Genomic DNA, 111843 nt, shown 5'->3' with positions numbered 1-111843 from the left:
ATCTGATAACGACCTTCGGCCTGTTGCTTGTTCAGCATGCTTCCACCTCTACAAAGTGTTGAATGTCATGTTTATTCGACAAAAAAGCGTGTAGACCTTGTACCTTTGGTACTTTGTCTACACGCTGAAAGCGGCTTCTTCAGCCGCTTCGTTGACAGATGGGAAAACTTGGCGGAATAATTAAAATGTTTGCAATCATGTCGTAAAACGTTGGAGGTTTGCATGAGCAGAAAATGGTTCACCATGCCCGCCGCCGTCCACCTGTTTCTCCGGCGGGGAAACGAGCTGCTTTTGCTGCGCCGCTTCAATACGGGCTACGAGGACGGCAACTACAGCGTCCCTGCCGGACATCTGGACGGCGGAGAGGAAGTGAAGGCAGCGGCCATTCGGGAAGCAAAAGAGGAATGCGGCATCGACATCGACCCGGCCGATCTGGACGTGGTCGGCGTGATGCACCGCAAATCGACGGACGAGCGGATCGACTTCTTTCTCACCGCCAGCACGTGGTCAGGCGAGATCGTCAACGCCGAGCCGGATAAATGCGACGAGCTGCGCTGGTGCGACATGGACGACCTGCCCGCCAACGTGATCCCGTACGTCCGTCAGGCGATTCACAACTACCGCGCGGGCAAGTGGTTCGACAGCTTCGGATGGGACGAGCAAGGCTAGACGCCGCTCCTCACCGGGCCTTGACCGTTATGAGCCAGGGACCGGCAGCCAGATGTGAAACGACAGAACGCCGTCGCGGTAGTCTGCCTTGATGCTGCCGCCGTGCAGTTCGACGATGCTCTTGACGATGGCCAGCCCCAGCCCGGAACCGCCTGTTTTGCGCGAGCGGGACTGCTCCACCCGGTAAAAGCGTTCAAACAGTCGGTTCAGCGCCTCCGGGGCCATCTCATCTGCCCTGTTGGCCACCGACAAGCGGATGCCGTCTGCCTCTCGGGCGAGCGTTACGCCGATGCTGCCCGGTTTTTTGCCGTACTTGATCGCGTTGCTGAACAGGTTTTCCAGCACGCGCACGAACTTTTCCGGGTCCACGCTGACGTACAGCCGTTCGTCGGGCAGCGCTTTGCAAAAGCTGAGCTGCTGTTCCTCCGCCAGCGGCACGTACTCCTCCACCAACTGCTCCACCAGTTCGTTCATGCAGATGGTCTGCCGATAGAGCTGGACCCCTTGGCCGCTGAGCGTGGTGTATTCGAACAAATCCTCCACCAGCCGCTTCAGATGTTCCGCCTTCTCATAGGCGATCCGCGTGTACTCCTGCTGCTCCAGCCCTCCTGCAGGGTGGTCTTTCAGCAGGCGCAGGTAACCGAGCACCGAGGTGAGCGGCGTGCGCAAATCATGCGAGACATTGGTGATCAGTTCGTTTTTGGTCTTCTCCGCCTGCCGTTCCCGTTCGATGTTTTCCTGCAGATCCTGCGCCATCCGGTTGATGTTGCGGGCAAGCGAGCCCAGTTCGTCTTCGCCCCGCACCTCGACGCGGTGATCCAGCTTGCCCTGCGAGATGACGAGCAGGCTGTCGGCCAATTCCTCGATATAGCCTGTTTTCCGCCTGGTAAACCGATAAAACAGATAAATTAGGACAACTAAAAACACAGGCACAGAAATCATGTTGACCCCTGTGCTCTCATAGCGGATGTTCGCCTCCGGCATCCCGCGGGCGATCAGGTAGCCTTTTTGTCCGGCCAGTTCCACCGGGTAAAAGGCGACAAACTCTTGGGGGTGGAACACGTTGAGATCAAGGCGCAGCTCCATCGCCCTGCTGATGACGCTGTACAAATCGACCTGGCTCTCTGTGGCCTTGGCGGACTTGAGCAGCACCTTGCCATCCAGGTTGACCAACAGCATCCGCAGCCCGACATCCTGCTCGAAGTTGTCCAGCATCGGCTGCAGGGCCGATATGTCCGTTTCGCTCTGATCCCGGATGATCGTGGCCAGATGCCTTGTCTCCCAGTCCATCCGCTGCATGCTTAGGGTGTAGTCGACGTACGGCCGCTTATACAGCGTCTCGGTCATCCCGTGGGCGAGAGTCGCCGCCAGGAGGGCAGCCAGCAGGCAAAAAACAAAGGTGGTGATCAACTGCAGGCGCAGGCTCCGCCGAAAGTGTTCCACGGCGCGCCGAACGGCTTTCATCGTCCAGCGGTACAGGCGGCGAGTCACGTTAAACGGCGACAGCCCTCTAAACAACGCTCTCAATTTTATACCCCACTCCCCACACGGTTTTGATGTATCGCGGCTTACGTGTATCTTCCTCAATCTTTTCGCGAATTTTCCGGATGTGAACCATCACCGTGTTGTCCGACTGGCAAAACGGCTCCTTCCACACCCGCTCGTAGATCTGTTCCGTGCTGAATACGACGCCCCGATTGCGGGCCAAGAGCTCCAGAATGGCAAATTCGGTCGGCGTCAGCTTCACGTCCCGGCCGTTCACTTTCACCTCGCGCGTCGCCGTGTTGATCGTCAAATCGCCGATCTCGATTTCGTCTTCCCGGGCCGTGTATCCCTGATTGAGCCGCAGGTATCGCCGCAGCTGCGACTTGACGCGGGCCACCAGTTCCAACGGGTTGAACGGCTTGGTCATGTAGTCGTCCGCTCCGGTGCTAAGGCCGTAGATCTTGTCCATGTCCTGCGATTTGGCGGACAGCATGATGATCGGCATGTGCTGTTCTTCGCGGATTTTCAGACAGGCTTGAATGCCGTCCAGCCGCGGCATCATGATGTCCAGGACGAGCAGGTGCACCTCGTTTTGCTTGAGGACCTCCAGCGCTTCCATACCGTCAGCCGCCTTCAGCACGCGATACCCCTCGTTTTGCAGGTAAATGGCGATCAGGTTGCGGATCTCCTCGTCGTCATCCACGACCAGCACAGTGATTTCCTCCACTCTCATTTCCCCCCGTGGTTGATTCTGTTTCGACGGACACGGCCCAGCACTTCTGCCTGATCAGCCAGTACGCCGCCCCGATGCACAACAGCGCGGCCAAGGTAATCCGGCCGTACATTTGCACGCCTTGGGCGATCACGTCCAGATGGCGGCCAAACAGGCGGCCGGCCCAAAAATAGTTGATGGTCCAGACGAATCCGGTGGGCAGGGCGTAGATCGCGTAGCGGCGCAGCGGCATGCGCTGGATGCCCACCAGATACGGCACCAGATGGCGCACGACCGGAAAGAAGTAGCTGAGGCAGAGCGCCCAACTGCCGTACTGCTCTATCAGCTGCTCCGCTTTGGTCAGATAGCGCTTGCCTTTGCCCTTGCGGACGACCCACTGCAGAATCGGTGCACCTACGTTATACCCCAGCACGTACCCGAGTGACAATCCGGAAACAACACCCAGATAGACGGCTGCAAACGCCGGCAGCGGGTCCAGCCACCCTTGGGCAGTAAGGGCCCCAGCCGACATGACGATCATCTCGTCGGGAATCGGCATGCCGACAATGCCCAGCCACAAGGAGAAAAACAGCGCGAAATACCCGTATTGTTCCACCATCTGTGTCAGGAAGTCAGCCGGCATCGTGATTCCCCCGCTTCCGGCAGACGTAGACAAACGCAAACGGAAGATTGAGCGGCACAAAGCGGATCTCCACGCGGCCAAACCGCGCCGCCAGCTGCTTTCTCATCTGCAGCGAGTATTGGAAACAGACGAACACGCCCCCGGGCCTCAGCGCCGCTTCCACCTGGTCCATGATGGCGTCCCGCAGTTCCTGCGGAAAATTGGCAAACGGCAGCCCGCACACCACCGCGTCCAGCCGTTCGATGCCGCATCTTTCCATGATCCCGGTCAGCTCCCGCGCATCCCCGCCGACATGCAGGTCCGGATAACGCGCGGCCAACTGCCGGCGCATCCCGTCATCCTTCTCCAGAATCAGCGCCGTACAGCCGGGTTGTTTCAGCTCACGGATCATCCGGGTAAACACGCCCGTGCCCGCCCCCAACTCCGCCACGGCTGTCGCTGTCGTCCAGTCAATCGGCGCCAGCATCCGCCGGGCAAGCTGGCGGGAACTTGGCATGATGCTGCCGACCGTTCGGGGCGAGCGCAAAAACTTGCCGGCAAACAGCAGCCCGTCCGCAATCGGCCCCCGTCCCGACGTCGGCATGCCTATCCGTTCAGACGTGCCTTTCATCATTCCTGTCACTCCCTCTCTTTGTTGTCCCTATCCTATCGCGGAAACCTTAGCAAAAAGAGAGAGAAATGCTTAAGAATTTCTGAAGATTGCCGGCGGTGGCCTGAAGCGGATCTTGCTGCATACTTCTCCAGTCATAAGAAAAAACAGTCTTTCTAGACTGTTTTCCTCTTGCGCAGGGCAGCCAGCGCCTGCACCATCTCCTCCTTGTCGATGATGCCGAGCTGATACAGTTCACGGATTTCGTCTTCGATCAACAGGAGGTCCCCCTCCGGGTCGCCGGTGTAGATGAACAGACCATATCGCTGCAAAAAGGCATTCAGGTCGAAGTCGTCCGGCCGTTCCTTCAACGCTCTCCCTCCAGATCGGCCGCCATGCGGGTCAGCACGGCATCGTAGTCAAACTCGACGGCAAACCCGGTGATAACGATAATGTTGGCGTGCGGGTACGCTTCCTGCCAGGCGGCCTGCTCCTCCGGTTTCAGCCCGACGATGTACAGCGGATCGCGGGACAATTGCTCGTCTTTCGCCAGCAGCCGTAAAAACTGATGGCACTTTTCCTGTTCGACAGCGGCGTTGAGGACGATGACGCATCGCTCCACTTCGCCTGTTCGGCGCATCTCCTGCATCATCTGAAACGTCTTGGCTGAAGGCACCAGCGCGTTCAGCTCGGGAAAGCGGTCAAGCAGTTCGTCAAGCCAGTCGTCTTCTTCCCATGCCAGGTAGTAGATCAGTCCAGTAGACATCATAGACAACCCCTTATGTGCAGATAGATCGCAGTTCAATTTAATATGTAACTTCCTGTTAGTATATCACGTCGGCGGAGCATCGTCGTCCCCGTGAATCGCTTGACTTCGACAAAACCATCCCGTAAGGTGGATACAGCATGACAAACTGTTTGGAAAGAGGTATGGTTCACGTGAAAAAGAAGTACCTTTCCCTGCTGTTTTTGGTCGCCTTCCTCACCATGCTGGGGTTTGGCATCATCATACCGATCCTTCCGTATTTCGCCGAAGACGTCGGCGCCTCTTCACTGCAGATCGGCATTCTGTTTGCCAGCTACAACATCATGCAGCTGTTGTTCGCTCCCATCTGGGGCATGCTGTCCGACCGGATCGGGCGAAAACCGTTGATCGCCTTTGGCTTGTTCGGATTTTCCGTCACCTTCATCCTGTTCGGCCTGGCTGAAAGCTATGCCGAGATGCTGGCCTACCGGATCATCGGCGGGATCGTCTCAGCTGCCGCAATGCCGACGGTCACGGCGATGGTGGCCGACCTGTTTCCGCCTGATGAACGGGCGAAAGGTATGGGCGTGATCGGGGCCGGAGTCGGCCTCAGCTTCGTGTTTGGTCCCGTTCTCGGCGGCCTGTTGAGCGGATGGGGCTTTGGCGTTCCGTTTTTCGTCTCCGGCGGCGTGGCGCTGTTGACGTTTCTGATCATTCTGTTTGCGCTGCCGGAAAGCCTGCCGCGGGAGAAGCGGACGGGCAGTTCCCGGGTCAAGCGGGGGAATCCGCTGACTGCCCTGTTTGGACCGCTCTCGCTTTTGTACGGCATCATGTTCATCGTCTCGTTTGCCTTTGCCGGTCTGGAGACGACCTTTGCCCTCTACATAAACGATTTGTACGGGTACTCATCGAAAGACCTCGGCTACATGTTTCTCGTCATGGGGATCATCTCCGCCTTCGTGCAAGGTGGACTGATCGGCAAAATGGTGAAATCGCTGGGCGAGCCGCTCGTCCTGGCCATCGGCCTGATCCTCTACGGCATCGGTTTCTTTGCCATTCCGCTGGCCGCCAATTTCTGGGCGCTGACACTCACGCTCTCCCTGTTCGGAGCGGGGCAGGGCATGATTCGCGCTACCGGTACGGCAATGATCACGCAGCGGACCACCCAGGGCCAGGGTGTCACCAGTGGAACGATCAGCTCCATCGACAGCCTGGGACGCATCCTCGGTCCGCTGGCCGGCGGTGCCGTCTACGAATGGTACCAAAGCGGTCCGTTTCTCCTCGGCGGCATCTTGATGGTCGTCATGCTGATCTTGTTCCGCGCCCGCTACCACCGGCTGCCGGAGCCCAGCGCCCAAGCGTAAGATGACTACCATCCTTTTGTAATCGAATACCCTGTGAAAACGGGGAAGGCCTGGTCAAGTCCGTGCCTTCCCCGCAGCTGTTTTTTAATGACCAGCATAATGAGCAGCGTTTGCCTGCTCTCCCGTCTAGCCCTCCTGCCGCTCCATCCACTCGCGGTACAGAGCGTCGATCTCCTCCGTCAAGCGCTCCAGCTCCTGCTGGTAGTCGATCAGTTTCCGGTAGTCCGTCTCGCCGCCGGACAGCAGGGCCGTCACCTCATCCCGCCGGGCTTCCCGCGCGGCAATCGCCCGTTCCAGTTCCGCCAGCTTGTACAGGTTGGGCCGCTTGCTGGAACTGGCCGGTTTCATCGTGTGCGGCATTGTTTCAGAATGCGGGCTCTGTTCACGCTGCAGCGGCTCCACCGCTTTCCGCTTGTTCTCCGCTGTCCGGCTGGCTGCCCCGCTGAGCCGCTGTCTTCGTTTTTCCCGCGCTTCTTCAAAGGTGCCCTCGTAGTGGACCAGCCGGCCGTTTTCCACCCAGTAAACGCCGTCCACCATCTTTTGCAAAAAGTACCGGTCGTGGGAGACGATAAGCAGTGATCCCTGAAAGTCGGCCAGCGCCTCCTCCAGCGTTTCGCGCGCCTCGATGTCCAGGTGGTTGGTCGGCTCGTCCAGCACCAGCAGGTTGATGTCCTGGTGCATCAACTGCGCCAGCCGCAGGCGCATCCGCTCCCCGCCGCTTAACTGGCTGATCTTTTTGAACACCTGTTCGCCGTAAAACATAAACGCCGCCAGCCGGTGACGCGCTTCCGCCTCGGAGACGGCCGCCGTCTCGCGAAACACGTCGATCACCCGCTGCTCCTGGTCCCCCTCCAGCGCCCGCTGGGAGAGATAGCCGAGCTTTACACTGCTTCCGATCCGTACCGTACCCGCGTCGGGCGGAAGCTCGCCCACCATCATCCTGATCCACGTCGACTTGCCGCAGCCGTTGGGCCCGAGGATCGCTTTTCGTTCGCCGTACCGCAGCAGAAGAGAGGCGCCGTCAAACAGCTGCTTTCCCCCGAACGACTTGCTCACACCCTCCGCGACCAACACCTCTTCGCCGCTCCGCTCCGCCTTGTGAAACTCCAGGCCCATCCGCTTCGCTTCCAGACGGGGCCGTTCGATCCGCTCCAGCCGGTTCAGCGCCTTTTCCATGCTTTTCGCCCTGCGGTGAAACGCCTCGTTGGGAGGATTGGAGCGGTTGCCCCACTCCTTCAGCCGTTTGATCGCTTCCTGCATCTTTTTGATCTTTTTCTGCTGCTCCTGGTACTCGGCAAACTGGTGCAGCAGCCGCTCCTCCCGCTCTTTGACGAAGGCGCTGTAGTTGCCGGTGTAGTGTTCCACCACGCCTCCGTCGAGGTGGTAGATGGAACTGACCACAGCGTCCAGAAAGCTGCGGTCGTGCGAGATAATCAGCACCGTTCCCGGATAGTCGCGCAAAAATCCCTCCAGCCACTCCATCGCCTCCAGGTCGAGATGGTTGGTCGGCTCATCCAGGAGCAGTACGTCGCTCTGTTGGCAGAGCAGTTTGGCCATCCCGGTCTTGGTCTGTTCCCCTCCGCTCAACCGCGAAAAAGGCGTGGACAAAAATGCCTCGGAGAGACCCAGGCCGTCCGTCACCTGTGCCATTCGGGCTTCCCACTGATAGCCGTCCAGCCGCTCAAACTCGGACTGCAGCGTCTGGTAGCGCCCGATCAGCCGCTCCAACTCACGATCCGCTTCACTGACGCGGCTCATCTCCTGCTCCAGAAAACGCATCTCTTCCTGTATCGCCAGGACGTCGCCAAAGGCGCTGGCGATCACGTCCCGCGCCGTCCATTCCGGCGGATACTGCGGCGACTGCGGCAGGTAGGCCCAGCGGATGCCCTTCGCCCGAAATACCTCTCCCGCGTCGGGCTGCTCCAGGCCGGCCAACAGCTTGAACAGCGTGGTTTTGCCGGCGCCGTTCGGTCCGACGATGCCGATCCGCTCCCCCGCCTTGATTTCCAGCGTGACATCCCGCAGAACGGGGTCGATTCCGAACGACTTTTGCACGTGTTGGGTTGCGATGATGATCATGAAAATACGCCTCCTTGGGTTGTGCCACCGCCCTGCCCGACAAACAGGTCCGGCCAAGCGGGCCCGCTCCCGCTCAGGAAACGTGAATATCGCCTCCTCCTCCGGGCCACACAGGCGCCGTCGGCCGTTTTTGGACGCAAAAAAGCCGCAGGCCTACACCTGCGGCATCGTTGCACAATCGGACAGACGATGGGTTATCGATGCATGGTACGCCTTGGTTGATTCCGCTCAATTGTATGGCTAAAAAAGGGCAGACTACCCCCTTGGCGGAATTCCTCATGCGTCATGCTGGTAACTTCTACCACAAACCACGCTTGAACGGCCCCAAACACGTACCTGCACCTCCTTGCCCAAGATAATCGCACCAATCGTTTCTATACTTCCTACTTTACAGTATCCGGTTTGGAAAAGGCAACAAAAAACCGGACCCTCATCGGCCCGGCTGGATCTTCTGCTGTTCAAACAACGGCTGTTTCGTATCGGCATCGTAAAACTGGATGGTCGTGTTCGGCGGCAGTTTCACCCGGGCGACCAGATACGGATAGGTGATCACCTGGGCGTAGAGCCTGCCCGGTTCCGGCTTGGTCTGCTTGACGTACACCTTGAGCTGCTCCAAGCTCCACTCCGTACCGGTCACCTTCAAACCGTAACCGGGATTGGGCGCCTGACCGAGGGCGATCACGTACAAGTCACCCAGGTTGTGCACGCCCCGCTGCTCCTTCACCTTCTGGACAAATGCTTTCTCCTCTGCGCTCAATTGCCCGTTCTCAAGCACTTTGAACGCATCATCGTCTCCTTTTGGCTTCACGATATCCACCTCCTTCGTGGTTGGGTTCCATTGAATCGAAAGCCCCGCCTGTTCGATTACCCAGCGAAGCGGCAGATAGACAGTGCCGTTGTACTCCCGGGCTCCGTGCTCGATCGTGGTCCACTTCCCGTCGACGGCCACCTCGCCGGTGTTCAGCTTGAAAGCAAGAGTCCTGTTTGATGGCAGCGACAGCACCCCTGTATTGCCCTCCACCTTCCAGGCGGCTTGCAGAAACTCGCTCACATCCGCCGCAGCCGCATAGGTTCGCTGGTTGACTGTAATCGCCTCGTGCTTCCATTGCACGGCGTGTCCGTTCACTGTGATCTTGGCGGTTACATCAGCCACAGCCGGAACGGTGAGGAGCAGTTGCAGCCCGACGGCGCAGGCCACAGCCTTCTTCCATTTCATGCGCAATTCCTCCAATCTGTTACATCTTGTGTTGCTGTTTACCTTGTATGACTGCTTGGAGATGGGAAATGTTTCATGAACATCCAAAACCGCTTCGACCATAGTCAGCGGATCAACATACTGCCCACCATCAGCACGGCGGGAATCGTCAAGAGTGCGAGCAGCGTGGAAAAGACCGTCGTCATCGCCCCCATCTCCTCATCGGCCGCGTACCGGGCGAACAGGATGGACGCCATCGCCACCGTCGGCATGGCCACCTGAACAATCGCGACGCGGGTAATCTCCGTGTCCACGTGCAGTTGGGACAACAGCAGCGCTGCCGAGAGCGGAAACACAAACAGCTTGAACGTGAGCGGCACGCCCAACAACGGCAGGGACACCTGCCGCTTGTTGCGCAGGAGAAGCGGCAGCAGCATGCCGATGTAGAGCATCGCCAGAGGAGAAGCCAGCCGGGCCAGCGCTGCAGCCAGCTGTTTCACCGGTTCCGGCGGCGTCAGGCCGGACATCGCAAAGCCGAGACCGGCAACGATGGCGATCATCGGAATGTTGACCATCGCTTTCAGTCCCTTCAGCGAGAAGCTCCCTTTCTCCTGCAGCATCATCACCGCCACAGTCCACATGACAAAATCAAGCCCGGCGTCAAAGACGGCGGCGAGCACCGCCCCTTTCGGCCCAAACAGGGCAGCGCACAGGGGAAGGCCGATAAATCCAGTATTGCCCAAACCGGAGAGAATAGCCAGTTCACGCCGCTTTTTGGCAGATAGCGGCAGCGTTCGCGCCCCCAGCCAGCCGATGAGAATGCCCAGGCAGTTTAATAGTACAGAAACAGCGAATATTCCGAAGATTTGCAGCATGAGACGATCGTCAATCGGCGTTTGAAATACCCCGTCTAATATGATGCAGGGCATCGCCACATTGACGATAATCGTGATCAGGAGCTGGCGGGAATCGGCCGCGAGCGGCTGGCGGATGCCGATCACCGCACCGATGCCGATGATCGCCGCCATCACCAGGATCGATTGAATAAGCGTGTTCATTTCCATCGTCGACGACCTCCGGTGCCTCGTCCCTGTGCTACATCTCTACCGGCTGCCAGGTGAGGCCGTTCGGTTCTCCTTTTTCGCAGGTGCGCAAAATGTCGCCGCAGACGGGAATTGCCTGCTCCAGCGGTACACACCAAGCGGCGGGAAAAGCCACCTCGCTGCCTTCGATCGTCAGGGTAGTCATGACGGCTGCCGGCTTGTCCTGCGCCAGCACGTAATGGCGCTCGACTGGCTCGTGTTCTTTCCACTGCACCAGGACGAGTCCCTGATTTCCGCCGGCCACCACCAAATCCACGTGGTCGCCGTACGCGGCGTGCACCAGTGTCCTGGTCGTGCCGTCCAGTTGGGCGATCGCCTTCAGCACCTCGTGCCAGGCTGTATGGTTTTGCTCCGTGCCAGTTTCGTCTGTATACATGCGCCAGTCGTTTAACATCGTAAAATCTCCTTTTTTCTCTCCGGCCGAATCGCTACGAATGCCGCCGGAGTCCGTGATTCATTGGTGTGATGATGCCAGAAGCAGCAGCCCCCGCTTTCCGGGAAAGGGGGGCTCTTTCACTTCGTTCCTATTGTACGCCTCTTCGTATGCAGACTCAACCACGAACTTCACTGCCGTAACGGTACAGGCAAAGCCAATCTGCCAATCTGGTCCACAGCCATCATGTTCCGCATATGTTGGGTATCCTAAAAAAATGGGAGGCCGGTTGTTTCTGGTCATTGACAAATACGGCAAAGCCTTTTAGTATGATCCCATGAAATTCATATCAACTTAGTGGGGGTTTCTCGATGAAAAAATGGGTTTGTGCAGCTTTAATTACAAGTTTGTTACTCGGTATTACCGGCTGCGGCACGTCTACAACGCCTGCCCAGCCTGAACAATCTGGTGCTTCCAACGGTGAGGCCTCCACGCAAAACCTGCTGGAGAAAGTAAAGGCAGAAGGCAAACTGGTCATCGGCACGGAAGGCACCTATGCCCCGTTTACGTTCCACGATCAATCGGGAAAACTGACCGGCTACGACGTGGACGTCATCACCGAAGTGGCAAAACGGCTCGGCGTGGAGCCAGTCTTCCAGGAGACACAGTGGGACGCGATGTTCGCCGGTCTCGACGCCAAACGCTTTGACGTGATCGCCAACCAGGTAGGCATCAAGCCGGACCGCCAGGAAAAATACGATTTTTCCCAGCCGTACTCCGTATCCCGCGCTGTCTTGGTGACGCACAAGGACAACAACACAGTGAAGGACTTCTCGGACATCAAAGGCCTGAAAGCCGGCCAGTCGATGACCAGCAACTACGCTGACATGGCACGTGAACTGGGCGCCGAAATCGTCGCCGTCGACAATTTCAACAACGCCATCGATCTGATTTCCACCAAGCGCGTTGACGTCGTGATCAACGACAACCTGTCCGTCCTCGACTTCCTGAAACAGAAGCCGAACACGCCGATCAAGATCGTCAAGGAGAACCAGGAAGGCGTCCCGTGCGCTTTCATGTTCCGCAAAGGCAGCGACGAACTGGTGCAAGAGATCGACAAGGTGCTGGAGAGCATGAAGCAGGACGGCACGCTGAAGCAAATTTCCCAAAAATGGTTTGGCAAAGACATCAGCCAATAACCCAGGTTGGCTCTGCCAAGTGGCACGGCCTCTGATTCCGGTCGGAGTGGAGGTCGGCCACTTTTCTTCTTACAGCCAAGAAATTACAGCCAATAAACGGAGGCTTGACCGGCCTCCATCCCGTTTGTGACGGAGTGAAATCTGGCACATTGACAAAACGGATCAACCCTTTTAGTATGGTCTCAATATTCCAACCAGTCATATTGTTTCAGGGGGATTTTTCCATGAAAACACGATTGGTTTTCGCACTCATCTCCACCTTGCTTTTGGGAGCGGCCGGCTGCAGCTCCGCCAGTCCATCTCCATCCGCCGACACTGCCTCCGCCCCTGCCGAGCAAAAGGCCGAGCAGAACCTGTTGGAAAAAGTAAAAGCGGAAGGGAAACTGGTGATCGGCACGGAAGGCACCTATCCTCCCTTTACGTTCCACGATTCGTCGGGCAAGCTGACCGGCTTTGACGTGGAAGTGGTGTCGGAGATCGCCAGACGCATCGGCGTCGAGCCTGTCTTTCAAGAGACACAGTGGGACGCGCTGTTTGCCGGTCTTGATGCCAAGCGCTTTGACGTGATCGCCAACCAGGTGGGCATCCGGCCGGACCGCCTGAAAACGTACGACTTTTCCAAGCCGTACACCGTATCCACCGCCGTGCTGGTGACCCACAAGGACAACAACACCGTCACCAGCTTTTCGGACATCAAGGGATTGAAAGCGGCGCAGACGCTGACCAGCAACCTGACCGACATCGCCAGAGAAAACGGCGCGGAAATCGTCGCCGTGGAAGGATTTAACCAGGCGATCGGCCTGCTCGTCTCCAAGCGGGTGGACGTCACCATCAACGACGGCCTGTCCTTCCTGGACTATCAAAAGCAGAAGCCGGACACGCCGATCAAAGTCGTCGCCAAGCATCCGGACAGCGCCAAAAACGGCTTCATGTTCCGCAAAGGCAGCAAGGAACTGGTAGACGCCTTCAACAAGGCGCTGGACGACATGATGCAAGACGGCACGTATCTAAAAATCTCCGAGAAATGGTTTGGTGCAGATGTTTCCAAATAGCTTGTTCGACAACCCTGAACGCCTGGAGCGATGGATTGAGATCGCACAGAGCTCGTTTCTTCCCCTGTTGAAAGGAGCACTGACGTACTCGCTGTCGCTGTCCATCATTTCGTTTGCCATCGGCCTGGTGATCGCCGTCCTGACGGCGCTTGCCCGCATCTCCGGCAGCAAGCCGCTGGTGGCCATCGCCCGCGTCTACGTCTCCATCATTCGCGGCACGCCGCTATTGGTGCAGCTCTTCATTCTCTTTTACGGCCTGCCCAGCGTCGGTCTGACCATCGATCCGTTTCCGTCCGCAGTGATCGGCTTTTCCCTCAACGTCGGGGCGTACGCGTCGGAAGTGGTGCGGGCTGCGATTCTGTCCATTCCCAAGGGACAGTGGGAAGCCGCCTATTCGCTGGGGATGACCTACCGGCAGGCGCTGCAGCGCGTCATCCTGCCGCAGGCAGCCCGCGTCTCGGTGCCGCCGCTGTCCAACTCGTACATCAGCCTGGTGAAAGACACGTCGCTGGCCGCCACCATTTTGGTGCCGGAGATGTTCCGCAAGGCGCAGGAGATTACCGCCACCACCTACGAACCGCTGCTGGTCTATTCAGAGGCTGCGTTCATCTACTGGATGATCTGCCTGATCCTCTCCTTCATCCAGGACCGGATCGAAAGCAGGCTGGACCGTTACGTCGCCTAGAAGGGAAGAATGTTGGATGATCGTCATTTCAAATCTTCACAAACGCTTTGGAGACCTGCATGTGTTGAAAGGGGTCTCGCTGACGGTGGAAAAAGGCAAGGTGGTCGTCATCATCGGACCGTCCGGCTCGGGCAAAACCACCCTGCTGCGCTGCCTCAACGCGCTGGAACTGCCGACCGAAGGCAGCGTCCAAATCGGCGAGGTAAAGCTGGACTTCTCCGCCCGCGGCAAAGTGGACAAGGCGGAGATCGCCCGGCTGCGCCGACAGACCGGCATGGTGTTTCAAGGCTACAACCTGTTCCCGCACATGACCGCCCTGCAAAACGTGATGGAAGGGCCCGTCACGGTAAAGAAGGAATCACCGGACAAGGCCAGGGCCAAGGCGGTCTCCCTGCTGACCAAGGTGGGGCTGGCGGACAAACTGGACCACTACCCCGCCCAGCTCTCCGGCGGGCAGCAGCAGCGTGTCGGCATCGCCCGCGCGCTGGCGATGGACCCGCAGGTGATGCTGTTTGACGAACCGACCTCCGCTCTTGACCCGGAGCTCGTCGGCGAAGTGCTGAAGGTCATGAAGGAACTGGCCCTGGAAGGCATGACGATGGTCATCGTCACACATGAAATGGCGTTTGCCCGGGACGTGGCCGACGAGGTGATCTTCATGGACCAGGGACTGATTGTGGAACGCGGCACGCCGGAGCAGCTTTTCACCCGCCCGCAGGAAGAGCGCACGCGTCAATTCTTGCAGCTCCTGAGCTGAGCGATTACCCCTTCGCTTTCGTTCAGCAATCAAAAAGGCTCTGTGTTTTATGCAAAACACAGAGCCTTTTTTGGTTGCAGGGCCCGGAAAGCCGGCAGGCTGTAACATGGAAGCAGCCTTACTTGCGGCTTTTGGAACGTTTACACATTCTTCATCATTTCTCCATCTTGCCGCAACATCTGTGGCTTACCATTGGAAATGTCAGACCCTACCGAAGGACATAACGTCCTCCATGTTTCCGCCCGCAGCCCCCGCTGAAGCCGGGCGGTTTTTTTTGTGCGTTATGCTCACGCCATGCTATTCCATCATCTGCACCAGCTTGCGGGAGACCAGCAGGAGCAAGAGCCCCATCACGATTGCCAGCAAACCGATCAAGCCAAACACTTCCAGATAACCGAGCGATTGCGTATAAGAAGCCAGTTCACCCGCCAGAATGTTGGCTACGCCCGTGCTGGCCAGCCAGACGCCCATCAGCAGGGACGCCAGCTTGACGGGAGCGATCTTGCTCACCATCGACAGTCCCACCGGCGAGAGGAACAGTTCCCCCAGCGTGTGCAGGAAGTACGTCATCACGATGAACATGACGTTGGCTTTGTTCAAAATGTGGTTTTCGTCGCTCCCGGTGTGCAGAACCGCCAGGAGCAGCACCATGTACCCCATGCCGAGCATGATCATGCCGATCCCCATTTTGGTCGGGATCTTCAGATCACCCCGTTTGCTGGACGCCAGCTTCACCCACAAACCGGACAGGATCGGCGCCAGCAGTACGATGAACAGCGGGTTCAGCGACTGAAACCAGGAAGTCGGCACCTCGTAGCCAAACACCTGCTTGTCCACAAACTTGTCCGTGTACAGCGTAAGCGAGCTGCCTGCCTGTTCAAAGCCGGCCCAGAAGAAGACCACAAAACAGGTGATGATAATAATCACTGCGGTGCGCTGTTTTTCCTTTTTGGTCAGCGGAGCGTTGGCCGCAGCAGCCTTGGCCTTATCCTCCGATTTCCCCACAGGCTTTTTGCCGATGTCGCCGAGATAGCGATTACCCAATAGGTTGAAAATGAGCTGACCGATCATCATGCCGATCGAAGCGGCCAGGAAGCCGTATTTGAAGCCGTATTGAACCACGCCGTTTACCGTGGTCTTGAAGAGGTCTTCCGCCAGATATCCGCAGACGAGCGGTGCGAAGAAGGCCCCGATATTGATCCCCATGTAGAAAATGGTGAACGCCGAGTCACGTCTGTTGTCGTTTTCCGGATACAGTTCGCCGACCAATGTGGAAATGTTCGGCTTGAAAAATCCGTTCCCGATAATCAACAGTGCCAGACCGAGATACAAACCCAACAGACTGTGTTCTGCAAACAGGACGAAGTTGCCGGCCGCCATCGTGATCCCGCCGATGGTAATGGCCAGTCTTCTGCCCAGATATCGGTCGGAGAGGTATCCGCCGATCAGCGGCGTGAAGTAAACCGCGCCGGTAAAAAATCCGTAGATGCTCATGGCGACGCCTTTTTCAAACCCAAGCCCCCCGCTGATAAGCGCGGTGGTGAGATACAGGGTCAACAGCGCCCGCATGCCGTAGTAACTAAAGCGCTCCCACAGTTCCGTGAAAAACAGCAAGTACAAGCCAGGAGGATGTTTTGGTTTGCCTTGCCGCGTGTTCACAGCTGCCTCCATATAAGTCCCTCCTAGATGTCTGACGTCTAACGTTTTGTATCATATCACAGTTTTTGGGAATCTCCCCAAATTAAAAATATTTGAATTTGTATTATATGAATGAAAATATTTTAGTTAAAACAGACAAAATCCGCATCACATCAACATTTCTTATGTGCAAACAAACATATACCTGCTATACTTTCTGTAAAAAAGTGGAGGTTTCGCACATGGAGAAACGGCTGCTCAAGACGGCCATTTACAGTTTTCTGATCGGCTTTGCCTTGACGGTCATTTTCGTGCCCATTGGCCAGGAGCGGATCGGCTGGCTGGGCGATGTCAGCACGGTTTTGAGTTACCCCGACTATTTTTACATGGTCTTTCGTTACGCGTTGATGTTTACCGCCGTTTGCGTCCTCGTCGCGTATCTGCAGATGGCCTACAGGCAGATGGACAAAAAAGATCCGCTGGCGCGCTGTGTCGTCGAGTGGATCATCGAACCCCTCAAGTCCCTCTTCATCGGCTTTGCCTCCGTGACCATGATCGGAATCGTCCTGGCGCTGTTTATTGCCGTCTTTCTGATCCTGTTTACTTAGCCCCTGAAAAAGTAAACGCGGGCCCCTTTAAGGTACCCGCGTTTACTGTTTTTCCTACCTCGCCGCCTGCAGTTCATCCACCAGCACCAGATACATCGCGTGCGACCAGAGAAGCGGCACCGCCGGCATCCCGGCCCGATCCACCCACAGCTGGTAGTGGTCTGGCGCCAGCAGATGTTCCTGCACCTGCTCCGGCAGGCCGTCCGTCGTCCAGGTTGACTCGATCCAGCGGCAGATTGCCGCAGCTTCGTCGTGTCGGCCGTTTCGTACGTAATACCAGCCCAGCCAGGCAGACAAGAGCGGCCACTGCCCGCCGCCGTAATAGGTATCACCCCGGTACCGGTGAACGCCAAAGCCGGCCAGAAGCTCCCGCTCGATCCGCGTCACGGTCCGGACCATCAACGGGTCATCTGCGTCCACCAGCCCGAACGGCAGGGACAGCCACAACAGACTGGCATCTGCCGACGGATCGCCCAGCGACTTCACAAACGCGCCATCCTCCGTCCCCCGCTCCAGCACGAAGCGGCGGACAGCATCAGCCAAGCTGTTCAGCTCCTCTGCCCGCTCCGGCAGATAATCCGCCATCGCCCGCACACCGCCGTATACGGCCGCCAGTGTCGCCAGGTGGATGCGGTCGCCGTGCTCCTCCCAGCAGTCAAAGTTGGTCAGCTGCCAGCACGCCCCGAGGTAATCAAGCGTCAGGTCGACAGAGGTACGAAACTGCTCGATCAGGCTCCGCTCTCCGCTGCGGCAGACATGCTCCGACAGCCCCCAGAGCCACGTCCCGTACCCGTCCAATTGAAAGCTTCCCCACTCGCCCTCCACCTCGTCTCCGTCAACGGTGAAGCGGGCGTGCAAAAAGCGTCTGTTGGCCTCCTCCGCGCTGCCTGCCCACCCCGCGCGAACGGCGGCGATTGCCGCTTTGGCCTTGTCGGCGTGTTTGTTTACAACGGCATCACACCAGGTGTAAAAACGGCGGGAACTCTCATGGCGGCCAAAGCGGTCCAGCGCATAGGCGACAAACGCCCCGTCCCGCAGCCAGGCGTACCGGTAATGAACAAACGCCGGCGATGCCAGATAGGCGCCCGTCCTGGCCTGATGGCGCAGGATGATGTCGATGCTGTCGTCGATCAGCGACCTCGTCGTCACGGCACTCTCCTCCCGTCGCTCACCCTTTTGTCCCGCCGGCGGACAAGCCGGCAATCAGATAACGCTGCGCCAGCAAAAAGACGATCAGCACAGGCAGCGTGACGATGATCGCCCCGGCCGCCATGTAGTGCCAGTCGGAATTGAACTGGTTGACAAACTGCTGCAAACCGATCGGCAGCGTGTACATGCGCTGTTCGGACATGAAGGTAAGCGCGATCAAAAATTCGTTCCACGCCGTGATGAAGGCGAAAAAGCCGGTCACGGCAATACCCGGCAGCGACAGCGGCAGCACAATCCGATAAAACGTGCCGAATGGGGACAAGCCGTCCACCCGTGCCGCTTCCTCCAACTCGTAGGGTATCGTGTCAAAGAAGTTTTTCAGCATCATCACGCAAAACGGAACCGCTACCGTAGCATATGCGAGCACCAGGCCGAGGTAGCTGTTCAACAGTCCCAGCGCGTTGACAATCCGGTACAGCGGCACGATCAACAGCGCCCCCGGGAACATCTGGGTGAGAAAAAAGCTGAAGGAGATGACCCGTTTGCCGGAAAAACGGAAGCGAGACAAGGCGTAGGCTGCGGTGGCGGACAATGACAGCGCCACGAGCGCAGTCAATAACGCGACGAGGAAGCTGTTGGCCATCCACTGCAAAAAGACGCCGTCAGCACGGGTCAGCACGTGAACGTAATTCTCCCAGGTAAACGTCTGCGGAACGATGGCCAGCTCGGTCGAAAACACTTCCGAACGCGGCTTGAAACTGGTAGAAAGAATCCACAACACAGGAAAGACGGCAATTGCGGATGCAGCGATCAAGAGCAGGTGCACCCACCAGTTGGACGTGCGCATCTCAGTAGTACACCCCCTCGTTGCTGTTGGCTTTGATCAGCCGCCGGTACAGCACCGTAAAGGCGAGCAGAAAACTGAGAATCACCACGCCGTAGGTGGCGGCCATGCCAAAGTTCCAATTCAAGAACGCCTCCCGGTAGGCGTAGGTGACGAGAATTTCCGTGGAGCGGACCGGACCGCCGCGCGTCACCAGGAAAATAATCGTAAACATGTTAAACGTCCAGATCACGCCGAGCACCGTCGCCGTTGCCGCCACCGGCCTCAACAGCGGCAGCGTGATGTTCCAGAATTGGCTCCACGGCGAAGCACCATCCACGCGGGCCGCTTCGTAGAGGGATGGCGGGATGCTTTGCAGACCGCCCAGCAGCGTGATCATCATGAACGGTACGCCCACCCAGACGTTGACCATGATCACCGAGACCATCGCCCAAAAACTGTCGCCCAGCCAGGGAATCGGTGAGAATCCCAGCTTTTGCAGGATGATGTTGAACAAGCCGTACGTTTGGTTGTACATCCACGTCCAGGAAAAGGCGGAGACAAACGACGGCACCGCCCACGGAACCATCAGCAGCATGCGGTAGATGCCGCGTCCTTTGATGTTGCGGTTCAGCAGAAGCGCCAGCCCCAACCCGATGACGAAATGGAAAAAGACATTGACAAACGTCCAGACCAGCGTCTGCACAATCACGTCGCGAAACACCGAATCGGGCTTGAAAAACGAGGCAAACAAATCGACGTAGTTGTCCAGTCCGACAAACGTCCAACTGGGCGGGGCAAATTTACTGCCCATGTTGTACTGGTTCATGTCAGTAAAGCTGTAGATGATTCCCTGCACCAGCGGATAAAACACCAATAGCGCCATCACCACAAGCACAGGCGTGAGAAACAGCCAGGCGATCCACTTGTTGCTGCGTATTGTCAACCATCACGCCCCCTTTTCCAACAACGTCCTTCGACAGCGCGAAGGGAAGAAAAGCCCATTGGCCATTCTCCCTCGCGCCTTCATACGGTTTTCGTTTTCATTCGCTATTGTCCCAGCAGCGCTTTCCACGCGCCGGCAACCGCGTCCAGTCCTTCCTGCGGCTTTTTCTCGCCCTTGTAGATCGCCTGGATCTCGGGGTCGAACGAGGCGAAAATCTGTCCCCCTTCCGGAATGACCGGCCGGTTCTTGGCGCTTTCCATTACCGCCTTAAAGTCGGAGATCAGCCGGTTTTCCTTGATCTCCGGCATCTCGTACGCTGATTTACGCGTCGGCAGTGTGCCGTTTTTGCTCGCCAATTTGGCCTGGCTCTCCTTGCTGGTGAGGAAAGCGATCAGCTTGTAGGCGGCCTCTTTTGACTTGGAACCGGCGTAGATGGCCAGGCTGTGCCCGCCCACGGGAGAGCCGGTATGCCCGTCCGGTCCGGCCGGAATCGGAGCGATCCCCAGGTTGTTCGGATCGCGGAACTCTTCCCCGGCGAGGATGTCGGATGTCGCCCAGGGGCCGTTGAAAATCATCGCCGCGCTCCCTTTTTTAAAGGCTTCATTCATGGTCTGGTAGCTGTTGGCCGCGTCCAGATCCTTCGGGTACGCGTGATCCTGATCGCGCAGTTTCAAGGCAAACTCGATGCCCTTCACCGCGCCCGGCGTGTTGATCAGCACCTGCAGGTTGTCGTCGATCAGCCCCCCGCCAAACGCCCAGATAAACGGCAGCGAGAAGTACGCTTCCGTCTGGCGGTGGTAGAAGCCCCACCTGTCTTTGCCGTTGGACAGCGCCTTGGCGGCTGCGGCAAATTCGTCCATCGTCCGGGGCGGCTCGTTGAACCCGGCCTCTTTCAGCATCCGCTTGTTGTACAAGAGAGCCAGCGCGTCGGTCACCTCCGGAACGCTCCAGACGTGTCCGTTCCACTTGCTGTAGGAAAGCGGCGCCTCCAGGAAGTCGTCCTGATCCGTAAAGTAGCTGTCCAGCGGCTCCAGCAGCCCCATTTTGGCAAACTCCGGCGTCCAGGCCACTTCGGAGCGGATCACGTCCGGTCCGTTGCCAGCCTGCGCCGCGGTGCGAAACTTATTCTGCGCCTCGCCGAACGGGATCAGCTCCAGGTTTACCTTGATCTCTTTGTTTTCCTGTTCAAACTGGCTGATCAGTTCCTTCAGCGCCACCGTCTCTGATTCGCGCATCGTCGTCCAGAATGTAAGCGTGACCGGCCCATTCGTTTGCTGCGCCGGCCCTCCCTGCTGACCGCCTGTCTCGCTGGAGCCGCCGCAGCCGGCCAACAGCGAACCAGCCAACGCCATCGCGGTAAAAATGCTGAAAAAGCGTTTCATCCATGTACCCCTCTTTCTTCCTGACATACAGGTTAATCTGCCGGACGTGTCGCCGCGGCCCATTCTGGCGGTGCCCCCGTCGAGAGGGCGGCTGCTTGGGGCAAACTGAAGCTGTTTTGGCAAGTGTTGCCGGTCAGCGCACAAGTTCAATGCAAACGATTGCACTAAATTGTGTCAGAAACTGCCCCAAATGGAACGCGCGGCAAAACCGCCTTGCATGTACTACCATCCTACACGAAACATTCCAGCCGAGAAAACGCTTGCAAACAGCCGAATTTGTCCGATTTTCCTTTTTATGCTAGAATTCCGCCATAATTCTGCCAATTTTTCTCGCACGCGCCTTTTTTCTGTAAATTTCATTCATTCCCTATTTTTGCGCATTAACAGTTTACAAGCGGATGCTTTTCCGGTACGATGTTGAAAAACAAACGTTTGCACAGAACTGGGAGGATTGTATGTCCGTTACGATCAAGGATGTGGCCCGCGCGGCGGGAGTCTCTCCTTCCACCGTGTCCCGGGTCCTGTCCCATCATCCGAAAATCAGTCCCGCGACGGTGCGAAAAGTCCGGGAGGCCATGGAGGCGCTTGGCTACCACCCCAACATCATGGCCAAAAGCCTCGTTTCCAAAAGCACGCAAACGATCGGGCTTGTTCTGCCCCGTTCCGTCGAAGAGTTTGTCAATCCGTTTTTTTCCGAGGTGCTGCGCGGCATGCTGGCCTGCGCCCAAACAGCCGGATACGACGTGCTGATGTCATCGGCCAACAGCCGTCCGGAAGAGCTGGAGTCGGTCAACCGGATGATCCTCGGCCGCCGCGTGGACGGCATCATCCTGATGGCCCCCCGCAAGGCGGACCCGCTGGTGGATCTGTTGCTGGAGCACGACTTTCCCTTCGTCCTGCTGGGCCGCTCGCTGGAGCGGGACGATCTATTGTGTGTCAACAACAACAACGTGCAGGCCGCGTTTGACGCCACCCGCCACCTGATCGCCCAGGGGCACGTGCATATCGGTTTTGTCAGCGGGCCGCCGGACATGGTCGTCTCGGAGGATCGGCTGGAAGGCTACAAGCGGGCGCTCGCCGAAGCGGGGCTCCCGTTTCGCCAGGAGTGGGTAATGACGGCGGAGATGCTTCAGGCAGGCTTCCACGCCACGTCCCTGATGATGAGCCAGCCGGAACGGCCGACCGCTTTCGTCGTGATCGACGACGTGATCGCATTCGGGTTTATCCGCCAACTGTACGAAGCGGGACTGCGCGTCCCCGACGATGTCTCGGTGGTCAGCTTCAACAACATCATGCTGTCCGAACTGAGCAATCCGCCGATCAGCACCGTGGATATCGGCATTTACCATCTCGGCTACACGACCGTCCAACTGCTGATTCGCAAGCTGGCCGGCGAGACGATCACACAGCCACAGATCGTGCTGCCCCACCGGCTGATCGTCCGCGGCTCATCGGCCCGACAGCCGGATGCGTAACCGGGGAAGACGCTTCATGGGAAGGAGAATCCACATGATGAATCCTGTCACTGGAAAACCGTATCTCAACGACGCTGTCATCGGCAACGCGTCGATGCTGGCCGCTCTGGGCCACAACGGAGAGCTGTACCGTCTCTGGTGGCCGCATGTTGACTTCCCGCAGCACGTGGAGCGGATGCGCGCCGGCGTCTTTGTGGAGGAGGAAAGCGAGGAGACCGTTTGGACAGACGACCCGGCTGAGTGGCAATGGGAGCAGGCTTACCTGCCGCGGACCAACGTGCTGCGCACGGCGGGGACGGCCCGCCGTCTGCCTCTGCGCTGGGAAACCGTCGATTTCGCCGTGCCTGGCGAGCCGCTGTTGGTTCGCCTGTACAAATGGACCAACACAGGCCGCAAACCGATCCGGCTCCGCTTTTTCTGCGCCGCTTCGCTCACCATCGGGGAAAACCGCCTGTACAACTGCGTGACCTATGACCCCCGGATCGACGGCCTGGTGTACTTTCGTCATCAATACGCGTTTGCGCTGGCCAGTCCGCTGGGGTGCGCCCAGTACACCTGCGCCGACGCCTGGAAACACGCGTCCCAAGGGTATTTGCCGGGCAACAAAGTGGCCATGGCGCCGGACGGAGCACTCGGCTGGACGTTGTCGCTGGAACCGGGGGAGACAGCCGCCATTCCTGTCTATCTCACAGCGGGAAGTCGGGTGGACGAGGCTGTAAACGCAATGTGCCGGGCATTTGCTGTCTCGGTTGAGCGGCATCTGGAGCAGACCGAGCAGTACTGGCACGACTTCCTGAACGCACAGCCCACTCTCCCTGCCGGCTGCGACGAGCGGATTCGCCGCGTCTACGAGCGTTCCCTGCTCGTCTTCCGGCTGATGGCCGACGAGCAGACAGGCTGCGTGATCGCCGCGCCGGAGTTTGACGAGACCTTTACCCGCTGCGGCGGCTACGCCTACTGCTGGGGGCGGGACGCAGCGTACATCACGACCGCCTTTGACCGGGCCGGTCTGAGCAATCTAACCCGGATGTTCTACCGCTGGACGCTGACAGCGCAGGACCCGGACGGCTCGTTTCAGCAGCGCCATTATCACGACGGACGGCTTGCCCCTTCCTGGGGACTGCAGATCGACGAGGGCGGTTCCATCCTCTGGGGGATGCACCAGCACTATCTGGCGACACAGGATCGGGCTTTTCTCGAAGAGGTGTGGCCGGCCGTGGAAAAAGGGACGTCGTTTCTGCTCTCCTATCTGGACCGCGACACCGGACTGCCGCTGCCCAGCCGCGACCTGTGGGAGGAGCGCAATGCGGAGCACACGTATTCTGCCGCCGCCGTGCACGCCGGCATAAGCGCCGCAGCGGCAATGGCTCGGGAACTGGGGAAAGCCGACCTGGCCGACCGCTGGGAACAATCCGCCAATGCCCTGAAAGAAGCCATTTTGACGCGGGCTTATGACGAACAGCGGGGAACGTTCTACCGCGCGCTCAAACTGCAGGTGGACCGCTCCACCTACCAGCGCGCCGTCGAGTCCGGCCTCTGTGCATTCACAGAGACGGACGAGAAGGGATACGTCACCTATTACGTCCAGCACGATCCGGTCTACGACATCAGTCTGCTCGGTCTCAGCGTGCCATTTGGCCTGCTGGACGCAACCGATCCGCGCATGGCCCGCACCGCCGACGCAATTGAACGCACCTGCGCCGTCCCCGGCGTCGGCGGCATCCGCCGCTACGAGGACGACCGCTACATCGGCGGCAATCCGTGGATTCTCACCACCCTGTGGCTCGCCCAGTTTCGGATCGCCCAGGGCCGGTTTGACGAGGCCAAACGCCATCTGGAGTGGGCCGCTGCCCATGCCAACCCGCTCGGTCTGCTGCCGGAGCAGGTCGACAGGCAGACCGGCGAACCCGCTTGGGTCGTGCCGCTCACCTGGTCTCACGCGATGTTTGTGCTGACCGTGCACCTGCTGATGGAGAACGGACAGTTGTAGATATTTTCACCATACAAAAAAACCACTGGGGTTCCAGTGGTTTTTGTCATGTCGCGCCTTTGTCCGCCATATCGTTTTCCGTGAGCGTAAGGTAATGCTGCAGTTCTTCGTAAAATGCGGGATTGCAAGCCATCACGCTGCTTTTCCGGTCGAACGGCAGCGGGCTGCCGGTCATCGTCGTCACACGTCCGCCCGCTTCCTCCACGATGATCCTGCCGGCTCCAAAATCCCACGCGTTGAGCGACAGGCTGACGTAACCGTCCAGCCTTCCCGCGGCCACGTAGGCCATTTCCAGTGCCGCGCTGCCCAAGAGGCGCATCCCCCGCACCTTGCCGGCCAGTTTTTTCACGATCAGGTCGATGCCCATCTGCTCCGCCCGCTTGTTCCAGAAGACGCTCGTACACAGCAGCGCTTCCTCCAGCTTCACCTGCCGCTCCAGGCGCAGCGGCCTGTCGTTGAGGTAAGCGCCTTCTCCTTTTACCGCGTAAAACATCTCGTCGCGGGAAGGATCGTACACCACGCCGACCAGTCCTTCCCCCTTGTGGTAGACGGCAATGGAGACGGAAAAATTGATCTGCTGATGGACAAAGTTGGTGGTGCCGTCAATCGGATCGATCACCCACAGCGTATCAAACTGGCGAGGATCGCCAGCAAACGTGCTCTCTTCCCCGAGAATGCCGTGGTCGGGAAAATGGCGCAAAATCGTTTCGACCACGTGTTTTTCCACTTCCTTGTCCACGGCGGTGACCAGGTCGGAGGCGGACGTCTTGTATTCGACGGTAAACGGCTGCTTCATTCGCTCGAGGCTCAGCTGACCCGCGCCTCGGGCGCAGTGAAGGGCCAGCTCTTTCAACGCCGTCAGAGTTGATGCTTGCACACGTATCGCCACCCACATCTTGACTTTGCCTTTAGTGTACCATACTTTGCCTGCGGATACACCGTTTCGTCTGTCCCGGTTGTCGATGCGCCTGTCTGCCGCCGGACAGCCGGAAAGCGGCGGGAGGCCCGTCAGACGGACCTCCCGATTTCTCTTGTATGCCAGCGGCCGCGCGAAGCTAACAGCAGCGCGATACTCCGCCTTTTTCATACCGTTCCCGCAGCGCGTACATGTAGTACTCCCGCTCCGTCATCGGGAACAAGCCCGGTTTGGCGTGGGTCGCGTACCAATGCTGCAGATAACGGTCGTAGTCCGGCATGCCAAAAATGGTCTTGATCGTCGAACGTACCTTGCGCAGCGATTGGCGAATCGCTCTCCACTTGCGTCTCATGCCACGTGATTTCCTTTCCCGTCGTAGTAATTGTCCCCTTTGGACTGGACGTACGGCGACTCGTACAGCGGATACTGCTTGCCGCGCAAGATGTTGATCCACAGGCGCAGGCCGTCCAGAATAATGCCGATGGTGATGGCCATGAAGATGGCGCAGACAACGGCGTCAATCTGGTCGTTGAAAATCATTTTTTGCGCGGCTTCCACTGACTTGACGCCGCTTGGCAGGGTGCCGGCATCAAGCGCTTTCTGGAACGCTTCGGCATGAGCGAGGAAGCCGATTTTCGGATCGCTGTGGAACAGCTTTTGCCAGCCGGCTGTCAGCGTCGCAGCTGTCAGCCAGGCCATCGGCACCAGCGTGACCCAGGAGTACTTGGCCTTGCCCATCTTGAAGATGAGCGTCGTCCCGACGACAAAGGCGATTGCGGCCAGCATCTGGTTGGCGATGCCGAACAGCGGCCACAGCGTATAGATGCCGCCCAGCGGGTCCATCACGCCCTGCAGCAGGAAGTACCCCCATCCGGCAGAAATCAGGGCCGAACCGATCAGGTTGCCGGGCAGCCAATCCACCTGCTTCATTTTCGGAAACACGTTGCCCAACAGATCCTGCACCATGAAGCGGCCGACGCGGGTGCCGGCGTCAATCGTGGTCAGAATGAAAACGGCTTCAAACAGGATTGCAAAGTGGTACCAGAAGGCCATCAACGCCTTGCCGCCAAGGATGCCGGAGAAAATGGTCGCCATCCCGATCGCCAACGACGGCGCACCGCCCGTCCGGGACAAAATCGTGTTCTCCTGGATGTCGTTCGCCATCGCGGTAATCTGTTCCGGGGTAATGGTAAAGCCCCAACTGTTGATCACCTGGGCTGCTGCTTCGACGTCCACGCCGATCACGGCAGCCGGCGAGTTGATGGCAAAGTACATGCCCGGCGTCAGCACGCAGGCGGCGATCATCGCCATAATGGCGACGGCCGATTCCATCAGCATCCCGCCGTAGCCGATCAGCGGCGCGTGCGATTCCTTGGCGATCATCTTCGGCGTCGTCCCCGATGACACCAGCGCGTGGAAACCGGAGACCGCACCGCAGGCAATGGTGATAAACAGGAACGGGAACAAATTGCCCGCAAACACGGGGCCTGTACCGTCGATAAACTTGGTCAGCGCCGGCATTTGCAGCGGCGGCAGTGTCAGCAGGATGCCGACCGCCAGCACGGCGATCGTGCCGATTTTCAAAAACGAGCTCAGGTAGTCGCGCGGCGCCAGCAGCAGCCAGACCGGCAGGACGGAGGCGATGAACCCGTAGATGATGATCATCCAGGCCAGCTGCGCCTTGCTAAATGTAAAGACCGGCCCCCAGGTGGGCGAAGCGGCCACCTCCTGCCCCCACCACAGCGACAGGAACAAGAGCGCCAGACCGATCAACGAGCCTTCCAGCACTCGTCCCGGACGGATGTAGCGCATGTACAGGCCCATGAACAGGGCAATCGGCAGCGTCATGAAAATGGTAAACGTCGCCCACGGCGATTCCGCGAGAGCGTTTACAACGACCATTGCCAAAACAGCAATCAGGATGACCATGATCGCCAGGATGCCCACCAGTGCCAGCGCCCCGCCGACGGGCCCGATCTCTTCTTTGGCGATCTGGCCGAGCGACTTGCCGTTGCGGCGCATCGACCCGAACAGGATGACAAAGTCCTGAACGGCACCGCCCAGCACTACCCCGACGATAATCCAGATGGTCCCCGGCAGGTAGCCCATCTGCGCGGCCAGCGTCGGTCCGACGAGCGGACCAGCACCGGCAATCGCCGCAAAGTGGTGGCCAAACAGCACCCACTTGTTGGTCGGCACAAAGTCCTTGCCGTCGTTGTTCACTTCCGCCGGCGTGGCCCGGTTGTCGTCCAGGCCCATGATTTTTTTCGCGATGAAGCGGCTGTAGAACCGGTACGCGACGGCATACGTACAGAACGCGGCGGTCAGCAGCCAGAACGAGTTGACTTGTTCGCCCCGGGAGAGCGCCAAAAAGCCAAACCCGACCGCGCCCAACACGGCAATCCCGCCCCAGATCAGGACGGAGAGCAGCCATTTTTTCATCAGTCCTTCCCCCTTGCCTATCATGTAGATACATAAAACCTAACCATACCGTATCACGGAAGAGGGAGGACGCAGAACGAAAATTGTCTGAACAGTACAAATAAAGACATGAACGGCGATTATGGCGCATGAACGAGACGTACTTCCATCAGAACCCCAGCCGCTTTTTCAGTTCCTTCACCACGTTTCGGCTGACCGGCACTTCCGTCCGGCGCGCGTCCTGCATGACCAGGTGGACGGCTCCCTTGAACCAGGGCACCAGTTCTGCCGTCTTCGCCAGATTGACGATGTAGGCCCGGTGGGTGCGGAAAAACTGATGCGGGGACAGCCTGCTCTCCAATTCTTGCAGGGAGAACGAAGTGGCGTACTGGTCCGCTTCGGTGTAAATGGTGGCGTACCGACTGTCCAGCGTGGCGTAGACGATGTCGTTCGGATCGATCAGCATGATCTTGCCGTTTTTCTCCACAGGGATGCGGCGCGGCTGCTGGTGGGCCAGAACGGACTTCAGCAGGGTGTTCAACTGCTCCTCCAGCTGGGGAACGTGGCTTTGAACCGCTTCGTTTTGTCGGCGCAGCCGGCGAACCCGGTTGATCGTCTTTTCCAGGCGGTGTTCACTAAATGGCTTGACGATGTAGTCCACCGCGTCCGTCTCGAAGGCGCGCACGGCGTGAATTTCGTACGCGCTGGCAAAGATGATGATGGGCGGCTTTTGCATCGTCTCGTACAGCTCCTGGCCGACATCCACGCCGTCACGATCGTGCAGGTGGATATCCAGAAAGACGGCGTCCGGTTCCGCCCCGGTGATGGATTCAATCGCTTCCTCACCGCTCGCCGCTTCCCCGATCACCGTCACGTCCGGAAATTGTTCCAGCAGATAGCGCAGTTCGGCGCGGGCTGGTGCTTCGTCATCCACGATGAACGCTTTCAGCATGCGCTTTCACTCCTATCGGCAGATGTATGACGCAGGTCGTTCCCTTCCCCTTTTCGCTCTCAATCACGATGCCGTACGGCTCGCCGTAGATCGACTGCAGCCGGCTGCGGACGTTGGACAGCCCGATCCCGGAGAGGCGGCGCTTGCCGTCTGACGGCGGCGGCTCGAACGGGTCGCCCTCAATCCCGACGCCGTTGTCCGCCACCGACAGCTCCAGCGTCTGCCGGTCCTGGAGGCGGGCAGCGATCCGCACGACGCCCCCTTCCCGTTTGGGCAGCAGCCCGTGCTTGACGGCGTTTTCCACCAACGGCTGCAGCACCAGACCGGGCACCAGATAGCGGTCCACACCCGGTTCGATGTCGTACTCCACCCGCAGCTTTTCCCCGAAGCGGGCCCGCTCGATCGCCAGGTAGGCCTCGATGTGCTCCAACTCTTCCGCCAGCGTCACAAAGCCGCCGGAGTCGTGCAAGTTGCGGCGGAAGTACTCGCCCAAATGGATCAAAAGCTCCCGCGCCTGCTCCGGGCGAAAGCGGATAAACGACACGATCGTGTTGAGCGCGTTAAACAAAAAGTGCGGGTTGATCTGCGCGTGCAGGGCCTTGATCTCCGCATCGGCCAAAAGGCGCGCCTGCTTCTCCAGATCGGCCAGCTCCAGTTGGGTGGAGATCAGGTTTCCCAGCCCCCGGACCAGTTCCAGGTCGACCGCCGACAGCTTGCGGGAGCGGTCCTGGTAAAGCTTCAGCACGCCGGCAATTTCCCCTTGCTTCCGCATCAGCGGCACGAGAATGGCACAGCGCAGCGAACAGTTGGGCTCGCGGCAGCCTATTTCCTCCTTGGTGCGGGCAATCTTCACCTCTTTGGTTGCCAGCACCTCGCGGGTCGCCTTGGTCGAAATCTCCTCGCCGACGACGTGATGCGACGAACTCGCACCGACGTGGGCCAGCACCTTTTTCGTATCGGTGATCGCCACTGCCGCCACCCGGGTCGTGCGCAAAATTTCTTCCGCCACCTTTCTCGCCGACTCGTAGGTCAGGCCCTGCCGCAGGTAAGACAGCGTCTTGTCCGCCACCTGCAGCGTCCGCTGGGCCTGCAGGGCGCCGATCCGGTCTTCTTCCGTCTTGACCAGGTCGATGATGATGATCAGGATCGCGATGCCCAGCGCATTGACCACCGACATCGGCACACTGATCGCCTTGATCAGTGCCAACGCAGCCTCGTACGGTCTGGCCAGCAGCAGAATGATGCCCATCTGCATCCATTCGGCGATGAACCCGACGGCCAGCGCCATCGTCCAGCGAATCTCCCGGGAGCGGCGGAACTGGTAGATAAGACCGGCCAGCAGCCCTTCGCTAATCGTGGAGATCGCGCAGGCGAGATCGGTAAAACCGCCGAGCGTGTAGCGGTGGATGCCGGCCACCAGACCGGTCAGCAGCCCCACCCAGGGCCCGGCCAATAGGCCCGCCACCACCGTGCCGATCACGCGCGAGTTGGCAATCGCGTCCTGGTACCAGATGCCGTTGTAGGTTCCAAATATGGAGATGGCGGAAAAGATCAGCACCATCACCGCTTTATCCTTAACAGTGGCCCGTTGGTTGAGCAAACTACGAAACGCCTTGACGCGGGTAAACAGCAGCGTTGCCACCACCAGCACGGCGGTCCGCTCCGCCAGTGTCACCATCAGGGACAAGTTCATCGGCGTCCCTCCTTTTTCGGTCAAACTGTTGCTTACATTATCGCCAGCGGCAGCCGCCCGGTCAATAGAATCGTCACGCAAGACTGAAAATATTGAAAGCCCCCAAACTGCTTTTTTTGTATTGAGGTTCCAAATGAACCGATCTTCCCAAAGGTTCCAGGCCGGAGGCCTTCACATTAATCTACCGAAGTTGGAGAAAAAGGATGTGGCATGGAGTGATGGGGCCAAGGCGAGCTCCTTTGACGACCTGCTCAGCGGAAAAACGAAAGACGCGGGGAAAATCAGGGGGCACAAGTCTCACTTCTTCGAAATACCCAGATGTTTGCCCCCTGCCCGCGTCGCGTTTTGGAGCGGACGCGATCCGCTTCTTTGCTGGTCGTCAAGAGAGCGAGCGGGCACCATCATACATGTCGCCACGGTCTTTTTCTACAAACTGAAGCCCCCGAAAGATTCGGGGGCATGGTATCAGGTTCATGCGGCTTACAGGTTGCCGCGCCGTGCCTGCTCGCGCTCCAGCGCCTCAAACAGCGCCTTGAAGTTGCCGTTGCCGAAGCCGCGCGCTCCTTTGCGCTGGATGATTTCCACAAACAGCGTCGGCCGGTCGACGATCGGTTTGCTGAAGAGCTGCAGCAGGTAGCCTTCGTCGTCGCGGTCCACCAGGATGTGGAGCCGGCGCAGCGCATCAATATCCTCGTCGATTTCCCCGACCCGGTCTTTCAGCTCTTCGTAATACGTGTCGGGCACGTGGAGGAAGTCGACGCCGTTGGCACGCAGCCTGGAAACCGTGTCGATGATATCGTTGGTCAACAGGGCGATGTGCTGCACGCCCGGTCCCCGGTAAAAGTCCAGGAATTCCTGAATCTGCGACTTGCGGCGCCCTTCCGCCGGCTCGTTGATGGGAAACTTGATCCGTCCGGTGCCGTTCTGCATCACTTTGGACATCAGCGCGGAGTACTCGGTGGAGATGTCTTCATCACTGAAGTTTTGCACGGCGGTGAAGCCCATCACTTTCTGGTAGTACTGCACCCACTCGTCCATTACTTCCACGTTGCCGACGATGTGGTCGATGCCGATCAGGCCGGTGCCTTCCGCCTCCACCGGGGATTCGTAGGCGACGTAGCCGGGCAAGAACGGCCCGCTGTACTGTTTTCGCTCGATAAAGGAATGGACGTTGTCCCCGTAGGTGGCGATGACCGCTTTTTTGATCGTGCCGTGCTCATCGCGGAACTCCGTCGGCTCCATCACCGGCACAGCCCCGCGGGAGACGGCTTCGCGAAACGCCTGCTCACAGTCATCGACGCGCAGCGCCACGTCCTTCACTCCGTCGCCGTGCAATTTCACAAACTCGCTGATCGGTCCGTCAGGGGTGAGGGCTCCCGTCACGACAAAGGTGATGTGGTTTTGCTTCAGCACGTAGGACACCTTGTCGCGCGAACCCGTCTCCAGTCCGGCATACGCGACGGCCCGAAACCCGAATGCCTTGGTCAGGTAGTGCATGGCCTGCTTGGCGTTGCCGACGTAAAACTCCACGTAGTCCCAGTCTTGAATCGGAAAGAAATCGGTGCTGCTCATCACTTTCGCCCTCCATTTTTCAAAATTTTGTAGCGATTGAGATGATTTTGTCGTTATCTTGAGCGTACATGGAAAGCGTTTACTCCCGCAAGAACACCGGATAACGCGCAGACGCGCAAACGCTTTCATCCAATAAAGTTCGCGATTGCAGCCGCTCTTGATACAATGAAGAAGAGCATTTGCCAGAAGAAGAGCGTTTGACCGTAGGGAAATTTTCCGAATTCCAAAGGGGAGTAACGTTGCGTGTGAAAGGAGTTGTCGTTAAGTCATGAGTCACTGGAGCGTGGAGGCAGCAAAACAGTGGAATCAATTTGCCGCTGACTGGCATGCGCGCAGCACAGCCATGTGGGAAACGGGCAGCCGACGCACCGTTTTGCCGATGTTTATGCGGCATGTCCAGCCGGATGCGGGACCGGTACTGGATGCCGGCTGCGGCGACGGCTACGCAAGCTGCAAACTGGCCGCAAACGGCTATCGGGTGGAAGGCGTGGACATTGCCGAGGAAATGATTCGGTTGGCACACGAACGGGTGCGCGGAACGGATTTGTCCGTCCGGTTTCAGACCGGTGACGTCTCGGCTCTGCCGTTTGCCGACGCCAGCTTTGGCGGCATTCTCTGCATCAATGTAACCGAGTTTACGCCATCGCCGCTGACCGCCCTGCGCGAGCTGCACCGTCTGCTCATCCCCGGCGGCGTGTTGCTTTTGGGCATACTCGGCCCCACGGCCGGCCCGCGGGCCCACAGCTATCGGCGACTGTACGGCGAAGAGACGATCCAGAACACGATGATGCCGTGGGAAGCCAAGCAGTTGGCCGCGGAAAACGGTTTTCGGCTTCTGGAAGAAGAGCCGGTCTACAAGGAGGGCGTACCCGCCGAGCTGGCCGGCCGTCTTTCGGCAGAACTGCGGGAAGCTCTCAGTTTCTTGACCCTGTTTGCGCTGGAGAAAGTGCCTGGCTAAGAAAAAACAGAGGTGCCCTCGTGGCACCTCTGTGTTGCTCACCTACTCCGGAAACGGATTGACCACTCCGTTGGCGTTCATCCACGCCCGCTTGCTGCGTATCAGCTGGTCGAGCACCGGCTCATCCCGGCCGTACACGGCCCGATACAATCTCTGCGTCTCCCTGAGGTCGTTGTAAGTCAGATAGGGATAGTCGGTACGGCCAAACGATCCGTCGGGGAATCGGGCATAGTGGAGATCGCCGTTTGGCGCCACCCACTTGGCGCCCAGATTGACGACGCCGTTGAGCATGATCTCCGCCAGTTCCCTGTCGGTCGGATTGCCTTCCTGCAGGTACAAGTTCAGCAGGAAGTTGATCTCCGCCAACTGGTGATTGAGTGATACGTGGGTCTTTTTGTTACCGCCGGGGTGGGCGTAGTCGGCTACCAGCCACCCGACATTGACGCCGTCGACGACAAAGTGGTGGCGGGCCGCATAATCGCGGAAAAATGCCGCGTACTTTTTCACTGACTGACAAAAGCGTTCCTCCCTGTACTGCTGGCAGCCCTTCATCATCAGTTCGGCCGCGCCCGTGTTGAACCGGGTGTCATAATACCCGTCCGGGATGCCGTAATCCTGCCACAGCCATTCCGAACGAGGCAGTGTCTTCCAGTACCCCTCCGCCTCCTGGTTCTGCACCGACGCATCCAGCATGACGTACGCCATATCCTCAGCCACCCGGCTTTGCCCGGTAAACAGCAGGGAGCGCAGCACGTAGTTTTCAGGGATGCGCCAGTACGCGGCTGGAGAAGTGGGAACATAGGTGCTCGGAGATTGATAGTAGTACCCGTCGTACAGCCACTTTGCCTTGCGCTGCAAATCAAGCGCCAGCCAAACGGAGGCGAACTGCTCCCTGTCCCAGGGAACCAGCGGATGACTGGATTCCAGCGCCCACACCTCGCTGACCAATCCGGCCTGGACCGGCATCCTGATCTCCAGCGCAAAACCGCCCCACTGTTTGTGCACGGCTATCGGCAGCACATGCTCCTGCTTTGCTTCGATCGTTCCCCTGCCCAACGGCTTGTAGACAATTGGCGCCCCTATCCAGACGTGACGATCGGTCGTTTCCAGAAAGCCGGGCGCGTTGGGCAGTTGGGCCGTCTCCTCCAGGTTGATGACGTTCCAGACCGGTTTTTGCGGGTCGTCGTCGACGTACCGGACATACCGAAACGTTCCCGTCCGCCCCGGCAGGAACAGGGAAAACGTGTACGGCTGGTCGTTTGCGCCCGCTTCCAACCGTTTGGCCCAGTAGCGGTCGCCATTGGGAAAATCGTAAGTTTTTTCGCGCATCGTCCCCCATGTCCGGACCAGATTCGCCTCCGTCACCGCTGGAGTCCCCGTCTGAGGAGTGGAGACATCAGGGGGAAGCAGGAAGGTGAACAGAAAGGTCGCCAACACGATCGCGAACAACATACGGGACCTGGTCATAGAATCCTCCTTTCGCCAGCAGTCCATGTCACCTGTTTTCATACTTCAATCACCGCTGGACGGCAGCTGAGACAAGTGCATCTGGCCTTTGATACACGCGCTGGAACAGCCGCACTCCACGGGATCACGCACTCCTCTGTATGACGCAGCACATCGCTTCCCTGTTTCATTGTCCTTAAAAAAAGGGACGGTTCAACCAAGCAGACAGCAGTGCTGCGCAAAACAATGACGCCGTTTGCCAAGCGACAACCCATGCGAAAAAACGCTCTTCCTGTATGGAAGAGCGCGTGCTCGTTTGCTCTCTATGCTGGTTTCTCACATTTGTTGCTTTTGGCCGCTACAGCGTATGAGCGTCGTCGCGGTGCGCAAACACGCGGGACTCCATCACACCGGGATGCTGTTTGGCCAGGACGAGCAGGTTTTCCAGGTAGTAGTAGTGGCTTTCCAGCAGCTCCACGTCCTTGCGGGTAATCGTTTTGGCCTGCAAATACTGCTGCATCTCCAGAACGCAGCGCTCCATCTTTTCGGCGAAGTCGTTTGCCCTCAGCATCTGCTCCACCTCAGGATAGGCGGACTTTAGGCGGGTGATCTCCCCGTGCACCTTGGTCCCCTCCAGAATGATCTGGTATGCCGCCCGTTCGCGGGAAGTCGCAGTGGCCAGTTCCTCCTCCCGACGAGCCGCGCGCAAAGCGGACAAGTACGTGATAAAATGGTACACAGTTAAAAATAAAGGCCCCAAAAATAAAATGATCCCCGCTTTGTAGACGTGTTGGTTGGTCATGTTGCTGATCAGCAGGAACAGATGAAACAAAATCGCTCCCAGCCACGCGTAAATGATCACCTGATGATTCACCTTGCCCGCTTCCTGCTGGCGGGAAAAGACGAACGTCAGGCCCAGCAGGTAAAAGGCGAGCAGCGTAAAACTGGCGCTGAACAGCGCCATCTCCATATCCTGCAGCCAGGCTGCATTGGCGGGAATTTCGATCAGAAACTCAAAGGCGAGCACCAGCAGTGAGAAGAGCAGGCCCATGATCCAGAACCGGCTCACTTCCGAGTCGTTGCGACGGCGCGAGCGGTGCCGTTCTGCGCGGGATTCTCTCAATTGTTCTCACCTCACATCCTGTTTATGATTCGCCACGATTCTCCCTTATTCCTCTCGGGGCCCGTCGAAATCTGACATCGGAGGCTGACCATGAGATCACTGCCCACCGCTTTTGTCGAGCGGATGAAAACATTGTTGAAAGACGAGTACGCCGCTTTTGCCGCCGGTTTTGACCGGCCGCCCAGCCAGGGGCTGCGGATCAATCCGCTGAAAATCGACAGGGAGCGCTTTGTTCAGCTCTCCCCGTTTGCCCTCGAACCAGTTCCCTGGTGTCCGGAGGGCTTTCGCTATGCCGAAGGGGAACGCCCCGGCAAACACCCGTACCACGCTGCCGGCCTGTACTATCTGCAGGAGCCCAGCGCCATGTCGCCGGCCGAAGCGCTGCAGGTGCAGCCGGGCGAGACCGTGCTCGACCTGTGCGCCGCACCGGGCGGAAAAACGACCCAACTTGCCGCCGCACTGCGCGGTCAGGGGCTTTTGATCGCCAATGAAATTCATCCCGTACGGGCCAAGGCGCTCTCGGAAAACGTGGAGCGGCTCGGCATCGCCAACGCCATCGTCACCAACGAGACGCCGGAACGGTTGGCCGAGCGGTTTCCCCGCTTCTTTGACCGCATCCTGGTGGACGCTCCCTGCTCCGGCGAAGGAATGTTCCGCAAACTGCCGGAAGCGATTGACGACTGGTCGCCGGAAAAGGTGGCGGAGTGTCACCGCATCCAGCAGGAGATACTGGACGCCGCGGCGGCCATGTTGAAACCGGGTGGGACACTGGTCTACTCCACGTGCACCTTTGCGCCGCTGGAAAACGAACAGTCGATTGCGTCCTTCCTCGCTCGCCATCCGGAGTTTGCCCTGACTCCCCTGCCCCATCCCGAGTGGTTCGCGCCCGGCGTCCCCGAGTGGGCCGAGCCGCCGCTGCCGGAACTCACGCATTCAGCGCGGCTCTGGCCGCACCGCCTCGACGGGGAAGGCCACTACCTGGCCAAACTGTGCAAGCAGGCGGACGACGAAGGGAACGCCCCTTCCAGACGGCGCAGGGAGAAGCGCGGGAAAACGGCGGCAGCCGGACGGAAGGAAGCGATCGGGGCGTGGCGCACGTTTGCGGCCCAGTCCCTGCCCGGTATCGCGGAACAATTTATCGACGACGCGGCCTTCCTGCTGTTTGGCGACCAGTTGTATGTCACCCCCGCGCCTGACCTTGATCTGGACGGTCTGAAAGTGGTGCGGGCTGGCCTTCACCTCGGCACCGTGAAAAAGAACCGGCTGGAACCTGCCCACGCCCTGGCGCTGGCCGTCCCCCAAGCCGCCGCCGCACGCACAGCTGCATTTGCGGCAGATGACCCCGAGCTCGTGCGCTACTTGAAGGGAGAGGCGTTGGCACGTGACGGCGAAAACGGCTGGACGCTGGTCACCGTGGACGGATTTCCGCTCGGCTGGGGCAAGCAGGCGGACGGCCAGTTGAAAAACCATTATCCCAAAGGGCTGCGCTGGCTGTGATCATATAGTACCCGTCGGGAAGCCTACGCGGCCCGCAAAACGAAAACGGCCCACCGCAGGAGAGCAGGCACTCACGCGGTGGGCTGCTGCGTTTTTTCCGCTTTTTTACGCCTGGACGGCCTCGTCGTTGTCTGTTTGCCGGCCATGCAAAAAAGCAGCCCATACCACATGGACTGCCTTTCGCGTGGCGGTTTGCCGCCCCATGTTAGCCCCTGCCGCGCGGTTTTTTGCCCTTTGCCGCTTTGCGGGCCGCCATTGCCTCTTGGCGACGGCGGTTTTTCTCGTACAAGGTCTTGAGTGATTCCAGTTCCCGTTCCAGCTTTTTCTTGTAGCCCGGCTTCACCTTGATCTTCTTTTTCAGCGCCTCGCGGATGGGGGCGTACTGCTTTTCCTTTTCCTTCAACTGTTCTTTGGCCTTTTGCTCGCGCAGTTGGGCAAAGTACGCTTCCCGCTCCTCTGCCCGCTTGCGGCGGCCGGCGTCCAGATGGCGGCCTACCACCAGCAGTTTTTCCTCAATCGGCGCCTTGGTCGCCTTGGCGAAGCGGGTCATGATGCTTTTTTGGCGGGGAGAGACAAGAGAGATGGCGATTCCCTTCTGCCCCGCCCGTCCGGTGCGGCCGACGCGGTGGATGTAGCTCTCCACGTCATTGGGAACATCGTAGTTGACGACGTGTGTCACCCCTTCGACGTCCAGACCGCGGGCAGCGATGTCGGTTGCCACCAGGTACTGAAACTTGATGTCGCGGAACTGCTTCATCAGCTGTTCCCGCTTGTTTTGCGACAGGTCGCCGTACAGCGCTTCCGCCGAAAAGCCGTTTTCCTGCAGGCGGGCCGTCAACTGCTGGACGCGCGCCTGGGTGTTGGCAAAGATGATGCAGAGATACGGATTCTCATTTTCCAACAGGTCCACCAGCGCATCCATCTTGTCGCTCTGATTGACCACGTAGTAGATTTGTTCAATGCTCTCCACCGTCTTCTGCTTGGCCTCGATTCGGATGTGGGGCGGCTGCTTCATGTAGTACTGAGCCAGCTTTTTCACCGAATCCGGCATGGTGGCGGAGAACAGAAGCGTTTGCCGGTGCTGCGGCGTCCCCTCGATAATCTCATGGACCTCCTCAAGAAAGCCCATCTCCATCATCTTGTCAGCCTCGTCCAACACCAGCGTGGAAATGCGGCCGAAGTGAAGCGAGCCCCGCCTCATGTGGTCCAGCACCCTTCCCGGGGTGCCGACGACGATGTGGACAACATGCTTGAGCTTGCTCAACTGCCGTTCAATATCCGTCCCGCCGTGCAAAGAGAGTACGTTGACGTTCAGGTATTTGCCCAGCTTCTCCACTTCTTCGGCGATCTGGATCGACAGCTCACGGGTGGGCGTCAGGATCAGTGCCTGAATGTCCCGTTTGCCCGGCTGCAGCCGCTCCAGGATCGGCAGCACAAACGCGGCGGTCTTGCCCGTCCCCGTTTGCGCCTGGCCGATCACGTCCTTCCCTTCGAGAATCAGCGGGATCGCCTCCGCCTGAATCGGCGTCGGCTCTTTATAAAACAGGTCGTGAATGCCCTGCATCAACTCCGGTCGAAAGCCAAACATCGCAAACGATTTCGCCATGGTGTCACTTCCTTTCACATCCTTTAATAGTATGACAGTCTTGCCAAAAAAACAACAAAAGGCAGCCGGCTGCAGAAATTCCGCAACGCGCCGCCTGCACAATCATTTCGCCAGTTCGTAAATGGCCTGGGCGTAGATCGCTGTCGCCTTGATCAGATCGTCCACCAAAATGTGCTCGTCCCGCTGGTGAGCGCTGTCCGGCCGACCTGGAAACAGCGGTCCAAACGCCACCCCCACGTTCAGCGAACGGCCGTACGTGGCTCCGCCGATGGCGATGATCTCGGCCTCCTGTCCGGTCTGCTCCGTGTACACCCGCTGCAGCGTGGTGATCAGCGGGTGCTGCGGGTCAACCCGATGGGGCTCCAGGTGCTCCACCACTGCCAACGAAAATGCCGCTTCCGCCAGCCGCTGTTCCAGAATCGCCTTCCACCGCTCAAACGGCTGGGAATGCGGATAGCGAATATTGACGCCAAACACGGCATCCCCGTCCGCCTCATAGCGAATGATGCCGGTGTTGAGGGTGAGCGGTCCCATTTCCTTGTCGTCGCAAGCGATGCCGATTGCCTTTCCGTCGTGCTGCCGATGGAAATAACGATCCGCAAAGCGGGCGAACTGCCGGCCCCGTTCGTCCAGTGTCAGCCCGGCCAAAAAGTGCAGCAGTTCCGTACCCGCGTTTACGCCCAAACTCGGATTCATGGCGTGAACGGAAACGCCCTCCATCTGCACATGCACCTGACCGCCGCGCACGTCCGCCGCTCCGCTCAGCCCCATCTCCCGCACATACGCGCCAAAGCGCTCGGCCAGTTCCTGGCCGGTCATGGAGAGCGGCTCGAGCACGGCCTCCGCCTTGTCCGGCACCATGTTCATGCGCAGGCCTGCAGACAGCGTCAGCAGTCTGGCGTCAGGCCGGTCAACAGGCGTAATCTGCTGCGCCGCATACGCAGCCGCAGTCTGCGTCAGCATCAGGTCGGTCAGTCCTTTTTCCGCGTAGATCAGTGGAAAGTCAGCGTCCGGCGAAAAGCCCATCGTCGGCATTTCTTCGGTTTGGAAATAGGTTCTCACACACCGCCAGTTGGACTCCTCGTCCGTGCCAAAGATGAGCCGCACCCGTTTGGACAGCGGCAGCCCCAGTTCCTTGACAATTTTGGCGGCAAAGATGGCGGCCATGGTCGGCCCCTTGTCGTCAATTGCGCCGCGAGCCACGATTTTGCCGTCCACGATTTCGGCCGCATACGGCGGCGAGCTCCAACCGTCCCCTTCCGGCACAACGTCGACGTGACTGAGGATGCCGATCAGCTCCTCACCCTCGCCAAACTCCGCATGGGCAGCGTATCCCCCGACATCCTTGACTGTCATGCCAGCCTCTTTGCACACCGTAAGCACGTAGTCAAGCGCTTGGCGGATGCCTTCTCCAAACGGCGCGCCGTCCCGGGCAGTCGCCGGATCGAGCACGCTTTTGATTTGCAGAAACTCCCGCACGGCGGCAAGCAGTTCGTCTTTTCGCTTTGCCGCCTCTTGTTGCCAATCAACGCTTGTCATCGTTTGATTTCGTCCCTTCCGTCGTCGTACTGTCGTCTTTTGCCGCCTGTGCCGCATCCAGATCCAAATCCAGCTCCACCAGCGAAATAAGCGACTCCATCGGCACCTCCTGCGCGGTGAACTCCACCTGCGCTTCCTTGATTTCTTCGCGGATGTTGTTCATTTCGCTGTCCAGCTTGTAGGACGCTTTGGCCGCCTCGATCAGGCGCTGCCGGATGGCGGACGGGATAATTCCTTCGTATTTGTAGTTGAGAGAGTGTTCTATGGTCGCCCAAAAGTTCATGCCCAGCGTGCGGACCTGGATTTCCACCGGGATGGTGACCTGTCCGCGCGCCGTCATCAACGGGTATTCCACAGCCAGGTGGTACCCTCTGTACCCGCTTTCCTTGGGTTTGGAAACGTAGTCTTTCTCCAGGTAAACGCGCATGTCATTGCGCTGTCGTATCATTTCCACGACGGCCGGAATGTCATCGATAAACTGGCAGATGATCCGGATTCCCGCGATGTCCCTGAGCTCCCAGCAGATGTTCTCGTCGATGGGAAACTGCAGGCGGTTCGCCTTGCTGTAAATGCTCGGGATGGACTTGACTCGTCCCGTGACGAACTCGATGGGGGAGTGTTCCTTGCGCTTACGCAGCTCGTTGCGGATGTTTTTCAGCTTGACCTTGATTTCTTCCACGGCTTGTTCGAACGGTAGCAGATATAGTTCCCAATCTAGTTTGTGCACACTGGTCCCCTCCGGCCCGAAACTCCATCGTCCTTATGATTCAACATTTTGGATGAGATATCCTCCCATAAAAAGAAAGAAGACCCGCCTCCCGGGTCTTTTTTACAGGGATCGCAGGGCTCGGCCCGGTTTGGGGAAAGCGGCAAGAAAACCGAGGCCGTCCCTTTGCCAACCGCTCCTGCTATTCTTTTCTGTCGTCCAGCCGGAACGCCGTCAGCGAGCTAGTGAGCCGCTCCGCCAGCACGGCCAGTTGGTTCGCGGAAGCGGCGATCAGCTCCATCGCCGCGTTCTGCTCTTCGACAGCGGCGGAAATGCCCTGCACGCCGGCTGCCGCCTCCCGGGAAGCAGCCGATACTTCCTGGGCGACCGCCACCACCTGCTGCGCGTCTGGAGCCATCCGGGCAAACGCCTGGCTGACACCTTCCATTTCCGCAGAGACGCGGCGGATATTGTGTTCAATCCGGCGAAACATCTCATCCGACTGTCCGGCGGTCCGCCTTCCTTCCGCCACCGTGCGCGTGCCGTCGTCCATCTGCTCCACGATGGCGGCCGTGCTTTTCTGGATCTCGCTGATCATCGATACGATCTGCTGCGCCGCCGCGTTCGTCCCCTCGGCCAGTTTGCGCACTTCCTCCGCCACGACTGCAAATCCTTTGCCGTGCTCGCCGGCCCGTGCCGCCTCGATGCCTGCGTTGAGCGCGAGCAGGTTGGTCTGCCGGGCGATCTCCGTGATGACAGCGATGATCTGTGATATGTCACGCGATCGCTGCTCCAGCTGTTGTACCGTCTGCGTCGTCGCCGTCACCGCCCGGTCGATTTCCTCCATGCTGGCGATGACCGCCTCCACCGCCTGCCGTCCCGCTTCAGCGTCGTCCTTCATCTCGCGCGACGAAAGCGTGACCTGCTCCACGTGGCTGGTAACGCTGTGGACGCTGGCGGTCAGTTCCTCCGCCAAATGCAGCGTGTGCCCCATTTTGTCTACCTGCCTGTCGGCCGACGCTGACACGTCCTCGACGACCCGGGTGATCTGCTCGCCGGAAGAGGCAATCTCCGCGGTATTGCCGTGAATCTCGCGAACCGATTCCGTCACCGACGCAGCCGCCTGCCGCACCTGCCGCAAAATCTCATGGAGCTGTTCCCGCATGGCAAGCAGGGAACGGGCCAGCTCGCCCAGCTCGTCCGCGCGTTTCAGCAACCTCGCGGGAAAGGGCGCGGTAAAATCTCCCCGGCCGATCTGCCCGGCGATGGACAGAAGGCCAGCGAACGAGCGGCGCAGACCGGCAGACGCCCCCCAGGCGATGGCCATCACCAGCACAAGCACAATGCCGTTAAACAGTATAATCGCATTTCGAATCTGATTAGGCCCGGTCATGATCTCCGTCATGTTCATCTCCGCCAGGATGGCCCAGTTGAGCTTGCCCACCTGTACCCGGTCGTAGGCGACCAGCACCTCCTCCCCGCGATAGTCGACGGCTTGGGCCGTGCCCGCGTTGCTGCCGGAAGACAGCGCCTGTTCGGCAATCGGCGTCTCCACTTTCTGCCTAAGCATCGTCTCCTGCCCGTTCCCCAATTCGGTCCGCATCAGCTTGTCCGCCCCGATCAGGTAGATTTTCCCTGTTTCACCCAACCCCTCGCGCCGGTTCAACTGGCGGGAGACATAGTCCAGGGAAACCTCTGCGGCGAGCTGTCCGATCACCGTCCCGTGATCAAAGATCGGCACGGCCATGAAAACGGCGGGCACGCCGCCGGACGGTTCGTAACGGCTGACGTCCGACAGTTCCAGACTGTATCCCTTGGCCGCTTGTTTTACCGTCTGCCCCAAAGGGGTGCCGCTGTACGGACCGTCGTACAAGTTGGTGCCGAAGTCGGCCTGCGGATTCGTCTGGTACACCACGTCGCCATTCGCGTTGAGCAGGTACGCGTTGGCAAACCCGTAGCGGGACACCTCCATCTTCAGTTCCTTGCCCCAGATTTGCTCCGCTTCCTGGTAGGCAGGTGCCTCCCGTCCCAGCTTCCACACGCCATCAAAGGCGGCCAGCGACTGCACCACCGAACCGGACGCCGCCAGCGTCTCCAGGTTTTTGGAGCGTTCGCGGAAGTAGTTTTCCACCTGCTCCTTGTTGCTGTTGCGGAGTGCCTCCAGCGTCGCCGCACTGCCCTCCAGCAGGCCCCGCTTGGTCTCCGTGTAGGCAAACACCCCCGCTGCCGTCAGCGGCACAACGCCGGTCAGCAGCAAAGCGATCAATACCCGCGCCCCCAATTTCATGACATGAGCCCCCTTGAAACGACCTGTGTTTTCTAAATTCTAAATTCTATGAATGGTACAAATATATTACCATAGACCTAGAAAAAAATATCCAGTTTTGTCCGTGCGTGTCAGAAAAATTGGCAAAAAAAAAACGCGCCCGCACGACGGCTGATACAGCCTGCCGCACACACGCGTCCTGCCGGCGGGGAACGGTGACGCCTACGCTGTCGCCGTCTCCACGATCATCGCAATCTCGTCGCACATCGGCAGCTTGGAGCAGTTGATGCAGTCCTTCCATACCTTTTGCGGCAACGTCTCCTTGGCTACCACGCGGAATCCGCACTTTTCAAAGAATGCCTTCTGATAGGTAAGCGCCAGCACCCGGTTGATTCCCAGCAGACGGCACTGCTCCACGAGATGCAGCACCAACTGTTTGCCGACGCCCATGCCTTTGGCTTTCTCGGCGATGGCAAGCGAACGGATTTCCGCCAAATCCTCCCAAAGAATATGCAGGCCGGCCACGCCGATGACGCTTTCCCCGTCGTGGGCGACGACGAACGACTGCAGGTGTTCGCAGACGGAGAGTTTCGTCCGCGGCAGCATCAGCCCCTGTTGTGCATATTGATTAATAATCTCAAGCATCTGGTCGACGTCCCTCATGGTTGCCTGACGCACGGTCAACGTCTTTGTGACACTCATTCTGCACTCCCCCACTCCATCTCCTCAACGCCTCAATCCACATAATAATTATTCATTATGATATATAAATATACATCCAGTCGAAAGAGAAGTCTATCCTTTTTTCCGTCATTTTGCTATTGGGCGGACAAACGCATTTCTTTTAAATGGAACAATTGTGCTATAATCACAATAATAGAACGGAGGTGTTTCCCTTTGACGACACGCAGGGAGCGAAAAAAGCGGGAAACGCGCGACAAGATTTTCAACGCCGCGATCAAGCTGTTCAAGCAGTACGGCTTTGAAAACACAACCATTGACATGATTTCCGAAGAAGCGGACGTCGCCCGCGGCACCATCTTTCTTCACTTCACATCAAAGGAAGCGATCCTCGCCAACTGGGGATACGAACGGCTGCAGGAAATCGAAGAACGGCGGGAAGAGTGGGACTACGGAGACAGTTGCAAGCAGAAGGTCTTGCGGATTTATAAAATCATGAACGAGGTCAACATCCAGAATTACGATTTTATCAAGGTGCTGATCGAGTCCTCGATGAAACACCGCAAGATCCTGGAAAACGAAAAGAACGTCTACTACGAACTTCGGCAGCTGTTTGCGGACCTGATCGAAGAAGCGCAGGAAAAAGGGCGGCTGAAGGCGAAGTTCAATCCGCTCGTCGCGGCAAACATGCTGGAAAACATCTATTACAACGCCCTGTACGACTGGGTGCGCAGCGAAGGAGCCTGGGCTCTGGAGGAAATCATGGAAGAGAAGGTCTCCATCGTGTTTGAAGGGCTGGACGCATGAGCTCATCATGTGCCCGGCCCTTCTGGCATGTTGGATGCGCTGACCGCCGGAAGGAAATGCCTGCCCGCCTGCGGCCCATCTTTTCCTTGCGGAGTCGGGGACATTTCCCTATGATGATGAAGAAAAGCTGTTCAACACGTTGGAGGTATTCACATACACATGCGAAACGGGATCAAGCGTGAAGATATTGAGCTTTTGGCTCCCGCCGGCAACTGGGAGTGTCTGCGCGCGGCCGTCGCCAACGGGGCAAACGCCGTCTACTTCGGCGTGGAAAAATTCAATGCCCGGGCCCGCGCCGAGAACTTCCACATGTCCGAACTGCCTGAGATCATGTCGTTTTTGCACATGTACGGAGTCAAAGGTTTTCTTACCTTTAATATCCTCGTCTTTGAAGATGAGATGAAGGAAGCTCAGGAGCTGATCGAAGCCTGTATCGACGCCGGAGTGGATGCAGTGATCGTGCAGGACCTCGGCCTCGTCAAGCTGATCCGCGAGATTTCCCCCGACTTTCCCATCCACGGCTCAACCCAGATGACGATCACCTCTCCGGAAGCGGTGGAGTTTACCAAGCCGTTTGGCCTGGAGCGTGTGGTGCTGGGGCGTGAAAACTCGCTGAAGGAAATCAAGGTGATCGGCGAAAAGGCCAAGCTGCCGATGGAAGTGTTCGTGCACGGCGCATTGTGCGTCTCCTACTCCGGCCAGTGCCTTACTTCGGAAATGTGGGGCGGCCGCTCGGCCAACCGCGGCGAATGCGCCCAAGCCTGCCGCCTCCCCTACGACCTGATCGTGGACGGGATGCAAAAGGAGATGGGCAACGTCGCCTACCTGCTGTCGCCCAAAGACCTGGCGGCAATCGACCTGGTGCCGGAACTGATCGAGGCGGGCGTCACCTCCTTCAAGATCGAAGGCCGGCTGAAATCGCCGGAGTACGTGGCCAATGTGGTCAGCAAATACCGTGCGGCGATCGACCGCTACTTCGCCGGCGAGGAGGCAGCGCCGAGCGAACAGGACATCCGCGAGCTGCAGCAGAGCTTTTCCCGCGGCTTTACACACGGGTTCCTGAAAGGCACCAACAACAAGACGCTGCTGGACGGCACCTTCCCGAAAAGCCGCGGCGTCTATCTCGGCACGGTGAAAAAAGTGCTGAAGCACGCGGTGCTGGTAGAGCTGAACGCTCCTTTGAAACGGGGCGACGGCATCGTCTTTGACGCCGGCGATCCGACGCAAAAAGAAGAAGGCGGACGCGTCTACGACATCCTCAGCCGCGGCAAAAAGGTGGAGGGCGAAGTGGAGAATGGCCTCTACGAGATCGTCATGGGACGAAACGACGTTAACCTGCAGCGGATCAATGTCGGCGACCGCGTCTGGAAGACGAACGACCCCGAGCTGGACAAACGGCTGCGCAAAACATTCGAGACAGATAAGCCGTACCGCACCTTCCCGCTCGCGGTGCACGTCGTCGGCCGGCTGGGCGAAAAGCTGTCCGTCACCTGGGTGGACAAAACGGCCGACCACGCCGTGACTGTCAAGTCGGAAATGCCGCTGGAAGCAGCGCTGAAACGGCCGCTGACCTCAGAACTGCTGTACGAGCAGTTGAGCCGGCTGGGGGGCACCCTGTTTTCCCTGAATGCCCAGGACCTGACGACCGATCTGGACGGCGACCTGATCCTGCCCGTGAGCGAACTGAACCGGATGCGGCGGGAAGCGGTGGAGCAGCTTCTCCACCTGCGGACAAAAATGCCGGTGTACCAGAAGCGGCGCGTAGACGTTTACGCCGACGTGCCTGCCAAACAGCCGGTGGACAAACCGCTGTTGACCGCACTCTGCCGTTCGCTGGAGCAGGTGGAGGCGGCCGCCCAGACCGACGTCGACTTTCTGTACGCCGATTTTGAATTCGTCAAACAGTATCCGGATGCGGTCAAACTGGCCCACCGGTACGGCAAACCCATCGGCATCGCCACGATGCGCATCCACATGCCGGATGAAAACGGCGTGCTGGCCCTGATCGCCAGAAGCAAGCCGGACGCCATCCTCGTCCGCAACACGGGCGCGCTGTACTACTACATGTCCCGCCGCGGCGAGATGGACATCCCGTTGATCGGCGATTTCTCGCTCAACGTGGCCAACCACAAGGCCGTCTCGCTGTTTTTGGAGTGCGGTCTCAAGCGGGTAACCGCCTCGTACGATCTGAACATCCAGCAAATGGTGGACCTGCTTGGCAAAACGGATGCGTCCAAAATCGAAGTGGTGATTCACCAGCACCTGCCGATGTTCCATACGGAGCACTGCGTCTACTGTACGTTCCTCAGCCCCGGCACGGACCATACCAACTGCGGCCAGCCGTGCGAGTCCCACCGCGTCTCGCTGCGCGACCGCGTCGGATTCTCCCATCCGGTCCGCGTCGATACCGGCTGCCGCAACACGGTGTACAACGCCATCGACCAGTCGGGAGCGGAGTACCTGAATGAATTTATCAAATTGGGCGTGGGCAGCTACCGCGTCGAGTTTTTGGAGGAAGAGCCGGAGCGAGTCAAAGAGGTGATCGACCTCTACCGCCGGGCGCTGCGCGGCGAAGTGAGCGGCACCCACGTCTGGCGGACGCTGAAAGCGACCAACCAGTTGGGCGTCACCCGCGGCCAGCTCACCAAATAGGACCGGTCGATACCGTCCCGGCCTTACCCATACCCTGTGAGGAGGAGATTGATTATGGCGGACCTTTCCCAGCCCACGCCGGAAAACCTGGCGACGATTATTGAAGGCATCAAGTCCAAACTGAACATGGCCAACACCGCCGTCATGCGGCCGGAGGATTTCGACCTGACCCATTACGAAGACTTGCTGTACCTGTACAACATGGTGCAGAAAAAAGCGAGCTTCAGCATCAACGAAATGACCGCCATCGTCGAAGAACTGGGCAGCATGCGGAAGCAGTCCTGACCCGGGGCCCAATAGTCAGGCCCTAGACTTAGAGCCCAGCCCCCGGGAAACCTGCGCGAGGATCGCTGCAACCGCGCCGTGCGGGGGCTCATGCTTTCGCCCTGCTTCCTGATTGACGACACGCCGTATCCGCAGAGTGGTACGGCGTGTTTCATTTGTTTCCTCGATGCAAAAACGGCACGTCCCACCCCGCTTAATTTGGGCGAACATCCCGTACATCCGAGACATACGCATATCTCGTAATCAAATTCCACTGGAAACGGGGTGGATTGCACCATGACTTTGTATATCGATTACACGACGTCAGCCCAATTCTTTTCTGACGTCAACAATAACCTGCTCGTCCAAAAGGATCCCCGCAACTACATCAACGTCCTCTCCACCCAACAGTTGAATACGCTGGACAACGTGTCTTTGCTGGACATCTTCCTCAGCGCGGGCAACGTCGTGGAGCCTCACTACCATCAAAATGCCGCCGAGCTGGTGTACTGCATTTCCGGAGCGGCCAATGTTTCCTTCATCAACCCATTTACCAATCGCCTTCATCATTATCAGATTACGCCGGGCCAAGTGGTCAACATCCCCCAAGGCTGGTGGCACTGGGAAATCGCAACCGCTGACAACACGCATCTGCTTGCCATCTTCAACGCACCCATCCCCGAAGTCATCCTGGGGTCCGATATCCTGAGACTGACACCCAGCGAAATATGGGCGTACACATACTGCCTGAATGAGTCCAGCGTCAAAAATACGCTGGCCCCCATCCAACGTTCGCTCTTCATCGGCCCTCCAACAGGCTGCCATCAACCACAGGGCTATCAACCGTATGCACCGCAAGCGCAGGGATATCAACCTGCACCGCTTCCCCATCCGTATCATCAGCAGCCGTATTGGTAACGTGTCAGCGCTGCCAAATCGTTTCAATTACTGACCATGTAGAGTCCCAGCCCATTTTGCTTGACAACAAGGATATTGGCAGCCGCACACCGAACCTCTCTCCTTATCATTTTGTGGGGAGAGGTCCCCTCTCCTTTCTCCGGCGTCACCTACAACCGCAAAACATCCCTTGTATGGAAATATTTTCTTGACAATCGCACATTTTTCACTATTTTTAATGTAGCGGATGCTTGTGTCAGAAAATTCACCATACAGGGGAAGTGATTTCGTTTTGAATGGCCTGCCGCTCTCCCGCTTTACCGGAATGCTTGCGACCAACTCCTCCCTGCGCAACCTCTGGCTTGCCCGTGCCGTATCTGCACTGGGCGATTATGTGTACAGCGTCGCATTGATGTGGTTCGTCTACGAGCAGACACATTCCGCCCTGCAAACGGGACTGCTGTTTATTCTCAAGTTTTTGCCCGAGCCTTTCGTGGGGCTCTATTTTGGCGTGTTGGCGGATCGTCTGAACCGAAGACGTCTCATGCAGTTCTCCGACCTTTTCCAAATGCTTGCCATGCTGCTGTTGGGCGTGCTGATCGCAAGCGGTTCGTTTCACATGTGGCATCTCTACGTCATCACGATCTGCGCGTCGATGGCCGGAACGCTCTTTCGCATCGCGCAAACCTCCCTGATTCCCGATCTGGTCGGCAGACATGAGTTGGTGAGCGCCAACGCCCTGCTGTCCGTAACCATGCAGTTGATGCGGATGATCGGGGCCACGCTGGGCGGAATTTTGGTCGCGATAATCGGCGTTGCCGGGACCATCGAAATCAATGCGCTGTCTTTTCTGGTGTCTCTGGCTTTTGTGCAGCGGATTCGCCACGACAAGGCCCAGCCTGCGGCCTCTTCCGCGTCAGCAAAGAGCGTGAACAGCGAGATCAAGGAGGGGCTGAACTGGCTGGTAAACAACAAGATCGTGCTGCTTCTCATGCTGTTGGGGACGCTTGCCAATGTCGCCCTGGCTCCAACCAACGTCCTGCCCCCCATGCTGATTCAACGCGAATTTCACGGGGACGCCCGCATGTTGGGCTGGTTTGAAACTTCCATCGCGTTGGGACTTCTGCTGGGCGGAATCCTGGTCGGGACGCTCTCCCCCAAAAAAGTGGGGCGGTGGTTTCTCGCCGGATTGGGTCTGGAAGCTGTCGGCATGCTGAGCGTTGCCGTCGCCCCGTTTGCATGGATGGCGTATGCGGGCAATTTTCTGCTGGGAATCGGGGTGATGGTCTGCAACATTCCGTTGAGCACGCTGATGCAGACACTGATTCCCGACAGGATGCGGGGGCGGGTGAACAGCATGACGTCGATCGCGTTTAACATCTCGATCCCGATCACCTACGGCGGCATCGGCGCCTTGGCGGACGTGATCGGCGCGAAACCCAGCTATGGTCTGGGAGCGCTTTTGCTGGCCCTGTGCGCGGCAATTGGCGGAATGAACGCGGGGCTGCGCTCGTTCGACCTCGGAGAGGGGCAAAAAGCTGGCGAGGCAAATGAGGACGCAGGACAAGCGGTTTGACGCAGGCGCATCATCCCGGCAGCATGGCGTCCCTTTCCCATATCCGGCACGGAACACGCCGCCCACACTGCACGAAAAAAACGAGCCCTCCCGTCGGCACTGCCTGAGGGAAGACCCGTTTTTTTGTTTTTATCAGTGGTTGACGATGCCTACGCGCGCTTCCGTCTGCTCCGGCCGCTCCGCCTCCTCGCAGCCTTCTTTCCAGAGCAGGTAGCGGATACTGTCCGCCAGCGCTTCCCAGCTCGCTTCGATCACGTTGGTGGAGACCCCGACCGTGCTCCACTTTTCTCCGTCGCGGGCGGATTCGATCAGGACGCGCACTTTGGCCGCCGTCGCCCCGCTCTCGTCCAGCACCCGCACCTTGTAGTCGGTCAGATACATCTCTGCCAGACAGGGGAAGTGGGTTTCCAGCGCCTTGCGCAGCGCGTTGTCCAGAGCGTTGACGGGACCGTTGCCTTCCGCAGCGGTGTGGACGACCTGGCCATTGACATGCAGCTTGACCATCGCTTCCGAAGAGATCGACTGGTCTGCCGTCTTTTCCATCAAAATCTTGAACGAGTCGAGCGTAAACAGTTGGCGCAGCTTGCCCGCCGCCTCCAGCAGCATAAGCGTGAGCGATGCCTCTGCCCCTTCGTATTGATATCCCTGAAATTCGCGCTCCTTGATCCGCTTGACGATCTCCCGCGCTTCCTGCCTGTCCAGCGCCACGTCGATCTCCAGCTCCTCTGCCTTGGCCAGCAGGTTGCTCTGGCCGGCCAGTTCGGAGACCAGCACGCGCCGTTTGTTGCCGATCAATTCCGGGTCGATGTGTTCATAGGTCTTGGGATCTTTCAGCACGGCGCTGACGTGGATGCCGCCTTTGTGGGCAAATGCGCTGTTGCCGACAAACGGCTGGTTGTTGGGCATCGCCATGTTGGCGATCTCCGCCACAAAACGGGACAGTTTGGTCAGCTGCTTGAGCTGCTCCGGAGCGACGCAGTCGTAGCCAAGTTTCAACTGCAGATTGGGAATGACCGAGACCAGGTTGACGTTGCCGCACCGTTCACCAATCCCGTTGATCGTCCCCTGCACCTGCTGGGCGCCCGCCTGAACCGCCGCCAGCGCGTTGGCCACGGCCAGTTCGCCGTCGTTGTGGGGATGGATGCCCAACGGTGTCTGTACGCTTGCCTTTACCGTGCGGACGGTATCGAAAATCTCGTGCGGCAGGCTGCCGCCGTTGGTGTCGCAGAGGACGATCCAGTCGGCACCTGCCTCCTCCGCCGCTTCCAGCACGCGCAGTGCATAGACCGGATTGTGCTTGTAGCCGTCAAAAAAGTGTTCGGCCAAAAACAGGACGGTCAGCCCCCGCGATTTGAGAAAAGCGACGGAGTCAGCCACCATCCGCAGGTTTTCGTCCAAGGTAGTCTTGAGCGCGTCGGTGACGTGCAGATCCCACGACTTGCCGAAGATGGCCGCCGCCTTGACGCCGCTTTCCAGCAGGGCTCGCAGGTTGTCGTCCTCCTCTGCCGCCACGTTGGGCCGACAGGTGCTGCCAAACGCTGTCACCACCGCGTGTTTCAGCGGAATTTCCCGCATCCGCTCAAAGAAGGCCATGTCCTTGGGATTGCTGCCGGGCCAGCCGCCTTCGATAAAGTCGATGCCAAACTGGTCCAGCTTCACGGCGATCTTCACCTTGTCCTCCACCGACAGGCTGACGCCTTCGCCCTGCGTGCCGTCCCGCAGTGTCGTATCGTACAGATACACCTTTTCTTTCATCTTCTCTCCACCCCATGTGCTTCTATCATTTTTCTGAATTATTTGTATCATTCACCATATGATGCTATTCAGTATACCACAGCCCATAGGGAAAGAAAACGCGTGATTTCGCCGCTTTTGCTCATGTGCACCGGGCGTGGACAAAGGCGGCGGTTCGTTCGATTGCCTCTTCCAGTTGGGAGGAGGTGCCGGCAAACGGATGGCGGGTGTTGAAGGTGTGGTCGCCCGCTTCGATCCAGTGCAGTTCGCTCTCCCGCGCCGCCTCGTGCAGGCGCATCGCTCCCTTCACCAGCCGATCGTAGTCATCCCGCCCCTGGATGATGCAGAGCGGCTGCGGCATGCTCGCCACTTTCGCCAGGAGGTCGTACTTGTCCCGGTTCTGATCCACGTCGTCGATGACCGCCTTCGTGATCGGCATCTGCTGTCCGGTCCGGGCATTGGCGATGTAGCCGACGCCCTGCTCCGCGATTTGCCGGCGCAGCTTCTCGTCAAACAGATTGACGTCGGCCACGCCGTTCCAGGTGATGATCCCTTTGACGAGCGGGTTGCCCGCCCCAAACAGGATCGCGTCCGCCCCGCCTTTGCTGTGCCCGAGCACAAACAGCTTTTCCCTGTCAAACCAGGCGGAGAACGCTCCGCCATCTTGCAGCAGCCACCCGGTCAGGATGGTCAAATCGGCCACCTCACGCGCGTATGTATTGCGCCCGAACTTTTCCAGCTCGTCAAATTCCGTCAGGCTTTCCCCGACGCCATTGCAGGAAAAGTTGAAGCGGACGACGGCGATGCCCCGCTCAGCCAACTGCTCGGCGACGTAGGGAAAGCTGCCCCAGTCCTTAAACCCTTTAAACCCGTGGCAAAAGATCACGAGCGGCTGGTCCGGCGACGCGCTCTTCGCGTGAAAGTCGCCGCGGATCGTCAAGTCCTCGCCGGCGGCAATGCGAAACGACTCCATCATGATTCTTCACCTCTTTGGGGGTTTTTTCTTATCTTATTATGAAGGCAGCAACGCCCAAAAGGAAACCCGTCGGAGCGAAGCCAGATTCGCTGTATCAAAGAAAAATGCAAAAGACCTTCCGCCATGGCAGAAGGCCTTATCCGGTATGGGAGGCGATGCGCTCGTCAGACACCAAATGCAGGGCGTACTCCAGCGGTCTTCTCACAGCATGGAGGTAGCGGTCCCACTGGCCCAGCTTGCGGAAAATATCACGACCCGGCTTGGGATTGATTTCGATGATCCACACCCGGCCGTTTGCATCAATGCCCAAATCAAACCCAAACTCCATCATGGAGCCGAAATGTTTCTCGATCGCTTCCACCGTTTTCAGCGCCAGCTCCCGGCACTCGCAGAGAATCCGCTCCGCCTCCTGCACGCCGAAGCGATAGGCCAGAAAACGGCCAGCCGGCAACGCGGTCCCGCCGCCGTGCAGATTGGACGTGGACGATTGCTTGGGACCGAGCCGCATTCCCACGCCGGTCAGCCTCCACTTGCCGCTTCCATCCTTCTGGATCAACAATCGCGCGTCCACTGTCCGTCCCGGCAGCAGGGTCAAATCCAGCCCTTGCTGCAGGAAGAACTGCTCCTGCCCGAATTTTTCCCGCTTCGTCCAGCGCTCGATTTCGGCGGTCAGCGCCGACAGCGTCGGCAGGACGGCATGCTTCCTCCCTTGCTTCTTGGTCCGTCCGCGCAGCAGGTAGACCTTGCCTCTCCGCTCCACCCGCAGGATGCTGCGTCCGCCTGATCCATTGGTCGGCTTGACGTAGACGATGCCGTGCCGTTTCAGCATGTCGGCCAGCACGTCCCGCTTGTAGAGCCGCGTCTCCGGCAGCCAGCGCTGCAGTTCCTCCTCCTGCATCAGCACCTGATGGACGCGAAACTTGTTGGCAAAGCGGCTGTTGGCGTAGCGAAACAAGTTTTTGGTGCGGAACGGCAGGTAATTCTTGTGCTTCGCTATCGGATAGTAGCGGTACCGGTCGATTACGATATCGGGCCAAGCGTACCAGCTGCTTTTCCAGCCGTCCGCTCCCGGCGTAAACCCCTTGATCATGCGGGAGGCAGCGTTCACATCCTGCGGGGAAAAGACAAACACTTCCGCCCCCATCAGCTTTCCCTCCCGGACAAGCCGGCGCAAAAATCCTTGTTCGTAAAAACCATTTTCCCCCCGATAGGTCAGAATGCCGATCCGTTTTTTCACGTGTCGTCCTCCCTCTCTGTGGATGACTTCTCCCCATCAGCTTATGGCCGAACGTGAAAAAAAGCGCCAGGGCCCACAAGGGTTAGGCGCTTCGTGAACGCTTTTCGTGTTTGTCCAAAAAATCGAGAGCGGCGCGTCCAAGCACTTCGGCGGCGATCAGCATGGCGCTTTCGTCAATGTCAAAGCGCGGATGGTGGTGCGGATACTCTGCCCCTTTTTGCGGATTGCCGGCACCGACAAAGAGAAACGAGCCCGGCACGTGCTGCAGATAGTAGGCGAAATCCTCCGCTCCCATCATCGGTTCCATGCGTTCCACGTTGTCCCAGCCGACCGCCGCTGCGGCCGCCTGGCGGGCGATCTCTGTCTCTGCCTCGCTGTTGATGACGGCCGGGTAGCCGCGCATGTAGGTCACTTCCGCGCTGCCTCCCATCAATGCAGCCGTGCCTTTGGCAATCTCGATCAGCCGCTGTTCCGCCTTGTCCCGCACGTGCGGCAGGAACGAGCGGACCGTGCCCGTCAGGCGGCAGCGGTCAGCGATCACGTTGTAGTTGTCTCCGGCGTGAAAGGTTCCCACCGTGACGACCACGCTCTCCAGCGGACTGATGTTGCGGCTGACGATCGTCTGCAGCGCCCCCACGATCTGGGAACCGATCACGATAGCATCGACGGTCTCCTGCGGGATCGCGCCGTGCCCTCCTTTGCCCTGGATCTCGATTATGAAGTCGTCGCAATTGGCCATCACCGGGCCGGCGTTCACCCAGACCGTGCCGACCGGACACATCGACCAGAGGTGTGCGCCAAAAATGGCATCAACCCCCTGCAGCGCGCCGTCTTCCACCATCTGAATCGCTCCGCCCGGATTTTCCTCCTCGGCATGCTGGAACAAAAACACGATCGTACCCGGGATCTCGCCGCGGTGGCGGGACAGCACCGTCGCCAGCCCCAGCAGTCCGGAGGTATGGGCATCGTGGCCGCAGGCGTGCATCACGCCCGGCACCTTGGACTTGTACTCCACCTCTTTTTCGTCCTGGATCGGCAGGGCGTCAAAATCGGCGCGCAGGGCGACAGTGGCACCCGGCTGTCCGCCACGCAGCACGCCGACGACGCCGCGTCCGCCCACACCGGTCCGCACTTCGTCAAACTCCAGTTGGCGCAGGATGTCCGCAATCATGGCGGGCGTCTTTTCCTCCTGGAACGACAGCTCCGGATACTGGTGCAGATGGCGGCGCCACGCGACCATCTGCGGTTCTATTTCTCTCAGCAGTTCTTTCAGTTTCTCCTGCAGCATGTCCATCCTCCCGCTCCTCTTTCAGCTCTCTTTTTCCATCATAACAAAAACGATATTTTATTCATAGCTTTGTATAAATATAAAAATATAACAACATGCCCTGCTGCTCTTGGTGATTAATTTCGAAAAATTTCTTCATTATAATGGTGCGCATGCAAAAAGACAGCCGGACAACCGTATCCGCGCGGTGCCGCGCATCGGGTGTCCGGCTTTGTAGTATGGGGGACGGGAAGCAGGCTCACGCACCGCCGCTTCTGTTTTTTCGTTCATACAGGTAAAACGTGTGCGGAACCGGGTTGCGTTCATCGACCGTTCCTTCCCGCTTCCACACCAGCGTAAAAGCATCACGGTCCCACTCAGGGAAAAACGTGTCTCCCTCTGCCTCCATGTCGATTTCCGTAATGTACAGCCGATCGGCCAGATCCATGAACTGGCGGTACAGTTCGGCGCCGCCGAAGATGATTACGTCGCCCAGCGCCAGCACCTCTTCCACGCTGTGCACGACGTCGACGCCCGGCGGGGCAAAATCGCGCCGGCGGGTCAGCACGACGTTGCGTCGGTTGGGCAGCGGCCGCCCCAGCGACTCAAAAGTCTTGCGCCCCATGACGATCGTCTTGCCGGTGGTCACTTCCTTGACGTGCTTCAAGTCGTTGGGCAAATGCCACGGCATCGCGCCGTCCTTGCCGATCACGCGGTTGCGGGCGTATGCCGCGATCATGCTGATCATACCGACACCTCCCCCTTGATGTGGGGATGAGCCTCGTAACCCACGATCTCGATGTCGTCAAACGTAAAGTCAAAGATGGACGTGACCGCCGGGTTCAGCTTGAGCTGCGGCAGCGGCAGCGGCTCCCGAGTCAGCTGCAGTTTCACCTGCTCCACGTGGTTGAGGTAGAGGTGGGCGTCGCCGAGCGTATGCACGAATTCGCCCGGCTCAAGTCCGGTCACATGGGCAACCATGTGCGTCAGCAGCGCGTAGCTGGCGATGTTGAACGGCACGCCGAGAAACGTGTCGCCGCTGCGCTGGTACAACTGGCAGGAGAGCCTGCCGTCCGCGACGTAAAACTGGAACAGCGCGTGGCACGGCGGCAGCGCCATCTTGTCCAGCTCGGCGGGGTTCCAGGCGCTCACCACCAGCCGGCGCGAATCGGGGTTGCGCTTGATTTCCTCTACAACCCACTGGATTTGGTCCACCGTCTTCCCGTCCGGACCGGCAAACGAGCGCCACTGCTTGCCGTACACCGGCCCCAGCTCGCCATTTTCGTCCGCCCACTCGTTCCAGATCCGCACGCCATTCTCCTGCAGATAGCGGATGTTGGTATCGCCTTTCAAAAACCACAGCAGTTCGTGGATGATCGATTTAGTATGCAGCTTTTTCGTCGTCAGCAGAGGAAAGCCTTCGCGCAGGTCAAACCGCATCTGGTGACCAAAGATGCTGATCGTGCCCGTTCCCGTCCGGTCCTGTTTGACGGTCCCCTCCGCCAAAATCCGGCGGCACAGGTCCAGGTATTGTTTCATCATTCATCGCTCCCTTGCGTACAGCAGTTGTCCCATCCTTTAATAGTAACCCAAATGGGACGGAAATGGGACAAGGCTTTTGACCAGTTCCCGCTGAATCCGTTCAAAATCGGACGCACCGCCGCCGTACGTCCAGCGCCGGATGTGCCGCAAGCGGTCCACGAACAGGACAGAACTATCGGTGACGTCCCTGACCCCCGCCACTTCCGGGAGGAGAATCCCGAGCGACCGGCTTACTTCCCGGTTGGCGTCGCTGTGCAGGTGATACGGCAGGTGCAGCTTTTCCCGCAGCGCCTTCAGCGTAAACACGTTTTCCACGCTGAGCCCGACGACGCGGCAGTTCTTTTCCGCAAACTGGCTGTACTGATCGCGGAACCAGGCCAGAGCCTGTTCGCTGGTCTCGGTGAAGGCAAACGGAAACGAGACGAGCACAAGGCCGTTCGCGTCCCGCAGCAGTTCGCCGCAGGAGACGCGAACGCCGTCGGTGGATGGCAGCGCATACTTGTACAAGGCTTGAATAACCCGCATACTATCCCTCCTCACACGGAAGATCAGGGTGGATCAGAGGCCGGCTCAGCCCCGCCGGCCCGGATTCGCTCAGGGGGTTACTCGCCCGACGGCTGCGGGATATATCCGCTGATGTCGATGCCCAACCCCTCCGCTACGCGCATGCCGTACTCGGCGTCGGCGCGGAAGAAGTTGCAGATGGCCCGCAGTTGGATCTCCCGGTTGACCGATTTCAGGTCGTTCACCAGGTTTTTGATCAGGTTGTCCCGCTCCGTCTGGCTGAAAGAGCGGTAGCGTTCACCCGCCTGGGTAAAGTCATCGGTTTTTGCGATGCGCTGGCGGGTCGTGACCCCGTGCAGCGGCGCTTGGCTCTCCGCGTACTCAGGGGCCTGTTTCGGCGTTTCCGTGTAGCTGTTCGGCTCGTAGTTGATCCGCGATGCGTCCTGCTTGATGCGCATCGCCCCGTCCCGCTGGTAGTTGCGCACCGGCGCGTACGGGCAGTTGATCGGGATCTGCAGGTAGTTGGGCCCGAGACGGTGACGTTGAGTGTCCGGATAGGAAAACAGACGGCCCTGGAGCAGTTTGTCTTCGGACGGCTCAATGCCCGGCACCAGTGCGCTGGGGGCGAAGGCGGACTGCTCCACTTCGGCAAAGTAATTCTCCGGGTTGCGGTTGAGCGTCATGGTGCCCACCTTGACGAGCGGCAGCATGTCCTCCGGCCATACCTTCGTGGGATCGAGCGGGTCAAAGGAAAACGCGTCCATGTCTTTCGGATCGAGAATTTGCACGTACAGATCCCACTGCGGAAAGTTGCCGGCTTCGATCGCCTCGTACAAATCCCGGGTCGCGTGGTTGAAGTCGCGGCCGCCGATTTCCCGCGCCTCTTCCGCCGTCAGGTTTTTGACGCCCTGCAGCGGCTTCCAGTGGTATTTCACGTATACGACCTGGCCGTCCTTGTTCACCCATTTGAAGGCGTGAACCCCGAACCCTTCCATCTGGCGGTAGTTGGCCGGCGTCCCGTAATCGGAGAACAGCCAGGTGAGCATCTGCGTGGATTCAGGACTCAGCGTCATGAAATCCCAGTAGTGGTTGGGCGTCTGAATGTTGTTGTGCGGCGCCGGCTTCAGCGAGTGCACCATGTCGGGAAACTTGATCGCGTCGCGGATAAAGAAGACGGGCAGGTGGTTGCCCACCAGGTCGTAGTTGCCTTCGGCGGTGTAGAACTTGACGGCAAAACCGCGCGGATCTCTAAGCGTCTCCGGCGACGTGCCGCCGTGAATCACCGTGGAGAAGCGGACGAACACCGGCGTTTCCGTGCCTGCTTCCTGCAAAAAGGCGGCCCGGGTGTATTTCGCCATGCTGGCCGTCGTCACAAACACGCCGTGCGCTCCCGCCCCCCGGGCGTGAACGACGCGCTCCGGAATCCGTTCGCGGTCGAAGTGCGCCAGCTTCTCAATCAGGTGGTAGTCTTCCAGCAGCGTCGGTCCGCGCTGGCCGGCCGTTTTCGAGTTTTGGTTGTCCGCCACCGGCGCTCCCTGATTGGTCGTCAAAACATTACGGTTCTCCATGATCATGCCTCCCATTTGATTAGAATAACTATCATTTGAAAACCATTATCACTGTCACGCATTAACCATAACACAAGAACAATTATCTTTCAATAATTATTATTAAAAAGAAATATGTATTATCATCTGAATCATGCGCGGAGCGGCAGCGATCCGTATTTTCGCGGTCACCGGACGGGCTGTGCTATAATAACGGCGACACGAAAGTATTAGGAGAAAGCCGGGGATGCTAAGGTGGATTGGAAACCGATCCGTCAGGGACATACACCTGTCTACAAACAAATTGCCGAATGGATGGAACAGCGGATCGCCAGCGGAGAGTTTCCGCCCGGGAGCCGTCTGCCGTCCGAACGGCTGCTCGCCAAGGAGCTCCAGGTCAACCGTTCGACCGTCGTGACCGCCTACGAGGAATTGCGGGCGGCCGGCTTGGTGGAGCGGAGACAAGGCAGCGGAACCATTGTGAGCCGGGACATCTGGGGCTTGGCCCGGAATCGTACGCCCGACTGGAAGCGGATGGCAGAGGCGGGGTTGTTCCGTCCCAACCTGCCTCTGATCCGCCAGATACGCCGCGACACGCAGGACAGCGACATGCTTGACCTGGCGAGCGGCGAATTGTCTCCCGAACTGGTCCCGCACGAGCAGTTTCGGCAGCTGCTGGCCGCGGGCGACTTCCCCTGTCACTTTGGCTACGAACATCCGCAAGGAAATCCGCAGCTGCGTGACACGCTGGTTGCCCACATGAAGACGTGGAAGGGCATCGATGCCGCTCCCTCGTCCATCCTGGTGACGGCAGGCGCCCAACAGGCCCTGCATCTCGTGGTTCAGTGCCTGCTCCAGCCGGGCGACGCCGTGGCGATCGAAGACCCGTCGTACTGCTACTCGCTGCCGCTGTTCCGGTCGGCGGGCGTGCGGCTTTTTCCGCTCCCCGTGGACAGCGAAGGCATCGATCCGGACGAACTGCTGGCGCTGCACGGCAAGCATCGGATCAAAATGGTCTTTCTCAACCCCAACTTTCAGAATCCGACGGGAACGTTCCTCTCCCTGCCCCGGCGGAAACGGCTGTTGGAGATTTCGGCTGAACACGGAATTCCCATCGTGGAGGACGACCCGTACAGCCTGACCGCCTTTTCGGGCGAACATGTTCCTACGTTGAAGTCCCTGGATCGACACGGCACCGTGCTGTACATCAGCTCGCTGACCAAGATTGTCGCCTCCGGGTTGAGGATCGGATGGGTTGTCGGGCCCCGAACGGTCATTGAGCGGCTGGCCGACGCCAAGCAGCAGATCGATTTTGGGCACAGCATTTTTCCCCAGTGGTTGGCGAACCGCTTTTTGTCCTCGGAGTGGTTTCCCGCCCATCTGGACATGCTGCGCAGGGAGCTGGCCGGCCGCAGCGAGCGGCTTGTTTGTTCGCTTCGCGAGTCGTTTGGCGGCAGCGTAGAGTTTGTGCCGCCCGCAGGAGGAATCCATTTATGGTGCCGGTTGACGGGCGAGTGGAGCGAGAACCGGATGCTGGCCGAATCGGTCAAGCGCGGCGTCATCTTTGTCCCGGGCATGGTCTTCGGATCAAAAAAAGGGTTCGTCCGCTTCACCTTCGGACGCCCCCCAAAAGAGCGGATTCAGGACGCGATCAGCCGCCTGGCGGAGGCGTATCGCTCCGTTTGTCGCCAATGACCGCCCGCCGCTTTTTTCCCCCAGGGTCACGGCACCCGCGGAACGACAGTCGTTCAAGTGGATGGGCAAAAAAGTGGGCAAGTGGATGGTCCATTTCGGCGAACAACGGGATATGATCGTGTGGGACAAGCATGTGGCCCCATGTGTTCAGCTCCTCGCTGGCGCATGGCAAAGACCGAAAGGAGTGTACCGATGTGAGCATTTATCCCTTTATCATAGCCGTCCTCGTTCTATCCTTCATCGGACTTGTCAGTACCATCCTGATTGGCCGAAATCCGGAAGAAAAGACGAGAAGAAGTTTTGCCAGACGGTCGAAAAACCTGCTTTCGATCTATCTGTCCCTCACGCTCGTTTTGTTGATTGCCTTTTTCATATTTTTATCCCGACAATAAGACATGCGCAAAAAGACGCCAGCTGCTCCCGCGGGAGCAACGGCGTCTTGTACGTCTGCAGGGACTGTCTGTCGAGGCGCAACCGGCTGGCGACTGTTGCTCCTCCTCGCTGCCGGCCGGGGCCAGCGGTCAGCTTTGGCTGTTCTTGCGGACCACATTTGCCGCCTGCAAGCCGCGCTGGCCGTTGACGATGTCAAACGTGACCAATTCACCTTCTTCCAGATTGCGGTATCCTGTTCCGGCGATGGCCGAATAGTGGACAAACACATCGGGGCCGCCTTCCCGTTCGATAAAGCCGTACCCTTTTTCCTTGCTGAACCATTTCACTTTCCCTTCAATCATTGCCCTTCCTCCCTGTCGTCAGTGCAGCTCGCTCGCTTATCACATCATATGCGGATGCATGGGAAAGTGGAAACGCAGCACGAAAGAATGTCGCACGCCGGAAACGTTCAATCTAATTTTTTGATATCTTTTTGCTATTCGTTTGATTTTACCAGTAGATTTTAAAGCGCTTTCATGTTAGACTATTCATCGTCACAATATGTTCAATATTGATAAAATTGTAAAGGGGAATAAAACGCACATGGATATGCAACTCATCGCTTCCATTACCGCCTATATGGTCGGCATGCTGCTGATCGGGTACTACGCGTACAAGCGCACATCCAATCTCACTGACTACATGTTGGGCGGCCGGACGCTCGGGCCGGCTGTGACGGCGCTCAGTGCAGGAGCATCCGACATGAGCGGCTGGCTGATGATGGGCTTGCCCGGCGCGATGTTTGCCCAAGGGATCAGCGCCTCGTGGATTGCCATCGGCCTGACGCTCGGGGCGTACGCCAACTGGTTGTACGTGGCGCCGCGTTTGCGCACCTATACGGAGGTAGCCAACAACTCCATCACCATTCCAGCGTTTTTGGAAAACCGCTTTGGCGACGGCAGCCGCATACTGCGCCTGGTATCCGGCCTAGTCATCATGATTTTCTTTACGTTTTACGTCTCCTCCGGGATCGTATCCGGCGGCGTGCTGTTCGAAAACACGTTTGGCCTCGACTACCACACCGGGCTGTGGATCGTAGCCGGCGTCACCATCGCTTACACGCTGTTCGGCGGTTTTCTCGCCGTGAGCTGGACCGACTTTGTGCAGGGATTGATCATGTTCATCGCGCTGATCATGGTGCCTGTGGTCACCATCATGACCGTCGGCGGAATCGGGCCAACCTTTACGGAAATCCATGCCGTTGACCCCGCCCTGCTCGACATTTTCAAAGGCACCAGCCTGATGGGCATCATCTCGCTGTTTGCCTGGGGGCTTGGCTACTTCGGCCAACCGCACATCATCGTCCGCTTCATGGCCATCTCCTCCGTCAAGGAGATGAAAAAAGCGCGCCGCATCGGCATGGGCTGGATGATCTTCTCCGTCGTTGGTGCAATGCTGACCGGTTTGATCGGCATCGCCTTGTACTCCAAACAGGGCTGGACGATTGCCGATCCGGAGACGATCTTTATCGAACTGGGTAAAATCCTGTTCCACCCGCTGATTACCGGCTTCCTGCTGGCAGCCATTCTTGCAGCGATCATGAGTACGATTTCTTCCCAACTGCTCGTCACTTCCAGCTCGCTGACTGAAGACGTCTACAAGACCTTCTTCCGTCGCTCGGCCACGGACAAGGAGTTGGTCACGATCGGCCGCCTGTCCGTCCTGCTGGTGTCGCTGATCGCCTTGGCGCTTGCCTACAGCAAGAACGACACGATCCTGAGTCTGGTCGGTTACGCCTGGGCCGGGTTTGGCGCATCGTTTGGACCGGTCGTGCTGCTTAGCCTCTACTGGAAACGGATGAACAAATGGGGCGCGCTCGCCGGGATGGTTGCCGGTGCCGCTACCGTCATCATCTGGACCCAATTTGACGTGCTGAAGAATTTCCTCTACGAAATGGTGCCGGGCTTTGCCGCCAGCTTGCTGGCCATCGTGGTCGTCAGCCTGCTGACGCAAAAGCCGTCGCAGCAGCTTCAGGAGCAATTTGACCGATACGAGCGTTTGAGCAAGCAGTAAGCAACTTGCTTGATTACCGCTCCCACTCAATACAATGGGCAGACCGTCAATGTAACCTGCATTGGCGGTCTGCTCATTTTTGCACGCGAATATCTGCCCGAACCTTTCCTTTTCAAACCGGTAACCCCTCTGCACGACAAAACCGGACACGACACGCTCAGCATCGCCCAAACCACGCGGCGGCCAGCAGGCGGATGCCCTCTGAAATGTCTTCTTCCCTCATGCCGCCAAAGCCGACGATAATGCGCGGCCGCTCCTGTCTGCCGCACGGCTCCTGCCAGTTGCGTCCGACCGGGTAGACACCCACTCCCGCCTCAGCGGCTATACGAATCAGCTCTTCTTCACCGCGGTCCGTATGTACTTCCAGCAGGATGTGCAGGCCCACGGAATGGCCCAGCACGGTCACGTGCGGATGCAGGTGGTCGGCGATCTCCTGGCGCTTCCTGCGCCCAACAGTGCCGAAGCGTGTATCGCTGCATCAAACGCTTCCGCCCATGCACACCAAAAAAAGCGGCCCGGTGACAGGCCGCTTTTGGCATCATGTTACATTGGTCCTCGTCTCGCCGGTGCCGCTTACTCCAGCTCGGCAGCCACGCGCTGCAGCTTGCCGGACAGTTCGTCCAAATCCAGCGTCATGTCCAGTGCGGCAAACACGCCGGTAAAGTACGACTCCACCTGCTCCGCCGCACGGTTTCGCTCGTCCGCTGTCACGGCCGCAAACAGGGTGGAAAACTGTTCACCCAACTGCTCACTGCCGGCCGCAACGTAGGCGGCGACGGGTTCCTGCAGCAGTTTTTCCAGTTGGTCGCGCAGTTTGGTCTTGCCGTCCTGTTCAAAAAAGTCCTTGGTGTTTTTGAACAGGGAAAGCGCCGGGTGCAGGGCTGCCGCATCCACCGGAAGCTCTTCAGCAAACGGCAGCGTCTCCGTCTGGCGCGGCTGGAACGGAGCCAGCGTCAGCCCGGCGGCGTGCCGCTGTACGTCGCGCTGCCACTGCTCCACCAGGGAGACTCCCAGTTTGTTTACAAACTTCTCCAGGCGCAGCGTCGTGGCCCTCAACTCCTGAGCCAGGTCGTAGCTGATCGACCGCAGCAGGTCACTCAGACAGCCTTGCAGCGCCTGCTTCATGTTCCGGCCGTCTTCTTTCAGCACAGCCGGGTTAAACGCGGCATTGAACAGTTCGTTGAACCGGAAGAAGAGGCGCTGTTTTACATAGTACAGCAGTTCCTCCTGCTCCTTGGCCAGATCCCGTTCGGCTGACGCAGTAGACAGTTCGGCCACCGCCGCGAGCGCCGCCCGCTTCGCCTCTTCGGCGGCCTGGCGGCGTGCGATCCGTTCGCTTTCGTCCGCCTGGGCCATCCGGATGAACTCGGCCAGCATGTCGTGTGCCCGGCGGATTTCTCCCATCGCCGCCGTAACAGCAATGCTCGTCAGTTCTTCCAGGGTAAAGCGGAGGAAATCCCGTTCAAACCCTGCCATGCCGGACAGCTCAAATGCCTGTTCCGCCGCTGGCAGCGGTTCGCCTTCCGCCGTGCCGGTGCGCTGGCGGTACACTTTTTCCGCCGAGGCCGACAGCTTGCCTGCCGCGTGCATCCGGGCCAGCAATGCCGTCTGGCTGGAGACAGGATAGATCCGCGGATGGCGGATGCCGCAGGCGAGCAGGTTTTTCTCCACGTGCGCGACCACTCCGTCCAGCTCTTCCTTGGAGGAGGCGAGGTCGGCAGCGTTGACGATGAAGAACATTTTGTCCATCTCAAAGGTGTCCTTCACGCGGCCCATCTGCAGCAGAAATTCCCGGTCCGCCTGGGAAAAGGCGTGGTTGTAGTAGGTGACGAACAACACCGCGTCGGCGTTTTTCATGTACTCGAAGGCGACCCCGGTATGGCGGGCGTTGATCGAGTCCGCTCCCGGCGTATCGACCAGCACGATCCCTTGCTCGGTCAGGGGACACGCGTAAAAGAGCTCGATGTACTCGGCAAAGCAGGCTTTCTCCTCTTTGGCCACAAAGCCTTTGAACGCCTGCATGTCGACGATCAGCTCGCCCCCCAGATGGGGAGTCATGTCGCTGAGCCCCTTGGTCACCGCTTTCAAAAAGGTGAAATGCGGTTTCGCAGTCGGCGGAATGTGCGCCACGTCGATCTTGTCCAGTTCGGCCAGAGCCTGCTCCAGCCCGTCAGCCGACAGGCCAAAGACGGCAAGTGAGCGCAGCACGTCCTGCTCCACCGCTTCCCGGCTCTTCAGGACCACTCGCACCGTCCCGTGCGGATGGCTCTCGGTCGGCGGCATGATTTTGTTGATCGCCGCCGTCGTCGGATTGGGGGACACCGGCAGTACCAAATCCCCCATCAGCGCGTTGGCAAACGACGACTTGCCGGCGCTGAACGCTCCGAACAACGCGACCGTAAAGCGGTTGGCAGTCAGACGGTCGGCACGCTCCCGCATTGCCTCGGCCTGCGCCTGCATTCCCGGCACCGTCGCAATTTCATCGCTTGCCCGCCGCAAGCGCTCCGCTGCAGCAATCAGTTTCTCTCTCAGTTGGTTCATTGTCTCCGTTACGCTCCTTCACGCAAAATCGCTCGCAGCCGCTCTTTGACCGCCCGCTCGTTTTCTGCCAGCGCAGCCAGCCCGGCGTGAATCTCCGCCAGTTCACGCAGTGCGCCCAGCCGCCCATTCAGCGCTTCGGCCTCCGCTTCTGCCTCTTTACGCAGCCGCGCCGTCACCTGTTCGATGAACGCCAGTCCTGCACGGTGGTACTCCGCCTTGATCGCGTTGGAAATATCGGAACAGTAGTTCATCACGTATTCGCGCGTGCCTGCTCCCTCCTTCACAAGGGCGGCGAGAAATTCAGCCGTCACCTCGATCCGCGTGGCGTGCACGGCGGCGTGGTAGGCTTCGTCGCGGATGCCGTACGCCTCGGGCAGCTTGCTCACCAGATCCTTGAAATGGAAGTCGAGATTGCCGGCCACCTTTTCGCGGATATCAGCCAAGAGGGCGTCCAGCCGCTTGGCCCGTTCCTCCTCCGTTTTTCTGGCGGCAAAGAACAGGCCCACCTTGAATCCCGGCTTGCGGCTTTCCAGATAGCGCTCCGCCGCTTCGTTGGTGCTGTAATACGTCAGTCGCGCGTTGTCAAGCAGGGCGGACAGCTCTTTTTCCATCTGCTTGCGCGCCTCCTCGGCCCGGTTGGCCAGCGCGGACTGCTGCGCTTCCGCCTCCCGGAGCGCCGCTTCCGCCTGGGCGGCATCGCTCTTGTCCACGCCGTCCACCGCCAGTGCCTCCAGTCTGCTCTCCAGCGCTTCGCGGGCCGCTGCGTTGCGCTGGGCGATCCCTTTCACGTGCTCGTCGATCAGGTGCTCCGCCGAGTGGACGACGCTCTCCCCAATCAGCCTCTCCCGCTCACCGATCAGCGCCAGCAGCTTCTCCCGAAACGCCTCGTACTGGTTTTCCGGGTGATCCGGCTCCGCCAGCGACGTGTAGAAAATGCCGTCCGGCTTGATGTTCCACGTGGCGAACGCCTCTTCCACGCTCTCCTTGTAACTGTCAAAATCAAGCTCAAAGTCGATGTGCTTGTCAATCATGTTGACGACCAGGTAGACCGGTTTTCCGCGGTCTTTCAGCGCTTTGGTAAAATTGAAGTTCTCCTCCGCCTGCACGTGGTTGTAGTCCATCATGTAGACGACCACGTCCGCCAGGTGAAGCGCCGATTCGGTCGCGATCTTGTGGGCGGCGTCGGTGGAATCGATCCCCGGCGTATCCAGAAGACTGGAACGCTCGTCCAGGAACGTCCCCGGATAGGAGACTTCCACCCATTCCACGGTGTCCCCATCCACGGCAAACTGCTTCAGCTTTTCCATTTCGGTGTCAGGGTCAAAGGTCAGTACGCCGCTGTTGCGCGTATAGACGCGAGCAGCCTTTTCCCCGCCGCGGATTTTGACCACGTTGGCGCTGGTGGGAATCGGATTGGACGGCAGCAGATTGACGCCCAACAGCGTATTGATCATCGTCGATTTGCCGGCGGAAAAGTGGCCGCAAAATGCGATGTTCAGCTCTGCCTGCCGCGTCTTCTCGGCAAGCTGCGCCATTTTCCCCGGCGTCGTGCCGTCTTTCGCCTCTTCCATCATCGATCCGATCTGTTCCAGTGTATCAGCAAGGCGGGCAAAATCCGTTGCCCGCTCCATTACCTGTGTGTCAGGCACCCCTATCATCCTCTCGTCTTTCTTCCTCTCCACTATCCTATTCTACCATGCCGAATGTACCACACCTCCCCTCGTTCTTCAATTCTTTTGCGCGAATGCGGTATTGGAACTTACATGCAGGGGCAAACCGGCACCGCAGAGGCGGCAGCGTTCGCATAATTCCGCTCACTTCCGGAAAAAATCGCACTAACAGGCTTGTGTTTCCACGACAGGAGGGACCTCCAGGTGTATCGCAAAAATAAGAGGCCGACAAAAACAATGGCTTCGCAGTTGAAGCGACGCCCGCAGCAGACGCCCGACCTGTCCACCCCGCTCTACCCCCGTCTTGAGGAAAACCTGACGGCCATCAAGCAGACGTTGGGTAACCCGCAAGATCTGATCGTCCGGACATTTTCGATCGACAATACCTCGCTGACGTGCGCCGTGGTTTGCTTCGACGGACTGGTGGACTCTGATCTCATCAATGACAAAGTCGTCAAGCACATCCAGCTGACACTGCCGGCATCGGGCAAGAAGCTCCCTCCGCCGGGCGAAGAGATGCTGACGTTCCTGTTGAGAGAAGTGCTGTCTACCATCGAGGTCAAACTGGAATCAACATTTGAAGCCATGTATGACCGGGTACTCGCAGGAGATACCGCCCTGTTTGTTGACGGCACAGCCCAAACCATCGTGATCGACAGCCGAGGCTGGCAGACCCGCACTATCGACGAGCCGGTGTCGGAAGGGCTGGTGCGGGGCCCACGGGAAGGGTTTACCGAGAACATCCGGGACAATACGATGCTCGTCCGGCGGCGGGTCAGGGACGTCCAGCTCCGCTTTGATACCATGAACGTGGGACGGCGCAGCAAGACCGATTTGATCATCGCCTACATGCAGGACATCGCCAATCCCGCGCTCGTGCAAGAGGTGAAACGGCGGCTGGCCACCATCGACGTTGATGAGGTGGAAGAATCTGGATTTATTGAACAGTGGATCGAAGACGACTTTCTTTCGCCGTTCCCGCAATGCCAGGTGACCGAGCGGCCGGACAAGGTGGCTTCCGCGCTGTTTCAAGGCAGGGTGGCCATCTTGCTGGACGGTACCCCGATGGGCCTGATCGTGCCGGTTACCTTCAGCATGCTGCTTCATTCGCCGGAAGACTTTTACGAGCGCTGGATTGTCGGAACGCTGGCCCGACTGCTTCGCTACGTCGCCGCGTTTCTGGCGGTCTTTTCTCCAGCGTTGTACGTCGCGCTCGTCACCTATCATCCCGGACTGATCCCATCCGACCTGGCCTTCTCTATCGCAGCGACGAGAGAAGGCGTTCCGTTTCCGGCGTTTGTCGAAGCGCTGCTGATGGTGGCGACGATGGAGCTGCTTCAGGAGGCGGGGCTGCGCCTGCCGAAACCAATCGGTCAGACGGTGGGGATCGTCGGCGGTTTGGTGATCGGCGAATCGGCCGTATCAGCCGGACTCGTCAGCCCGGTCATGGTCATCGTCGTCGCCCTGACGGCGATCGCCTCGTTTGCCATCCCGGCGTACAACCTGGCGCTGACGTTTCGCATGATCCGCTTTGTTGTGATGTTTGCCGCCGCTATCTTCGGCCTGTACGGAGTCGTGCTCATGTTTGTCGCCATCTTTATTCACCTGGCCAATCTGACGAGCCTGGGTGTGCCGTACCTGACGCCGTTTGCGCCGCAACTGCTGAACGACTGGAAGGATCTGTTGCTGCGTGCTCCCGTGACGTTTATGCGAAAACGGCCGGAGACCGGGCAGCCAAAAGACCACATTCGCATGAAGACAGGGGATGCGCCATGAACAACGTTCCCTATGCGGATCAAAAAATCCGCACCAGAGAGATGGTGATCATCATCGCCAATGCCGTGATCGGTGTAGGCATCCTCACTTTTCCCCGTTCGATTGCGAAGGAGACCGATGCGTTTGACGGATGGATTTCTGTCCTCATCGGCGGCGCTGCCGTCTGTCTCATCGGCTGGCTGTTGGGCAAGCTGGCCAGCCGCTTTCCCACCCGTACCTATTTCGATTACGTGGCGCTGATCGTCGGCCGGCCGTTCGCGTATCTGCTCACTCTGCTCTTTGGTGTGTACAGCATATTGATGGTCTCCTTTGAAGTCCGGGCTGTCGGCAATATCGCCAAGCAGTACCTGTTCACGAACACGCCGGTGGAGATGATCACGCTGGCCTTTTTGCTGATCGTCCAGTATGCCGTGGCAGGATCGCGCATGGCGCTGCTGCGTCTCAATCTCATCTTTCTGCCGATCGTGCTGCTGGTCATTCTCATGGTCCAGATGTACACGCTGCGCTTTTTGGAATGGGAAAACGTCCGGCCGTTCTTCTCTACCGACTGGACGACCCTGCTCAAAGGTGCGAAAGGAGTGACCCTGTCCATGTCCGGCCCGGAAATCGTGCTTTTTTACACGCTCCTGATGAAACGTCCGCAGGATGCCCCCAAGTCAGTCATCCTGGGACTGGCGATTCCTGTCCTGCTGTACATGACCATTTACATGGTGATCATCGGTGTCTTTTCAGCGGCGGTGGCCAGAAATCTGACCTTTCCCACCATCGAGCTGGCAAAAGGTGTCGAGGTGCCCGGCGGGTTTATCGAGCGGGTCGAATCCCTCTTTTTCACCATCTGGATCATGACCATCTTTAACACCTGCACCATCTGGTTTGATCTGACCATAACTGCGCTGCGGTCCGTATTTACCCGGCTTTCGAAATTTGCGTGGATTCTCATCCTCTCGCCGATTATCTACCTGATTGCGATGCAGCCGCAAAACCAGGTCGAGTTTCTTACCTTTGGCGACAGGCTCAGCTACATCGGTGTGGTGATCGCCTATGCCATTCCGCTCCTGCTGCTGACGATCGCCAAACTGCGGGGGGTGAAGGAGAGTGATTGACCGCCGATTCGTTCGCACTGCCTTGATCGGTCTGTGCGCATTCCTGACAGCCGGGTGTTGGGATCAGCTGCCCATCGAAGAGCGCGGTTTTGTCATCGGCGTGGCGATTGACTTCCCCCGCTCCTCAGCCGCAGAAGAAGCAGCAGAAAAGGAAGCGCCAGACAGGCCGGAGGGACGATGGCGGTTTTTGGTCACCCACCAGTTTGTGGTGCCGGGCGGACTGGTTTCCGGTTCACAGCAACGAGGCGTCCAGGGCAGTGGCAACGAGGCATTTTTGAACATCGCATCAGAAGGGGATTCCCTGCTGGAGATTTCCAGTGAGCTGGCGACGCGGAGCAGCCGGATTCCGTTTTACCAGCACCTGAAAGTGCTGATCATCTCCGAAGAGGTGGCCAAGGCCAATCACGCCTTTGCCGACGCGCTCGACTTTTTCCTGCGCGATCCGGAACTGCGCCGCAGCAGCAAGGTGATGATCGCCAAAGGGGACGCCCGCCCCGTCCTGGAAATCTCCCCTATAAACGAAAAACTGCCGGCCATGTACATCAACGCCGTGGCCGAAAACATCCAAAAAAACGCGCGGATATTGCCGGAAATATGGTTGGGTGAATGCCACGAAAATCTGATGAACGAGCACAGCTTTGTGCTTCCCCGCATTACCTCAAACGAAAAGGAAGTGAAAGTGGCCGGCGCGGCCGTGTTTAATGGAAAATCAAACCGCATGGTCGGTTTTTTGGGCGAAGAAGAAACGGAAGGCTTGAACTTCCTCACCGACCGCGTTAAGGGGGGCATGCTGAAGGCAGTGCTCGATCGCGAACTGGTGACATTTAACATTGAGTCGGCCAGCCGGAAAATCAAGGCGGATACCCGGCACAAGGAGCGGATGCGATTCGCCTACACCATCACGTGTGAAGGCGTGATCGACGAGACGTTCAAGCCAATGAATTACCTGAGCAAAGATGCGTTAAAAACGCTGCAGGATCACCTGGCCAAAGAGATCGAGCGAATGGCCCGCGACACGATCAGAAAGGTGCACAAGCAGATGAAAACAGATGTGCTCGGGTTGGGCACTTACTTGAAACAGGAGCATCCCCACCTCTGGAAGCAGCTCAAACACGACTGGGAGTACGGCAGAAATTACTTCGCATCGAGCGAAATCGACGTCAAGGCAACCGTGTACATCCGCAATGTGGGCGAGATCAATACAACGGAAACCCGCAGCAGGAACGAAGTACGTTAAGGCGGTGTAGCCATGTTGAACAAGCTATTCGGCATTCTTCCCCCGTTTATGACATGTGCCGGGGCGGTGCTGTCTGTGCTGATTCCGTGGAGCCTCCACATCATGTTCCGCAAGCTGCGCGAGCACGGCGATCCGCCATGGAAATGCGACAAGCGGGAATGAGCGCAAAAACATTCGCATGAAGACAGGGGATTCGCCATGAACAACGTTTCCTATGCGGATAAAAAAATCAGTACCCGAGAGATGATCTTCATCATCGCCAATTACGTGATCGCCGTAGGCATCCTCACCTTTCCCCGTTCGATTGCGGAGGAAACCAATTCGTTTGACGGGTGGATTTCCATCCTCATCGCCGGCACTGTCGTCTGTTTTATCAGCTGGCTGTTGGGCAAGCTGGCCAGCCGCTTTCCCACCCGTCCCTTTTTCGCTATTGTGGCGGTGATCGCAGGCCGGCCGTTCGCGTATCTGCTCACTTTGCTCTTTAGTGTGCACAGCATATGGATGGCCTCCTTTGAAATCCGGGCAGTCGGCATTATCGCCAAGCAGTACCTGTTCACGAACACGCCGGTGGAGATGATCACGCTGGCCTTTTTGCTGATCGTCCAGTACGTTGCGGCTGGATCGCGCCTGGCGCTGCTGCGTCTCAATCTCATCTTTCTGCCGATCGTGCTGCTGGTCATTCTCATGGTCCAGATGTACACGCTGCGCTTTTTGGAATGGGAAAACGTCCGGCCGTTCTTCTCTACTGACTGGATGTCCCTGCTCAGCGGTGTGAAAAGATTGGGCCTTTCCATGACCGGTGGGGAATTGGTGCTGTTTTACACGATTCTGATGAAACGTCCGCAGGATGCCCCCAAATCAGTCACGCTGGGAATGGCGATTCCCATCCTGCTGTACATGACCATCTACATGATAGTCATCGGCGTCTTTTCATCGGAGGTGGTCAGAAATCTGACCTTTCCCACCATCGAGCTGGCAAAAGGTGTGGAGGTGCCCGGCGGATTTATCGAGCGGGTCGAATCCGTCTTTTTCACCATCTGGATCATGACCATCTTTAACACCTGCAGCATCTCGTTTGATCTGGCCATAACCACGCTGCAGTCCGTGTTTACCCGGATTTCAAGATTTACGTGGATTCTCATCCTCTCGCCGATTATCTACCTGATTGCGATGATGCCGCAAAACCAGACCGAGTTTTTTACCTTTGGCGACCGGCTCGGCTATTTCGGAGTGGTGATCGCCTATGTCATCCCGCTCGTGCTGCTGGCGATCGCCAAACTGCGGGGAGTGAAGGATGGCAGCTGACCGCTGATTTGTGCGCATTGAAGCGCCAGACAGGCCGGTGGGATGGTGGCTGGACTAAAAAAGGCAGCGGGCTGCTGCCTAGCCCGCCGCCTGCCCGGTGCGGACCGGGAGCGCTTAGGCGCGCTCGGCGGTCCGCAGCAGCCGCATGCCGTTGGCGATCACGATCAGGGAGCTTCCCGTATCGGCCAGCACAGCCATCCACAGCGTGGACCAGCCAAACGCGATCATCAGCAGAAAGACCGCCTTCACCAGCAGCGAAAACGCGATGTTCTGCTTGATAATGCGCAGCGTCCGCCGGCTGAGATTGACGGCGTAGGGAAGTTTGGACAGATCGTCGGCCATCAGGGTGATGTCGGCCGTTTCCAGCGCCGTATCCGATCCGGCACCGCCCATGGCGATGCCCACGGTCGCCGCAGCAAGCGCCGGCGCGTCATTGACGCCATCCCCCACCATGGCCACGCTGGCGCCAGCAGACTGCCACTCCCGGATGAGGGTCAGCTTGTCTTCCGGGAGCAGTTCGGCATGGCAGTCGATGCCTCCCAGTTCGCTGGAGACAGCGCGAGCCGCGCCCCGGTGATCTCCGGTCAGCATGACCATCCGCTCTATCCCCAGGGAGCGCAGTTCCCGAATCGCTGTCCTGCTGGACGGACGGACCGCGTCGGCCAGCGTGATCAGCGCCACCACCTGCTGTTCCGTGCCCAGCACCATCAAGGTGTGGCCGGACTCTCGAAGCTGCTCGATCCGCTGCTCGACCCGCTCCAGCGAGAGCCCCGCGTCGCCGGAGATCCACCGGGGGTTTCCGATCATGTACGTGATGCCGTTCACCCGGGCTTTCACCCCGCCGCCGGGGACGGAGACAAACTGATCGTTGTCAGGGATGGCCACGCCCTCCTGCTTCGCCTTGCGGACGATGGCTGCCGCCAAGGGGTGTTCCGATCGGGCTTCCACGGCAGCGGCGATGGCGAGAACCTCCACCTCCGTCAGAGCAGACACAGGGATGATCCCGGTTACTTCGGGAAGCCCCTGGGTGAGCGTCCCCGTCTTGTCAAAGGCCATCACCGAAACGGCACCGAGCCGTTCCAGATGGATGCCCCCTTTGATCAAAATCCCGCTGCGTGCGGCATTGCCGATGGCGGAGACGATAGAGACAGGGGTGGAAATGACCAGCGCGCAGGGGCACGAAACGACTAGCATCATCAGCGCTCGGTAAAACCAGTCCGCAAACGGCTGCTGGAACAGAAGCGGCGGAACGGCCGCAATCGCGACAGCCACGGCGATCACCGCCGGCGTGTAGTAGGCGGCAAAGGCGTCGACAAAGCGCTGCGACGGCGCCTTCTGCGCCTGTGCTTCTTCCACGAGATGAACGATCCGGGACAAGGTGTTGTCTTCGGCCCGTCTGGTCACCCTGACCGTCAACGCTCCCTGCTGGTTGATCGTGCCGGCGAACACCTCGTCTCCGGCTCCCTTCTCCACCGGTACGGACTCGCCGGTAATGGGCGCCTGGTTGACGGTCGACCGCCCGTCGGTCACGATGCCGTCCATCGCGATCTTTTCCCCCGGTTTGACCAGAATCGTGTCGCCGACGCGAATCTGTTCCACCGGAAGCGTCAACTCCCGACCGTCGCGCAGGACGAGAGCTTCAGCCGGCGCCAGTTCCATCAGGCTGCGCAGCGATCGTCTCGTCCGGTCCATGGTATAGGCCTCCAGCGTTTCCCCCAGCGAAAACAGGCAGACCACCGCCGCTCCTTCCGCCCACTCGCCGATCGCCACCGCCCCGATGACAGCGATCGTCATCAGAAAGTCGATGCCGACCGTTCGCGACTTGAGACCGTACAGGCCGCTTTTGGCGATGCGAACGCCGCCGGCCAGGATGGACAGCGCGTAGAGCAGCGTGATGAGCGGCTCCGGTGCCGCCGGCGCGAACCCCAGGCCCCAGGCGGCGAGAAACAAAAGGGAGGCAGTCACGGTCGACCAGGCTTTTTTGTTTTGCCGCCAAAAGCCCCGCTCTTCCTCCCGCCTGTTCGCTTCCTGCTCCCGGACGGCTTCGTAGCCCGCCTGGCGCACAGTGTCGATCACGCGGTCAACTGCCGTTCCGTCATGCTCGACGGTCATGATCGCCGCGCCGAAATTGACCTGGACGCGATGCACGGCGGGCAGGGCTCCCACCTTTTTCTCCAGCTTTTGCGCACAATCGGCGCAGTCCATCCCGCGGATGCGGAAGCGAGCCGTGACCGTCCCCCGCTGCTGCGGGGCGACGTCGTAGCCCAGTTTCCGGATGGTGTCGACAATCTGCTCATAGGTCGTCCGATGCGGATCGTAGCTGACGCTTGCCTTGGCGGCGGCAGCGTTCACTTCTGCCCGCGCCATCCCGGGCAGCCGGGCCAGGCTTTTCTCCAGACGTGCCGCACAGTCGGCACAGTGCAGACCGATCAGGGACAATGTTTCACTGCAGGTCTCAACGGCAGTACCGTTGCCGCAGCATCCTGTTTCCGCGTGGGAGGCCGCTTTGCAGCACTCATCCGTATTGGCCATTCGTTCCACCCCGCTCAAACACATGATTAATTGTTCATGTATTTTATCCTCACAATCATCTTATTTTTTCCGGCTGCAAAACGTCAACACAATTTTTCCCGGGCGGACAGCCGTGCATGCAGGCCGCAGCGCAGACAAAAAAACCCGCCTGCCAAGCAAGCGGGTCTCGGACGATCAGCCGTGTTTCATGTGCTGAAGCGTCTGCACGAATATCTGTTCAATATGATCGTCGTCCAGGGAGTAAAAGACGGTTTTTCCCGCCTTTCGCCGTTTGACGATGCGCAGATTTCGCAGATAACGGAGCTGGTGCGACACCGCTGACTGCCCCATGTCCAGGGCCGTGGAGATGTCGTGGACGCACAGCTCCCTGTGCAATAAAGCGTAAATGATCTTGACCCGGGTAGGATCGCTCAGCGCGCGAAACAGATCGGCGAGCGCCCCGGCCGTGTCGTTATCAATCATGGCTTCCTTTATTTCAGCGGCTGTCGGTTCCGTTCCTTGACACGTATCGTCACAGGAATCCTGCATCTCGTTTGATATCATCCAGTCACCACCCCAAAAGAGAACCGTTACGATTTCCATTATAACAGACAAATGAGTCAAAGTCGTGCCGAATGCCTGCCGCTCCAGCGTCGGAGTGTTGCACAAAGGACGAAATGTTGCACTAGAGAAACTTTTTGTTCCTAAGAGAAAAATTTTGTACTATACTAACAGTAAGAACCTGATCTACTTTTGTCACATATTTTTTTGTAAGCAAAAATTTGCCCTTGGCAAACATTTTGTCCCATGCGAAAACCACAGGGGGTGGCATCACATGGCTTCGCCCACAATTCCGCTTTCCGAGGCAAAAACCGGAATGCGGCTTGTTTTATCGGGAATCAACGTGCAGGGGGTCCTGCGGCGAAGACTGCTCGACCTGGGATTCGTCCCGGGAAACGTCATCGAGGTCCTGCAGAAAAGTCCGCTCGGCGATCCGGTCGCATTTCGTGTGAACAATACGACGATTGCCCTGCGCCGGGAAGAAAGCTCGCAGATATTCGGAAACATCCTGGGAGGTGAATGATTTTGGCTGCGTACACAATCGCTCTGGCCGGCAATCCCAATACCGGAAAGAGCACGCTGTTCAACACGCTGACCGGCCTCCGCCAGCACACCGGAAACTGGGCGGGAAAAACGGTGCAGTCAGCCGTCGGTGAGTTTGTCCACGAAGACGTCACCTACCGGGTGATCGACCTGCCGGGCACCTACTCACTGTATTCCAATTCCGCCGATGAGGAAGTGGCGCGCGATTACATCATTTTTGAACAGCCCGACGTAACTGTCGTCGTCGTGGACGCCACATCGCTGGAGCGCAACCTGAATCTGGCGCTGCAGGTGATGGAGATGACCAACCGCGTCGTCCTCTGCGTCAACCTGATCGACGAAGCGAAGCGGTTGGGCATTCACGTCGACGTAACCAAAATCAGACAAAAGCTGGGCGTGCCGACGGTTGCCATCTCAGCCCGCAATCGGACGGGAATCGACGCGCTCCTGGCCGAGGTGGAAAAAGTGGCGTCCGGCAAAATCATCCCGCAGCCCGTGACGATTTCCTACAGTGCGGACATCGAGCAGAAAATCAGGGAGCTGGAGCCGCATGTCACGCACCTGTTGGGCACGCGTTTTTCGCCCAGATGGATTGCGCTCCGCCTGCTTGACGGCGACGAGAAGCTGCTCGCCTCCCTCAAGGCACGCCTCGACACCGTCGGAGCGACCGGGATGAAGGAGGTCGTGCCCCATGAGCAGATTTCTTGCCACTGAGAGGCCGGATTCGCTCGACTCGCTGTTTGCCCTGGCCCAGTGCATGGCCGGCGGAGACGCGATCCGCGACGGCATCGTCCGCGACATTTACCAGACATCCCGGAACATCTGCCGGGAGGCCGTCCGCTACGAAGACCCCAAAAAGCTGGAAAGCACGTATCGGCTGGATAAAATCGTCACCTCGCCGATCTGGGGCTTCCCGATCATGCTGGCGATTCTCGGCGTCGTGTTCTGGATCACCATCGCCGGCGCCAACGTCCCGTCCGGGATGCTGGCCGACATGTTCGGATGGATCGAAGGGCACCTGACGGCCGCGTTTCAGGCTGTTCACGCCCCTGACTGGCTGCACGGCCTGCTCGTGCTCGGGCTGTTCCGCGGGACAGCCTGGGTCGTCAGCGTCATGCTGCCGCCAATGGCGATCTTCTTCCCGATCTTTGCGCTGCTGGAAAACTTCGGCTATCTGCCGCGGGTCGCATTCAACATGGACCGGTTGTTTAAAAAGGCGGGCGGGCACGGCAAGCAGGCGCTGACCATGTCGATGGGCTTCGGCTGCAACGCGGCGGCGATCATCTCCACCCGGATCATTGAATCGCCGCGGGAGCGGATGATTGCGATCCTGACCAACAACTTTGTCCCCTGCAACGGGCGCTGGCCGACGCTGATCCTGCTCGCCTCACTGTTCGTGGCCGCCGGTGTCGCCAGCCAGTACCACACGCTGGTCACGGCGCTGATCGTCATGGGCATGGTGCTGATCGGCATCGTCGTCACCCTGACCGTCTCCTGGATTTTGTCCAAAACGGCGCTGCGCGGCGTCCCCACCCACTACACGCTGGAGCTGCCGCCGTATCGGAAACCGCAGATGCTCAAAACCGTGCTGCTGGCGTCCAAGGACAAATCCCTGAGCGTGTTGACCCGGGCGGTCCTCGTCGCCGCTCCGGCCGGCGTGATTACCTGGATACTGGGCAACGTGACCGTGGGCGGCGACAGCATTTTGAATCACCTGGCTTCTTTTTTCCATCCATTCGCCCACGCGCTCGGACTTGACGGGTACATCCTCATGGCCTTTCTGCTCGGGCTGCCGGCCAATGAGATCGTCCTGCCGATCCTTCTGATGGGATATCTGTCCTCCGGGGCAATGGTGGACATTGACGGCCTGGACAACATCAAGGACATCTTTTTGGCACACGGCTGGACGTGGCTGACCGCGCTGAACATGATGCTGTTCTCGCTGCTGCACTATCCCTGCGGCACGACCCTGTTCAACATTTACAAAGAGACCAAAAGCGCCAAATGGACCGTGCTGTCCGCTCTGATCCCGCTGTCCATCGCGATTGCCGTGACGTTTGTCATCGCGCAGACAGCACGAGGATTGGGCTTGGTGGCGTAATAACAGCAAGACCGCCAGAGATCTCCTCCTGGCGGTCTGTTTTGCATCTGAAAAGCCGCTGTCCCTATTCCCATACCGGCGTAGGGCTTGTATGCCTCCCCTTGGGGCTTGGTTTTCTGCCAACAATGCTGAGCGGCACGTCCGTAAAAATAAAAATGGTCGGGAAGACAGGATTTGAACCTGCGACCTCTTGGTCCCGAACCAAGCGCTCTACCAAGCTGAGCCACTTCCCGACTGGAGGCGAGATAGGCTCTCGCCTCTGCATTATGGCGTGCCCTGAGAGATTCGAACTCCCGACCTTTTGATTCGTAGTCAAACGCTCTATCCAGCTGAGCTAAGGGCACGTATCTGTTTGTTGTTTCGCACCGTGGCGACAATTCAATACTATACAGGGGAGACAAGAAAAAATCAACCAGTATTTTTTTCCATTCACAAATTTTTTTCGCAAGCTCCCGGAAAAGGCAGGCGCACAGCGGACAAACACAGCCAGCGTGCCCGAAAAAGACAGGCGGATCTGCCGGCGGGAAGTCAGCGGGCGTAAACCGGGCGCATGGCCGTATCGCCGCCCTCGTCCGACATGACGGCCATCGCGCCTTTTTCCGATCAAACAAAGCGGGAAACTACTGCTTCAGTCGCTCGGCGGTCGCTTTCGCAAAAACAGAAAGCTCACTAACCCGACAGCAGCAGTCCATCGGCTGCCCGCCTATTTTTTCAGCCTGGGCAGATAGGTAAGCGTCAGCGCTCCTGCCAGCACCAGCCCCTTGACGATGTCCTGGGCGTAATACGGCACGTTCATCATCGTCAGCCCGTTCATCAGCACACCCATCAGGATGGCGCCGCAAAAGGTGCCGAACGCGTTGGGCTTGCCCTGCCCGAAGATGGAAAACCCGATAAACGCAGCAGCCACGGCGTCCATCAACAGCGGCGATCCGGCCATCACCTGGCCGGTGCCGATCCGCGCCGTCAGCACGATCCCCCCGATGGAGGCGAACAGCGCCGACAGCATGTAGGCCAGCGTGCGGTACTTGTTGACCGGTACGCCGGAGAGGCGGGCCGCTTCCAGATTGCCGCCGGTGACGTACAGCATCCGTCCGAAACGGGTGTAGTTGAGAAACACGTGCACGCCGACGACGGCCAGCGCCATCAGGATGACCGGGACGGGAATGCCCCATATTTCCCCCTGGCCGATGAAGAGAAACGACGGAATGATGATGCCGGGAGCGGACGAGCCGTCGGCCATCGGCATGTTGTTGTAGATGGAAAAGCCCTGCGTGTAGCTGAGGTGAATGCCCTGAAAGACGTACAGCGACACGAGCGTCGCCAGGATGTCGGGAATCCGCACCTTGACCACCAACAGCGCGTTGATCAGCCCGATCACCAGACCGGCCAGGAGCGGAACAACCACCGCCACCAGCAGTTCCTGCCGGTACCACACCATGAGCGAGGCGGAGAGCACCGTCGCCACGCTGACCGTCGAACCGACGGACAGGTCAAAGCCGCCCACGATCAGGGAAAAGGTAACCCCGATTGCCACCAGCGTCACGATGGAAATGGAGCGCAGGATGTCCACCAGATTGGCGTAGCTGAGAAAGTTTTCGTTGACGATGCTGAAAAACACGATCACGGCCAGAATGGCCAGGAGCGCACCGTACCGCTGCGCCAGCGACCCCCGCGTCTGTTTTGTTTTTTCACCCTGCAGCACTGCTTCCATGATGATTCCCTCCACTCATGTAATACATCACCGTCTCGGCCGTGATCCGTCCTGTCGTCCATTCGCTCCGGCTCCACTCGGCGGCGGTCCGTCCGTTTTCCAGCACGATCAGCCGATCGGCCAGCGCCAGCGCTTCGTCAATTTCGCTGGAAAAGTACAAGACGCCTCTGCCCTCGTCCGCGAGTTCCTTAATCAAGCGGAAAATCTCCTGCTTGGCGCCGATGTCCACGCCCTTGGTCGGCTCGTCGAAGAGGAACACGCTGGCCGTGGTCAACAGCCACTTGCCGATCGCCACTTTCTGCTGATTGCCGCCGGACAGGCTGCCCGTCGGCTGATCCAGCCCGGCCGTCTTGATGCCCAGCCGCTCCACGAGGGATTGGGCCGCCTCGCGCTCCGCCTTGTCCGAGAGAAAGCCTCCGCGCGTAAACGCCTTCAGGTGGGCCAGTGTCAGGTTGTGCTTCACCGGCTCCTCCACCAGGATGCCCTGCAGCCGCCGCTCTTCGGGAATCAGCGCGATGCCGTTTTGAATCGCCTCACCAGGATGGCGGAGGCGCAGAGTCTTCCCTCTCAGCCGGATCTCGCCGCCGTCCAGCCGGTCGGCGCCGAACAGGGCACGGGACACCTCCGTCTTGCCGGCGCCCACCAGTCCCACCACCGCGACGATCTCCCCCTGCCGCAGCTGAACGTCAAACCGCTTCACCTTGTGGCCGATCCGCAGCTCTCTCGCTTCCAGCAACACCTCGCCTGCCCGTCTGCATCTCTCGTCTGCCTGATTGGCTTCGCGGCGGCCCAGCATCGCCGCCACCGCCTCTTCCGGACTGGTCTGTTCCGTCCGCTTTTCCCACACCCGGCTGCCGTCCCGCAGCACAGTGATGCGATCAGCGATGGCAAACACCTCCGGCAGCCGGTGGGAGATGTAGACAATCCCCAGCCCTGCCGCCTTCAAGCTGGCAATCAGCTCAAACAGCGCCGCCGCTTCCGTCAGGCTGAGCGGCGCGGTCGGCTCGTCAAAGATGACGAAGCGGACATCCTGGGCCACAGCCCGGGCCAGCAGCACCAACTGTTTCTCCGCCAGCGTCAGCTCCTCCGCCTTTGCCTTCAGCGGCAGGGAAAAACCGCACCGGCTGAGTATCTGTTGGGCCCGCTCCACCGTACGCTTCGGCGAATGCCACCAGGCGCCGGCGGAGACAGTATGGTCCAGAAGTATGTTTTCCGCGACGCTCAGGGAGGGAATCAGCCCCGTGTCCACTTCCTGCTGCACGAGGTGGATACCGGCCCGCTTGGCATCCCGCGGTCCGCTGACGGCCAGCTCACGGCCGTCGATCAGAATGCTGCCGGCCGTCGCCTGCTCTGCGCCGGAGAGAATTTTCATCAGCGTGCTTTTGCCCGCTCCATTGGCTCCGAGGATGGCGTGCACCTCCCCGCCGCGTACGGTGAAATCCACCCCGCGCAGGGCGTACACCCCGCCGTACTGCTTGACGATCCCCTTCATTTCCAAAACAGAGGCCGTCATCTCGCATCCCTCCCTGATCTGTCCGTTTCGGTCACTTGTGCTTTGCCTCCAGCGCAGCCATCCACGGCGAGATGGCGGCGTCGCTTCGACCCCATCCGCTCACGTATTGCGTCAGGTCGGACATGTTGACCGGTTGGTCCGGCAGTTTGTCCTGGCTGACCAGATGCGGATCGAGCGAGAAGTACTTGGGCGTGTGTTCGCCGGCGATCTTTTGGTAGAGGAAGCGGCTCTGCACCCGTCCGATGTCCGCCGGATCAGTCGCCGCCGACGCTTTCCACGGGCTGTTCGGCTCCTGGATGAGCTGCAAGTCCTCGTCGGACAGGTCGATGCCGAACACCTTGATCTCCGTCCGTCCCGCCGCCTTGATCGCCCGTGTGGCCCCTTTGGCAAATTCGTCCCACGGCGCCCATACGGCTGCAATGTCGCCTTTGTTGGGGAACTTTTTCAGGATTGCATCCATCTGCGCCTGGGTGTCCAGCGCCGTATTCGGCGTGGCCGAACCGAAGCGGGCGATCTCCTTGATGTTGGGGTAGCGCTTGAGAAAAATCTCGTAGACGCGGTTGCGCTTTTCCATCGGCGCAAAACCGCCCACCCAGATGTAGACGATGTTGCCTTTCCCGTCGATGGATTGGGCCAGATTTTTCAGCCCCTGCCAGGCCAGGCTGTAGTCGTCCTGGTCAATTACAGTGACGCCTTCCACCTGGTCCAGGTCGTTGTCAAACGCGACGACGGGAATCCCCGCCTTGACCGCCCGCTCCACCCCCGGCTGCAGCGCTTCCGCACGGCCGTGGTTGATCAGGATGCCGTCCACTTTTTGGTTGATCGCGGTGTCCAGGTGGGCCGCCATTTTGCCCAAATCGCCGTCCGCGTTGTAGACGACCAGCTCGCCGCCGAATTTGCTCACCTGCTCTTTGACTCCTTGCAGGTACTGGGCAGAAAACGTCCCGATGGAAAACTCGCTGACCAGAGCGATTTTCAACGGTTTGTCCACTGCCGCCGGAATAGCTGCCTGAGTTGCCGCCGCCGGTGATGCGCCTGGCTGCTGCGGCGCGTCCGCCGGCTGTGACGACGATGGCGCGGCAGATTGTGCAGACGGCGCCGGCGGCTGTTCATTGGTGCAGGCCGTCAGCAAAAGAGCCGCGACGAGACTGACAGTCATCCATTTGTTGATCGTTTTCATTTGGTACATCCCCCTCATGAGTGCGTAAAAAATAATGACATGGACGGAAAAACCGAAAAAACAAACGCCTCTTTTCCTTGAGAAAAGAGGCGCGGTTTGCTCGCTCACCTCTCATCTCTCAGGAAAATTCCTGCAGGAGTTAGCACCGTGCCGCAAGAGCAGCATGCTCTTGGCAGTCGGTTGCCGGGCGTCATCGGGCCAGTCCCTCAGCCTGCTCTGGATAAGAAGGCATGTGTAATTCCAAGTTTTCCACTATGCTTTTTAATATTGATGACATCATACATCGAAGCGGGATGTGCCGTCAATCCCGTTTTTCGATCGCTTCTCCAAAAAATTCACAACTGTCAGCATCTTCCGCTGACAGTTTTCAATCGACGAACAGCGAAGGTTGGGCAGGCGTAAAACGCCAAGGAAAACGGCTCTGCTGCAATCAACGCGAGCAGAGCTGTTTTCGTTACTGTTGTTTCCCCTCCGTGTTGATTTGGAAGGTCACGCCAAACTTGTCCGTTACAATCCCATAGGCCGGGCTAAAGAACGTCTCTTGCAGCGGCATGTTCACCTGACCGTCCTGCTTCAAGGCTTCATAGATTCGTGTCGCTTTTTCCTTGTCGTCCGTCGAGATACAGATGGTGATTTGACTGCCGCTCTGATGGGGTTGGCCCGGAGACGTATCGGAAAACATGAGGTCCGACTCGCCGACCCTTATCATGGCATGCGACACGCGGTCCTTTGCCTCTTCCGGCAGGGGAAATTCCGGGTTTTCCGGCATCTCGCCAAACGTTTGGTAAAACAGGATTTTGGCATCCAGTGCTTGTTCGTAAAAGTGAATGGCTTCCTTGGCATTTCCGTCCATGATCAGATAGGGGATCAAGCGCAGTGTCATCAGGAATCAGCTCCTTGGATTTTCATTCTGCCCGCCGCAAAAATCCGTACGGGCCACAGATTGACACGTATTAAAGCAAGCCATACTCTCTATTATTTCCGATTCTCTGATTTGAAAACGAATCCAGTGTCAATGATCGTGTTGTTCACAGGAAGGAAAATGAAGCATGGCTTGAAACAAGCGAGATTTTGCTAGATCCCCCACTCTTTTTTCAGCAAATAAATCAGTTCTGCTTCCCGCTCGTCGTTCTTCTTCTGCAAAAATTCCTTTGTCCATTGATAAAAACCGTGTCCGTTTTTCTGGCCGTATTTGCCTTCGTCCACCAAACGGCGCATCATACCGAGAGAGGCCGAGTCGGTGCTGAGGTCGGGAAACAAATTATTCCAAAAACAGTTTGCCGGCGAACGATTCACGGTAAATGGTTTCGATGTCCGCAGCCGTCAGCCAGCGTGGATTATTGTTCAGCAGTCTGTCGATTTTGCTTGCTTCTGCTGCCAAGGCCGGAATGTCTTCTTCTGTCACGCCAACATCTCTGATGCTGGCGGGAATGCCCACGTCGCAAGACAGTTTGGCGATGGCGTGGACCGCCTGAAATGCTGCATCGCGAAGCGACAGCCCGTCTACGTTTTCTCCCATCGCCCTGGCCACTTCCGCAAATTTGGGAATATTCGAAACTACATTGTACTTCATGACGTAGGGGAGCAGCAAGGAGTTTGCCACCCCGTGGGGCACCTTGAATTTGCCTCCCAGCGGATAGGCCAGCGCATGGACGGCTCCTACCCCGGCATTGCCCAGCGAAATGCCGGCGAGCAGACTTCCCATCGCCATGTCTTCGCGCGCTTTGAGGTCATGTCCCTGATACACGGCTTGGCGAAGGGAACGGGAAACCAGTTTGATCGCGTGCAGGGCAATCGCGTCCGTCAGTTCATTTGCCCGAATCGCCGTATAGGACTCCACCGCATGAACAAACGCGTCCATCCCCGTCGCGGCCGTGACGGATGGAGGCACCGTCACCGTTAGTTCCGGATCGACGATGGCCACATCCGGGAGCAGGTACGGTGAGACAATTCCCTTTTTCACCTGGTCGCGCGTGTCCGTAAAAATGGCGTTGCAGGTAACTTCCGACCCGGTTCCGGAAGTGGTCGGCACGAGGATGAAGGGCACGCCCTTGTTCGCCACCTTGTCAATGCCCACCAGGTCGCGCACATCGCCCGTGTTGGTCATCATAATGGACAAGGCCTTGGTCACATCCAGCACGCTACCGCCTCCGATCCCGACAAACACGTCATAGCCCCGACCCCTGACCTGGGAGGCAAGCTGCTCCAGATTTTCAAACGGAGGCTCCTGCATGATTTCATCAATCACGTGAACGGGCAGGCCTGCTTGCGTCAGCGGGGTTACGGCCTTGTCGACCAGACCTGTTTGCTTCAATACCTTGTCGGTCAAGACCAAAACTTTTGTTGCCCCCAGCTTCTTTGCCTTCTCCCCAATGTGTGCAATCGAGCCGATTCCCGTCACGAGTTCGTTCGGTGTTCGAAACACGCTAATGCTCATCGTCCATTCCTCTCCTATCCCGCACATATTTTCCGTCTACAGCAGCTTCACACCGATAAATTTCACTTCGGTCATATCCTCAACGGCGTATTTCACGCCTTCTTTACCGATCCCGCTCCGTTTTACGCCACCGTATGGATAGTTGTCCTGGCGAACGGTTGACACTTCGTTAATCCACACCCCGCCGGTTTCCAGCTCGTCGGCCAGGCGAAAGGCACGATTGATATCCGACGTGAAAACGCCTGCCTGCAGGCCGTAGTCGGAAGCGTTCGCGAGTGATACCGCTTCTTCTTCCGTGTCAAACGGGATGACGACAACGACAGGGCCAAATACTTCCTGACATACGACTTTCATGTCCGGCTTGACATCCACCAGAACGGTGGGATGGTAAATGGATCCTTCCCGCTTGCCGCCGGTGAGCACTTTCGCACCGTTTTCGACCGCTTCCTGCACCCATTGTTCCACGCGTACGGCCGCCTCTTCCGTAATCAGCGGACCTACATCTGTTGTTTCCTCGGCCGGATTCCCTACGCGCAGGCTCGCCACCCGCGGCACAAGCCGATCGAGAAACGTCTGGTACAGCGTCCTTTGCACATAGATGCGCTGCACTGAGATGCACGCTTGGCCGGCATAGGCAAACCCGCCCGTCACGATGCTGGAAATCGCTGCGTCCAGGTTGGCGTCCTCGAAGACCAGATTGGGCGAATTCGAGCCCAGCTCCAGGGTTACTTTTTTGTTGCCCGCCAGTTGTTTGATTTTATAGCCGACCGGCCCGCTTCCCGTGAAGGTCACCTTCTTTACCAGCGGGTGGGTGACAAGCGGTTCCCCCAGATCGGGACCGGTGCCCATCACGACATGCAACGCCCCTTTCGGCAGCCCTGCCTGTAGCAGCAGCCTGGCGAGTTTCAGCGCGGACAGCGGCGTTTTTTCGGCCGGCTTTATGACCACGGTGCAGCCTGCTGCGATGGCCGGGGCCACCTTGTGCAAAACGAGATTCAGCGGGAAATTGAACGGCGTTATGGCGGCGACCACCCCAACCGGATAGCGGCGGGCAAATCCGATTCGGTTTTCTCCGCCGACCGCACTGTCCATTTTGATGAGTTCGCCGTCGTTGGCCTTGGCCACGTCGGCAGCGAAGCGCAGTACCTGCACCGCACGTCCCACCTCTCCCCGCGCATCGCGGATCGGCTTGCCCGCTTCACGAGACAGGAGGTGAGCAAAATCCTCCCGCTGCGCCTCGAGGGCATCGGCAGCTTTCCGCAAAATCTCGGACCGCTGGTGCGCGGGCATATTTTTCATGGTTTGCTGAAAGACCCGGTGGGCGGTTTGGATGGCCTGTTCCAGATCTTCTCTCGTCGCAAAGTCCACAACTCCTATCAGTTCGCCATTGTACGGACTGCGAACCTCGTGCCGAATCCGGCCGCCCCCGGTAACCTCGTTGCCGTCGATGAGAGAGCCGACGTGCATGACGGTGATCTCGCTTTGATTCATCTCCACCACTCCTCCTGCGGGTCGTTACACCTTTTGATCCAATGCTGATTCTTTCTTGAATCGCCCCTATGAATACGTATTCATAAACATCGAAAAAGAGGTGTCCCGGCCATGGCTACTTGCGGCGGGCAGTCGTCTTGCGAACAATCAGCTCGGGCTGCAGCACAATCTGTCGCAGCTGTTTCGGGCGCTCCCCTTGCTGAATCATCTCGATCAGGTTTTCGGCTGCGATCTCCCCCATCTTGAATTTGTGATGACCGATACTTGTCAATTGGATGGCGCGATGGGAGGAAATCTTGATGTCATCAATCCCGACCAGACTTACGTCATCCGGGATGGACAGCCCCATCGACATGATCGTATCCATGCAGGCCAACGCCATGGTATCGGTCGCACAGATGATCGCCGTGGGCGGTTCGTCCAGGTTCATCAACCTCCAGGTGATTTTTTCCACCTCGGCTGACGTCGTGTTCGTAACAAACACCAGCTGCGGATCGATCTCGATGCCGGCCTCTTCCATCGCTTTTTTGAACCCTGTTTCCCGTTCAAGAAAGGTAGAGATCGTGGGTTCGCCCGTAATGTAGGCAATCCTTTCATGTCCCAGGTCCAACAGATGCTTGGTAATCATTTCGCCTGCCCGCGTGTTGTCCAGAACGACGTAGTTCCCACCGTTTCTCGGGCGGCGGTTGAAAAACATGTACGGGATGCCGGACTGCTCGATCTCGTGAAACAGGGGATCGTCCAGCAGGATGGATGACATCAGGATGCCGTCCACCTTGTTTCCCATCACGGTGTTCACAATGTCTTTCAGCTTTGCCTCTCCCTCAAAGTACACCATGGTTTTGTAGCCGTGTTTGGTCGCCAGGTTGATAATGGAGTCGGTGGTTTCCACGAAAAAGCCGTTTTTGAGCGTACCGGAAATCAAGGCGATGGTTTTCGTGCTGTTCGTCACCAGGCTCCTGGCGATGAGATTGGGCTGATAGCGCAGGGTTTCCATCGCCTGCAGCACCTTTTTTCTCGTCTCGGGCTTCACGCTTTTCGCGTTGTTCAGTACGCGGGAAACGGTGGCTTGGGACACCCCCGCCAATTTTGCAACATCTTTGGAAGAGATCATGGAACGTTACCTCGAATGTATACGTATTCATTGGTAGAGAATAGTATACCGCCTGTTTGGTAATCTGTCCATATTCAAACGTCGTTGGAGATATAGTACGCGGACGCTGCCAACTTCTTGGCTGGTCGTCAAGAGAGCGAGCGGGCCCTATCACCACCCATGCCCCACGGACTTTGTCTACAAGCAAAGGGGACTGTCTGCACAGTCCCCTCTTTGACTACAGTCCAACAGGTTATTCATCTAATGTAAAAAGTCCGTGGACGGGCGGAGGAGGATTCCTTTTCCCTACGCCTCTGTAACGGTACCCGTATGCACCGGCGTTGATTGTTTTTGTGTTTGCCGGCTGTGCACGAGCATGATGTTCAGCACGACAGCCGTGATCGAACCGGTGACAATGCCGTTTTGCAGAATCATTTTCGCCATCGTCGGCAGTTGATCAAACATCTGCGGGACGGCAGCGGACCCAAGCCCGACGGCAATGCTGCAGGCGGCAATCAGCAGGTTCTCGTTTTGGCGCAGATCGACTTGCGACAAGATATTGATCCCGGATGCCACCACCATGCCGAACATGGCGATCATCGCGCCGCCCAGCACCGGATTGGGGATGACGGTGGTCAGCGCGGCCAGTTTCGGGAGCAGGCCGAGGACCACGAGAATGCCGCCGGCGGCTACCATTACGTCACGGGTCTTGATTTGCGTCAGGGACACCAAGCCGACGTTCTGAGAAAAGGCGGTGTATGGGAAGGCGTTGAAAATCCCGCCCAGCATGATCGCAATCCCTTCGCCGCGCAATCCTTTGACGACGTCCTGGCTGCTGACGTCCTGTTCCGTCACTCTGCCGAGGGCAAAATAGACGCCGGTCGATTCCACCATGCTGATGATGTTCACGAGGATCATGGTGAGGATCGCAACGATGTGAAACTCCGGCACGCCGAAATAGAACGGCTGGACAATGTTGACCCAGGATGCCTCAGTTACGGCGTCAAAATTGACCATGCCCATCACGTACGCCGCTGCCGTTCCGGCCACCAGGCCGAGCAGCACCGAGATGGCGCGAATAAAGCCGGTAAACAGACGATTGATAAGCAAAATGATGACCAGTGTGCCAAATGCCAGCAGCAGGTTGCGCGGTTGGCCAAAATCCGGGCTGCCTGCACCGCCGGCGGCGTTGTTCATGGCGACAGGAATCAGCGACAGACCGATAATCGTCACCACGGAGCCCTGCACCACCTTCGGGAAAAAGCGCAGCAGCTTGCCAAAGAGCGGTGCGGCCAACACGACAAACAGACCGGAGACGATGATCGCTCCGTAGGCGGTGGCCAGGTTGCTGCCGGAGGCGATGGCGATAATCGGCCCCACTGCGGTGAACGTACAGCCGAGCACGACCGGCAGTCTGATCCCGGTGTAGCGTGTGCCGATCACTTGCAGCAGAGTGGCCAGTCCGCAGGTGAACAAGTCGGCTGCGATCAGGTAGGCAATCTGAGTGGGAGTCAGTTTCAGCGCGCCGCCAATAATCAGCGGGACGATGACTGCCCCCGCGTACATGGCCAATACGTGCTGCATGCCCAGCGTCAGCAGTTTTTGTTTGGACAGCATGAGTGTTCTCCTCTCTTGTGAATGGGATTCCCCGCGTACCCGACTAGACGCGAGCAGACACAGGCTCGATAAACTGGATGTCACCCGGCTGCATCGATTGGATGCGGGCCAGCGACTCGACGCGAACGCCCATCTGCTCCAACAGACCGCGCCCTTCCTGGAAGCTTTTTTCGATCACCGCGCCGACGCCGACGAGGTGCGCCCCCGCTTCCTTTACGATCGTAGCCAAACCTACCAGCGCCGCTCCGGTGGCGAGAAAATCGTCGACGATCAAGACCCGGTCATGAGACGACAGGTACTGTTTGGCGATGCTGATTTGGTACGTCTCCTGGCGGGTGAAGGATTGGACCGGCACCGAATACACCTCGTCGCTCAAGGTGACGGCTTTTTTCTTTTTCGCATAGACAAACGGCACGCCCAGCGCGTATGCCGTGGCCATCGCAAAGTGAATGCCGCTCGCTTCCACCGTCAGCACCCTGCTGACCCGCTCATCGCGGAAGAGCTCGGCAAAGGCTTGGCCGATCTTCATCGTCAACTGCGGGTCCACCTGATGATTCAAAAACGCATCCACCTTCAGCACCGTCTCGGACAACACCTTGCCGTCCCGGACGATTCGCTCCTTTAATTCTTTCACGTTGTTTTCCTCCTCCTATCGGCTGCACTGCCACAAAAACAAGAAAACCCAGAGCGGACAGTTCACCGGCTGGCAGGCAGACCAACTCCAAGTGAAACCTGTCCCTCTGGGCTTTTTTCCCTCAGGTGTAGCACGAAAGATGTGCCAGCGCCGCTCGGACCGGGCTTTTGCCGGACGGCCGCGATACGGACCGGCGGTCAAAACGGAACCCTAGGCGCTCTTTCACTCGTAGTCAGGCGATTTACGGTCACCTGGTAGAAACTTATGGGCCATATTCCCAAAATTATACGAGCTTGTGTCGATGTTCGGTTGATACAGACAAATCTACCACACTACCTGTCGGCGGGGCAAGCGTAATTTTGCCGCAATCAAGTCAAAAAAAAAAGCGCGAACCCTCGCGCAATGGGAGGGTTCGGCAGGATGGAACAGCAGGCCGCCTACCGCTTGGGCTTAGCGTGGCGCATGGCCATCGTGATTTTCTTCCACTTGTTTTTTTCGGCCGCCTGCAATCTGGCGTCATCCTTGCGGGCCAGATGGGCCAGTTCCCGCTGCAGTTTCCGATAGCTGTCAAAGCGGGCCCGCTGCAGCGAGCCGTCGGCCAACGCCGCCTGGACCGCACAGCCGGGCTCCCTTTCGTGACTGCAGTCGCGAAAGCGGCAGGCTTCCGCCAGTGTTTCAATGTCGTCAAAGGCGTCGCGAAACCCGTCATCCGCCTCCCACAACTGCAGTTCCCGCATGCCAGGCGTGTCGATCATCAGGCCGCCTGAGGGCAGCCGGAACAGCTCGCGGTGCGTCGTGGTGTGCCGGCCGCGGTCGTCTTTGCTGCGCACGCCGCTGACCCGCTGAAGATCCATGCCGGCCAGCCGATTGATGAGCGTCGATTTGCCCACCCCGGAGGAGCCCAGCAGCGCGACGGTCTGCCCCTCCCTCAGGTACGGAGCCAGGCTGTCCAGCCCCTCGCCCCGTTCAGCGCTGATCGCGTGGATCGGCACTCCGATGGCGACCGACTCCACTTCGGCCACCTTGCGCTCCACATCCTCGCACAAATCGGCCTTGCTCAACACGATGACCGGGTTGGCCCCGCTTTCCCACGCCAGGATCAGATAGCGCTCGATCCGGCGCAGGTTAAAATCGTTGTTCAACGCGTTGACGAGAAACACGGTATCCACGTTGGCGGCGACGATCTGCTCCTCCACTGTTTCGCCCGCCGCCCTGCGGGAAAACTTGCTCGTGCGCGGGAGCACGGCGTGGATGGAGGCCCGCTTCTCTTCGACGCGGGAAGTGATGACCACCCAATCCCCCACCGCCGGGTAGTCTTCCCGTCCGGAGGCCGTAAAACGGAACTTACCCGTCACTTCCCCCAGGAGTTCGCCGTGTTCCGTCATCACGCGATACAATCGTTTGTGTTCCAGGACAATGCGTCCCACACATACATCCTGCTCCGCAAACGGAGCGAAATGGGCTGCGAAATGGTCGTTCCAGCCCCATGCCTGCAAATTGTTGTTCACTTACGGATTCCTCCTGCAAAGGTATTGTCTGGTCCAGTCAACAGGACAACAACCCGTCACAGGGAATCCTCTGGCAAAAAATACGGTTAGCGTCCGGCTGAAAGGAGGATTCCCGTGACTACATCACCTTGAACAATCTCGACAATCTGCGTTTTTACCATCGTGACATCTCTCCTTTCAGACCGGCGAACCGGTCAATGCATGTGGTTACCGCTAATTGTACCACGGTTTTATGGGGAGCAACAGTACGGGATGCCCCGGATTTTCTGCCTGACGCGACGACGTCAGTCGCCGCCTCCACCGTCGCTTCCTCCTCCGCCGTCTCCCCAGATGCCGTCGGACTTGTGGTCTTTACCGTCGCTGTCGATGTAAAACGGTCCGGACGACGAACTGTCACTGCCGTACGCGGAGGATCGACCAGTGCCCGCCCTTTTGACGGCCGACACGAGCACCAGCAGCAGGAGGATCAATAATACGGCACCGATGATGATTGCTTTCATCTTTCTCCCCCCAGCATTTGCAATTTTTGATTGCCATTTCATTATTCATGCAGCGGTCTTGCAGTCAGGCAGGCCGAATGCCCAGGAAAAGCGGCCGTACGTCCCCCCGCTGTTTGCCTGGATAATTCTGTGGTACGCTTACCTTACATGCTGTGCAGTGGGAGGGGTTTCTTATCCATGGATACGGTCACACACGCGCTTATCGGCGCAGTTCTCTACAGGTCGATTCGCACTGAACACCTGTCCAAAGCGGAAAAGCGGGCGCTCTTGTTCACCTCGCTTGCCGGAAGCGAACTGCCCGACATCGACGTCGTCTCCCAATTGTGGGATACAGGCGGCCAATACCTGATGTGGCATCGCGGCATTACCCACTCGGTCCTGCTCGTGCCGGTGTGGGCGGCGCTTTTGACCGGCATCGCCCGATGGTGGTGGCGGGTGGCTGACAAGCGCATTTTCCCGCTCGCCATGCTCGCCCTCTTTGTCCACATCACCACCGACATTTTCAATCCGTGGGGCACCGGCTACTGGGAGCCGTTTTCCCAGCAGCGCGTCTCCATCGGCACCGTCCCGATTATCGATCTGGTCATGTGGGCGATCATGCTCGCCGGCTATCTCCTCAGCCGTTTCGGCAAATGGCCGCGCCATCTCGTCTTTCGCGCCGTTGCCTGCCTACTGGTGCTGGAGATCGCCAGCCAGACGGTGCAGGGCCAGATCGTCAAGCATTCGTTTGCAGACCGGTACGAGCAGGTCGTGCTGGCCGCCGACTTTGTGCCTGGTTCGTACAAGGTGATCAGCAAACAGGGAACCACTGTGGACATTCACCGCGCCTCCGTCTGGTCGGAGCCGGTGCTGCTTCAGCGCCTCACCACCGCCGAGCAGGCCGATCTGACGCCGCTGTTCGAGCAAAATCCGGCTGCCCGCACGCTCTATCAGTGGGCGCCGATGGTCGTCGTCGTTGACACGCCTGAGCGTCTGGCCGTCTTCGATCCGCGTTTTGGCGACCGGGGCGAGTCGTTTTTGTACGAGTACATCGACAAGTAATCAGCACACGATCACGACTGTGTGCTCGCCGCGTCAGCGGCACAGCGGCCGGAATGTCGGCTGACTCGCGAAACGCGCGGCGAGCGAAGCAGTCCGTCTGGTATCAGGAAGAGGGGATGAAAACGTCCTTCTCTTCATCATAGTGATAGACTTGTGAAGTTTCTTTGGTCGAACTTACGTGTTCGAAGTCCTCGTTATAGTTGTAGGCAGTCTGCTTGTAATACAGGGTGCCTGTATGTTCATCGATAAAAAACGTGCCAAACTTCTTGTGTAACGGCGGGGGGCCGTTCGCCAACACATCATAAGCTACGCCATTCCACACTTCTTTGTAACCCTGCTTTGTGTATTTGATGAGATGGTAATTGTTTTTCTGTACGCCGGAACCGCCAAGCCCGGATACAAATGAAATCATGTGATCAACGGCACCGTGAACCTGCAGACCATATACTGGCTCACCCTTGGCATACACCTCTCTGTATGCGCCGTTTTCTTCCGCATACAGGACAAACCAGCCTTCCATATGGCTCGTTGTCAGGAAGGCGGCTATTTCGGGTGCCCTGTTTTTTCGATCCATCCGAAGATACACAAGCGTAATGCTTTCTTTCTTGATTTCATCTGGTTGACTAAACTTTTGTCTGAATGAATCGAACAACCAATCGGGGATGTTGGTTGCATCCCCCTCTTCTAATTGAACAGGTTGTATTCGTTCCCCTTGCTCGCTGTTCGATGACGTACAGCCGATCAGGACAACAGCTGTCACAACAAGCAGCAGCCATTTCTTCACTAGAGTCTTTTTGCCTCCTTAGCTGTCTTTGCAAGCCCATCTTGCGGATAAGTACAGCCTTCGTTTTTCTGCTTCCCTTCACTTCCGCCCCAGGAAGTCGAGCACCAGCCGGTTAAACGCCTCCGGCTGGTCCATCGGCGGTATGTGAGCCGACGCCTCCAGCACTGCTTTTTCCGCGCCGGATATGCGTGCCGCCAGCTCGTCGGCGATCTGCAAAAAGTCCTCGTAGTCTCTGGCACCGGCAATTACCAGCGTCGGTACCTTGATCTCTTCCAGCCGGTCTTTCGGCAGCGGTGACAGCCACGCGGGCATTTGGGTCACCGGCGGCAGCGAGTAGGCATGCGCGGTCATCAGCCGAAAGCTCTCCCTTGCTTCTCCCGCCTCTGTGTTGACCGGCTGATCCGGCCCGTCAAACCACATCCGCGCCGCCAGCTCCACTGCCTCTTCCCGGCTGCCTGATTCAATCAGCTCTGCTATGCGGCCTGCATCCCGCTGCCGCCGTTCCGATCGCGGATGGCCGAGCAGACCGGACGAGACGAGTACGAGCCGCTTCACCATCTCCGGCCAGGCCAGGGCAAACTCCTGGGCCACCATCCCGCCGAATGACAAGCCGACAACATGGGCCCGTTCCACACCCAATCCTTCCAGCACGGCGCGGGTATCCCCGTACAGCGTGTAGGGCCCCTCCCCGATGGGCGTCCGGCCCATGCCGCGCAGATCAAAGCGGATGACGCGATAGGTTTGGGCAAACACCGCCGCCTGTCTCTCCCACATGCGCGTGTCCAGATTGAGTCCGTGAATCAGCAGCAGCGGCTCTCCCGTTCCCTGTGCTTCGTAGTAGAAGCGGGTGCCGTTCGCTTCGATCCATCCGGATTGCGTTACGAGATCGATTTCCATTTTTTATCACCCCGCCACCACTATTGCACACATCACCCGGATGTGTCCAGACAATTCAAACAACACGCGCACCTCCCCGGAGATTCCGGACGTCACGAGCGGATTGCGATGTGCGCCGAAAAAAAACAACGGCCCGACACACGGGAGATGTCCCCGCTGCCGGGCCGGATGCACGCGTCCCGCCGCCGCCACATGTGCGGTGAAACGGGACTTGCGCTTATTCACGGCCGCTCTTCAGTTCGGTCCAGTACCGGTCGTACTCCTGCAGCGTGTCGCCCACGTCGACGAGCCATTCGGCCCGGTCGATGTCCGCTTTGTCCAGGAAGATCATCTTGTTGGAGCGGTACGCTTCGCTGTGCAGCGGGTACGCCTTTTCGTTCGGGTTGCTGTAGCCGATGAACTCGTAGTTTTTCACGCTGACCTGCGGGTCCATCAGGTAGTTGATAAACTTCTCCGCCAGTTCCTTGTGCTTGGCTCCTTTGGGAATGGCCAGCGTGTCCGCCCAGATTGTGGCCCCTTCTTTCGGGATGACGTACGCGACATCCTGGTTTTGCGCGTTGATAAACGACGCGTCACCGGACCAGACGGTGCCAATCCACGCTTCTTCGGCGATCATTTTCTGCTTGATGTTGTCCGTGTCAAACGCGATCACACTGGGCAAAAGGCCCTTCAGATCCGCAAACGCCTTCTCCAGTTCGCCCTTGTCCTTGGTGCTGTTGGAGAAGCCGTTTTTGATCAGCGCCATGCCCATGACTTCGCGCGGGTCGTTCAGCAGGATCACACGTCCCTTGTACGCAGGGTTCCACAGGTCCTGCCAGCTGGTGATCGGCTCTTTTACGTACTTTTTGTTGTAGGCGATCCCCGTAATGCCCCAGGTATACACGATCGAATACTTGTTGCCCGGGTCAAACGGCGGCGTCTGGAACGTGGAGACGATGTTCTTCAGGTTGGGGATGTTCTCCTTGTTCAGCTCTTCCAGCAAGCCGAGCTGGATCAACGTTCCCACCATGTAGTCGGACGGCTGGATCAGGTCGTAACCGGAAGCGCCCGCCTGGATTTTGGCCAGCATTTCTTCGTTGCTGCCGTACACGTCGTAGTTTACCTTGACGTTGTACGTCTGCTCAAACTCCTTGATCACATCCGGGTTAAAGTTGTCAGCCCAACTGTAGATGTTCAGCACCTGCTCCTCTTGCTCGGAAGAGGAGCAGCCGACGGCGGAAAAGGCGAGGGCGGCGGACATCGCGCCGATCAACAGGGACTTCAGCACTTTCATGTGACGAGTTCAACCTCCCGTAAACGGTTGTTTGTGTCCTGGTTACAACGTGATCGATTTGGAGTCCTTGCGCCGGAGAAGCTCGGCGATGACCACCAGCAGCACCGTGCAGGCGATCATCAGCGTGGAGAGCGCGTTTACCTCCGGAGACACGCCGCGTTTAACCAGGCCGTAGATGTACAGCGGCAGCGTCGTCGAGTTGGGCCCGGCGACAAAGAACGAAATAATGAAGTCGTCCAGCGAGAGCGTAAAGGACATCAGCAGCCCGGCGAGAATGCTGGGCGAGATCAGCGGCAGCGTCACATGGCGCAGCGTCTCCCAGGGAGTGGCACCCAAATCCTGGGCCGCCTCTTCCAGTTCGCTGCCCATGTCGGCCAGCCGCGCCATGATGATGACCATCACAAACGGCATGCTGAAGGTGACATGCGCCATCACCAGCGTCGCTTTGCCCAGCTCGATGTGCAGTTGGCTGAACAGCACCAGCAGCGACAGCCCCATCATGATTTCCGGGATGACGATCGGCAGGTAGATCAGGGATTGAACGATGCTGCGCCAGCGAAGCGAGAAATGCTTTAACGCCAGTGCCGCCGCCGTCCCCAAGAGCGTGGCCAGCACACTGCTGATCAGCGCGATGGACAAGCTGTTGCCCAATGCTTCCATCACCTGCCGGTTTTCAAACAAGGAAACGTACCATTTCCACGTAAACCCGCTCCAGACGGCATTGATGCGCGACTGGTTGAACGAATACAGCATCAAAACGGCGATCGGCAGGTACAAAAAGACCAGCATCGCCCAGGAATAACCGGATAGTGCTCGGCGCCGCCAGCTGCTCATGCTGCTCCCTCCTTTGGCCCGGCCGCTTTGGTGGCACGGTAGTAAAGGAAGATCAACAGCATCGACAAAAGCATCAAAACGATCGAAAGCGCCGAGCCAAACGGCCAGTCGCGTGCGGAGAGGAACTGGTTCTGGATGACGTTGCCGATCAGGGCCGATTTCGCCCCGCCCATCACGTCAGGCACGACGAACATGCCGATGGACGACACGAAAACCAGAATGGAACCGGTGACCACGCCTGTCTTGCTCAGCGGCAAGGTGACGTGCCAAAAGGCTTTCCACGGCGTCGCACCCAGGTCGTACGCCGCCTCCAGCTTGCGCCGGTCCATCTGCTCCAGCGAGACGTAGATCGGCAGCACCATGAACGGCAGCAGGGTGTAGACCATCCCCAGCAGCACCGAGCCGGAGTTGTACAACAGCGGCAGCGGTTCGTCGATCAGGCCGAGCGACTGCAGCACGGTGTTGATTACACCTTGCGAGCGCAAAATGATCACCCAGGCGTACGAGCGAACGAGAAAATTGATCCAAAACGGGATCATGACCAGCAGCAGCCAGATTTTCTGCGCCGACCGCCGCATCCGCGAGATGTGGTACGCCAGCGGATAGCCGCAGACGAGCGCGAGAAACGTCGTCAGCACGGAAATGGCCAGCGTGTCCAGGAAGATGTCTCCGTACAGCGGATCAATGATGCGCGTGTAGTTGTCCAGCGTCCCCTGATACACGATCTGGCCGTAGGTGCCGCGTTTCAAAAAGGAAAGGGCAGCGATCATCAATAGCGGCAGGACGAAGAGCGCCCCCAGCCACACCAGGGCCGGCAGCGCCAATAGCTTGAGCCGTTTGGTGGTCATAACCAGAGCGTCACCTCGTCCTCGGGTGCCCATCCGATCGCCACTTGATCGCCCTCCCGCCAGCTGCGGCTGTCGCCTGCGTACTGGTGGGCAAGCACAGTCATGTCCTCCTCGTACAGCCGAATGTACAGCTTGCGCAGGTTGCCGAGAAACACCATGTCAATGATCCGGCCGGTCATGCGGTGCTTGTCCTGCTCCGCTTCAAGCGGATACAGCCTGATTTTTTCCGGCCGGACGGCGATGTTGGCGTCACCGCTGCGGAAAATGTTGTTTTCACCGATGAACGTGGCGACGAACAGGGTGCGCGGTCGGTTGTAAATCTCGGCCGGTGTGGCGATCTGCTCGATCCGCCCCTTGTTCATGACTGCAATCCGGTCGGACATCGCCATCGCCTCTTCCTGGTCGTGCGTCACGTAGACAAAGGTAATACCTAAATTTTTCTGCAAATTCTTTAATTCCAACTGCAGATTTTTGCGCAGTTGATAGTCCAGCGCTCCCAATGGCTCGTCCAACAGCAGCACCTTCGGGTTGTTGACGATTGCCCGGGCAATGGCCACGCGCTGCTGCTGCCCGCCGGACAGCTGTTTCGGCGTCCGCTTGCGAAGTTCAGCGAGATGCGTGTACTGCAGGGCTTCCTCCAGCCGCCGCTGCTGTTCCGCAGCAGGCACTTTCTTCATTTTCAGTCCGAACAGGATGTTCTCTTCCACCGTCATGTGCGGAAACAAGGCGTACTGCTGGAACACCATGTTCATGTCGCGCCTGTAGGGGGGAACGTTGGTCAACGGCTTCCCGTCCAGATAGATCTCCCCGGCTGTCGGCTCCTCAAAACCGGCGATCATGCGCAGCAGTGTCGTTTTGCCGCAGCCGCTCGGCCCCAACAGCGTCAGAAATTCCCCTTCACCGATGGTTAGGGACAGGGGAGGAATCACCACGGAACCTGAAAAGTGCTTTTCAATTGACTCCAGGGCAATGATCGTTTTCATCTGGTCATCGTCTCACCATATGTCAAAATACTCATAACCAATCTAGGTAAATATAACGTGGATGACACGTTTTGTAAACAGGTGGAGGGTCTTGTCGATCAAATTTTTCCGAGCGAGTTTTCGGCGCGATGGCGGCGGGCAAACACGCCAAGTTGAAAACGTTTCCACCTCTTCCTATAATAGTCTCAAACGTAACGATGACAGGAGGCTACAACGTGAACCCGCTTGCGTACGGACTGCTCGGGCTGGTGGCGCGCACGCCCAGCTCCGGTTATGACTTGATGCTGCAGCTTCAACCGTTTTGGCAGGCCAAACACAGCCAGATTTACCCCCTGCTGGCCAAAATGGAGCAGGAGGGGTATGTGGAATTTACCCGCGTACACCAGATAGACCGGCCGGACAAAAAAGTGTATTCGATTACCGAAAAGGGACGCGAGGCTTTGCGGGAGTGGCTGGCGGAACCGACTTCGGAGCCGGTGTTTCGCGACGAGCTGTTTCTCAAGTCGTACTGCCTGTGGTTGACAGATACTGAGTCGGCCCGCAACCTGTTTGCCGAGCGGGAAGCGTACTGCCGGGAGCAGCTGCAGATGTTTGAGACCTTTTTACAAGAGCTGGAGAAGGCCTGCGACGGCCTGCCGCAAGACCCCCGCACTCCCTCCTTTGGCGAATACATTCTGATCCGCCGCGCCATCAGCAGCATGCGCGAGGAAATGGAGTGGTGCCGCTGGGTGATGGACCTGTTGGACAACTCCCGGCCTTAAATCCAATCCATGCGCAAAAAAACCTCCCGCCGTACAGACAGGAGGCTCATTTCCGGTGTTACTTTTTCGTCACCAGCTCCAGATCAACCGGGATGAAGCTGTCCACTTTCTCTCCTTTAGCCACGCTGATTGCCGTTTGCACAGCCGTCTCCCCGATTGCAGCCGGTTTTTGCGCGACGGTTGCCGCCATTTTGCCCTCGTTGACCGCTTTGACTGCGTCGTCGGTAGCGTCAAAGCCGACCACCAGGATCTGTTTGCCCGCCGCTTCGATCGCTTGCAGTGCGCCCAGCGCCATCTCGTCGTTGTGGGCGAAGACGGCCTGAATGTCCTTGTTGCCCTGCAGAATGTTTTCCATTACACTCAACCCTTTGGCGCGGTCAAAGTCAGCCGGCTGCTGAGCCACCACTTTTACACCGTCCTTGTTGTCAACGGCTTCGTGGAACCCTTTGCCGCGGTCGCGGGCCGCGGAGGTGCCGGCGATGCCCTGCAGCTCGACGATGTTGCCCTTGCCGCCCAGCTTCTCCAGAATGAACTCGCCCGCCATTTTGCCTCCTTTTTCGTTGTCAGAGGCGATGTGGGAGACGACGTTTCCGCCTTCTGCCGCACGGTCGACAGTGATTACCGGAATGTTGGCCTGATTGGCCGCTTCCACTGCGGTGGTGATGGCGGCGCTGTCCGTTGGGTTGATCAGGATGACGTCCACCTTTTTCTGGATCAGGTCTTCCACGCCGCTGATCTGCTTGGCGGTGTCATCCTGCGCGTCGACGACGATCAGCTTTGCGCCGGCCTCGCTTGCCGCCTTTTCCGCCCCTTCCTTGAGCGTGACAAAGAACGGGTTGTTCAGCGTGGACACAGCCAGACCGATGGTGATTGTACCGTCTGCCGCAGCACCGGAGCCACCTTGGGACGACTGATCCGGTGCCTTGTTTTCCAGACTGGACGACGTGGAGCAGCCGGCCAGCACCGACAGCACCAGTGACGAAGCCAACGCCAACTTCAAAAACCTTTTCATGTGTACCTTCCCCCTATGTGATCATTATTTATTGGATTTAGACCGGTCGAGCAATACTGCCACCAGGATGACTGCCCCTTTGACCACCGCCTGGTAGAAAGAGGAGACATTGAGCAGATTGAGACCGTTGTCTAACACACCGATGATCATCGCCCCGATCAGGGTGCCGACGATCCAGCCGCGTCCGCCGGCCAGACTGGTTCCGCCCAGCACGACGGCAGCAATCGCATCCAGTTCGTACGCAGTCCCCGCCGTCGGCTGCGCCGAGTTGAGGCGGGAGGCGAGGATAATTCCGCTCAGAGCGGCAAACAGCCCGCTGATCGTGTAGACCCATACCTTCACCCGGGTCGTGCTGATGCCGGACAGCCTCGTCGCTTCCTCGTTGCTGCCGAGCGCGTAGACGTGACGCCCAAACGTCGTGTGACGCAGAATGAAGTACAGCACGACAAAGGAGAGCACCATCCAGATGACCGGCATCGGAATCTCCAGGAAAAAGCCTTTCCCCAGCATGGCAAAATCGGGATTCAGGCCGGTGATCGGCTTTCCTTCCGTATAGACAAGCGTCAGTCCGCGAAACACGGTCATCGTCGCCAGCGTGGCGATAAACGGGGCGACTTTTCCCTTGGCGATGATCAGGCCGTTGACGGCTCCCATCGCCATGCCGGCCATCAGGCCAATCAGGACGGCCAGCGTCGTGTCCATCCCGCCGGTCATCAAGCCGGCCGTGATGGCGCTGGACAGGGCCAGAATGGAGCCAACGGACAAGTCGATCCCGCCCGTCAGGATGACGAAGGTCATCCCGAACGCGATCAGGGCGTTGATGGAGATCTGCCGCAGCACGTTGAAAATGTTGCTGAGGGTCAAAAAGTCGTCGCTAATAATGGACAGTACGATGACAATCAAGGCCAGCCCGAGGAGCGGGCCCATCCGCTGCAATAGGTTAAACCGCATGGGTGTTCGTCCCTCCCGTCGCCGCATGCATGATCAATTCCTGTGTCGCTTCCGCCCGTGAAAACGATCCGGTGATGCGCCCCTCGTGCATGACTAGCACCCGGTCGCTCATCCCCAGCACCTCCGGCAGTTCGGAGGAAATCATCAGGATGGCCACGCCTTCCTGGGCCAGGCGGTTCATGATGTCGTAAATCTCTTTTTTCGCTCCGATGTCGACCCCTCGGGTCGGTTCGTCCAAAATCAAAATCTTCGGTTTGGTGGCCAGCCATTTGCCGATCACCACTTTTTGCTGATTGCCGCCGGAGAGCGAGCCGGCCGCCTGTTCCCCGCCGGATGTCTTGATCAACAGCCGCCGAATCGTCTCCTCGCTCAATGTCCGCTCCGCCTGCCGGTTCATCACGCCCAGCGACGAGAGCTTTGCCAGATTGGGCAGTGCGATGTTTTCCCGCACCGAGAGCGGCAGCACCAGCCCCTCCTCTTTTCGGTCCTCGGTCACCAGCGCAATGCCCGCCCGGATCGCGTCGATCGGCTGGCTGATGCGGACTTGCTTGCCGTCGACGAAAATGGCGCCGCCGTCCATCTTCTCCGCGCCGAACAGCGCTTTGGCCATCTCGGTGCGGCCTGCTCCCATCAAGCCGGCCACGCCGACAATCTCACCGCTTCTCAGGGAAAAGGAGATGCCGGACAGCTTGCCGCGGACGGTGAGGTTCTCCACGCGAAGCCGTTCCTCGCCAGGCTTCACTTCCACTTTCGGGAAGCGATCCGTGATTTCCCGGCCGACCATCATTTTTACCAGTTCATCCAGGTTGGTCTGTTCCGTCGTCACTGTTCCCACGTATTTGCCGTCCCGCAGCACCGTGATCCGGTCGCTGATCTGGAAAATCTCCTCCATGCGGTGGGAAATGTAGATCATGCCCACCCCTTTCTGTTTGAGGGCGGCAATCACCTCAAAGAGGGCGTCGATCTCCCGGTTGGTCAGCGCCGCCGTCGGTTCGTCCAGCACCAGGATATCCGCCTGCATCGACAGCGCTTTGGCAATTTCGATCATCTGTTGCTGCCCGACGGACAGGTTGCCCACCAGCGTCGCCGGATCCAGGTCGATCGCCAGCTGCTCCAGCCAGCGCTTTGCTTCCGTCCGCATCCGGGACCAGTTGACAAGCCCGCTTTTGCCGTAGGTAAACTCGCGGCCGAGAAAGATGTTTTCCATGACGGACAGGTGCGGGATCAGGTTCAGCTCCTGGTGGATGATGGCGATGCCCCGTTTGGCGGCGATGTCGGGGGTCATCGTTTCCTGCGTCTGCCCCTTGACGACAATCGTGCCGCCGTCCCGCTGGTAGATGCCGCCGAGAATTTTCATCAGGGTGGATTTGCCCGCCCCGTTTTCGCCCATCAGCGCAAGCACTTCGCCGCGCTTCAGGTTGAGCATCACCCCGTCCAGCACCTTTACCCCGGGGAACGACTTGCTGATCTCCTTCATCTCCAACAAGTAGTCACTCATGCGCTCTCCCTCCCTTCGCCTCGCGCTTTAGAAGATGACGCCTGCCTGCAGGATCACGTTGGCGTACGGCGTGCACTCACCCGTACGGATCACCGCCCGGGCTTCCCTGGTCAGCTGCTTGAACATTTCGTGGCTGACGATGTCCCGTTCGGCGCCGGGCAGTTCCGCTTCCAGCCGCCGGACGGCCTGCGGGTTGACCCGCTGCCATTCCTCCGCGTAGATCACCCGCTCCACCTGCATCTCGATCAGGACCGCCTGCAGCACGTCAAAGAACGACGGCAGTCCCGGCAACACAGCCAGATCAATGCGCGGAACGAATTCGGGAATCGGCAGGCCGGCATCGCAAATGACGATCCGGTCCGTGTGTCCCAGTCTGCTGATCAGCGCCGACAATTCACTGTTGAGTATCCCCTGTTTTTTCATGGCGTCCTCCTACTCTGCGGCAAATTCCTGCACCTGTGCAAGCGTCGGCATTCCGGCGTGCGCCCCCAGCCTGGTGACGGCCAGCGCCCCCACCTTGACGGCAAACGCCACCGCCGCAGGCACTGTCTCGCCTGTTGCAAGCGCAAAGGCAAATCCGGCGTTGAACGCATCGCCTGCTCCTGTCGTATCCACCACGTCTACCTTGTGGCCGGGAACGCGGCCAAACGCTCCGTCTTCTGTCAGATACGCCGCACCCTTGGCGCCGAGCGTGGTGACGATGGTCCGCACCCCTTTGTCCTGCAGACGGCGCATCGCATCGACCAGCTCGGTGCGTTCGTCCGCTTCCGCCAAAAGGTACAGCTCCGTTTCATTCGGAATCAGCACATCCACATGGGAGAGCAGGTCGTCGGGCAGCGGCCGGGCCGGAGCCGGGTTGAGCACGACCGCCTTGCCGAGCCGCTTGGCCGTCTGCGCCGCGTACTGGACCGTCTCCAGCGGAATTTCCAACTGCAGGAGCACCGCGTCCGCCTGTCTGACAAGCTCCTGGTGCCGGTCGATGTCAGCCGGAGTGCAGTGACCGTTTGCCCCGGCGACGACGATAATCTGGTTGTCTCCTTGCGACAGCAGGATTGAGGCAACGCCGGTGTGCGTCCCGCTTACGGTTTTGACTGCGCTTGTGTCGATGCCTTCACGCTGCAGCGATTGCAGCAGTTCCGTGCCAAACGGATCGCCTCCGACAGCCCCGATCATCGCTGTTCGCGCTCCCAGCCGGGCAGCGGCCACCGCCTGGTTGGAACCTTTGCCTCCGGGAATGAAATGCACCTGGCTGCCGGACACCGTTTCGCCCATTTGAGGCGGCCGGTCCGCTTCCACCACGATGTCGATGTTCAAACTGCCGATTACGACAATCGAAGGGATCTTGTTCATGCTTCCGCTCTCCTTTTCGTGGATTCCCGCGCAACGAGGGTGACCTCCAGCTCGTACAGCCTTGGCTCCATCACGCCGGTCTCAATCGTTTCCATCAAGACTTTGGCCGCAAGCACTCCCATCTCGTAAATGGGCTGGGCCACCGTGGACAGCTCCGGCTGGGTCAGTTCAGTCAACCCGATCCCGTCAAAACCGATCAGCGCCACGTCCTCCGGCACTCTTACGCCCAATTGGTACAGCGCTTTTAACGCGCCGACCGCCATCAGATCGTTGCCGCAGAAAATGCCGTCCACGTCCGGGTGCCGCTTCAACAGCTCCTTGACGGCATCAAATCCGCCATCCACGCGGAAGTGGCCGGGCACCATCAGGCTGGGCGTGTACCAGGGGAAGTGCATCACCGTCTCCTCGTAGCCGAGCAGCCGTTTTTTCGCCGTGATCAGCTCCTGCGGGCCGTAGATGTGGGCGATTTTCCGGCACCCCACGTCCAGCAGGTGGCGGACCGCCAGTTTGGCCCCTTCGTAGTTTTGTGAACGGATCACGCTGCACAACTGCCGAGTGGGCGCCCGGTCGAGCACGACCAGCGGAATGTTGTTGCTCCGCATCTGCTCCACGTCTTCCTGCCCCAGGGTGTTGGAGGCGAAAATGATGCCGTCGATGTACTTTTTGCGGAGCATTTCGATGTATGACTTTTCCTTTTGTCCCTGGTCGTCGGAGTTGCACAGAATCACCGTGTACCCCTGCGCCTGTGCCGCGTCCTCCACGCCGCGGGCCATCTCGGGAAAAAACGGGTTGGTGATGTCGGGCAGTATCAGGGCAATCGTGCCTGTCTGTTTGCCGGCCAAGCCCCGCGCCACCGCATTCGGTTCGTACCTGAGCTGCTCAATCGCTCTGCGCACTTTTTGTTCCGTTTCCTTGTTCACGTAGCCGTTTTGGTTGAGCACCCGGGACACTGTCGCCACGGAAACGCCCGCCAGTCTGGCTACATCGCGAATCGTCGCCATGTCTGCTTCACCGTCGTCATCTGATCTGTAACCGGTTACACATGATTGGAAAAAAATGAATGATCGGAGTATCCAACCATATGTAACCGGTTTCATGTATACGCTTTCAATATACGCCTGTGCATCCGAGGATGTCAACACTTTTCTGACGCGCCCAGTCCGGACCAAGACGATGCGGCCGTCGTTCACGCAGCGGCGACAATGCTTTTTATCGCCTGTCCGCTTCCCCAACGCAAAAGCGGGCGTCCGTTGAAGACACCCGCTTTTGTTTACTGACCACACTTATACCTAACTATTCGTCGTCGAGGACCAATGCGTAGACGATCCCCGGTCCGTGCACGCCGATCGTCAGGTCGTTCTCGATGTCGGCCGAACGGCTGGGGCCTGTGATAAAGTGAATGCCCGCCGGCAGCCCGCTCCCGCTCCATGCGGCGATCTCGCGCAGCACCTCGCCCATTTTCGTCTTGATCGCGGATGCCTTCACAATGCCCATGAACGCAGTGGGCAGCAGGCTGATCAAGCGGCCCTGAGACGGCCCGGAGGCGATCACCACCGAACCGGTGTGAGCAATGGCAAAGTCGACGACGGCGATTCCCAGGTCGGCGTCGGCTGCCTTTTCCAACAGGCGCGAACGCCCGCCGTTTTCGCCCGACTCCTTTTTCCAGACGTGAACCTCGGCCGGTTTCATGCGGACGTCCACCCGCAGCTCTTCCAGCAGCGGATGATCGGCACGGATCACCTGCTTCACGCCTGTCTCGGCGGCAAACGTTTCGAGAAATTGACCGAGAGCGGCCGTGTCTGCAAAACGCCTGGCAACTCCACCCAGACTCTTCCAGTTTTTGATGAACAACTCCACGTTGTCCTCCCTGTCCAGCGCATAATCGTTCCAAAAATCGGGCGCTCCCTTTACCGTGCGCTGCGGCGGCTTGGTGAGCTGCGGCCGTCCCAGGCGTTCTGCAATCCGCGCGAAGAATGCCTGTTCCTTTTCCAGAGATTCGCGATGCAGCCGATCAATTTCCTCATGGCCGGTTGGGGATAGAGTGCGGTTCATCAGCGTTTCCTCCTTTGCTCGAGCTGATCCTGCAGCCGTTTTCGAATCTCGTCGCTCATCTCCGTGCTGTCATCACGCAGCTCCTGTTCCAGGGCGGACCAGCGCTCGCGGAAAGACTGCCCGGCCAAACCCGGCAGCACCCGCCCCGCGTTCCATCCCTTGAACGGGCCCCACTTGGCGCGGATCACGCCGTTTCGCAGCAGCGCGGCCTGTCCGATCCTCCCCAGCTTGATCGTTCGCCGAAACGCGTGGCGACTGGAGGCAGCCAGTCGAAACACCTTCATCCCCAGCCTCTCCGCAGGTGCGGTCAGTCCGCTCTCCACATTTCTCCTGCGGATGTAGACCAGCATGTCGTGCAGGGGGATTTTGACCGGACACGCTTCATAGCAGGCGCCGCAAAGACTGGAAGCGTTCGCCACCTCTCCCCACTTGGTCCGGTCTTCATTCAGCAGAGGCGTGAGCACGGCGCCGATCGGCCCGCTGTACACCCAGCCGTACGCGTGGCCGCCCACGTGCCGGTAGACCGGGCAGGCGTTGAGGCAGGCACCGCAGCGTATGCAGTTGAGTACTTCCTGAAACTCCGGGTCGCCCAGTTGGCGGGACCTCCCGTTGTCAATGATGATGACGTGCAGCTCTTCCGGCCCGTCGCCGTCTCCGCTGCGCCGCGGACCGGTAATCGCCGACATGTACACGGTCAGCTTCTGGCCGGTGGCGGAACGGGGCAGCAGCGTCGCCATCACTTCGAGATCTTCCCAGGAGGGGATGATTCGCTCCATCCCCATGAAGGTGATCTGCGTCTTGGGCACCGTGCTGACCATTCTGCCGTTTCCTTCGTTGGAAAAAAGCACAATCGAACCGCTTTCAGCAATCGCAAAGTTGCAGCCGGTCATGCCGATGTCGGCGGCGAGAAACTTCTCCCTCAGCTTGGTGCGGGCAAATCCGGCAAGAATCGCCGTTTCCGCCGGGAGATCGGTTCCCGCCACCTGGGAAAACAGCTGCGCCACCTGGCTTTTGTTCTTGTGGATCGCGGGAATAATGATGTGGGACGGCGTTTCCCCGGCCAACTGGATGATGTACTCTCCCAGATCGGTCTCCACCGCCTCGATCCCGTTCGCCTCCAGCGCCTGGTTGATGTGCAGTTCTTCAGACACCATCGACTTGGACTTCACCACCGATTTCGCCTGTTTCGCCCTGGCGATGCGCAAGGTGATGTCGACAGCCTCCCTGGCGTCCGCCGCGAAGTGAACGTATCCCCCCGCCGCCCTGAGGTTGGCGACAAATTGGCTCAGGTAGTAATCCAGATGGGCGATCGTGTGCAGTCTGATCTGTCGCCCGCGTTCGCGCCAGGCTTCCCAGTTGCCCAGTTCGTCCGCCGCTGTCTGCTTGCCGGTGCGCAGCTTCTTGGTGGTAAACTTGACGGCATTTCGCAAAAACTGGTCGCGCAGGGCGATTTTCGCCCGCTGCTCCAAGGTATCAGCCGTATGATGTCCGCTCATCGTCTGCTGTTCACCCCTTCGTACAAGAGTTCCGCCAGGTGCATCACCCGCACCTGTTTGCCTTCGTGCATCAAGCGGCCCCCGATGTTCATCAGGCAGCCCATGTCCGTTCCGACCAGGACCTCCGCCTCCGTCTCCAGCACGTGCTCCGCTTTTTCCGCCGCCATCGCCAGAGAAATGTCGGGGAGCTTGACCGAAAACGTCCCGCCGAATCCGCAGCAGTCTTCGGCATAGGGCAGCGGAACGAGTCGAAGCCCGGCTACATTGGACAAGAGGGACAGCGGTTCGTCCTTGACGCCGAGCAGCCGGCTGGCATGACAGGACGGATGATACGTGACCGTGTGCGGAAAGGTCGCCCCCAGATCGGTCACCCCCAAAACATTGACGAAAAACTGCGAAAATTCATAGGTCTTTTCGATCAGCGATTCCGCCTTTTGCAAATAGACCGGGTCGTCTTGAAACAGCGCGGGATAGTGATGGTGAATCATTCCCACACAGGAGCCGGACGGGGCAATCACGAAATCGCTTTCAGCAAACGCGTCGATGATGGTCTTGGCCGCGTCTCGGGCCGCATCCCAGTACCCGCTGTTGAACGCGGGTTGGCCGCAGCAGGTCTGCCCGTCGGGAAAGCGGAGCCGGATGCCGTACCTGGCGCACAGGCGGGCCACCGCTTCTCCCACGCGGGGATAGACGGCATCAGACAAACAGGTGACAAAGAGCGAGACGTTCATCCATGCTTCTCCTCCAGTTCGTCGCTTGGGTATGCCTGACCAAAAATATGTCAGGTTATCTGATGAATTTACACCAGACTATCATAATTCAGGAAAAAAGTGTAGAGTGGAATTATCACTGCCATGGAGGTAACCGGATGTTTCTGCATAAAAAAAGCTATGAAATTATCGCCGAAGAGTTGCAGCGAATCATTGAATCCGGCCTGCTCAAGCCTGGTGACAAACTGGATACGATAGAAAATCTGGCCAAGCAGTATCACGTCAGCCGCTCCACCATCCGTGAGGCGTTGAGCCACCTCAAGGCCCTGGGGCTGATCGAGTCGCGGCAGGGCGGCGGGACGTTTGTCAAAAGCGCCCCGTTCCAATCAGCGGAAACCATGCTGCAGTTGAACAACCCGCAGGTGGAACTGCTGCAGATCATGCAGGTGCGCAAGATTCTGGAGATCGGTTGTGTGGAACTGGCCGCATACAACCGCACGGACGAAAACATCGAAGAGCTGGAGCGGATTCTCAAGCAGATGAAAGAAGCGCTGGGCAACGAAGAGATCAGCCACCTCTACGACGTCAACTTCCACCTGGCCATCGCCCGCAGCACGCAGAACCCGATCCTGCAATCGCTGATCGAGAACTTCTCCTCTTCCCTGTTTCGCACGATGCAGGACATACGAAAGCTGTGGCTGCATACCGAGTCGGCCATGAAACTGTACGAGGAGCACAAACAGCTGGTGGAAGCGATCAAAAATCGTGACGCCAAACGGGGGATGGAGCTGATGGCCAAACACCTGCAGCGATCCGAACTGCCCTTGACCAAGGAAAACAAATGAGCAGCGAGCCCTCGGCTCCGCCTTTTTAGGACGGGCGGGGGCTCGTGCCGTTTTTTTGCAGCGTCAACCGATCAAAAGATTCAAAATTTTTCTTGAATCTTTTTTTCCTGCTTTTTATAATCGAAGTAATCATTCACCAAAAATTCATCAGATGACCTTACTACATGACGAATGACTCTCGTTCATGTCCACCGGAAAGGAGGGCGCTGCCGGACATTTGCCTTACTGTTTTTGCAAACGCTTTCTTTGATTCGCATACAGTACGCTCGTGACGGAACGGACTCTCAACCACCAATTCATCAGGTGACCTTATTACTTTGTCGTGCTTCCTGCTTTGAACTCATGTAGAAACGGGGTGTTTTTCCATGACGTGGACACAAACAGTCGCTCCCCTCAATGGGAGTATCGTACTCTCGGCCCTGGCGGCACTCGTCCCGATTCTGTACTTCTTCTGGGCCTTGGCGATCAAGCGCATGAAAGGGCACGTGGCCGGAATCACCACGCTGCTCCTGGCCGTGCTCGTCGCTGTATTGGTCTACGGCATGCCGGTCCGGATGGCGGTCATGTCGTCGGTTCAGGGAGCTGTTTACGGCCTGCTGCCGATTGGCTGGATCATCATCTGTGCCGTGTTTTTGTACAAGCTGACGGTGAAGACGGGCCAGTTTGATTTGATCCGCGCCTCTGTCGTGTCGATTACCGAAGACCGTCGATTGCAGGTGCTGCTGATCGCTTTTTCATTTGGCGCGTTTCTGGAGGGGGCGGCCGGCTTTGGCGCTCCGGTGGCTATCACGGCCGCACTGCTGGTCGGTCTGGGCTTTCACCCGCTTTACGCCGCCGGCCTCTGTCTGATTGCCAACACTGCACCCGTCGCATTTGGCGCGATCGGCATTCCCATCCTCGCCGTGGAGGGGCCGACAGGGGTGCCCGCGATGGAGATTTCCAAGATGGTCGGGCGGCAGCTTCCGTTTCTCTCCGCCTTCGTGCCGTTTTACCTGATCGTCATCATGGCAGGGGTAAAAAAAGCGGTGGAGGTCCTGCCGGCGATTCTCGTCTCCGGCGTCTCGTTTGCGCTTACCCAGTACCTCACGTCCAACTTCCTGGGACCGGAACTGCCCGACATCCTGTCCGCGCTCGTCTCCATCGTGGCGCTGGCGCTCTTTCTGAAAGTCTGGAAGCCCAAGCAGGTGTTTCGCTTTTCCGCCGAGCAGGCCTCCTTTGAACTGGCGGCCGCTGCCGCTTCAGCAGGGCACGCCGGCCCAAAGCATTCCTCTTTGCAGGTAGTCAAGGCGTGGTCGCCGTTTGTCATGCTTACCGTCTTCATCTTTCTCTGGGGACTCCCCCCTGTCAAAAAGGCCCTGCTCGGCACATACGAGGGGAGCAATCCCCTGCTGAACCTGCTTAATCCGCTCGGGAAGCTGCTTACCTTTACGCCGGAAGTCCCCGGCCTGCACAAGCTGATTATCGACACCGCCGGCAACCCGATGGCCGCCGTGTTCAAGCTGGAACTGCTGGCTGCTGCCGGCACATCGATCCTGGTCGCCGCTGTCGTGACCAAGTTCATCGTCAGGATATCCTGGAAAGATTGGTGTTCCACTTTTGCCGAAACGCTGCACGAACTGCGCTTCCCGATCGTGACCATCGCCTCGGTTGTCGCGTTTGCCTACGTGACCAATGCGTCCGGCATGAGCACGACACTGGGGACCCTGCTGGCTTCAACCGGCGTGCTGTTTCCATTCTTTGCGCCGTTCCTCGGGTGGCTCGGCGTGTTTATCACCGGTTCCGACACGTCGTCCAACCTGCTGTTCGGACATTTGCAAAAAGTGACGGCCACGCAGTTGGGGGTTGATCCCGTCCTGGCGATTGCCGCCAACACCAGCGGGGGTGTCACCGGAAAGATGATCTCGCCGCAATCGATTGCAGTCGCCTGCGCCGCCGTCGGGTTGGCCGGCAAGGAGGCCGACCTCGTCCGCTTTACGCTGAAGCACAGCATCATCCTGGTGGTGCTGGTCGGCCTGATCACGTTCCTGCAATCCAACGTCCTGTCGTGGATGATTCCGTGACGCGCTCGAATCGCTGATGGGCGCCGCGACTTGGCATGAAAAAAGAGCGAAGCAGACTCGTGCTGCTTCGCTCAGCGTGTAGACCATAACAGGAAAATGGCCGTCACGACAAAAGGGAGTCCGAACAGAAACAAGCGTCCCGCCCATTTCTGCCGCTGCTTGCGATCCTCCGCCGTTTCCGTCGCGTAGTTGGCGCGAATGCGGTCGCCGCTCAGCAGCGCTCCCGAACAGACCGC

At 58.6% G+C, this 111843-nt stretch carries 101 protein-coding genes, 2 tRNA genes and 2 riboswitches (1 of these 105 cut by a window edge); of the genes, 30 read left to right on the top strand and 73 right to left on the bottom strand.

Annotated features, from left to right (window positions below):
- Positions 1 to 222: 222 nt before the first annotated feature.
- Positions 223 to 669, top strand: coding sequence for an NUDIX hydrolase (locus tag ETC00_RS10805; protein WP_171566040.1), 447 nt, complete (start codon positions 223 to 225; stop codon positions 667 to 669).
- A gap of 27 nt (positions 670 to 696) precedes the next feature.
- On the opposite strand, the gene ETC00_RS10800 is transcribed toward ETC00_RS10805, so the two are convergent.
- The 6 genes from ETC00_RS10800 to ETC00_RS10775 form a co-directional block, all read right to left on the bottom strand.
- The gene (locus tag ETC00_RS10800; RefSeq protein ID WP_171566039.1) at positions 697 to 2196 is read right to left on the bottom strand and encodes a sensor histidine kinase; all 1500 of its coding nucleotides are present in this window, start codon (positions 2194 to 2196) and stop codon (positions 697 to 699) included.
- On the bottom strand, positions 2180 to 2887 hold the full coding sequence (locus ETC00_RS10795) for a response regulator transcription factor (RefSeq protein WP_216369423.1): 708 nt from the start codon (positions 2885 to 2887) through the stop codon (positions 2180 to 2182). The genes ETC00_RS10800 and ETC00_RS10795 overlap by 17 nt, the downstream gene beginning before the upstream one ends.
- A complete protein-coding gene (locus ETC00_RS10790; protein ID WP_171566037.1) occupies positions 2850 to 3509 on the bottom strand; it encodes a DedA family protein in 660 nt (219 codons plus the stop codon). Before ETC00_RS10790 ends, ETC00_RS10795 begins: the two co-directional genes overlap by 38 nt.
- Positions 3499 to 4122, bottom strand: coding sequence for a class I SAM-dependent methyltransferase (locus tag ETC00_RS10785; protein WP_311837529.1), 624 nt, complete (start codon positions 4120 to 4122; stop codon positions 3499 to 3501). The genes ETC00_RS10790 and ETC00_RS10785 overlap by 11 nt, the downstream gene beginning before the upstream one ends.
- A gap of 152 nt (positions 4123 to 4274) precedes the next feature.
- Positions 4275 to 4469 (bottom strand): YqgQ family protein, encoded by a 195-nt coding sequence (locus ETC00_RS10780; protein ID WP_171566035.1) that lies wholly within the window; start codon positions 4467 to 4469, stop codon positions 4275 to 4277.
- Positions 4466 to 4864, bottom strand: coding sequence for a hypothetical protein (locus ETC00_RS10775; RefSeq protein WP_171566034.1), 399 nt, complete (start codon positions 4862 to 4864; stop codon positions 4466 to 4468). The genes ETC00_RS10780 and ETC00_RS10775 overlap by 4 nt, the downstream gene beginning before the upstream one ends.
- 173 nt (positions 4865 to 5037) lie before the next feature.
- Here ETC00_RS10775 and ETC00_RS10770 point away from each other — a divergent pair, with 173 nt between their 5' ends.
- Positions 5038 to 6207: an MFS transporter gene (locus ETC00_RS10770; RefSeq protein WP_171566033.1), complete on the top strand. Its 1170-nt coding sequence runs from the start codon at positions 5038 to 5040 to the stop codon at positions 6205 to 6207.
- Positions 6208 to 6333: 126 nt separating this feature from the next.
- On the opposite strand, the gene abc-f is transcribed toward ETC00_RS10770, so the two are convergent.
- The 4 genes from abc-f to ETC00_RS10750 all read right to left on the bottom strand — a co-directional run bounded on the left by abc-f (position 6334) and on the right by ETC00_RS10750 (position 10978).
- Positions 6334 to 8286 carry a ribosomal protection-like ABC-F family protein gene (gene abc-f, locus ETC00_RS10765; protein WP_171566032.1) on the bottom strand — a complete coding sequence of 651 codons (1953 nt, stop codon included), beginning with the start codon at positions 8284 to 8286 and terminating at the stop codon, positions 6334 to 6336.
- Positions 8287 to 8716: 430 nt separating this feature from the next.
- Positions 8717 to 9502 (bottom strand): stalk domain-containing protein, encoded by a 786-nt coding sequence (locus ETC00_RS10760; protein ID WP_171566030.1) that lies wholly within the window; start codon positions 9500 to 9502, stop codon positions 8717 to 8719.
- 104 nt (positions 9503 to 9606) lie between these two features.
- Positions 9607 to 10545: an AEC family transporter gene (locus ETC00_RS10755; protein WP_171566029.1), complete on the bottom strand. Its 939-nt coding sequence runs from the start codon at positions 10543 to 10545 to the stop codon at positions 9607 to 9609.
- A 31-nt stretch (positions 10546 to 10576) separates the two neighbouring features.
- The gene (locus tag ETC00_RS10750) at positions 10577 to 10978 is read right to left on the bottom strand and encodes an Imm1 family immunity protein (protein WP_171566028.1); all 402 of its coding nucleotides are present in this window, start codon (positions 10976 to 10978) and stop codon (positions 10577 to 10579) included.
- A gap of 350 nt (positions 10979 to 11328) precedes the next feature.
- On the opposite strand from ETC00_RS10750, the gene ETC00_RS10745 reads away from it, so the two are divergent.
- The 4 genes from ETC00_RS10745 (at position 11329) to ETC00_RS10730 (ending at position 14650) form a co-directional block, all read left to right on the top strand.
- Positions 11329 to 12156, top strand: coding sequence for an amino acid ABC transporter substrate-binding protein (locus ETC00_RS10745; RefSeq protein WP_171566027.1), 828 nt, complete (start codon positions 11329 to 11331; stop codon positions 12154 to 12156).
- 224 nt (positions 12157 to 12380) lie between these two features.
- Positions 12381 to 13208 carry an amino acid ABC transporter substrate-binding protein gene (locus tag ETC00_RS10740; RefSeq protein ID WP_171566026.1) on the top strand — a complete coding sequence of 276 codons (828 nt, stop codon included), beginning with the start codon at positions 12381 to 12383 and terminating at the stop codon, positions 13206 to 13208.
- Complete coding sequence (locus ETC00_RS10735) at positions 13195 to 13893, top strand: amino acid ABC transporter permease (protein ID WP_171566025.1); 699 nt, start codon at positions 13195 to 13197, stop codon at positions 13891 to 13893. The genes ETC00_RS10740 and ETC00_RS10735 overlap by 14 nt, the downstream gene beginning before the upstream one ends.
- A 16-nt stretch (positions 13894 to 13909) precedes the next feature.
- Entirely contained in the window at positions 13910 to 14650 is a 741-nt protein-coding gene (locus ETC00_RS10730) for an amino acid ABC transporter ATP-binding protein (RefSeq protein WP_171566024.1), read from the top strand.
- A 297-nt stretch (positions 14651 to 14947) separates the two neighbouring features.
- On the opposite strand, the gene ETC00_RS10725 is transcribed toward ETC00_RS10730, so the two are convergent.
- Positions 14948 to 16321 (bottom strand): peptide MFS transporter, encoded by a 1374-nt coding sequence (locus ETC00_RS10725; protein ID WP_171566022.1) that lies wholly within the window; start codon positions 16319 to 16321, stop codon positions 14948 to 14950.
- Between the two features lie 209 nt (positions 16322 to 16530).
- Here ETC00_RS10725 and ETC00_RS10720 point away from each other — a divergent pair, with 209 nt between their 5' ends.
- Positions 16531 to 16896: a hypothetical protein gene (locus ETC00_RS10720; protein WP_171566021.1), complete on the top strand. Its 366-nt coding sequence runs from the start codon at positions 16531 to 16533 to the stop codon at positions 16894 to 16896.
- A gap of 54 nt (positions 16897 to 16950) precedes the next feature.
- On the opposite strand, the gene ETC00_RS10715 is transcribed toward ETC00_RS10720, so the two are convergent.
- From ETC00_RS10715 to ETC00_RS10700, 4 genes are all read right to left on the bottom strand, one after another.
- Complete coding sequence (locus ETC00_RS10715; protein WP_171566019.1) at positions 16951 to 18045, bottom strand: glycoside hydrolase family 15 protein; 1095 nt, start codon at positions 18043 to 18045, stop codon at positions 16951 to 16953.
- A 19-nt stretch (positions 18046 to 18064) separates the two neighbouring features.
- Complete coding sequence (locus tag ETC00_RS10710) at positions 18065 to 18892, bottom strand: carbohydrate ABC transporter permease (protein ID WP_171566018.1); 828 nt, start codon at positions 18890 to 18892, stop codon at positions 18065 to 18067.
- 1 nt (position 18893) lies between these two features.
- On the bottom strand, positions 18894 to 19814 hold the full coding sequence (locus tag ETC00_RS10705; protein ID WP_230077300.1) for a carbohydrate ABC transporter permease: 921 nt from the start codon (positions 19812 to 19814) through the stop codon (positions 18894 to 18896).
- A gap of 104 nt (positions 19815 to 19918) precedes the next feature.
- On the bottom strand, positions 19919 to 21196 hold the full coding sequence (locus ETC00_RS10700) for an extracellular solute-binding protein (RefSeq protein WP_171566016.1): 1278 nt from the start codon (positions 21194 to 21196) through the stop codon (positions 19919 to 19921).
- A 455-nt stretch (positions 21197 to 21651) separates the two neighbouring features.
- On the opposite strand from ETC00_RS10700, the gene ETC00_RS10695 reads away from it, so the two are divergent.
- Both ETC00_RS10695 and ETC00_RS10690 read left to right on the top strand, forming a co-directional pair.
- Entirely contained in the window at positions 21652 to 22671 is a 1020-nt protein-coding gene (locus ETC00_RS10695) for a LacI family DNA-binding transcriptional regulator (protein WP_171566015.1), read from the top strand.
- Positions 22672 to 22705: 34 nt separating this feature from the next.
- A complete protein-coding gene (locus ETC00_RS10690; protein WP_253264282.1) occupies positions 22706 to 24661 on the top strand; it encodes a glycoside hydrolase family 15 protein in 1956 nt (651 codons plus the stop codon).
- Positions 24662 to 24707: 46 nt separating this feature from the next.
- Here ETC00_RS10690 and ETC00_RS10685 read toward each other — a convergent pair whose 3' ends face one another.
- The 6 genes from ETC00_RS10685 to hppD form a co-directional block, all read right to left on the bottom strand.
- A complete protein-coding gene (locus ETC00_RS10685; RefSeq protein WP_171566014.1) occupies positions 24708 to 25538 on the bottom strand; it encodes an inositol monophosphatase family protein in 831 nt (276 codons plus the stop codon).
- 178 nt (positions 25539 to 25716) lie between these two features.
- Positions 25717 to 25929, bottom strand: coding sequence for a CstA-like transporter-associated (seleno)protein (locus ETC00_RS10680; RefSeq protein WP_171566012.1), 213 nt, complete (start codon positions 25927 to 25929; stop codon positions 25717 to 25719).
- Complete coding sequence (locus ETC00_RS10675) at positions 25926 to 28019, bottom strand: carbon starvation CstA family protein (RefSeq protein WP_171566011.1); 2094 nt, start codon at positions 28017 to 28019, stop codon at positions 25926 to 25928. The genes ETC00_RS10680 and ETC00_RS10675 overlap by 4 nt, the downstream gene beginning before the upstream one ends.
- Before the next feature lie 148 nt (positions 28020 to 28167).
- Positions 28168 to 28950 carry a LytR/AlgR family response regulator transcription factor gene (locus ETC00_RS10670; RefSeq protein WP_171566010.1) on the bottom strand — a complete coding sequence of 261 codons (783 nt, stop codon included), beginning with the start codon at positions 28948 to 28950 and terminating at the stop codon, positions 28168 to 28170.
- A complete protein-coding gene (locus ETC00_RS10665) occupies positions 28925 to 30643 on the bottom strand; it encodes a sensor histidine kinase (protein ID WP_171566009.1) in 1719 nt (572 codons plus the stop codon). Before ETC00_RS10665 ends, ETC00_RS10670 begins: the two co-directional genes overlap by 26 nt.
- A gap of 480 nt (positions 30644 to 31123) precedes the next feature.
- On the bottom strand, positions 31124 to 32215 hold the full coding sequence (gene hppD / locus ETC00_RS10660) for a 4-hydroxyphenylpyruvate dioxygenase (RefSeq protein ID WP_171566007.1): 1092 nt from the start codon (positions 32213 to 32215) through the stop codon (positions 31124 to 31126).
- Positions 32216 to 32483: 268 nt separating this feature from the next.
- Between hppD and ETC00_RS10655 the strand changes: the two genes are divergently transcribed.
- Positions 32484 to 33173 carry a class I SAM-dependent methyltransferase gene (locus ETC00_RS10655; protein WP_171566006.1) on the top strand — a complete coding sequence of 230 codons (690 nt, stop codon included), beginning with the start codon at positions 32484 to 32486 and terminating at the stop codon, positions 33171 to 33173.
- A gap of 42 nt (positions 33174 to 33215) precedes the next feature.
- Here ETC00_RS10655 and ETC00_RS10650 read toward each other — a convergent pair whose 3' ends face one another.
- Positions 33216 to 34640 carry a hypothetical protein gene (locus ETC00_RS10650; RefSeq protein WP_171566005.1) on the bottom strand — a complete coding sequence of 475 codons (1425 nt, stop codon included), beginning with the start codon at positions 34638 to 34640 and terminating at the stop codon, positions 33216 to 33218.
- A gap of 337 nt (positions 34641 to 34977) precedes the next feature.
- Complete coding sequence (locus tag ETC00_RS10645; protein WP_171566003.1) at positions 34978 to 35742, bottom strand: hypothetical protein; 765 nt, start codon at positions 35740 to 35742, stop codon at positions 34978 to 34980.
- 90 nt (positions 35743 to 35832) lie between these two features.
- Between ETC00_RS10645 and ETC00_RS10640 the strand changes: the two genes are divergently transcribed.
- Entirely contained in the window at positions 35833 to 37239 is a 1407-nt protein-coding gene (locus tag ETC00_RS10640) for an RsmB/NOP family class I SAM-dependent RNA methyltransferase (protein WP_171566002.1), read from the top strand.
- 205 nt (positions 37240 to 37444) lie between these two features.
- On the opposite strand, the gene ETC00_RS10635 is transcribed toward ETC00_RS10640, so the two are convergent.
- From ETC00_RS10635 to ETC00_RS10615, 5 genes are all read right to left on the bottom strand, one after another.
- Positions 37445 to 38845 (bottom strand): DEAD/DEAH box helicase, encoded by a 1401-nt coding sequence (locus ETC00_RS10635; RefSeq protein WP_171566000.1) that lies wholly within the window; start codon positions 38843 to 38845, stop codon positions 37445 to 37447.
- A 102-nt stretch (positions 38846 to 38947) separates the two neighbouring features.
- Positions 38948 to 40384: a dipeptidase PepV gene (gene pepV / locus ETC00_RS10630; RefSeq protein ID WP_171565999.1), complete on the bottom strand. Its 1437-nt coding sequence runs from the start codon at positions 40382 to 40384 to the stop codon at positions 38948 to 38950.
- Positions 40371 to 41111, bottom strand: a complete 741-nt coding sequence (locus ETC00_RS10625) for a GTP pyrophosphokinase (protein ID WP_171565998.1) — start codon at positions 41109 to 41111, stop codon at positions 40371 to 40373. Before ETC00_RS10625 ends, pepV begins: the two co-directional genes overlap by 14 nt.
- Positions 41112 to 41292: 181 nt before the next feature.
- Positions 41293 to 43377, bottom strand: coding sequence for a methyl-accepting chemotaxis protein (locus ETC00_RS10620; RefSeq protein WP_171565996.1), 2085 nt, complete (start codon positions 43375 to 43377; stop codon positions 41293 to 41295).
- Between the two features lie 201 nt (positions 43378 to 43578).
- A complete protein-coding gene (locus tag ETC00_RS10615; protein WP_171565994.1) occupies positions 43579 to 44058 on the bottom strand; it encodes an N-acetyltransferase in 480 nt (159 codons plus the stop codon).
- 195 nt (positions 44059 to 44253) lie between these two features.
- Here ETC00_RS10615 and ETC00_RS10610 point away from each other — a divergent pair, with 195 nt between their 5' ends.
- The 5 genes from ETC00_RS10610 (at position 44254) to ETC00_RS10590 (ending at position 50233) form a co-directional block, all read left to right on the top strand.
- Entirely contained in the window at positions 44254 to 44844 is a 591-nt protein-coding gene (locus tag ETC00_RS10610) for a TetR/AcrR family transcriptional regulator (RefSeq protein ID WP_029098589.1), read from the top strand.
- Positions 44845 to 45003: 159 nt separating this feature from the next.
- Complete coding sequence (locus ETC00_RS10605; protein ID WP_171565993.1) at positions 45004 to 47496, top strand: U32 family peptidase; 2493 nt, start codon at positions 45004 to 45006, stop codon at positions 47494 to 47496.
- 54 nt (positions 47497 to 47550) lie between these two features.
- Positions 47551 to 47781: a DUF1128 domain-containing protein gene (locus ETC00_RS10600; RefSeq protein WP_171565992.1), complete on the top strand. Its 231-nt coding sequence runs from the start codon at positions 47551 to 47553 to the stop codon at positions 47779 to 47781.
- A gap of 276 nt (positions 47782 to 48057) precedes the next feature.
- Complete coding sequence (locus ETC00_RS10595) at positions 48058 to 48678, top strand: cupin domain-containing protein (protein ID WP_171565991.1); 621 nt, start codon at positions 48058 to 48060, stop codon at positions 48676 to 48678.
- Between the two features lie 271 nt (positions 48679 to 48949).
- Positions 48950 to 50233: an MFS transporter gene (locus tag ETC00_RS10590; RefSeq protein ID WP_171565989.1), complete on the top strand. Its 1284-nt coding sequence runs from the start codon at positions 48950 to 48952 to the stop codon at positions 50231 to 50233.
- 132 nt (positions 50234 to 50365) lie between these two features.
- Here the strand turns inward: ETC00_RS10590 and cimA are convergent, their stop codons facing one another.
- The 8 genes from cimA to ETC00_RS10550 form a co-directional block, all read right to left on the bottom strand.
- Entirely contained in the window at positions 50366 to 51988 is a 1623-nt protein-coding gene (cimA, locus tag ETC00_RS10585; protein ID WP_171565988.1) for a citramalate synthase, read from the bottom strand.
- A gap of 121 nt (positions 51989 to 52109) precedes the next feature.
- Positions 52110 to 52943, bottom strand: a complete 834-nt coding sequence (locus ETC00_RS10580; protein ID WP_171565987.1) for an alpha/beta hydrolase family protein — start codon at positions 52941 to 52943, stop codon at positions 52110 to 52112.
- A gap of 136 nt (positions 52944 to 53079) precedes the next feature.
- Positions 53080 to 54180 (bottom strand): YheC/YheD family endospore coat-associated protein, encoded by a 1101-nt coding sequence (locus tag ETC00_RS10575; protein WP_171565985.1) that lies wholly within the window; start codon positions 54178 to 54180, stop codon positions 53080 to 53082.
- An 82-nt stretch (positions 54181 to 54262) separates the two neighbouring features.
- Positions 54263 to 55468, bottom strand: a complete 1206-nt coding sequence (locus tag ETC00_RS10570) for an amidohydrolase (RefSeq protein ID WP_171565984.1) — start codon at positions 55466 to 55468, stop codon at positions 54263 to 54265.
- Between the two features lie 238 nt (positions 55469 to 55706).
- Entirely contained in the window at positions 55707 to 56195 is a 489-nt protein-coding gene (locus ETC00_RS10565) for a dihydrofolate reductase (RefSeq protein ID WP_171565983.1), read from the bottom strand.
- Entirely contained in the window at positions 56192 to 56986 is a 795-nt protein-coding gene (locus tag ETC00_RS10560) for a thymidylate synthase (protein WP_171565982.1), read from the bottom strand. Before ETC00_RS10560 ends, ETC00_RS10565 begins: the two co-directional genes overlap by 4 nt.
- 39 nt (positions 56987 to 57025) lie before the next feature.
- The gene (locus tag ETC00_RS10555) at positions 57026 to 57514 is read right to left on the bottom strand and encodes a redoxin domain-containing protein (protein ID WP_171565980.1); all 489 of its coding nucleotides are present in this window, start codon (positions 57512 to 57514) and stop codon (positions 57026 to 57028) included.
- Positions 57515 to 57591: 77 nt separating this feature from the next.
- A complete protein-coding gene (locus ETC00_RS10550; protein ID WP_171565979.1) occupies positions 57592 to 59061 on the bottom strand; it encodes a catalase in 1470 nt (489 codons plus the stop codon).
- A gap of 234 nt (positions 59062 to 59295) precedes the next feature.
- On the opposite strand from ETC00_RS10550, the gene pdxR reads away from it, so the two are divergent.
- Positions 59296 to 60735, top strand: a complete 1440-nt coding sequence (pdxR, locus tag ETC00_RS10545) for a MocR-like pyridoxine biosynthesis transcription factor PdxR (RefSeq protein WP_171565977.1) — start codon at positions 59296 to 59298, stop codon at positions 60733 to 60735.
- Positions 60736 to 61256: 521 nt separating this feature from the next.
- Here pdxR and ETC00_RS10540 read toward each other — a convergent pair.
- Entirely contained in the window at positions 61257 to 61469 is a 213-nt protein-coding gene (locus tag ETC00_RS10540; RefSeq protein ID WP_171565976.1) for a cold-shock protein, read from the bottom strand.
- A 241-nt stretch (positions 61470 to 61710) separates the two neighbouring features.
- Here ETC00_RS10540 and putP point away from each other — a divergent pair, with 241 nt between their 5' ends.
- Positions 61711 to 63180: a sodium/proline symporter PutP gene (putP, locus tag ETC00_RS10535; protein WP_171565974.1), complete on the top strand. Its 1470-nt coding sequence runs from the start codon at positions 61711 to 61713 to the stop codon at positions 63178 to 63180.
- Positions 63181 to 63337: 157 nt separating this feature from the next.
- On the opposite strand, the gene ETC00_RS10530 is transcribed toward putP, so the two are convergent.
- The 3 genes from ETC00_RS10530 to ETC00_RS10520 all read right to left on the bottom strand — a co-directional run bounded on the left by ETC00_RS10530 (position 63338) and on the right by ETC00_RS10520 (position 67379).
- Entirely contained in the window at positions 63338 to 63565 is a 228-nt protein-coding gene (locus ETC00_RS10530; protein ID WP_171565973.1) for a hypothetical protein, read from the bottom strand.
- A gap of 188 nt (positions 63566 to 63753) precedes the next feature.
- Entirely contained in the window at positions 63754 to 65721 is a 1968-nt protein-coding gene (locus tag ETC00_RS10525; RefSeq protein ID WP_171565971.1) for a dynamin family protein, read from the bottom strand.
- An 8-nt stretch (positions 65722 to 65729) separates the two neighbouring features.
- Positions 65730 to 67379, bottom strand: a complete 1650-nt coding sequence (locus ETC00_RS10520; protein ID WP_171565970.1) for a dynamin family protein — start codon at positions 67377 to 67379, stop codon at positions 65730 to 65732.
- Between the two features lie 249 nt (positions 67380 to 67628).
- Between ETC00_RS10520 and ETC00_RS10515 the strand changes: the two genes are divergently transcribed.
- The 5 genes from ETC00_RS10515 to ETC00_RS10495 are packed head-to-tail and all read left to right on the top strand — an operon-like array spanning position 67629 to position 72812.
- Complete coding sequence (locus ETC00_RS10515; RefSeq protein WP_171566046.1) at positions 67629 to 69167, top strand: spore germination protein; 1539 nt, start codon at positions 67629 to 67631, stop codon at positions 69165 to 69167.
- Positions 69164 to 70270 carry a GerAB/ArcD/ProY family transporter gene (locus ETC00_RS10510; RefSeq protein ID WP_171565969.1) on the top strand — a complete coding sequence of 369 codons (1107 nt, stop codon included), beginning with the start codon at positions 69164 to 69166 and terminating at the stop codon, positions 70268 to 70270. Before ETC00_RS10515 ends, ETC00_RS10510 begins: the two co-directional genes overlap by 4 nt.
- Complete coding sequence (locus ETC00_RS10505) at positions 70263 to 71507, top strand: Ger(x)C family spore germination protein (RefSeq protein WP_371808898.1); 1245 nt, start codon at positions 70263 to 70265, stop codon at positions 71505 to 71507. The genes ETC00_RS10510 and ETC00_RS10505 overlap by 8 nt, the downstream gene beginning before the upstream one ends.
- A gap of 12 nt (positions 71508 to 71519) precedes the next feature.
- Positions 71520 to 71669, top strand: a complete 150-nt coding sequence (locus tag ETC00_RS10500) for a hypothetical protein (RefSeq protein ID WP_171565968.1) — start codon at positions 71520 to 71522, stop codon at positions 71667 to 71669.
- 36 nt (positions 71670 to 71705) lie between these two features.
- Positions 71706 to 72812 (top strand): GerAB/ArcD/ProY family transporter, encoded by a 1107-nt coding sequence (locus tag ETC00_RS10495; protein ID WP_171565967.1) that lies wholly within the window; start codon positions 71706 to 71708, stop codon positions 72810 to 72812.
- A gap of 114 nt (positions 72813 to 72926) precedes the next feature.
- Here ETC00_RS10495 and ETC00_RS10490 read toward each other — a convergent pair whose 3' ends face one another.
- Entirely contained in the window at positions 72927 to 75344 is a 2418-nt protein-coding gene (locus tag ETC00_RS10490) for a heavy metal translocating P-type ATPase (RefSeq protein WP_171565966.1), read from the bottom strand.
- Positions 75345 to 75518: 174 nt separating this feature from the next.
- Positions 75519 to 75887, bottom strand: a complete 369-nt coding sequence (locus tag ETC00_RS10485) for an ArsR/SmtB family transcription factor (protein WP_171565964.1) — start codon at positions 75885 to 75887, stop codon at positions 75519 to 75521.
- A 271-nt stretch (positions 75888 to 76158) separates the two neighbouring features.
- Here ETC00_RS10485 and ETC00_RS10480 point away from each other — a divergent pair, with 271 nt between their 5' ends.
- The 3 genes from ETC00_RS10480 to ETC00_RS10470 are packed head-to-tail and all read left to right on the top strand — an operon-like array spanning position 76159 to position 78528.
- On the top strand, positions 76159 to 76407 hold the full coding sequence (locus ETC00_RS10480; RefSeq protein ID WP_171565963.1) for a FeoA family protein: 249 nt from the start codon (positions 76159 to 76161) through the stop codon (positions 76405 to 76407).
- Between the two features lie 2 nt (positions 76408 to 76409).
- Positions 76410 to 77141 (top strand): FeoB small GTPase domain-containing protein, encoded by a 732-nt coding sequence (locus ETC00_RS10475; RefSeq protein ID WP_171565962.1) that lies wholly within the window; start codon positions 76410 to 76412, stop codon positions 77139 to 77141.
- A complete protein-coding gene (locus ETC00_RS10470) occupies positions 77119 to 78528 on the top strand; it encodes a ferrous iron transporter B (RefSeq protein WP_171565961.1) in 1410 nt (469 codons plus the stop codon). Before ETC00_RS10475 ends, ETC00_RS10470 begins: the two co-directional genes overlap by 23 nt.
- 156 nt (positions 78529 to 78684) lie before the next feature.
- Here the strand turns inward: ETC00_RS10470 and ETC00_RS10465 are convergent.
- The 14 genes from ETC00_RS10465 to ETC00_RS10405 all read right to left on the bottom strand — a co-directional run bounded on the left by ETC00_RS10465 (position 78685) and on the right by ETC00_RS10405 (position 92212).
- Positions 78685 to 78761: transfer RNA gene (locus tag ETC00_RS10465), tRNA-Pro, on the bottom strand.
- Positions 78762 to 78795: 34 nt separating this feature from the next.
- Positions 78796 to 78872 (bottom strand) — tRNA-Arg (locus ETC00_RS10460).
- 359 nt (positions 78873 to 79231) lie between these two features.
- Positions 79232 to 80239, bottom strand: coding sequence for an ABC transporter permease (locus ETC00_RS10455; protein ID WP_171565960.1), 1008 nt, complete (start codon positions 80237 to 80239; stop codon positions 79232 to 79234).
- Complete coding sequence (locus ETC00_RS10450; RefSeq protein ID WP_171565958.1) at positions 80217 to 81752, bottom strand: sugar ABC transporter ATP-binding protein; 1536 nt, start codon at positions 81750 to 81752, stop codon at positions 80217 to 80219. The genes ETC00_RS10455 and ETC00_RS10450 overlap by 23 nt, the downstream gene beginning before the upstream one ends.
- 31 nt (positions 81753 to 81783) lie before the next feature.
- The gene (locus ETC00_RS10445; RefSeq protein WP_371808897.1) at positions 81784 to 82932 is read right to left on the bottom strand and encodes a sugar ABC transporter substrate-binding protein; all 1149 of its coding nucleotides are present in this window, start codon (positions 82930 to 82932) and stop codon (positions 81784 to 81786) included.
- Positions 82933 to 83040: 108 nt separating this feature from the next.
- Positions 83041 to 83159, bottom strand: a riboswitch (SAM riboswitch).
- 227 nt (positions 83160 to 83386) lie between these two features.
- Complete coding sequence (locus tag ETC00_RS10440) at positions 83387 to 83815, bottom strand: VOC family protein (RefSeq protein ID WP_171565955.1); 429 nt, start codon at positions 83813 to 83815, stop codon at positions 83387 to 83389.
- A 191-nt stretch (positions 83816 to 84006) separates the two neighbouring features.
- The gene (locus ETC00_RS20855) at positions 84007 to 84138 is read right to left on the bottom strand and encodes a hypothetical protein (protein WP_256379883.1); all 132 of its coding nucleotides are present in this window, start codon (positions 84136 to 84138) and stop codon (positions 84007 to 84009) included.
- A 55-nt stretch (positions 84139 to 84193) separates the two neighbouring features.
- Positions 84194 to 85369 carry an iron-containing alcohol dehydrogenase gene (locus tag ETC00_RS10435; RefSeq protein ID WP_171565953.1) on the bottom strand — a complete coding sequence of 392 codons (1176 nt, stop codon included), beginning with the start codon at positions 85367 to 85369 and terminating at the stop codon, positions 84194 to 84196.
- A 36-nt stretch (positions 85370 to 85405) separates the two neighbouring features.
- Positions 85406 to 86860: an aldehyde dehydrogenase family protein gene (locus ETC00_RS10430; protein WP_171565951.1), complete on the bottom strand. Its 1455-nt coding sequence runs from the start codon at positions 86858 to 86860 to the stop codon at positions 85406 to 85408.
- Positions 86861 to 86975: 115 nt separating this feature from the next.
- Positions 86976 to 87974 (bottom strand): LacI family DNA-binding transcriptional regulator, encoded by a 999-nt coding sequence (locus ETC00_RS10425; protein WP_171565949.1) that lies wholly within the window; start codon positions 87972 to 87974, stop codon positions 86976 to 86978.
- Positions 87975 to 88259: 285 nt separating this feature from the next.
- Positions 88260 to 89570, bottom strand: a complete 1311-nt coding sequence (locus ETC00_RS10420) for a nucleobase:cation symporter-2 family protein (RefSeq protein WP_171565947.1) — start codon at positions 89568 to 89570, stop codon at positions 88260 to 88262.
- A 43-nt stretch (positions 89571 to 89613) separates the two neighbouring features.
- Entirely contained in the window at positions 89614 to 90204 is a 591-nt protein-coding gene (locus tag ETC00_RS10415; RefSeq protein WP_171565946.1) for a xanthine phosphoribosyltransferase, read from the bottom strand.
- A 209-nt stretch (positions 90205 to 90413) separates the two neighbouring features.
- A riboswitch (purine riboswitch) is annotated at positions 90414 to 90515 on the bottom strand.
- 126 nt (positions 90516 to 90641) lie between these two features.
- Positions 90642 to 91712, bottom strand: coding sequence for a ribosome small subunit-dependent GTPase A (gene rsgA, locus ETC00_RS10410; protein WP_171565944.1), 1071 nt, complete (start codon positions 91710 to 91712; stop codon positions 90642 to 90644).
- 284 nt (positions 91713 to 91996) lie between these two features.
- Positions 91997 to 92212: a hypothetical protein gene (locus tag ETC00_RS10405; protein WP_171565943.1), complete on the bottom strand. Its 216-nt coding sequence runs from the start codon at positions 92210 to 92212 to the stop codon at positions 91997 to 91999.
- A gap of 177 nt (positions 92213 to 92389) precedes the next feature.
- Here ETC00_RS10405 and ETC00_RS10400 point away from each other — a divergent pair, with 177 nt between their 5' ends.
- Positions 92390 to 93253 carry a metal-dependent hydrolase gene (locus tag ETC00_RS10400; RefSeq protein WP_171565941.1) on the top strand — a complete coding sequence of 288 codons (864 nt, stop codon included), beginning with the start codon at positions 92390 to 92392 and terminating at the stop codon, positions 93251 to 93253.
- 103 nt (positions 93254 to 93356) lie between these two features.
- Here the strand turns inward: ETC00_RS10400 and ETC00_RS10395 are convergent, their stop codons facing one another.
- The 7 genes from ETC00_RS10395 to ETC00_RS10365 all read right to left on the bottom strand — a co-directional run bounded on the left by ETC00_RS10395 (position 93357) and on the right by ETC00_RS10365 (position 98872).
- Positions 93357 to 94037 (bottom strand): hypothetical protein, encoded by a 681-nt coding sequence (locus ETC00_RS10395; protein ID WP_171565940.1) that lies wholly within the window; start codon positions 94035 to 94037, stop codon positions 93357 to 93359.
- Between the two features lie 78 nt (positions 94038 to 94115).
- Positions 94116 to 94934 (bottom strand): alpha/beta fold hydrolase, encoded by an 819-nt coding sequence (locus ETC00_RS10390; RefSeq protein WP_171565938.1) that lies wholly within the window; start codon positions 94932 to 94934, stop codon positions 94116 to 94118.
- Positions 94935 to 94940: 6 nt separating this feature from the next.
- A complete protein-coding gene (locus ETC00_RS10385) occupies positions 94941 to 95159 on the bottom strand; it encodes a hypothetical protein (RefSeq protein ID WP_171565936.1) in 219 nt (72 codons plus the stop codon).
- Positions 95152 to 96207, bottom strand: coding sequence for an ABC transporter substrate-binding protein (locus ETC00_RS10380; RefSeq protein ID WP_171565934.1), 1056 nt, complete (start codon positions 96205 to 96207; stop codon positions 95152 to 95154). The genes ETC00_RS10385 and ETC00_RS10380 overlap by 8 nt, the downstream gene beginning before the upstream one ends.
- A 42-nt stretch (positions 96208 to 96249) precedes the next feature.
- On the bottom strand, positions 96250 to 97041 hold the full coding sequence (locus ETC00_RS10375) for an ABC transporter permease (RefSeq protein ID WP_171565932.1): 792 nt from the start codon (positions 97039 to 97041) through the stop codon (positions 96250 to 96252).
- A complete protein-coding gene (locus ETC00_RS10370; RefSeq protein WP_171565930.1) occupies positions 97038 to 97889 on the bottom strand; it encodes an ABC transporter permease in 852 nt (283 codons plus the stop codon). Before ETC00_RS10370 ends, ETC00_RS10375 begins: the two co-directional genes overlap by 4 nt.
- The gene (locus ETC00_RS10365; RefSeq protein WP_171565929.1) at positions 97886 to 98872 is read right to left on the bottom strand and encodes an ABC transporter ATP-binding protein; all 987 of its coding nucleotides are present in this window, start codon (positions 98870 to 98872) and stop codon (positions 97886 to 97888) included. Before ETC00_RS10365 ends, ETC00_RS10370 begins: the two co-directional genes overlap by 4 nt.
- 215 nt (positions 98873 to 99087) lie before the next feature.
- On the opposite strand from ETC00_RS10365, the gene ETC00_RS10360 reads away from it, so the two are divergent.
- Positions 99088 to 99633 carry a PadR family transcriptional regulator gene (locus ETC00_RS10360; protein ID WP_171565928.1) on the top strand — a complete coding sequence of 182 codons (546 nt, stop codon included), beginning with the start codon at positions 99088 to 99090 and terminating at the stop codon, positions 99631 to 99633.
- A gap of 58 nt (positions 99634 to 99691) precedes the next feature.
- Here the strand turns inward: ETC00_RS10360 and rbsB are convergent, their stop codons facing one another.
- The 9 genes from rbsB to ETC00_RS10315 all read right to left on the bottom strand — a co-directional run bounded on the left by rbsB (position 99692) and on the right by ETC00_RS10315 (position 108723).
- Positions 99692 to 100645 carry a ribose ABC transporter substrate-binding protein RbsB gene (gene rbsB, locus ETC00_RS10355; protein ID WP_171565927.1) on the bottom strand — a complete coding sequence of 318 codons (954 nt, stop codon included), beginning with the start codon at positions 100643 to 100645 and terminating at the stop codon, positions 99692 to 99694.
- A 24-nt stretch (positions 100646 to 100669) separates the two neighbouring features.
- Positions 100670 to 101596, bottom strand: a complete 927-nt coding sequence (locus ETC00_RS10350; RefSeq protein WP_230077323.1) for an ABC transporter permease — start codon at positions 101594 to 101596, stop codon at positions 100670 to 100672.
- Entirely contained in the window at positions 101586 to 103094 is a 1509-nt protein-coding gene (locus ETC00_RS10345) for a sugar ABC transporter ATP-binding protein (RefSeq protein WP_171565925.1), read from the bottom strand. Before ETC00_RS10345 ends, ETC00_RS10350 begins: the two co-directional genes overlap by 11 nt.
- Positions 103095 to 103121: 27 nt before the next feature.
- Positions 103122 to 103517 (bottom strand): D-ribose pyranase, encoded by a 396-nt coding sequence (rbsD, locus tag ETC00_RS10340; protein ID WP_171565924.1) that lies wholly within the window; start codon positions 103515 to 103517, stop codon positions 103122 to 103124.
- A 9-nt stretch (positions 103518 to 103526) separates the two neighbouring features.
- Positions 103527 to 104444: a ribokinase gene (gene rbsK / locus ETC00_RS10335; RefSeq protein ID WP_171565923.1), complete on the bottom strand. Its 918-nt coding sequence runs from the start codon at positions 104442 to 104444 to the stop codon at positions 103527 to 103529.
- Entirely contained in the window at positions 104441 to 105445 is a 1005-nt protein-coding gene (locus ETC00_RS10330) for a LacI family DNA-binding transcriptional regulator (protein ID WP_171565922.1), read from the bottom strand. The genes rbsK and ETC00_RS10330 overlap by 4 nt, the downstream gene beginning before the upstream one ends.
- Positions 105446 to 105737: 292 nt before the next feature.
- Complete coding sequence (locus ETC00_RS10325) at positions 105738 to 106496, bottom strand: LutC/YkgG family protein (RefSeq protein WP_171565921.1); 759 nt, start codon at positions 106494 to 106496, stop codon at positions 105738 to 105740.
- Complete coding sequence (locus ETC00_RS10320; RefSeq protein ID WP_171565920.1) at positions 106496 to 107992, bottom strand: LutB/LldF family L-lactate oxidation iron-sulfur protein; 1497 nt, start codon at positions 107990 to 107992, stop codon at positions 106496 to 106498. The genes ETC00_RS10325 and ETC00_RS10320 overlap by 1 nt, the downstream gene beginning before the upstream one ends.
- A complete protein-coding gene (locus ETC00_RS10315) occupies positions 107989 to 108723 on the bottom strand; it encodes a (Fe-S)-binding protein (protein WP_171565919.1) in 735 nt (244 codons plus the stop codon). The genes ETC00_RS10320 and ETC00_RS10315 overlap by 4 nt, the downstream gene beginning before the upstream one ends.
- 137 nt (positions 108724 to 108860) lie before the next feature.
- On the opposite strand from ETC00_RS10315, the gene ETC00_RS10310 reads away from it, so the two are divergent.
- Together ETC00_RS10310 and ETC00_RS10305 are read left to right on the top strand one after the other, a co-directional pair.
- On the top strand, positions 108861 to 109547 hold the full coding sequence (locus ETC00_RS10310) for a FadR/GntR family transcriptional regulator (RefSeq protein WP_171565918.1): 687 nt from the start codon (positions 108861 to 108863) through the stop codon (positions 109545 to 109547).
- 365 nt (positions 109548 to 109912) lie between these two features.
- Complete coding sequence (locus ETC00_RS10305; RefSeq protein ID WP_171565917.1) at positions 109913 to 111607, top strand: L-lactate permease; 1695 nt, start codon at positions 109913 to 109915, stop codon at positions 111605 to 111607.
- Positions 111608 to 111678: 71 nt separating this feature from the next.
- Here the strand turns inward: ETC00_RS10305 and ETC00_RS10300 are convergent, their stop codons facing one another.
- Positions 111679 to 111843: the 3' portion of a DUF5316 domain-containing protein gene (locus tag ETC00_RS10300; RefSeq protein ID WP_171565916.1), read on the bottom strand. The gene runs 114 nt beyond the window's last position; only the last 165 of its 279 coding nucleotides appear in the window; the start codon falls outside the window, past its right edge; it ends in the stop codon at positions 111679 to 111681.

The sequence above is a fragment of the Brevibacillus sp. MCWH genome, from assembly GCF_013096935.1.
GTDB lineage: Bacteria > Bacillota > Bacilli > Brevibacillales > Brevibacillaceae > Brevibacillus > Brevibacillus aydinogluensis.
Note: the sequence above shows the minus strand (reverse complement) of the source record. Positions and strands in the feature narration are given on the sequence as shown.

What these genes read in the sequence shown, in the direction of transcription:
- ETC00_RS10450 (WP_171565958.1), bottom strand. Translation starts at nt 81,752, where the DNA reads ATGACGGCCTCTGTTTTGGAAATGAAGGGGATCGTCAAGCAGTACGGC.
- ETC00_RS10785 (WP_311837529.1), bottom strand. Translation starts at nt 4,122, where the DNA reads ATGATGAAAGGCACGTCTGAACGGATAGGCATGCCGACGTCGGGACGG.
- hppD (WP_171566007.1), bottom strand. Translation starts at nt 32,215, where the DNA reads ATGAGCAGCACCGATTTCTTTCCGATTCAAGACTGGGACTACGTGGAG.
- ETC00_RS10345 (WP_171565925.1), bottom strand. Translation starts at nt 103,094, where the DNA reads ATGAGTGACTACTTGTTGGAGATGAAGGAGATCAGCAAGTCGTTCCCC.
- ETC00_RS10600 (WP_171565992.1), top strand. Translation starts at nt 47,551, where the DNA reads ATGGCGGACCTTTCCCAGCCCACGCCGGAAAACCTGGCGACGATTATT.
- ETC00_RS10650 (WP_171566005.1), bottom strand. Translation starts at nt 34,640, where the DNA reads ATGACCAGGTCCCGTATGTTGTTCGCGATCGTGTTGGCGACCTTTCTG.
- ETC00_RS10620 (WP_171565996.1), bottom strand. Translation starts at nt 43,377, where the DNA reads ATGAAATTGGGGGCGCGGGTATTGATCGCTTTGCTGCTGACCGGCGTT.
- putP (WP_171565974.1), top strand. Translation starts at nt 61,711, where the DNA reads ATGGATATGCAACTCATCGCTTCCATTACCGCCTATATGGTCGGCATG.
- ETC00_RS10725 (WP_171566022.1), bottom strand. Translation starts at nt 16,321, where the DNA reads ATGGAGGCAGCTGTGAACACGCGGCAAGGCAAACCAAAACATCCTCCT.
- ETC00_RS10375 (WP_171565932.1), bottom strand. Translation starts at nt 97,041, where the DNA reads ATGAGCAGCTGGCGGCGCCGAGCACTATCCGGTTATTCCTGGGCGATG.
- ETC00_RS10665 (WP_171566009.1), bottom strand. Translation starts at nt 30,643, where the DNA reads ATGAACTTGTCCCTGATGGTGACACTGGCGGAGCGGACCGCCGTGCTG.
- ETC00_RS10310 (WP_171565918.1), top strand. Translation starts at nt 108,861, where the DNA reads ATGTTTCTGCATAAAAAAAGCTATGAAATTATCGCCGAAGAGTTGCAG.
- ETC00_RS10430 (WP_171565951.1), bottom strand. Translation starts at nt 86,860, where the DNA reads ATGAATCAAAGCGAGATCACCGTCATGCACGTCGGCTCTCTCATCGAC.
- ETC00_RS10495 (WP_171565967.1), top strand. Translation starts at nt 71,706, where the DNA reads ATGAACAACGTTTCCTATGCGGATAAAAAAATCAGTACCCGAGAGATG.
- ETC00_RS10390 (WP_171565938.1), bottom strand. Translation starts at nt 94,934, where the DNA reads ATGGAAATCGATCTCGTAACGCAATCCGGATGGATCGAAGCGAACGGC.
- ETC00_RS10515 (WP_171566046.1), top strand. Translation starts at nt 67,629, where the DNA reads ATGGCTTCGCAGTTGAAGCGACGCCCGCAGCAGACGCCCGACCTGTCC.
- cimA (WP_171565988.1), bottom strand. Translation starts at nt 51,988, where the DNA reads ATGAAAGAAAAGGTGTATCTGTACGATACGACACTGCGGGACGGCACG.
- ETC00_RS10680 (WP_171566012.1), bottom strand. Translation starts at nt 25,929, where the DNA reads ATGAGACGCAAGTGGAGAGCGATTCGCCAATCGCTGCGCAAGGTACGT.
- ETC00_RS10735 (WP_171566025.1), top strand. Translation starts at nt 13,195, where the DNA reads ATGTTTCCAAATAGCTTGTTCGACAACCCTGAACGCCTGGAGCGATGG.
- ETC00_RS10520 (WP_171565970.1), bottom strand. Translation starts at nt 67,379, where the DNA reads ATGATAGGGGTGCCTGACACACAGGTAATGGAGCGGGCAACGGATTTT.
- pepV (WP_171565999.1), bottom strand. Translation starts at nt 40,384, where the DNA reads ATGACAAGCGTTGATTGGCAACAAGAGGCGGCAAAGCGAAAAGACGAA.
- ETC00_RS10670 (WP_171566010.1), bottom strand. Translation starts at nt 28,950, where the DNA reads ATGCTGAAAGCGTTCATCGTGGATGACGAAGCACCAGCCCGCGCCGAA.
- ETC00_RS10320 (WP_171565920.1), bottom strand. Translation starts at nt 107,992, where the DNA reads ATGAGCGGACATCATACGGCTGATACCTTGGAGCAGCGGGCGAAAATC.
- ETC00_RS10675 (WP_171566011.1), bottom strand. Translation starts at nt 28,019, where the DNA reads ATGAAAAAATGGCTGCTCTCCGTCCTGATCTGGGGCGGGATTGCCGTG.
- ETC00_RS10370 (WP_171565930.1), bottom strand. Translation starts at nt 97,889, where the DNA reads ATGACCACCAAACGGCTCAAGCTATTGGCGCTGCCGGCCCTGGTGTGG.
- ETC00_RS10485 (WP_171565964.1), bottom strand. Translation starts at nt 75,887, where the DNA reads ATGATATCAAACGAGATGCAGGATTCCTGTGACGATACGTGTCAAGGA.
- ETC00_RS10400 (WP_171565941.1), top strand. Translation starts at nt 92,390, where the DNA reads ATGGATACGGTCACACACGCGCTTATCGGCGCAGTTCTCTACAGGTCG.
- ETC00_RS10700 (WP_171566016.1), bottom strand. Translation starts at nt 21,196, where the DNA reads ATGAAACGCTTTTTCAGCATTTTTACCGCGATGGCGTTGGCTGGTTCG.
- ETC00_RS10760 (WP_171566030.1), bottom strand. Translation starts at nt 9,502, where the DNA reads ATGAAATGGAAGAAGGCTGTGGCCTGCGCCGTCGGGCTGCAACTGCTC.
- ETC00_RS10420 (WP_171565947.1), bottom strand. Translation starts at nt 89,570, where the DNA reads ATGCTGTCCAAACAAAAACTGCTGACGCTGGGCATGCAGCACGTATTG.
- ETC00_RS10740 (WP_171566026.1), top strand. Translation starts at nt 12,381, where the DNA reads ATGAAAACACGATTGGTTTTCGCACTCATCTCCACCTTGCTTTTGGGA.
- ETC00_RS10305 (WP_171565917.1), top strand. Translation starts at nt 109,913, where the DNA reads ATGACGTGGACACAAACAGTCGCTCCCCTCAATGGGAGTATCGTACTC.
- ETC00_RS10315 (WP_171565919.1), bottom strand. Translation starts at nt 108,723, where the DNA reads ATGAACGTCTCGCTCTTTGTCACCTGTTTGTCTGATGCCGTCTATCCC.
- rbsB (WP_171565927.1), bottom strand. Translation starts at nt 100,645, where the DNA reads ATGAAAAGGTTTTTGAAGTTGGCGTTGGCTTCGTCACTGGTGCTGTCG.
- ETC00_RS10775 (WP_171566034.1), bottom strand. Translation starts at nt 4,864, where the DNA reads ATGTCTACTGGACTGATCTACTACCTGGCATGGGAAGAAGACGACTGG.
- ETC00_RS10745 (WP_171566027.1), top strand. Translation starts at nt 11,329, where the DNA reads ATGAAAAAATGGGTTTGTGCAGCTTTAATTACAAGTTTGTTACTCGGT.
- ETC00_RS10380 (WP_171565934.1), bottom strand. Translation starts at nt 96,207, where the DNA reads ATGAAAGTGCTGAAGTCCCTGTTGATCGGCGCGATGTCCGCCGCCCTC.
- ETC00_RS10525 (WP_171565971.1), bottom strand. Translation starts at nt 65,721, where the DNA reads ATGAACCAACTGAGAGAGAAACTGATTGCTGCAGCGGAGCGCTTGCGG.
- ETC00_RS10755 (WP_171566029.1), bottom strand. Translation starts at nt 10,545, where the DNA reads ATGGAAATGAACACGCTTATTCAATCGATCCTGGTGATGGCGGCGATC.
- ETC00_RS10640 (WP_171566002.1), top strand. Translation starts at nt 35,833, where the DNA reads ATGAGATCACTGCCCACCGCTTTTGTCGAGCGGATGAAAACATTGTTG.
- rbsK (WP_171565923.1), bottom strand. Translation starts at nt 104,444, where the DNA reads ATGAACAAGATCCCTTCGATTGTCGTAATCGGCAGTTTGAACATCGAC.
- ETC00_RS10435 (WP_171565953.1), bottom strand. Translation starts at nt 85,369, where the DNA reads ATGAGCATTAGCGTGTTTCGAACACCGAACGAACTCGTGACGGGAATC.
- ETC00_RS10695 (WP_171566015.1), top strand. Translation starts at nt 21,652, where the DNA reads ATGTCCGTTACGATCAAGGATGTGGCCCGCGCGGCGGGAGTCTCTCCT.
- ETC00_RS10790 (WP_171566037.1), bottom strand. Translation starts at nt 3,509, where the DNA reads ATGCCGGCTGACTTCCTGACACAGATGGTGGAACAATACGGGTATTTC.
- ETC00_RS10580 (WP_171565987.1), bottom strand. Translation starts at nt 52,943, where the DNA reads ATGATGGAGTCGTTTCGCATTGCCGCCGGCGAGGACTTGACGATCCGC.
- ETC00_RS10405 (WP_171565943.1), bottom strand. Translation starts at nt 92,212, where the DNA reads ATGAAAGCAATCATCATCGGTGCCGTATTATTGATCCTCCTGCTGCTG.
- ETC00_RS10470 (WP_171565961.1), top strand. Translation starts at nt 77,119, where the DNA reads ATGAGCAGATTTCTTGCCACTGAGAGGCCGGATTCGCTCGACTCGCTG.
- ETC00_RS10330 (WP_171565922.1), bottom strand. Translation starts at nt 105,445, where the DNA reads ATGGCGACGATTCGCGATGTAGCCAGACTGGCGGGCGTTTCCGTGGCG.
- ETC00_RS10445 (WP_371808897.1), bottom strand. Translation starts at nt 82,932, where the DNA reads ATGAAAACGATCAACAAATGGATGACTGTCAGTCTCGTCGCGGCTCTT.
- ETC00_RS10500 (WP_171565968.1), top strand. Translation starts at nt 71,520, where the DNA reads ATGTTGAACAAGCTATTCGGCATTCTTCCCCCGTTTATGACATGTGCC.
- rbsD (WP_171565924.1), bottom strand. Translation starts at nt 103,517, where the DNA reads ATGAAAAAACAGGGGATACTCAACAGTGAATTGTCGGCGCTGATCAGC.
- ETC00_RS10365 (WP_171565929.1), bottom strand. Translation starts at nt 98,872, where the DNA reads ATGAAAACGATCATTGCCCTGGAGTCAATTGAAAAGCACTTTTCAGGT.
- ETC00_RS10550 (WP_171565979.1), bottom strand. Translation starts at nt 59,061, where the DNA reads ATGGAGAACCGTAATGTTTTGACGACCAATCAGGGAGCGCCGGTGGCG.
- ETC00_RS10690 (WP_253264282.1), top strand. Translation starts at nt 22,706, where the DNA reads ATGATGAATCCTGTCACTGGAAAACCGTATCTCAACGACGCTGTCATC.
- ETC00_RS10570 (WP_171565984.1), bottom strand. Translation starts at nt 55,468, where the DNA reads ATGCTGCAGGAGAAACTGAAAGAACTGCTGAGAGAAATAGAACCGCAG.
- ETC00_RS10720 (WP_171566021.1), top strand. Translation starts at nt 16,531, where the DNA reads ATGGAGAAACGGCTGCTCAAGACGGCCATTTACAGTTTTCTGATCGGC.
- ETC00_RS10750 (WP_171566028.1), bottom strand. Translation starts at nt 10,978, where the DNA reads ATGTTAAACGACTGGCGCATGTATACAGACGAAACTGGCACGGAGCAA.
- ETC00_RS10455 (WP_171565960.1), bottom strand. Translation starts at nt 80,239, where the DNA reads ATGGAAGCAGTGCTGCAGGGTGAAAAAACAAAACAGACGCGGGGGTCG.
- ETC00_RS10795 (WP_216369423.1), bottom strand. Translation starts at nt 2,887, where the DNA reads ATGAGAGTGGAGGAAATCACTGTGCTGGTCGTGGATGACGACGAGGAG.
- ETC00_RS10615 (WP_171565994.1), bottom strand. Translation starts at nt 44,058, where the DNA reads ATGAGTGTCACAAAGACGTTGACCGTGCGTCAGGCAACCATGAGGGAC.
- ETC00_RS10510 (WP_171565969.1), top strand. Translation starts at nt 69,164, where the DNA reads ATGAACAACGTTCCCTATGCGGATCAAAAAATCCGCACCAGAGAGATG.
- ETC00_RS10425 (WP_171565949.1), bottom strand. Translation starts at nt 87,974, where the DNA reads ATGATCTCTTCCAAAGATGTTGCAAAATTGGCGGGGGTGTCCCAAGCC.
- ETC00_RS10540 (WP_171565976.1), bottom strand. Translation starts at nt 61,469, where the DNA reads ATGATTGAAGGGAAAGTGAAATGGTTCAGCAAGGAAAAAGGGTACGGC.
- ETC00_RS10555 (WP_171565980.1), bottom strand. Translation starts at nt 57,514, where the DNA reads ATGCGGGTTATTCAAGCCTTGTACAAGTATGCGCTGCCATCCACCGAC.
- ETC00_RS10560 (WP_171565982.1), bottom strand. Translation starts at nt 56,986, where the DNA reads ATGAAACAATACCTGGACCTGTGCCGCCGGATTTTGGCGGAGGGGACC.
- ETC00_RS10480 (WP_171565963.1), top strand. Translation starts at nt 76,159, where the DNA reads ATGGCTTCGCCCACAATTCCGCTTTCCGAGGCAAAAACCGGAATGCGG.
- ETC00_RS10490 (WP_171565966.1), bottom strand. Translation starts at nt 75,344, where the DNA reads ATGGCCAATACGGATGAGTGCTGCAAAGCGGCCTCCCACGCGGAAACA.
- ETC00_RS10595 (WP_171565991.1), top strand. Translation starts at nt 48,058, where the DNA reads ATGACTTTGTATATCGATTACACGACGTCAGCCCAATTCTTTTCTGAC.
- ETC00_RS10325 (WP_171565921.1), bottom strand. Translation starts at nt 106,496, where the DNA reads ATGAACCGCACTCTATCCCCAACCGGCCATGAGGAAATTGATCGGCTG.
- ETC00_RS10730 (WP_171566024.1), top strand. Translation starts at nt 13,910, where the DNA reads ATGATCGTCATTTCAAATCTTCACAAACGCTTTGGAGACCTGCATGTG.
- ETC00_RS10655 (WP_171566006.1), top strand. Translation starts at nt 32,484, where the DNA reads ATGAGTCACTGGAGCGTGGAGGCAGCAAAACAGTGGAATCAATTTGCC.
- ETC00_RS10350 (WP_230077323.1), bottom strand. Translation starts at nt 101,596, where the DNA reads ATGCGGTTTAACCTATTGCAGCGGATGGGCCCGCTCCTCGGGCTGGCC.
- abc-f (WP_171566032.1), bottom strand. Translation starts at nt 8,286, where the DNA reads ATGATCATCATCGCAACCCAACACGTGCAAAAGTCGTTCGGAATCGAC.
- ETC00_RS10565 (WP_171565983.1), bottom strand. Translation starts at nt 56,195, where the DNA reads ATGATCAGCATGATCGCGGCATACGCCCGCAACCGCGTGATCGGCAAG.
- ETC00_RS10635 (WP_171566000.1), bottom strand. Translation starts at nt 38,845, where the DNA reads ATGGCGAAATCGTTTGCGATGTTTGGCTTTCGACCGGAGTTGATGCAG.
- ETC00_RS10605 (WP_171565993.1), top strand. Translation starts at nt 45,004, where the DNA reads ATGCGAAACGGGATCAAGCGTGAAGATATTGAGCTTTTGGCTCCCGCC.
- ETC00_RS10805 (WP_171566040.1), top strand. Translation starts at nt 223, where the DNA reads ATGAGCAGAAAATGGTTCACCATGCCCGCCGCCGTCCACCTGTTTCTC.
- ETC00_RS10710 (WP_171566018.1), bottom strand. Translation starts at nt 18,892, where the DNA reads ATGCGCACGTCCAACTGGTGGGTGCACCTGCTCTTGATCGCTGCATCC.
- ETC00_RS10440 (WP_171565955.1), bottom strand. Translation starts at nt 83,815, where the DNA reads ATGACACTGCGCTTGATCCCCTATCTGATCATGGACGGAAATGCCAAG.